Raw genomic sequence first — 113,122 nt, 5'->3', positions numbered from 1 at the left:
TCCCTGATGGCGCTTGCATCGTTATCAGTGATGATACCCTGCGCGGCCAACATCGCGGCATGGGCCCGGCTACCCCGGATATCCTGTGCGGCAAGACGCTGGTCAAACCCGATCGAGGCATTGATCGCCTCCATGATCGCGTCGGGACCTGCGGCGAAACGCCCGCCCCACATTGCGTTGGAGGATTTCGGTTCGCTGGTCTGTTCGGTCATCTTTCGGCCCTGTCATCTGGAGGCAAAATGCTGCGGTCCCTCGTCCTTTATACGGCCCTCGCGCTTGGTGCAAATGCGGCGATGGCTGCGGAGCTCGATCAGTACAAAACCGGCGAGATGCAGAAACTGGTGACCTATGACGCGCCGATCAGCCTGCCGGATGTGGCGTTCGAGGATGAAGGGGGCCAAGCGCACCATCTCGCAGACTACCGGGGAAAGGTGGTCGTGCTGAATTTCTGGGCCACATGGTGCGTTCCCTGCCGCGAGGAAATGCCGGCACTGGAAAACCTGCAGAGATCGGTGGGTGGGGATGATCTGTCGGTGGTCACGGTTGCGAGCGGACGAAATTCGGCGCAGAAGATCGACCGGTTCTTTGCCGATATCGGGGTCGAAAGCCTGCCGAAATATACCGACCGCTCCCAACGGGCCGCACGGTCCTTAGGGGTGCTGGGCCTGCCGGTAACGATTATCATCAATCGCGAGGGGCAGGAAGTAGCACGGCTCATCGGCGGCGCCGACTGGTCCGGCACGGACGCGCAGGCATTTCTGCGCGCCGTTGTTTCAGAGTAGATCTAAGGGGTTGTATCAGGCGGTGCTGCGCATATAGGAGGACATCGCATTTTCGATGACCTCGGAAAGCTGCATGATCGCCTCGAGCCGTTCCTTGATATCGGCATGGAAGGAATCAAGCTGGTCGATCGTTGTCGAAAGACCACCGACATCCCGCATCCGGCCGCATTCCACGCGCCCGAGCACGCGGATCGTGTCGAGGCCCAGCATCTGGCGCCGAATATCGGCACTGGCGCGATTGAGTTCGGCCGCGTAACCGACGGCGCGTGACATGGCTGCCCGAGCATCATCGGTGCATTTCGCCTCGAGGCGGTTCAGAAGTGCCTGCTCCTCCATCCAGTCAATCTGCGGGACCGGAACGCTTTTATCGATATTCACGACCATCTCGGACATGACACGGTTACAACCGATCAGGAAGAGGACACGCGCGACCTCGCGGGACAGCCGCTCGCACATATTGTCGCTACCGCCGACGAAACTTGCCAGACGCTGCGAAATAACCTGAGAACTCGCTTTGTAATTCTCGGAAATCGCCGATACCGGCCCGCCCGAAGGCTCCATCCGCGAAGCGACGATTCGCATATTGTTCGGAACGGATTGCAGCGCCTCGAAGCTGCGCAGCAGCTTCACCTGCTGTTCGGTCGCCTTCTCAAGCGCATGGTTCATCTCGGCAAGTATACGGGTACGGCGGTCTGCGGTACGTTTCAGCCGGTCATCACGCTTTGCAAGCTCCTGCCCCAGAGCATAGGCGATAAAGCTCGTATAGCTCGAGAACCCCTGAGTGGCGGCCTCTTCGCGCAGCAGATCTGCCGAGTCTTCCGCTGTCAGCCCCTCACGTTGCTCCCGCTCCACGATTTGCGGATAGATCTCCTTGATCCGCTGGAACACATCACTCGACGGCTTGAGACGCACACTGAGATACCCCCCCTCAATTGGGAGAATTACAGCCAGAACCCAGTAATAATCACCATTTTTACAACGGTTCTTCACATAGGCCCCGATCGGGTTTCCCTTCTGGATCGAGTCCCACATGATGCAGAACACGCCCTTGGGCACATCCTTATGGCGAACAACCTTATGGGGGGCGTTGATCAGCTCGTCCCACGAGAAACCAGCGACGCGCTGGAAGACATCGTTCCCCGCCTGAATGACACCGCGCGTATCGGTGCGAGAATAAAACAGTTCATCAAAACCGAACGGGGCCTCACTCTCGTGAGTCGTCGAAAAACCGGTCTGCGCGTTCATAAACCAATGCCCTTTTGCGTGGATCTGCAGGCACCATATGCCGATTGCGGTTACGGTTTGGTTTACGCCGCTGAGCACACAGACATTCAGGATCCGTTTACCATAAAGGTAAGAGAAAATTCCTATTTACAAAATCTTAGCCCTAAAGTTGCAATCTCACACGGTCCACTGACGGAGCGCAAAAGATGAAAAGCGATTCTAATCTCGATCTCGATACCGACCATTCGTCCGAAAGCCCGCTTTCCTTCGCGATTGCCCAGCGTGACAAGAATACCATAGCTATGGTGGAGCGTGCAGTCGAACGGCACGACGTCGTGCTCGCGTTCCAGCCCGTCGTCCAGACCTCGCGGCCCGATCAGATAGCATTTTACGAAGGCCTGATCCGTGTTCTGGACGAGCGTGGCCGTGTCATTCCGGCCAAAGATTTCATCGAAACGGTCGAGAATACCTCGCTCGGGCGCAAGCTGGACTGCCTCGCGCTTGAGGCAGGCCTGATCGCCTTGCGTGAGAATGACGGGCTTCGCCTGTCCATCAATATGTCGGCGCGTTCGATCGGCTATCCGAACTGGATGAAGACGCTGAACAAAGGGCTGGCCGCCGATGAAACGGTTGCCGAGCGGTTGATTCTGGAAATAACCGAAAGCTCGGCGATGCAGATGCCGGAACTGGTCACCGTCTTCATGCAGGATCTACAGGCGCGTGGCGTTGCCTTTGCACTGGATGATTTCGGCGCGGGCTACACGTCTTTCCGTTACCTGCGCGAGTTCTATTTCGATATTCTCAAGATTGATGGCCAGTTCATCAAAGGCATCGCCGAAAGCCCCGATAATCAGGTTCTGACCGAGGCGCTGATGTCGGTTGCGCGGCATTTCGAGATGTTCACCGTCGCCGAAGCTGTCGAGAACTGCGACGATGCCGCATTTTTGACCTCATTGGGTGTCGATTGCATGCAAGGTTACTATTTCGGAGCGCCAACAATTATGCCACCTTGGAAGACGCCCCCGGCGGGCAGAATGCGTGCGTGAACGGTTTAACTCGTATTTGTCCTGAAATTGCATTGTTGCAGATATTTTCTCTGACGCGGTCCTTGTGTGGCAAGGTTTACCGAGCAGATCGTTCTTGCCATCATCTGAAAAACAATATTTCAAAAAATCATTGAAATCTTTACGATTGACACTTGACCTCCTCCTGCGAGACGGCATCCTGCGATGCAAGCGCGATAGAAATCGCTTCTCAGGAGGAAAGAATAATGACCAATGTCGTCATCGTTTCGGCTGCACGCACCGCAGTTGGCAGCTTCAACGGATCGCTCGCAGACGTTCCAGCCCAAGACCTTGGCAAATCTGTCCTCGAGGCCGTCGTCGAGCGTGCAGGCATCGACAAGGCGGATGTCAGCGAGACGATTTTGGGACAGGTCCTCACGGCCGGCCAGGGCCAGAACCCTGCGCGTCAGGCGCATATTAACGCCGGTCTGCCGATCGAGTCGGCGGCATGGAGCATCAATCAGGTCTGCGGCTCCGGCCTTCGCTCGGTCGCGCTGGCGGCACAACATATCATGCTGGGCGATGCCTCCATTGTCATCGCGGGCGGACAGGAAAACATGTCAATGTCGCCCCACGTCGCCCATCTACGCTCGGGCACCAAGATGGGCGACATGAAAATGATCGACTCCATGATCAAGGATGGCCTGTGGGACGCATTCAACGGCTACCATATGGGCCAGACAGCGGAGAACGTCGCCGCCCAATGGAAGATCAGCCGCGAGATGCAGGACGAATTTGCCCTCGCCTCACAGCAGAAAGCTGAAGCTGCGCAGAAGGCCGGCAAGTTCAAGGACGAGATCATCCCCTTCACGATCTCGACCCGTAAAGGCGAGATCATCGTCGATGCCGACGAATATATCCGCCACGGTGCCACCATCGAGAGCATGCAGAAGCTACGCCCCGCGTTCATGCGCGACGGCGGTACGGTCACGGCCGGGAATGCTTCGGGAATCAACGACGGCGCCGCTGCGGTTCTACTGATGACCGAGGAAGAGGCCGAGAAACGTGGACTTACCCCGATGGCGCGAATTGCCTCCTATGCAACGGCTGGCCTGGATCCCTCGATCATGGGCTGTGGTCCGATTCCGTCGTCGCGCAAGGCGCTCGAAAAGGCAGGGTGGTCGGCCGCAGATCTGGACCTGATTGAAGCCAATGAGGCGTTTGCCGCCCAAGCTTGTGCCGTGAACAAGGATATGGGCTGGGACACCTCCAAGGTGAACGTCAATGGCGGCGCAATCGCAATCGGTCACCCGATCGGTGCAAGCGGGGCCCGTATCCTGAACACCCTGCTGTTCGAGATGAAGCGCAGCAAAGCCAAAAAAGGCCTCGCCACGCTGTGCATCGGCGGCGGCATGGGCGTGGCAATGTGCCTTGAAGGGCTATGAGCCCTCAACCGCACTACGAATTATAACGGACAGACTATAAGGGCCAGAACCGGCCCAGGAGGAAAAGAATGCCCAGAGTTGCACTCGTGACCGGCGGATCCCGCGGTATCGGCGCGGCGATCGCCAAGGCTCTGAAAGCCGCAGGCTATACCGTTGCCGCCAATTATGCCGGTAACGACGAGGCCGCTGCCAAATTTACCGAAGAGACCGGCATCCCGACCTATAAATGGTCAGTTGCCGATTACGATGCCTGCGCCGCAGGGATCGCCAAGGTCGAGGCCGATTTGGGTCCCGTGGATATCCTCGTCAACAATGCGGGCATCACGCGTGACGCACCGTTCCATAAAATGACCAAAGATCAATGGGATCAGGTCATCGGGACCAACCTGTCGGGCGCGTTCAACATGACCCATCCGCTCTGGCCGGGCATGCGCGAGCGCAAATTCGGGCGCGTGATCAACATCTCGTCGATCAATGGCCAGAAAGGCCAGTTCGGGCAAGCCAATTACTCGGCGGCGAAGGCGGGCGATATCGGCTTCACCAAAGCACTTGCACAGGAAGGCGCGCGCAACAACATCACCGTCAACGTCATCTGCCCGGGCTATATCGCGACCGAGATGGTTATGGCCGTGCCGGAAAAGGTGCGCGAGGCCATCATCGGCACCATCCCTGTGGGCCGTCTGGGCGAGCCGGAAGATATCGCGCGAGCCGTGGTCTTCCTCGCCTCCGACGAGGCAAGCTTCATCACCGGCTCGACGCTCTCCGCGAATGGCGGTCAGTATCTGTCCTGAAGCCTTGGATACCGCACATGAAAAAGGCCCGTCACGCGCGGGCCTTTTCCTTTTGGGGTCCCTCGGAAGCTCCGGCCCGTTCTCGACCGGAAGGCACAGAGGGGCTGCTCGGCAAACGCTGCTGCCGATCACTGTCGTTGACATCCCGACCCGTGTCTACGGGCCATCATGGATAGGGTCTGGGGTTGAGGTCCACGGTGCTGGCCAGCTGATCCTGCGGATCCCGTGTGTCCTCGCTAACGTGCTGCGCTGCAGCCCAAGGATCGGGCTACAACAGTGAGGTCACGCCTGTTCGAGACGCACGATCTCCTGCTTGATATGCAGTTTCTGCTTCTTCATCTGGGCAATTTGCAGCCCGGGGAAGCCAGGATTTCGAGTCGCGCGCTCAACCTCGGCGGACAGAGCCTGGTGCTTCTTGCGGAGTTCGGTGATATGCGAACTGAGCGACATGGGCAGTCTCCTCTCTGTTTGAGCCCTTACAGTTCAGCACGTTTTTTCGTTTCTGTCACGAGTTTGTCGTGCTTGTGGGCTTACCTCCAGATTGAGTGGCGAATTATTGCGAAAATGTTAAAGTCATATCGGCAATTTTTGCCCCATACGCAGTATGGACTGCGCAACTTCGCTCAAGTCCTCGGCATCCCCCGTGTGATGTGCGCGTGCATGCAGAACCAGAGGCGCCAGCAGCTTCAGTGGCGTTTTCGCACCTTTTCGTGAGATCACGATCACCCGCCCCGCATCACGCCCCTGACGCGCCGCAATCGGCAGAATCCGAATCGCCCCAGACCGCCCATGCAGGGCACACAGGATGTCATCGAGCCGGTCGGCATTCTGGATCAGCACCAGATGGCCCGAGGGTTTCAGGCGTTTCAGCCCTTGGCGGATCCATTCGGAAAGCGGAGTCGCCTCGCGTTGGGCCGTCTCGCGACCTGCATCTCGCGCCGCGGTCCCGTTCTGCGGTGCAAAATAGGGCGGGTTGGCGATGACATGATCGAAGCTCATCTGCCGCAGCGCAGCGGGCATCTGCTCCAGATCGCCCTCATGCACGGTAAACTCCAGATCATTGGCCTGCGCATTGCGGCGCGCCAGATCGGCATAGACGGGCTGCAATTCCAGCCCGTGCAGATCGAGCCCCGCCACACGCCGCCCCAGACACAGGCTTGCCACCCCTGCCCCGCAGCCCAGCTCCAACACGCTCTCGCCCGCCTGCGCGCCACAGGCCGCCGCCAGCAGCACCGGGTCCATTGCCGCGCGATAGCCGAAACGCGGCTGGTAGATTCGCAGCGCCCCACCGATGAAATCATCGCAGCTCAGATCTTCGGGGGCAAACATCAGTCCGAGCCGATCTCGTTATCGTCCAGCACCACCCTTGCCCGCGCCAGATCCCCATCCGTGACCATAAGACGACGCGGCAAAATACCTATGCTGCCTTCGAGCACGCTCATATGGACGTCCATTTCAAAGCTGTTTATACCCTCGCCGGTAAGAAGGGCTTTGGCCAAGGCCAATTTCACGGGATTTGTCGTGCGCAGAAGCTCTTTCATCCATCCTCATTACCGTCCGGCCCCGTGCCTGTCGAGATGGGGAGAGCGGGAAGGACAAGGAAGATGAGCCTCGACGACAAGGCAGTAAAACCGCATGACCGGCTTGCGCAGGCTCTCGCCGGCGATATGGAGGCGGTGAATGCCCTGATCCGCACCAAGATGGCCTCGAAACACGCACCGCGCATTCCGGAAGTGACCGCGCATCTGGTCGAGGCGGGCGGCAAGCGCCTGCGCCCGATGCTGACACTGGCTGCCGCGCGGATCTGCGGCTATGACGGCCCCTATCACGTCCATCTGGCCGCCACCGTCGAGTTCATCCACACCGCGACACTTCTGCATGACGATGTGGTCGATGAAAGCGCGCAGCGTCGTGGCCGCCCGACCGCGAACCTTCTCTGGGATAACAAATCCAGCGTCTTGGTCGGCGATTATCTCTTTGCCCGTGCGTTCCAGCTGATGACCGAGCCCGACAATATGCGTGTGCTGGGCATCCTGTCGAATGCCTCGGCCGTGATTGCCGAGGGCGAGGTGCTGCAGCTGACGGCGGCGCAGGATCTGGCGACCACCGAGGACATCTACCTGCAGGTCATCCGTGGCAAGACCGCGGCGCTGTTCTCGGCAGCGACCCAGGTGGGCGGTGTTCTGGCCGAAGCCGATCCGGCCTCGGAAAAGGCGCTGTTCGATTATGGCGATGCGCTGGGTATTGCCTTCCAGATGGTCGATGACCTGCTCGATTATGGCGGGGTGACCGATGTTATCGGCAAGAATACCGGCGATGATTTCCGCGAGCGCAAGCTGACCCTGCCGGTCATCAAGGCCGTGGCGGCCGCCGATCAGACCGAGCGCGCCTTCTGGAGCCGTGTCATCGAGAAAGGTGACCAGCAGGACGGTGATCTGGAGCAGGCGATGGCGCTGATGGCCAAACATGGCACATTGGCGGCCACCCGCGATGCCGCGATCGTCTGGGCCGACCGCGCCCGCGCCGCACTCGGCGCTCTGCCCGACCATCCGCTGCGCGCCATGCTGGATGATCTGGCCGATTACGTCGTGGCCCGCGTGCGCTAAGGCGCCGCCTTCAGGACAACATCTGCGCCGGCTGGACCCACCAGCCGGCCTTTTCATTTGCCAGCGTCTCTGCTGCGGTCTCGGCCTGCGTCCGCGTAGCAAAGAGCCCCCAGCAAGTGCTGCCGGAGCCCGAAAGGTTCTGCATCAGGCAGCCCGGTTGCAATGACAGCGCCTCGAGGATCAGGGCGATCTGGGGCATATGCTCCGGCCCCTGCGCGTCCGTCAGGACATCTGCGAAATCGTTGCCATGCGCGGCCAGCCAGAGCGCGAAATCCTCATACCCCATCCCCGGCGGCACATGAAGGACAGGCGCGGGGGCGACGCCCGTCTCGCGCGCCAGAGCCCTGAACATCGCCCCTGTCGGCGTCTCGATCTGCGGGTTGACCAGCACCAGCCAGCTATCGGGCAGAACCGGTGCGGGCACCAGCAACTCGCCGATGCCGCGCATGATCTGGGGCTGCGGCGCCTGCATGCACACGGGCACATCCGCCCCAAGGGCCAGCGCCTCCCCGGCGCTTAGCGGCGGCACATCCCACAGCTCGGCCAAGAGCTTCAGCGCCAGCGCCGCATCGGATGACCCTCCCCCGATCCCGCCACCATGCGGCAGGGTCTTGGTCAGCGTGATCCGCGCACCCTTCCGGCAGCCCGTTCTTTCCTGCAACAGATGCGCGGCCTTCAGCACCAGATTGCGCCCGTCGACCGGCACACCTCTGGCAAAGGGGCCATCGACCTCAAGCACCAGCGCCTCATGCGGCGCCACCTCCAGCCGGTCGCCAAACCCTGCAAAAACAACGAGGCTCTCGAGCGTATGATAGCCATCCGCCCGACGCCCCGTCACCGCAAGCGACAGATTGACCTTGGCAGGCGCGATACCGGACAGGGTCATTGGACCGCCGGTTGTGCCTTCAGGGGCGCTGCGCCCTCTTCTTTGAGCACCGCATCAAGCCCCATATCCAGCTTGCGCTGCACACGGTCCATATCCACATCCTCGCCCGGACCGAAGGCAATGGCGCGCTTCCACTGGAACCGTGCCTCGCGCTTGCGGCCCACGGCCCAGTAGACATCGCCCAAGTGGTCATTGACCAGCGGATCGACGGATTCCAGCGTGGCGGCCTTCTCCATCTCGGTCACCGCCTCGTCGTAACGGCCCAGACGGAAGAGCGCCCAGCCGAGACTGTCGATGATATAACCGGAATCGGGCGAGTTTTTCACCGCCTCGCGGATCATCTTCAGCGCCTCTTCGAGGTTCTCGCCTTTTTCCACATAGGAATACCCGAGATAGTTCAGCACCGAAGGCTGGCCCGGATTGAGCTCGAGCGCCTTGCGGAACTCGCCTTCGGCACGGTCCCATTTGTCCGACCGCTCATCCGAGATACCGGCGGCATAATAGACAAACCAGTCGCGCGGCTCGGGCGTCTGGATGCGCGAGAGCGCCTTTTGATAGGCCTCGGCAGCCTCGCCGAACCGCTCCTCGCGGCGCAGCATATCGCCCAGCGAGACCCAGACCCCGCGCAGTTCGGGATCGGCTTCGGCCACGGCCTGCACGGTCTTGATCGCCTCGTCGGCTTGGCCGGCGCGCATCATGGTCTCGGCCTTGCCAAGCTCGGCGGCGTAATGCAGCTGGCTCGCGGCATCGATCTGGTCATAGGTGGCAATCGCCAGATCATATTGTTCCTGCTGGTCCAGCACCGAGGCCGCCAGCAGCGTGGCATCGGCATTGCGCGGGTTCAGCCATTGCGCGATCCGCGCATGCAGAAGCGGCACCGCATCCTCGACATCGCCGCCCGAAAGCGCCGCACCGATGGAATAGTAAAGCTCGCCCACACCTTCCTGCGCATTGGTGGCCACATCGAAGGGCAGCGTCTCGCCATCCTCCAGACGTTTACTCAGCGCGGCAAGCTGCGGATCGAGCGCATCCCCGAAGACCGATTTCAGAAGCGCTACCGCATCCGCGTTACGGTCGAGATTGGACAGCACCTCGACATGGGCCATCACGCCGCGGCGGGTCGCGTGGATCGCATCGGATGCCTCGCCCGAGAGGATCTTGTCGGCGCTCTCGAAATCGCCCACCTGCGCCATGGCCAGCGCCTTATGATACTCGGCAAAGCCCTGCAGGCCCGGCAATTTGGCAACCTGATCGAAAGCATCGAACGCATCCGTCATCTTGCCTTGGCCCACATAGACCCATGCGCGGTAAAGCTGGGTGAAGAGCGGCCCGATATTCTGGGTGCTATCGACCAGTTTCAACGCCTCGTCGAAACGATCATTGCGCACGGCATCCGCCAGACGCACCAGAAAGACCGGCTGGCTATCGGCCGCATCGGCATCCGTTGCCGCAACCTGATTGGCGATCTCGACGGCCTTGTCGAAATCCCCCAGCACCAGTTGCGCCGTCATCGAGGATTCCGCCACACCGCGATCGATGATCCCCTTCTGCAACAGCTGGGCATAATAGCTCGTTGCAGTCTGGTAATCATTATCCGCAGTAGCAGCCCGCGCGGCGAGATAGGCACCTGCGGCATCGGGTGCATCGGCGGCAAAAGCCATCGGCGCCTGCAGCGCGGCGATTGAAAAGGCCAACGCGCGAACCGGCGTCATTCGAAACGGCATGGATATGTCCTCTCTCGTGTTCCCCAAATCCTAGCCGCGTAGGACACCATACGCAATGAGCCGTGCCACGCCGCCAAGCTATCGCTGCGGCAGAACACGCTTTCTTGACCGGCGCGAGGGGGCAGCGGGGAGATAAGGCGTCATACGAGCAGGCGTTTTCCGTCATGGCCGCGGATTGTTGCGGTCAGGATGGTGCCCTCGGGTTGATCGGTGTCGAAATGCACCTCGGTGAAAGTCTCGGTACGTCCGGCCTGCGGCCCCTCGGTCAGGATCACCAGCTCGCGCCCGACCTGCGCCTGAAGATGCGCCCCGAGTGCATGGTCCCCCGCCTCGCGCAGACGCCGCGCACGATCCTTGATCGCCGTGCCATTCACTGCGGGCATCCGCGCCGCAGGCGTGCCCTTGCGCGCCGAATAGGGGAAGACATGCAGGAAGGTGAGCCCGCATTCCTCGACCAGTTTCAACGAGTTCTGGAACATCTCCTCGGTCTCGGTGGGGAAACCGGCGATAATATCTGCACCAAAAACGATACCGGGGCGCAGCCTGCGCGCCTCTTCGCAAAATGCAATGGCATCGTCACGCAGATGGCGGCGCTTCATGCGTTTGAGCACCATGTCATCGCCCGCCTGCAGCGACAGATGCAGATGCGGCATCAGGCGCGGCTCGGTGGCAATCGCCAGCATCAGGTTCTCGTCGGCCTCGATGGAATCGATCGAGGAAATCCGCAGACGCGGCAGATCCGGCACAAGTTTGAGGATGCGCATCACCAGATCGCCCAGGCGCGGCTCTCCCGGCAGATCTGCCCCCCATGAGGTCAGATCGACACCGGTCAGCACCACCTCGTTGAATCCGCGGTCACGCAGACGCTTGATCTGCTCGACCACGACCCCCGCAGGCACGGAGCGCGAATTGCCGCGGCCATAGGGGATGATACAGAAGGTGCAGCGGTGATCGCAGCCGTTCTGGACCTGCACATAGGCGCGGTGGCGGCCGAAGCCGTCAATCAGATGACCCGCTGTCTCCTTGACCGACATGATATCATCGACCTGCACCTTCTCGGTCTCGCCGATCAGGTTGGGCACACGCATCTGCGCCCATGTCTCGGGCAGCATCTTCTCGTGATTGCCGATGACCTTGGTCACCTCTGCCATACCGGCAAATGTCTCGGGCTCGGTCTGCGCGGCACAGCCGGTCACAATGATCGGCGCGTCGGGATTCTCGCGCGCCAGACGGCGGATTTCCTGCTTGGCCTTGCGCACGGCCTCGGCCGTGACCGCACAGGTATTCACCACAACAGCGCCCTCGACGCCTGCCGCGGCCGCGAGTTCCTTCATCGCCTCGCTCTCATAGGCGTTCAGGCGGCAACCAAGCGTGGCAAAGACAGGCGGTTTCATAGGGCACCCAGGAAATCAGAGGTCAGTTCGGCGCGGAACACGAAAGCGGTGGGGCCGGTCATCCAGACGCCATCCTCGCGCCAGTCGATCTCGAGGCGGCCGCCATCGACATCAACGATCACCCGACGCCCCGTAAGACCACGCAGATGCGCCGCCACGGCAGTCGCACAGGTGCCCGAGCCGCAGGCAAGCGTCACCCCTGCCCCGCGCTCCCAGACCCGCATCCGCAGATGGTCGGGGCCGGTGACGGAGGCAAACTCGACATTGGTGCGCTCCGGGAAGCCCGGGTGATGCTCCATCTCGGCGCCCCAGCTTTCCAGCGCGACCTTTTCGGCATCCTCGACAAAGAAAACGCAATGCGGATTGCCCATACCCACAGCCACCGGATCGCCCTCTATCCCCGTCGCTTGCGGATCGCCGTCAAAGGGAATCATCGCAGCGTCCAGAATCGGCGCCCCCATATTGACCGAGACCAGTCCATTGGCTGCACGCTTCGCCTCCAGCTGACCACGATCGGTAGTGAAACGCACATGGTCCTTGCCCAGTTCTTTCATCATCCAGTCGGAAACACAGCGCGAGGCATTGCCACAGGCGCCCGAGAGAGAGCCATCCGAATTATAGAATTTCAGATGGAAATCGGCCTCTTGCGAGGGGCCGATCAGGGCGAGCTGGTCAAAGCCCACCCCGCGATGCCGGTCTGCAAGGGCCTCGGCCAAGGCAGGGGTCACCGGATCGGCACCATTACGGGCATCGATCACGACGAAATCGTTTCCAAGACCATGCATTTTCATGAAGGCCAGTGAGGACTGGGGTAAAGACGCGTTTTCCATGGGCGCGATATACGCTGCCCGAGAAGTTTTTTCCAGAGATCTCATTTTTTTTGAATTTCGCTGTTGACGCCCCCCGTCTAGGACCGTAGAAGGCGCCCACACCAGCAGGGAAGCACACAGCGAACCGGTTGGAAACGAAAGAAAGTGGGCCGTTAGCTCAGTTGGTAGAGCAACTGACTTTTAATCAGTGGGTCGCAGGTTCGAATCCTGCACGGCTCACCACTTTCACTCTAGAAGCAAAAAGCCTCGCCCAAAGCGAGGCTTTTGTTTTTCTACCTTTTCGCTATCCGTGACAGACAGCCTTGGCGCATCCGCCCCGATCGCAAGCGGCGTCGGACCGCGCGAAAAACCGGCACTGAGCGCAGCCGCCCGCCGGCGAACAATCGCAACAGGATTTTTACGCCGATCAAACGCAAACCAGCAGATACCGGACCGCTACGATCTTTCTTGCTGTCTAAATTGAATGAAGAATTTGGAGGCGAGTAGGAGAATCGAACTCCTGTACACGGATTTGCAAGCCGTCTCTCTTTCACGCGAAATCAACGCCTTAGGTCTTCCCGAGTATCAGGACAAAGCCCGAACCGCGTGGGAACATGATACCCCTGAGATTTCCACGGGAATCGCAGCATGAGTGCGCTGCGTCCCTTCCGCGAAATCCAGCTTCAGTGGCTGTCGCAGCTCGTTCAAGATCAGGAGCTGAGCCCCCGCACGATCCAGGTCGCCGCCTATATTGTGCTGGAACATTACAACCATCGGCTGGCCAAGGCATGGCCCTCATTCGATCGGATTTCCAAGGCTTTGGGGATCACGAAAAAGACCGTCCAGCGCGCGATCTCCGAACTCAAGGGCAAGTGGTTCGAGATCACGCACGGGAACGGTCTGAGGCATTCGACAGAGTATGTGCCGTCCAAGCAATCACACGCTGCTGCTCAGAAGCTACGCGAGGAGCAGGAGGAGAGAAAGCGGGACAATATTGTCTCCCTTCGCCCCGCCAAAGGGGGACAATCCTGTCCTGAAAGGGAGACAAACCCGTCCGCCGAAGAGGGACAGGATTGTCCTCCAACTAAAGCCAAGAAACAAAACAAGGAAATAGGGGCTGGCAGGGCCGGATCGCGGGTGTCGGAGCTGCGCCTGCGCTTCGTCCCTACCAGCATCTGCTTCGCGAGGGAGTGGAGCGACAGGCTCGAAGAAGCAGGCTTGCCACCATTAGGGCGCCTGCTTCCCGAGGAACGACATGACGGCAAGCGCGGCTTCTGGTTGCCAGACCTCCACCCCGCGCCGCGTGGTAGTGACCAGTTGGCGGCCCAGATCGAAGCTGTGAAACGGCTTACGCGCCATGTTTCCGCTCATCCGCCCCAAAGCGCCCGAGGTGGTCTGTGATGCGGATTTCAAAAATGCTGAGAAATCGGGATTTGCCGTTTTCCCCCGTTCGCCTGCAAATCGCATGCTATCGGGCCTGTCTTCCGTTCGGCAGTCTTGCCCCGGACTTCACGGCCCGGATGACGCTGAGGATCACGATCAGTGGGGCCTCTGTCGCAGCCGTTGCGTCCCTGAGTTGGCTGGTTCTTCGTCCGACCTGCGCAGAGCCGGTCGAAGCCTGTCTCGCGCATTCATCCCTGCCGAATGTTTGGATCGGCATCGGCTGCACCGGGGCGCTGCTCTGCATCCTGTTCGGCACTCTGGTCGCGCCCTGTGCGCAATCGCTCAAGCTCAGCCCCGCGTTGCTGCGGCACGGGCGTAGGCACCGCAATACGGCCCGCATCTTGGCTGACCTCTACGCCCGTGCGGGCGCCGATGCGCAAGCCATACATTGGCGGGCACGCTCACGCGCCTCCAATCACACCTCCCACTGACACCAGCCTCACGGAGACTGTCATGAAAACACTATTTGCAATCGTGCTGTCGGCAGCAGGTGTCGCAGCATCCAGCGGGGCCTTTGCCCAGGGCGTGCCGGTCATCGATGCATCGGCGCTGGCAAATCAAAAGCAGCAGTTCGCCCAGGAAATCGCTCAGCTGGTGAAAGAGTATGAGCAGGCGGTGCAGCTCTACAGCTCGATCAACGGCGCGACCAACATGGGCGATGTCGTGGATCTTCTGAATGACCCGGATGTACGCGAAATACTCGGACAGGACGCACAGAAGGTTGCGGCTGCTTTCGATTTCGATCTTGATGATCTCTCGGGCTCCATGGCCGGGACAGCGCAGCAGTTCGAGCAGTTTACGTCCCTCGAAGACGGCGACATCACCGCCGACGATTTTTACGCGCAAGAGCTTGCCCGCATCCGCAGCTCGACCAGCCGAAAGGGGGCGATTGGCGAACGGACGATCGACCTCTCCGATGATCGTCTTGAGGGCCTCGAACGGCTTCGCCAGCAGATCGGCAGCGTCAGCACGCAAAAGGAAGTTGACGCCCTGAATGCCCGGATCGGCATCGAGCAGGCCATGCTGCAAAACGACGTCGTCCGCGTGCAGGGCATGGCCATGCTGCAAGATGCGCAGGACGAGGCCGAGGAACGCCGCACGACCGAGATCACGCTGCAGGAAAGCCAACAGAACCGCGACATCGTCGACCAATATTTCGGGGACTGAGTGATGAGAATGATATTCCTGACGACCCTGCTGATCACCCTAAGCGCATGCAAGGAAGAGGCGCAGACAGTCGACTTTTTTAAATCCTCCCCGGAAGCGCGGGCAGAAACCTTGTCCGACTGCGAGATCGGACAGGCAAGCAAGGCTAACTGCCGGAATGCTCGTACCGCCCAAGACATCGTCGAAAGCCAAGATGACCGCAGCGTCGTCGAACAGTATTTTGGGGAGTGACAGATGGCGGAGAAACTCTGGCAGTCCCTCTACAGCGACTTCCTGACCACCACCACGGAGGCGGCAAGCAGCATCTCTAGCTCGATGTCCGGGACGCTCACCGTGCCCCTGACCGCCGCGATGACGACCTACCTGATCGTCTACGGCTGGGCGATCATCCGAGGCAGCATCCAAGAGCCGCTCATGGACTTCCTCTTCCGGGCTATGAAGCTTTTCGTGATCTGGACACTGGTCGTGCAGGCAGGCTCCTACACGGCGTGGGTCGGCAGTACCATCACCGAGGGGCTGCCCGAATTCGTTGACCAGCTGACCGGCGGCGGATCAGGAAATGCCCTGCCATCGGATTCCATTTTCGCGAAAACCAACAGCGTCGCCCAGGATGTGCTGGAGTTCTATGCGCAGAAGGGCGGAATGAGCAGCCGGGTAGCAGGGCCCATCTACTACTTCTTCACGATGGCAGCAGGCGTCCTGCTGAGCGCCATCGCTTTCGGCTTCTCGCTTTTGGTCACCTTGGGCTTCACCCTGCTGGCGGCGATCGGGCCTCTTTTCATCTCTTTCGCCTTGTTCAACTTCTCCCGAGGCTGGTTCTTCAGCTGGCTGGGGCAGTTGGTCAATTTCGCGATTTACAAGGTCCTGCTCTACGTGATGGCGATCGTCATTCTGGCGATGTTGGAGAATGCGCTTACGGCCAATTCCAAGCTCGGGGTGGTCATCGGGCTGTTCTACTTCCTGGGCATCGTCGCAACGAGCTTCTTCCTGTTCTTCCTGCTGCCCTCGATGGCATCGGCGCTGAGTGCAGGCGCAGGCGCGTCGACAGGCATGGTCCAGCGCGCGGTCGAGCGGCGGCTAGGCATCCCCACTTCGAGCTCCAGCAGCTACGAAGGCAGCGCAACGAGAAGTGGCTGATGAAGAGCGAAGCTGGAATGCAGAGATGCCGATCCCGGCACAGCTTTCGGAGGTCCCGGATGTGCTTGCCCGTCTTCGCCCTAACCCATAGCCGCCATCTTCGTGGCGGGGATGTGGTCCGGGACCACATTCTGCATCTGAAACCCGATCCTACCTGCTAACCGACGAGGCCCGCAAATGTGGTCCCGGACCACACTCTGGGCTCGGACTTTCACTAATGCAGGATAGGCGACGCGCCAGCGAGTAATTTACTTTTGATCTCAATGCCTACAAAAAAGAAATCCGCAATCACATATCTGACCGCCGAGCAGCACGCGCTTCTGGCGGCCATAGCACAAAATCAGGGGCAGACAGTTTCCGGGCTTCTCGGGAATATCATAAGATTGGTTCTCGATGAGGAGGACCAGCCCGAAACGCATCGGCCCTTGCCAACGCGGGCGCGCCGGGAAGGAAAGGTTACGGTGCGCCTTGCGGAAGATGTCAGGGAAAGACTCGCGGCCGAAGCACAGGCGCAAGGTGTACCGCCATCTACCTGGGCTGCGGCTCTTCTCTCGGCCCGCATGCGGAAAGCTCCTCAGATGGTGGGAGGTGAGCGGCGCGGCGTGCGTGCAGCCTACCGGCAGCTTCGTGGCCTCGCTGTCAACGCGAACCAGATCGCCCATGCCCTCAATCGCGGCGTCCTGACGGGGGTGGGGAATGAGTTGACCAAGGCCGAAGTCGAGATGCTGCGCGCCGACATTTCCGATCTGCGGAAGGCTTTGAGCACTTATGCCGAGGGTCGCTTCAAGGTCCAGACAGGGCTGGGGGACGACGATCAGCCATGACGGGCTTCAATACCGGGTCGGACTTCGAGCGTTGATGGATTAGCCCCGAAGGTATTCGAACCCGCGGCCAGTTTGGCGAAGTGGACTTGCACCGGTTCCGTTCCGGTGCGCTGCTCTGCATCGTGCTCGGAACTCTGATCGAGCCCTGTGCGCAATCGCTCAGAAACCTTGTCCGACTGCGAGATCGGGCAGGCAAGCGAGGCCAAGCGCAGGCGCATCGACATGCATGGTCCAGCGCGCCGTCGAGCGACGGCTAGGCATCCCTTCAAAGAACTCCAGCAGCTACGAAGGCAGCGCAACGAGAAGTGGCTGATGAAGACAGAAAACGTGATGAACTCAGCAATGCGAATGTGGTCCGGAAATGTGGTCCCGGACCACATTTTCCCGTGGGGTTGGCGCTAATGTAGGATAGGCTAAGCGCCGGCAGGTAGGCCACCTTTTTATGTCATTGATCAACGGCGGATGATCCAAAGCGAAGGACGAGCGATGCACCTCAAGACAGGCTCCACCCTCAATGTCTCGATTGACACAGGCACCGCCGAGGCAGCTAGAGGCGTTCTCAACGAGGCAGGCATCCCTTTTGCGGCAGCAGTAGAGCTTTTCCTGAAAGTGGTGATCCGCGAAGGCGGTTTGCCCAGCTGGCTGGAGCCCGATCCCGAAGACTATGAACGTTGGTTTCGGGCGCGCCTTGAGGCTGCCGTGAAAGGCAAACGGGCCTCTTATGCGCATGAAGACGTTATGAAAGCGGGTCTCCAGATCATCGAGGCGAAGCGGAGCAAGTAGCTACGCTCCATACTGGGAGCGGCGACGCCTTCAATTTTTGGGGACTATCCTCTGTGACGCGGGGTCGTATCTATACTGGTGTAAGGTGCCGTCCTCGATCAGCTTGGCCGCTTGGCCGACATGGTCGGGCAGGACATAGAACCATTCCTTCGGGAACACCTTTTTCCCAAATCGATCGGTGACGAAGAGCTCGGCCGGACGCGCCGCTGCGAAGAAGCGATGGAGCAAGTTTTCGACCTTACTGCGCGATAGGTTTTGCAGACTGTAGGTCGCGACAATCTCCACTGGAGCAAGAAGGAACGTCGGATCGTTTTTGGCGTCAGCAACGCGGCGGGCGACGTCCTGACTAGTGACACCGATCTTGTGCAAGATCATGCGCTGCCCTTTGATTTCGGGGTTTTCGGATCGGGAGCGGGCAACATAGACCGTTCCCGAGAGTTCGAGCTGATCGCTCTCCCATTCAGGATCAAGCGGCCCGAAGCCAACCTTTTGGACCATACGGGCCGTCTTGTCGTCATTCAGGGATTTACGGAATGATGACATGAGCGGGTCGCTCTCCGTGCCGTTTGAAAAGATGACGCGGAGCCGATGGTCACGCGCACCGCCACGGACAGTCATTTCCGACTTCTCGGCAATCATGGCCAGCAAGCCGTTCCTGATGAAGAAGTCCCCTTCGATAGGCTCGATGACCGACCATTTCCGCACCGGGCTTGCTTTGCGTTCACCAGCCTCCAGGCCGCGCTGGACGGTTTCGAAACGCTCCCGGAACTGCTCGAAATCCTGACAGGGCACGAAGTCAGCGCGATGATCCGGAACATGCCTTTCTGCGGAGGGCGTGGTGTGCTTGAGGCTGACCAGTGACACATCAACATCAAGATCGTCATCTGCGAAGATGTCATCCAAGCTATCGGGAATATCAGCGTCGGCGGGGTCATCGTGCCATGAGCGCGGCGTGGGAACTGCGTCTTCGCTAAGCAGTCCCAACCGATCGACGGCCCGCATCTGATCGGTGGGAGCCAGCTTCACGGTGTCCCAGATCGCGCCAAGGCGCATCTCGTCGTGATCCACGGCATCTGGATCAGGGAGGCGCGAATGACGCTCATGGAAGGCTGTGACTTCGAGCAAGGCGGCGACGCCACGATCCTGCGCTGGACCACTGCGCCCCGCGCGAGGTTTGACATCCAACAGGCCGAATTCGTCGTCTTCCGCGAAAATGTCTTCCAGGCTTGGGCGCGACATCACAGAGCCCCCTCACGAAGACGTTTGGCCTTTTCAGCCTTCAGCCAGGCAAGCGCCTCTGCCATGCGCTTTTCAAGCGGATTGGCGGAATGGACATTCGGCTCACGTCCTTCGGTGGCGCGGAAGGCCTTGATGCGCGGCCAAAGCGTCCTGGCCTCATCGCCGGTCATGTTCACGCGCAGGGCAACCATCGCAGACTGCACATGCGACAGCAGCTCGGAGTTCAGCGATTTCGACGCGACCTCGAAGCGTTCCTGGAAGGTGTTCACGCTGTCGATCAGCTCGATGTCGATGTCCCGGACGTTGATAAACTTCCGAACCATCTCCAGCAGAGTATTCGGCGCGCTGGCGGGGTCGCCGTCATCGTCATCACCGCTCGGCTTCGGGGGCGTGCCGCTCAGGGGCGACTGACCCTCGGCAAAACCACGTTCCGCTTCCTTCCGCGCCAGCGTCAGCACGTTCATATGCGCCGCGAGATGCTGACGAACAGACTCCGCTTCCTCAGCATCCAGCGTCTCATACCGCTTCTCGATGATATCGGTCAGCACCATCTGCGTGGCAACCTCGGGGGCAGTGTCTGGCGATAGCACGCGCCGGTCCATCTCCTGATAGGCTGTCGCCATCAGGTCGTTCATGTCCTTCTCGCAGATCTCGCGCGAGCGATCCGTGGGCGGCTCGACCAGCCCCTTGATGCCGATGGTGATATTGCCCTCGTCATCGGAGCCCATCGGCGCGCGCACGTCGCCATCTTCGCGGCGGTAAAACTTGAAGTTCGGAGCCAGAACTTGCTCCATCAGCAGGGACCCGGAGATCGCCTTGAGCATGTCGTTCACAGCATCGGTCACGACGCCAGTTTCCACACCGGGTTCGGCAACAAGGTTCGTGAACAGCGCGCGGGGCTTGCCCGGTGCATCACGGGTGGCGCGCCCGATGATCTGCACGATCTCGGTCAGCGACGAGCGATAGCCGATGGTCAGCGCATGTTCACACCAGACCCAGTCGAAGCCTTCCTTGGCCATCCCGAGCGCGATGATAATGTCGACCTTGGCCCGGTCTGCCACGTCATCGCGCTTGCCGTCCCGCCCCTTGATCTCGCGCGACAGCGCTGCCTTGACGATATCGCGCCCCGGCCCGTCATCCACTAGGTCCGCGACCTTCAGCACCGCGCCATCAGGCTTGCGCACCAGATCGAACCCTGTCTCGGGATCACGCCCTTCATGGGTGCCCAGCAGGTCGATGATCTTGCCCACCTCATTGAACTTGTCATCAAACGCCTCGGACGAACCACGATGCGGGATGTGGATGATCGTCTTCTGGTCGGGGTTCAGTACCCCCGGCAGCCCGTTGACGTAATTGCCCTTGTAGAACTCGTAATTGATCCCGAGCGCCTTGAGCCAGGCATAGCCCTCCAGCTGCTCGTAATAGCTGTAGGTGATCTTGGTGAAGCGATCTTCGTCCTCGGGGCGCAGCACCGGGTCGGCATCGCCCCGGAAATAGCTGCCGGTCATCGCCATGACATGGCACTCGGCGCGATTGATCAGGCTGCGCAGGATCACCCCCAGCCGGTTGTTGTCCGAGGCCGAGACATGGTGGAACTCGTCGATGGCGATGAAGCAGCTGTCAAAGGCCTCGATCCCCTTGGTCTTGATCACCTCGTCAAAGCCGAAGCGGAAGGTGGCATGGGTGCAGACCAGCACCGATGCGTCGCTGTCCATAAAGGTCTGGAAGGCCTTTACCTTCTGCTTGTCGGCATCCTCGCCGGTCAGGCAGAGGTTCCAGCGGTCATCGACCTCCCAATCCGCCTCGAACCCATAGCTGGTCAGATCGGTCGAGCGAAACGACCCGCCGATCGAGGTTTCGGGCACGCAGACGATCACCTTTTCCAGCCCCTGATGGCGCAGCTTGTCGAGCGCCACGAACATCAGCGCGCGGCTCTTGCCTGCCGCGGGCGGTGCCTTCAGCAGCAGGAACTGCGCGGCGCGGGCGGCATAGGTGCGGGCCTGCATCGGGCGCTGACCAAGAGCATTCGTGGTCGCCTTGGAGGTGCCGTAGGTGACATTAACCATCTGAACCATGTGTCAGGCCCTCTTTTTCTTTGGCGCGGACTCCAGCGACTTCACCTTGGCGGCATAGAGCTTGAAGAGCTTCTCCAGCCGTTCGGTGTCATTGCGGAAGGGGCGGCCGATATACATGCCTTCCAGCAGCTCGTCGTTTTCCCGATGCACGGCGCGCAGGTCGTCGGGCATCTTGTCGGGGTCGTAGAGCTCGGCAATCGTGGCGGGGTAATGGGAATAGCGACAACGCAGGATTTTGCGGGCCGAGGCCGAGAGCGCCTCCAGCTGGTCTTCAGTGAATTTCGGCACAGGGAAGGTGTTCCAGCCCAGGGTGTTGGAGTACCGGTAGCGGCTCTCCAACCTGCCACAAACGGTACCGATCCAGACAATATGGAGTCGCGATGCAATGAGCGCGATGCACCATTCAGGCGCGTCGTAGAGCACTTGATTGAGGTCTGATGAAATCACATCGGCCCCAACCCGTTCGACGGCAAGGTATGGGCGACGTTCGGATGTAACGCGGGGAACAAGTATCGAGTGGCTTTCAGCCTCGCCGCTGATGAACCAAAATCGGTGGGGCGTCGCGGCAGCTGGGCGCGTTACAGCGTTCTTGCTCGCAGCACGGAACTTTGCCACCGCTTCCAGTCTTTCAGCGATTGGCGGGATGCTCCATGCAAGTTCAACGTCCTCATCCTTGATCCAAAGACACCATCTCGTCTCCCCGCGCACAACCTCCTTAGAGCCGAGAAATTTGCGAACAAATTTCGTTCCCTCAGGGTAATCCTCTGAAAGATCTTGGGCTTCAGATTCAGTCAGGATCAAGTGCCCACCCTCTGTAGCGGCGCTACCGCGGTACATCTTCGGCAAGTCAAAAATCGCTGTGTTGGAGGCTGAAACAGCTACATTCGGACCTTCAACCAAGTAGCCGTTTATCGATGTGACTTCTTCACGAAGGTCGCCGTCATAAAGAATTTTTTTTCGGCTATTAGCGGCAGAGATACCCACGACAACACACAACACCGCCGCATTTTTTGTGGCGTTGTTGGTCCATTTGAATGGCTGGTGTGCAAACTGAATCTGACACTGCTCAGACAGGGTATTTCCCCAGAACATCGGCACCGATTGACCTTGGCAAATGGAGTTCGTGGCGACAAAGGCCGCAGAAACATTTCTCGTGCCGATGTATCGAGCAGCCACGAAGAACCAGCATATGACGTAGTCCAGATCTTTGAACGTCTTGAAGTTACCCGCGAGAAGCTCTCGCATATCGTTCTTTTGATCTGCCGTCTGATAGGTCGAACCGGCGAACGGCGGATTGCCCGCGATGAACACTTCCTCACCATCTCCAGGTGGCGGGCAGACCTCCTCCCAGTCGATACGTAGCGAATTCCCGGTGCGAATATGCGCCGCATCCTTCAGGGGCAGCGCGGCAGGGCGGCGGCCAAAAACCTCGGCAAAGCTGGCATTCGCCTGATATTCGGCGATGAATAGCGCCAGCTTGGCGGTTTCGGCGGCGAAATCCGCGATCTCGATGCCGTAGAAATGGCTGATCGGGATGGCCGAGAACATGGTCAGCGACCCGGGGCCGTTCAGCTCTTCCAGCCGCCGCAGGATGCGCGTCTCGCGCGCCCGCAGCTCACGGTAGGACACGACAAGGAAGTTGCCCGATCCGCAGGCCGGGTCGAACACGCGGATGCGCGACATCCGGTCCAGCACCTGTTGCAGCCCGCGGCTACGGTCCCACGTCTTTTGGATCTCGGCATCGAGATCATCAAGGAACAGCGGCCCGATCACCTTCATGATGTTCGGCACCGAGGTGTAGTGCATCCCCAGCTCCGAGCGCTGCTTCGGGTCCGCGACCGACTGGATCATCGAACCGAAGATGTCGGGGTTGATCTCGCGCCAGTTCAGGTCGCAGGCCTCGCGCAGATAGCGGAAGGCCACGGCATCAAAGCGCGGCGCGTCGATGGTGCCCGCAAAGAGCCCGCCGTTGACGTATTCCAGCTCGCCCGTCCAGGCGGGCAGGCCCTCACGCTTGGTCTTGGGCAGGTTCATCGCCTGGAAGGCCGCGATGATGGTTTCGCGCGCCTCCTCGCCCTTGTCGCCCGCGTGGGTGAACAGCAGGCGCGAGAACTGATTGTCGGGGAAGATGCCGACGTCCTCGGCGAACATGCAGAAGATCAGCCGCATCATCAGCTGGTTCATCTCATGCCGACGCTCGTCGCTGCCCCAATCGGGGTTGGCCCTGGTCAGCGCGTCATAGAGGCGGGCCAGCTTGCCGGTCGCCTTGACGTCGACGGGGTTTTCTTCGACCGCGCGGTAGCGTTCCTTGCCCGCTGCGGGCAGGAAGAAACCGAAGTTATCGCCAAGCTCCGCGAAGCGACAGTGGAGCGTATCGCCCGAAGCCGGATGCTCTGCCGAGATCATCTCGCCATCCGTCGCGATCAGGATCGCGGGCTTCGAGGTCTTGGTCTTCTTCGAGCTGCGCAGCTGGTCCAGCATGGCATCGGTCGAGCCCGCGAGCACGGGGGCAAAGTGGAACTTCTTGCCGAACAGCACACCGCCGGGCAGGTCGGACTTATTGGTCGACCCGCTCCGCAGCTTGGAGATCGCCGCCTTAGCGCCATCGGTGGCGGCGGCAAAGGCAAAGGGGAATTCGGTGGCATCAAACGGTTCGGCAGCAATTTCCGCCAATGCGTCATAAATTTCAGTAGGATTCATCAAGGGCCTCGGCGTAGTTACCCTATTGGTAGTGCAGGAAACTGCACGAAACTACCGAAAACAAACGTAAACCGACGTAATTGTCTGTCGGAGCGCTTGGGTTTTGATGGTATCTAGTTACCGTGATTGCCCCTGAGGGGGCGGGGGCAACGCCGAAGCACTACGGCTGGTCGGATCGAAAATGTGGTCCGGGGCCACACTGGGCACTGAGGCGGGTGCAAACATGATCGGTTAGACGCCAGCAGGTAACGAAGCTGCATAGATATGAAAGGGACTATTCGTGGACCTCCGGGTGACGAACAACCCCCTGAGAACAAGCAACCCCCCGGTATTGAGCTCGGCCTTTCTGCCGGTCGCCTGGGGGGTGTTGTTGAGAGACTTAGATGTCTGCTTCAGGTGAATGTCAATGCAAGTGTAGCTAAACCTGTATCGGGGAGTAGCGCACGGGAGGCGTTTCTATATGGCTTATCCTCCGAAGCATGTCGGAAAATTATTAGAACATCAGAGCTACAGAATTCTTCCGAGGCCGCGCCCCACTAGAGCGGCGATTTCGCTTGGGCGGTATGAGGCTGCAAGGAGGCTATTCTCCTCTTCGCTCAGGCCGTTTTTTAAACCATCCCATTCCATCCGGCTGGCAACTTCGGAAACCCGTTCGAGACTATCCAGTAAGCGGGAGTCATTTCTTGTCTCTGGGCTCAAAGGAAACCATTCTGCACTTCCAGGACGGAGAACGCGAATAATGTCCACCGCAGCGCCGCCGAACCCACCCGCCAAGAAGACAGGCTGTTTACTTTCGAGAGAGAGCAAGACCTCTTCTACGATGCCAGGCATAGCGCCTTCAAAACCATCGCGTTTTCCACCAATCACAATGCGGGCGTCGGTGTTTTTTGCCATGTAGTTGCGTAAGCCGCTGAGTGCTCCGGCCCTTTCTTCGGAAGAGAACTCGCTTACTGGCTCCTCATTAAGAGGGCCCTCCAAGCGATCCCCATTGCTGTCCAAGAAGTGAATCTCACCAAAGAGACCAAGGAAGTCTTTCTGTTCGGCGATCTGTTCCTTGCTCATAGATCGATGAATGCTCCAAGCCAAGCAAACCTTCAAAGGCCTGTCACGGCGACCATAGCGATGAAGTTCTTCGATGAGAAAAGTCGTGATACCTTCGGGCTGCAAGTGGCCACCGTAATAGAGGTCGCCGCCCGCGATGACTACGGAACGCACGAGTTCCCCCAAGGTCATGCGGAAGTGGGTCTCAGTGAGGCCTAGCCGATCTAGGTCCGGACTGTTCGAGACAGAAATTCCTAAGCGCTTGCCTTTCAAGGCATCAGCAGGCAGCAGTTCAGCCCTTTGCTTTTCGTCAGCCACTTCAGCCTCCTCTGGTCGCAAGCTGGCGTGGGGTCATTATGTCGATATCACGGCCCAGCTGTGTGCTCTTTGCATATTCTTGTAGTACCTCCCGCTCAGCTTCTCCGAGGGGCGGATCAGGATGCAGTATGCGCAAGGAACCCTCCGCCTCGCTTGGGTTTCCGGACGCGAGCTGAGAGCCGATCCAATGGAGTAAAGTTAGCGGCTCGGGCGCATGAGGTGCCCACCAGGCTATATCCAGCTCCGGGCGCTCGCCGGATAGTTCTTTTTGGTGTAGCCAGAGCGCCCTCTTAAGGCACTCGTCTACGAGCAGGTTGAGGGCACGATAGACATCCTTCTTCTGCCAGCGGCCATCGACTTTTCGAACCGCCACTCGCGGGACATGATCCATCAAGAAGGAGCCGCGTTCCTCACCAAAGCCAATCGCGTCCATCATTATCACCGGCATGCCATTGGTTTTCGCCAAGGCAATTTCGCGCTGACACCAAGAGCGGCTAGCGTAGAGATCGGTACGAATGGCCAGCATCGCGCTCTGACTAGCATTCCCTCTGAGCTCGGCATCCCAGTCAGAGCCTGGTTGAAGGTCACTGGCGTCGAAATACTCGCGTAGCCGCGTATTCCCAATGACGTCACGCACCAAATCGACCAAGGCGTCAACATCTTCACCTTCCGAGCTGCTATGACGCTTGGTGTGGCTAATGAAGGTCGTCAATCGATCCATCTCATCCGGCGAGATCAGTTGAGCTATCCCTTGCGTTAGATCGCGGCACAGCATGCTCACTTCGCTTTCGCCAAGCTGCTCAGGCTTCCCGGCAGCGACGAACTGATGGCGCCCCAAAATATCGCCTAACTTCGTACCATTCGTGGCGCCGTCTGACAACAAAAAGGGGTAGATTCCGATTTCATCTGGTGATCGCGCCTGATCTTCTTGAAGCGCGGCGATGTATCGGGACCAACTCGACGTTCCGTCCTCGACGCTAGCGGCGAGTTCTGTGCCAAGTAGAGGAACGATCACAGTGAACCTGGCCGGTCGGATGCCGTTCGGAGCAGGATGAGCGCTGTTGTAGATCGGCCTTGGTGCGGTTCCGGCCCCACCCCAAGGCGTACTGCGAAAGGAGACCTGAATCCCTCCCCCAATGACACCTGAGAATGTCGGGCCATGCATGAAGTGTTTGAATATCGCATCAGCCGTCTGGAGACCCGACGTATCCTGCGGATGCCAAACGATGAAAATTTCGAGGATTGGCGGTAGCATCGATTTCCTTGACTATCGGACTTGATCTGAGTGCGCGCCGGACACATGATGTCGCGGAAGTGACTGCGCTGACGCCAGCATGTAGTGTGAAGCAGAGGATAGCATCAATGAGCAAGGGCAGCAAAAACGTTTTTATTAGCCACATCCACGAAGACGATGCAGGATTAGCCGATCTGAAAAATCTTCTAAAAAGTAAGGGGATGGAGGTCAGGGACGGTTCCATAAATTCAGAAAAACCCAACAACGCAAAATCTCCAGACTATATTAAGTCTCAGATCCTTGCGCCCAGAATTGACTGGGCCAGCACACTTATCGTTTATATTACTCCGGAAACAAAAAACAGTGAGTGGGTGGACTGGGAAATCGAGCGAGCTCGTGAAAAAGGCAAGACCATCGTCGGAGTTTGGGAGCAAGGATCGAACGGTTGTGAAGTTCCGGAAGCGCTTGATGAGTACGGCGACGCGATCGTTGGCTGGAATGCAGATAGGATTATCGAAGCGATTAACGGTGAATATGAGCGCTTTGAGGACCCGAAAGGTCAGCCTCTCCCACCCCGCGCTATTCGCCGCCATCCGTGCGCATGAGGGTATAGAATGAAGACCCTCCACAGTTACGTTGTGCGCTTCGATAGTGGGTTTGCACCCAATCCATTTTATGGGTTTTGCACTTTGGCAACCTGTAAGCCTAGCATTAGGCGTCATGCCGCTATTGGAGACTGGGTCGTTGGCACCGGCAGTAATCGCAAAGGGGTGCGACGTGGCGGGCATCTCGTTCACGCGATGCGGGTGCAGGAAGTACTAAAATTTTCCGAATACTGGAATGATCCACGCTTTGCGGGCAAAAAGCCAAATTTGCACAGCAGTTACCGGAAGGCATGCGGCGATAATATATACAATCCTGACCCAGGCAACGGCAGTTGGAGTCAACTCAATTCTTACCACAGCACCGCAGAGGGAAAACCCTTACAGAAGCATATTAATCGCGACACCTCAGTGAACCGTGTTTTGATTTCCTCCGAATTCATCTATTTCGGGGCCGAGGGGCCGCTTATTCCTGTAGAATTTCGCGATGCTGGTCTCGTCCACTCTGGTATCGGGCGGAAGAAAGTTTCCGATCAAAATACGATAGAAGGTTTTGAGAATTGGTTAGCCGGCCTTGGTGTTCAGGGCTATCAAGGGCGGCCATATGATATGATAGAAGAGGCGCGACGGAGAAAATGAGTAACTCAGCAAGCACGCCCCAGATTTCAATTTCTGATTATGAGAAAGCCGTTACGCCTACCGATCGATTTGCAGACGATGAGATTACGCCGATATTGCTCGGTCTCTTTGGTGAAGTCGGCAGTGTTATGAGCACGTCCAAGAAGCTTCATCGGGAAAAGGGTGCCTTTGAATCTGGGTATCGACGCGACGTTGAGGAAGAGCTGGGTGATACGCTATGGTATGCTGCTGCACTTTGCCGAAGGCTCAAACTCAGCTTGTCCGAGCTTTTTGTAGAGGCGACCTCGGGCGATCAGTTTGTCGCAAATATCACTGCAAATTCCGATCCAAGCGCACCCATAGCACGTGTGATGACGGCAAAAGGCCTTGGGCCACTAGATAACGTATTATTAAAGCTGGGAGAAGATTCCGCCCGTCTTCTTGGTGTCAAAGTTGATGAAAAAACTGCCAAGCCGATAATGATTGAATTTGTGCGCGCCTACATTCAGGCCGTGCAGTCTTCAGGAGTGTCCTTCTCTGAAGTTTTAAAATCAAATATTCGCAAATCAACGGGGCGCTTCTTGAAGCCATCTCCAGATTGCCTTCCCGACTTCGATGCTAGCTTTCCGGCAGAAGAGCAACTTCCGCGTCAGTTTGAGATAGAGATCACGCAAAGATCGAATGGAAGAAGCTACTTGAGATGGAATGGGGTTTTTATCGGGGACCCGCTTACGGATAATATTGCAGACCCCGATGGTTATCGCTTTCATGATGTTTTCCACTTCGCAAACGCTGCCATCCTGCACTGGTCCCCGACGTTCAGGGCACTGATCAAACATAAGCGAAAGAGTGATCCTAGGGTCGATGAAGCGCAGGACAGTGGCCGTGCGATCGTTGTCGATGAAGGGGTGTCTGCCTACATATTTTCGGAGGCTAAGGCATTGAACTTCTTTGAGAGTCAAACTTCGGTTTCTTTCGATTTGCTAAAGGCTGTGAGCAATTTCGTTCGCGGCTACGAGGTGGAGCGATGTCCGCTTAATCTATGGGAAACTGCTATCCTACAAGGGTATGAGGTCTTCCGTCAGATGCGTAAGAATAACGGTGGTATCGTGGTCGGGAATCGAGATAAGAGGACGATCGAATACAGGCCGCTGAAAGGGGCGTAGCAGTGAGCGCGGGCGATATACTCAAGGCCTTAGAACGCCTAGAGTTTGACAACACTTTCAACCCATATTTCGAGCGATGCCCGGTCTATGATGCACAAGAAGCCCCCGAAATAAGACGGTTTTATCTGCACGCAATGTTGGAGCGCGCAGCCGCAGCTGATCTTGATGCTATCTGGGTCGGACGCGATCTCGGTTATCGTGGCGGCAGAAGAACCGGACTGGCTCTCACAGATGATGTCCATTTTTCAAGCCATTTGAGTCGCTGGGGTTTGAAGCCTGAGCGGCCTACATATGGCGAGCCGGTGTCAGAGCGGACCGCTTCTGTGATTTGGAATATTTTGCTCCAGGTTCAGGCGCCGATTTTTTTGTGGAATGTCTTTCCGCTCCATCCTTTTGAAGGCAGCAAGCCATTCACTAATCGCGCCCATAATGCGCAGGAGCGAAGAGCTGGGACGGACATCCTTGTTCAGATTGTGGATTATTTGAAGCCAAAGCGCATTGTTGCCATTGGTAACGACGCCTTTAATGTAGTTTCCTCAGCGGTGTCGTGCAGGGACGTCTCAAAGGTTCGTCACCCCAGTTATGGCGGGCAGAAAGAGTTTCTTTCAACAATGAGAAGACTTTATTCAGATGTCATGGAAGACCTTGAGCCCGATCTTTTCTCCATGTCCCATGTAGCAGTGGATCATTGATGCTGTTATCTTAAACTTTGGTTTACTTTTGTCACATCCGCGCAGAGCTACGAAATTGAACATACTGCTGCGGGTTCGCCAATTCAGCCCCTAAGTGGTCCCGACTGATGCGATCAAGAGTTTTTTAGGCTGAAAGTAAAGTCACATTTCCGGCTGAGCGAAATGGATAATTTGGAATGCGTCGTGGTGCCAGGTTGTAGGTTTCTTGGATGCAGTCTTTTTCTTTCCGTCGACGACAGTCGGACGTCCTGCCCAATTCAGTTTCTGATCTTTATTCGCTGGTTTCTAGACTAATTCCGGATCGTCAATCCGAGTAACGCGCGGGCAGCTTCGACTTTTGCTCTCTGAGCCATTATGGCCGCTATCAAGAAAGCTATACAGGCCGCTAAATTCGAGATTTTAGCTTCAGCGCTCCCTTGCAGACTAACAAAGAAGCCGCCGAAGCCCAGTCCAGTCAAGAACAAGCCTGCTGCCAGAAACTTAAGGTTTCGCACGAGCTTTAATAACCGTGCAGTTGCAAGATCAGGTAGATGCGTCAAGGGCGGCCTCCTCTTCCTCACGTTCGACATCGGCGCTCAACCTAGCAGTTCCCTGATATCCGTTTCCGGCAGGCACTCGCCTTGGCCCAGGCTGAGTTTGACCAAGAGCCGTAGCTTCTTGGCCTTTTCGGCATTGTCGCGCTCAGTTGGTGACTGATCCATCGCATCCAGGCAAGCCTTCGCGACCTGCTCGATGATCTGCATGCTGCGGTCGTCGGTCGGCTCCTTTTCCCCAAGCAGAAGCCAATGGGGCGACACGTTCATGATCTCATGAATGCGCAGCACGACAGCGGTTGGCAGCTCGCGCTGTCCGTTCTCATAGGCTCGGTAGGAGCGGAACGATGTGTCGATCGTTTCAGCAAAATCCTGCTGATTCAGGCCCGTTCGTGCCCTCAACTCCCTGAGACGCCCCCCGATCTCCGAAAAGGTACTGGACATGAGTGACCTTAATTGGCCATAAGTGGCCATATATGGACATATCGTCCGTGGATTGCTTGTTTCGACACCAAGAGGTCTACCGATGTACCAGAAGAAAGGAAAGCCATGTCCGAGATGATGTTAGAGCCGAAGGACGTGGCCGAGCGACTGTCATTGTCCGTGCGGCATGTCCGATCCCTGCTTGGTGATCGCCGCCTACGGCACGTCCGCGTGGGGCGCCGCTTCCTCGTTCCTGAGAGCGCCCTCAACGAGTTTCTGGATGCGCATACGGTCCAGGCCCTTCGCAACGATCAGACCGACGAGGAGGCCTCTGATGAGCAACCTTCGCCCATTGGTCGTCTCTGAGAGAGGCGCAGCACATCTACTAAGCGTCCGGATCGACGAATTCCGCAGCCTCGTCGCCCATGGCAGCGTCCCGCGTGGGCGAGAGCTAGCGCCGGGCCTGACACGCTGGAGCGTTGAGGAGCTTTCGGCCTTTGTCTCAGGCAAAGCCGTGCAAGGGCTGGAGGACGTCGAATGGTGAAGAAGAAATTCCTTTGGCGGCACCCCAGCGGCCGTTGGTATGTGCGTGTTCAGGGCCGTTACCATCGGATTTCCGCGAAGCAGGGGACGCCCGAGTTCGATCTCGAATATTGGGAGATCCTGACCGGTAAGAGGATGCAGGCCAAGACCAGCTGGTCGACCTTGATGAAGGATTATCGGGTCTCGGATCGCTGGACATCGCTGAAGCCACGTACCCGTCAAGATTACGAAAAGGTCTTAACCTACCTCGAAGAGAAGATCGGCGAGCGGGACGTGAAGCTGTTGTCGCGGCAGGATGTCATCAAAGCGCAGCGCGCCAACGCGCACCGTGTCCGCTTTGCCAATTATATCCCGCAGATGCTGGTTATCCTGTGCGAGCACGCGATTGATCTTGGCTGGCTTTTGCAGAACCCGGCAAAGGGTGTCCGCCATTTGCCGACGCCTGACGACAAGAAGCAGGTCCACCTGCCGTGGACCGATCAGGCCGTGGCAACTTTCCGCGAGAAGGCGACGGTCACCGAGCGGCTTATCTTCGAGATTGGCGTCGGCACAGTGCAGCGGCCCGGGGACTGGGTGGATTTTACTTGGGCGGATTTTGACGGCGAGACGCTGGCGGTTCGCCAAAACAAGACCGGCTACGCGCTTCAATTGCCCTGCACAGCGGAGCTGAAGGCCGCGCTGCTCGATGCTCAGGCACGATTTGAAGATGGTGCGGAGGGACCGATCTTGCGCACGCAGACCGGCGGTAAGATGAGCTACCGCTACATGGCGCAGATCATGCTCAAGGCGCGGCGGCGCATGCATCTGGAGCAGTTTGACCTGCACGCTCTGCGCTATCGCGGAATCAAGGAGTTGGCCTGGGCGGGCTGCTCGGACGACGAGATCAAATCTTTCAGCGGCCACGCGACCGACGCGATGGTCCGGAAATATGCCGGTGAGGCGCGTCAAATCATGCGGGCGCGGCAGGCGGCAGAGAAGCGAAATGACACGGGGAACGAACGGGGATCAGAGAAAGAACCTGATACCCACAGTGATACCCCTAAGAAGAGGAACCAGCTATGTCATTGAAAATATTGGAGGCGAGTAGGAGAATCGAACTCCTGTACACGGATTTGCAATCCGCTGCGTCACCACTCCGCCAACTCGCCAGCCAGTGGTGAGGCGCGGTCTAACCGATTGTGCAAGGTCGCGCAAGAGGGTGTGACACCCAAGCAGCATTGATTTTCACATCTTCACCCTGAGACAATGCCTAACTTGCCCCGAAAAGCTTTCTATGTAAGTAATGGCACAACAATCCAGACTGAAGAGTTTAGCAAAATGCAGGACTTCGAAACGCGCCGCGTGGTCATGGTGGACACCCAAGTCCGGCCCAATGATGTAACGAAATTTCCGATCATCGAGGCCATGCTGAATGTCCCGCGGGAAAGCTATGTGCCCGATTCCCTGCGCGAGGTCGCCTATCTGGGCGAAAATCTCGAACTCGCGCCCGGCCGCGTTCTGCTCGAGCCGCGCATTTTTTCCAAGCTGCTGGATGCCCTGAACATCACCGCAACCGACCTCGTGCTCGATCTGGGTTGCGGATACGGATATTCCTCCGCCGTGATCGCGCATCTGGCCGAAGCTGTCGTTGCGGTAGAGGAAGATCCGCTGGCCAAACAGGCCGAAGCAACCCTGGGTGCTGCCGAAGTCGACAATATCGCAGTGGTGCAAAACGCGCTCGAACAGGGCGCGCCGCAACACGGCCCCTTCGATGCGATCATTATCGAGGGCGCCGTCGAGGAGGTCCCCCCGGCCATTATCGACTCCCTCAAGGAAGGCGGCCGGATCGGTGCGGTCTTCATGGAAAACAATCTCGGGATCGCGCGTATCGGCACCAAGACCGATGGTGTGGTGAACTGGCGGGATGTGTTCAACGCAGCAGCGCCGGTTCTCGAGGGCTTCCGCAAAGTAAAAAGTTTCAGCCTGTAACGCGCCCCATCGGGCATATCGCAGGATGTCTATCCAAAGCCCTCGCCGTCAGGCCGGGCAGATAACATAGCAGAGGCATGACGGGCAAAATGTTCAAATCACTTGTATTGGCCGCAGGAACTGTAGGGTTCATGGCAATCGGATCGGCGATGGCAAGCGCAGAGACGCTCGCCGATGCCATGATCTCCGCATATAAGAACTCCAACCTTCTGGAGCAGAACCGCGCCACGCTGCGGGCCGCAGACGAGAATGTTGCACAGGCGGTTGCCGCGCTGCGTCCTGTCGTGCAATGGACTGCGGATTATGGCTGGAGCAAGTCGGAAGGCGTGTCGTCCTCGACGGGCCGCGAAGTGACCACCGAAGGCTCCTCCGCCTCGACCGCACTGAGCGCCTCGATCACGCTATTCGATTTCGGGCGCAACCGCCTGACCGTCAGCTCGCAGAAAGAAGCCGTCCTGGCCACCCGTGAGACCCTGCGCTCGATCGAGCAACAGGTGCTTCTGGCCACCGTTCAGGCCTATTCTGATGTGAAGAGCGCGCAGGAACAGGTCTCGATTAACCAGAACTCGGTCCGTGTGCTGCAAGAAGAACTCAACGCCACCAATGACCGTTTCGATGTGGGCGAAGTCACCCGCACGGACGTGTCGCTGGCCGAAGCCCAGCTTGCCTCGGCTAAGGCCTCGCTGGTAAGCGCGCAGGGCTCGCTCGTGACCGCGCGCGAGGATTACAAGGCCGCAACTGGCCATTATCCGGGTCAGCTGGCACCGCTGCCCAAGGCTCCCAATCTACCGAAATCGCGCGACGAGGCCGCAAGCACCGCACAGCGCAACCATCCCAGCATCAAATCGCTGCAGCATTCGGTGACGATCTCGGAAATCGCGATCCAATCGGCCAAAGCGAACAAGCTGCCGGAAGTCACCGGTTCGCTGTCGCTCTCCAATGACGAGGGCGGCTATGTCGGCCAATCCGCCAGCATCGGGCTGAGCCAGACACTCTATTCGGGTGGTGCACTGGATTCGGCCTATCGTCAGGCCGTGGCAAACCGGGATTCAGCCCGTGCGGAACTGCGTCAGGAAGCCGTGGATGTGGCGCAGGCCGTGCTGTCGTCCTATTCCTCCATCGACGTCTATCGCGCCCAGATCCGCTCCTATGACGAGCAGATCCGCGCCGCCAATGTCGCCTATGACGGCGTGAAGGAAGAGGCCACCCTCGGTGCCCGCACCACGCTGGATGTTCTCGATGCAGAACAGGATCTTCTGGATGCCCGCGCCTCGCGTATCACCGCCGAGGCCGATTTGCAGGTAGCGTATTATCAACTATTATCTAATATGGGTTTGCTAACGGTGGAAAACCTGAAGCTGGGGATCCCGACCTACGATCCGGCCGCATATTATAACGTTGTGCATAATGCGCCGCTGACCAGCATCCGGGGCGAGAAGCTCGATCGCGTTCTGAAGGCGATCGGCCAGAAATAAGCGCCTCCACCGTTCCGCGGGCCCGCCACCGGGCCCGCCTTGTGTGAATGTTCGGATCCGGGTGGCACTGTCTCTCTCCGGGTCGCCTGCCGGATTGGAGAGCCTATGGCCGAGCCCGAGAAAATGATCGAAATCGAGGACGTCCTGTCCTCCATTCGCCGTCTTGTCGCGCAAGATCCACTTCGTTCCAACACGCGCATATCTCCGGAAAGCCCCGATCCCGAGCCGGAAGAGGCTCTTGTGCTGACGGCATCGGATCGGGTAGAGGACGCGCCTGCCCCCTCCTTTGCGGAAGAGGATGAGGCGGCAGAGGCCTATGACCCAGCCACAACCTTCGCGATGGCGGGAGACGACGCCCCCTTTACGGATGAAGCCCCGCAGACCGAAAGCGCCATGACGGACGCGGATGCCGAGACTGACTTCGGGGCCTCCGCCGATACCGAGGAAAGCCTCGATCAGGAATGGGAAGCGGTCAACCAGACCGCTCCCGCCCATGACTGGCCCGAGAGCGAGGAGACCGATATTTCCGACACTGAAGCCGATTTGTCCGAAACAGCCGCCTTCGACGCTGCAGAGATGGATCACACCAGCCCCGATGCACCGGAGATGACCGATGATGTGCTGCAGCTGGAACCGCATATGCAGACCCGGCCAGCCAGCCCTTTCCCATCTCCGGCTCAAACACCGCTCCTTCCCTCGGTCGGGGAGGATTTCGAGCCGGAGGAAGGCGATCCAGCCCCTCTGGCGGGCGCGCTGAACGCATTCGGTCATGGCGGCACCGCAACCGGCACGACAACCTCTCCCGTAACGACGGCATTCGGCGCCACGGAGCCGGAAGACGAGACCGGCACGGCCTTCCCTGCTTTTGAGGGCGGAGATGATGATGGTCCAGCGGAGGCGGAGCCTGCCGGGATCAATGCTGTGGAGGAGCCGGACAGCGAAGACCCCGATCTCGCCTCGCAGGACTGGGCCGCCGAGCCGGACGGAGCCTCGCCGGAAGCAGACTGGCATCCCGAAGAGGACCTTCCCCCCGAGCTGGAAACCGCAGCCGAGGCGCTAGCCGGATCCGTTGTCGCAGCGGCTGAGGTCGATGTCCTGCGCGAAGCCACCCGCAGGCTGCATCTTACCCGCCCCGCAACCGAGCTGACGGCCGAGAGCGCCCGGCAAGGCGTTGCACGGCAGAGCCCCTCCGATGGCGCACCGGTCTTTGACGAGGACGCCCTGCGCCAGATGGTCGGGCGTATGATCCGCGCCGAGTTGCAGGGCGCTCTGGGCGAGCAGATCACCCGCAAGGTGCGCCGTCTGGTGCGGCAGGAAATCAACCGCGCCCTGATTTCGCGCGAATTCGAATAGGTCCTCGGCCGAAACTACGTCAACATCCCTGCCCCGAGATTTTCTTGCGGCATACGGGGCAGGAGAGTATAGGCAGGGTATGACTCGGATTTTTGACATCATGGAACGTGTTCGCCTGCGCGAACGCTTCTACGGCGAAAGCCGCTCGGTCCTCGCACGACTTTGATGCGCCGCCTGTTCGGGCGGCCTTGTGTCATGCCTGAACCCCCCTGAGTAATTCCACAGCTATCCCTATGAAAGTGAGAGCCATGTCTGCTCCGAAGACCCTTTATGACAAAATCTGGGACGCCCATGTTGTGTCCGAAGACGAAGACGGCACCTGCCTGCTGTATATCGACCGCCATCTCGTCCATGAAGTGACAAGCCCGCAAGCCTTCGAGGGCCTGCGCATGGCGGGTCGCAAGGTGCGCGCGCCAGAGAAGACCATTGCTGTTCCGGATCATAACGTCCCTACCACGTTGGACCGCGCCTCCGGCGTGATCGAGAACGAGGAATCCCGCATTCAGGTCGAGGCACTCGACAAGAACGCCAAGGATTTCGGCGTGAACTACTACCCGGTATCGGATGTCCGTCAGGGCATCGTGCATATCGTCGGTCCCGAGAACGGCTGGACGCTGCCGGGCATGACCGTCGTCTGCGGCGATAGCCACACTGCGACCCATGGGGCGTTCGGCGCGCTTGCGCACGGGATCGGCACCTCGGAAGTCGAACACGTTCTGGCCACGCAGACACTGATCCAGAAAAAATCCAAGAACATGAAGGTCGAGATCACCGGCAAGCTGAAGCCGGGCGTGACCGCCAAGGACATCACGCTGGCCGTGATCGGCGCCACCGGCACCGGCGGCGGCACCGGCCATGTCATCGAGTATTGCGGCGAGGCGATTCAGAGCCTGTCGATGGAAGGCCGGATGACCGTGTGTAACATGGCCATCGAAGGCGGTGCCCGCGCGGGTCTGATTGCGCCCGACGAGACGACTTTCGAGTATGTCAAAGGCCGTCCGCACGCGCCCAAGGGTGCGCAGTTCGAAGCCGCTCTGAACTGGTGGAAGACTCTCTTCACCGATGAGGGCGCGCATTTCGACAAGGTCGTCACGCTGAAAGGCGAAGAGATCGAGCCGGTTGTGACCTGGGGCACCTCGCCCGAAGACGTTCTGCCGATTTCTGGCGAGGTTCCGGCACCGGACTCGTTCAAGGGCGGCAAGGTCGAGGCGGCCAAACGCTCGCTCGACTATATGGGCCTCGAACCGGGCACCAAGCTTGAGGATATCGCGATCGACGTGGTGTTTATCGGGTCCTGCACAAATGGCCGTATCGAGGATCTGCGCGCTGCCGCAGAAGTGCTCAAAGGCCGTAAGGTCGCCGAAGGCGTGCGCGCGATGGTCGTCCCCGGCTCGGGACTGGTCCGTGCGCAGGCCGAGGAAGAGGGTCTGGACAAGATCTTCCTGGATGCAGGCATGGAATGGCGTATGGCAGGCTGCTCGATGTGCCTCGCCATGAACCCCGACCAGCTGGCCGAGGGCGAGCGCTGCGCCTCCACCTCGAACCGTAACTTCGAGGGTCGTCAGGGCTACAAGGGCCGCACCCATCTGATGAGCCCGGCAATGGCCGCCTGTGCCGCTGTGACCGGCAAACTGACCGATGTGCGCAAGTTCATGGAACTGGCGGACGCATAAGGAGCGACGACAATGGAAAAATTCGAAAAAGTTACCGGTATCGCCGCCCCCATGCCGCTGGTCAATATCGACACCGATATGATCATCCCCAAGGGCTTCCTGAAGACGATCAAACGGACCGGCCTCGGCGTGCATGCCTTCGCCGAGATGCGCTACAACCGCGATGGCAGCGAGAACCCCGATTTCATTCTCAACAAACCCGCCTATCGCGAGAGCCAGATCCTGATCGCGGGCGACAATTTCGGTTGCGGTTCCTCGCGCGAGCACGCGCCGTGGGCGCTGGCGGATTTCGGCATCAAGGTGGTCATCTCGACCTCCTTCGCCGATATCTTCTTCAACAACTCGTTCAAGAACGGGATGCTGCCGATTGTGCTGCCGCAGGACGCCGTTGATACGCTGATGAAAGACGCGGAAAAAGGCGCCAATGCGCGCATGACGGTGGATCTCGAAGCGCAGGAGATCACCACCTCCGAAGGCACCGTGGTCAAGTTCGACGTCGATCCTTTCAAGAAGCACTGCCTGCTGGAAGGCCTCGATGATATCGGCCTGACACTGAACAAGGCCTCCGCCATCGACAGCTTCGAGGCACAGGCCGCGCAATCGCGCCCGTGGGTCTGAACGGGCAGGTCTCAGGCAGGGGGCTTCCCCCCGCCGATCCCAAATGAAAGGGGCCGCCTCTCGGGGCGGCCCTTTTCATTGCTTCACATGAAACAGCGCTCAGGCGCCAAGTGCTTCATCCACGGCTTTCTTGAAATCATCCCAAGCCATGTTGGAATATTTCTTGCCATTGATGAAGAAGGTCGGCGTGCCATCCACCTTGTCTTCTTCGGCATGTTTCTGGAAGGTCGCAACCATGTTGCGGGCGCGGGTCTGGTCATTGAGGCAATTCTCGATCGCGTCCTTGTCCAGACCGGCCTTAAGCCCCAGCGCGCGCAGGTTGGCGGCAATCGTGGCCTGCTGGCCGTCGCCGATCCAGTCTTTCTGCTCGTCGAAGATCATATCCGCCACGGCGTAATATTTCATCTCGCCGCCGCATTGCGCCAGCAGCCCTGCCCAGAGGCCGAACTTGTCGAAATAGACCTCGCGCATGATGAAACGCACCTTGCCGGTGTCGATATATTCCTTCTTCAGCTTCGCCCACGAGGTCTCGTGCCAATGCGCGCAATGCGGGCAGGTGAAGGAGGCATATTCGATGATCGTCACCGGTGCATCTGCCTGACCGATCGGGATATCGGGCAGGATTTCCGCCTTGGGCGTGTCAGCAGCATCTTCGGCGGCGGCAGGCGTTGCAAAGCCGGTCATGGCGCTCTGGCCGCGGCTGCTGATCCAGCCCCCCAATGCAGCCACAACGGCGGCACCGGAAATCCCGAGCAGGAAGGAACGTCTGTTCATAAGTTAGCCTTTCTTCTGGTCAGACCGCTTGGCCGACTTCATCAACACATTCTGCGCCAGCATCTCCAGCGCGGATTTGAGCCCCGGATCCTTGCAATCGGCCGCTGTCGCTTGGGCCTGAGCACGGATTTCGGGAGTGGGTTCGGGCCGCGCCTTGGGGGCTGCGGTAAACTGCGCCTGCCCATCGGCAAAGCCTGTGGGCGCGGTCTGGGTCAGTGTGATCCGCGAGATCGCATTATAGCCATAGCAGGCATTCACCTTCTCGCGGATCCGCGGGATCTCCATCTGCATCATCGGACCCGCGGCGCCGAGCGTCAGCAGGGTCAGGGTGGCCCCCATCCCATCCCGCGCATAGCCGATTTTCACGGGGCGGCACTGGGCGGCGATTTCCTCGCCCACGATCTCGGACCAATGGGTCAGAAGCCGCGTCACGGCAAAGCCCCGCGTCTCGCCCACCGAGCGGATGCGGTCTTTCAGCAGGCCGGAGGCGGATTCGAACCCCCGCATCCGGCGCGAGGACATAGGGTTATAGCCGGAGCCTTTGCCCCGTTTCGCTTTCCCCGTATCGCTGGTCGTCGTTTTCTTTGCGGCCATCTGTCAATCTCGCGTTCAACTGTTATTTTAGGCACTCCGAGGCCCGATACCAACCACTTGCCGATAAGAGAGCATAAATATTGCGTGACGTAGCCGATATCAGCCCCGCCCTACTGGCATGGTATGACCGAAATGCCCGCGTTCTGCCATGGCGCACAGGGCCTGCGGACCATGCAAAGGGGCTGCGGACCGCGCCCTATCGCGTCTGGCTGTCGGAGGTGATGCTGCAACAGACCACCGTGGCCGCCGTGCGCGACTATTTCCGCGCCTTCACCACCCGCTGGCCGACCGTCACCGATCTGGCGCAGGCGGAGGATGGTGATGTCATGGCGGCTTGGGCGGGGCTCGGCTATTATGCCCGTGCGCGCAACCTGTTGAAATGCGCCCGTGTTGTGGCGTTCGAGTTGGGCGGAGAGTTCCCGCAGACCGCACGCGAGTTGCAGGCATTGCCCGGTATTGGCCCCTATACAGCGGCGGCCATTGCCTCCATCGCCTTTGACGAGCCCGCCACCGTGGTGGATGGCAACGTGGAACGTGTGATCTCGCGCGTCTTCGCGCTGACCGATCCGCTGCCCGGCACACGCCCTGAAATCGCACGGCTGGCGGGGTTGGTTACGCCCACGCACCGTGCGGGCGATCATGCGCAAGCGATGATGGATCTGGGCGCTACGATCTGCACCCCGCGCAATCCGGTCTGTGCGTTGTGTCCGCTCGATACGGCCTGCGAGGGCCATGCGCAGGGTATCGCCGCGACCCTTCCGGTCAAGGCGCCCAAAAAGGTGAAGCCCACACGCTTGGGCCATGCCTATGTGCTCACTGGCCCCTCCGGCGAGGTGCTGGTCGAGCGCCGCCCCGATCGCGGGCTTCTGGGCGGCACGCTGGGCTTTCCGACCAGCGACTGGGCCGAGACGCTCCCCGCTTTCGCGCCCCCCGTCACGGCTGACTGGACGCAAGCCCCCACCGACGTGCGCCATACATTCACCCATTTCCATCTGGTTCTGACCGTTCATCGCGCAACCGGCCATATGGAAGGGATGCTGGGCGATAACGCGTTCTCGCCCGAGGATCTGCCCACGCTGATGCGAAAGGTCTGGGAGGCGGCGCAGACTGCTCCTGCCAAGTAGCCGCCGCGCAAGCCCGATTGCACCCCCGCGCCCATCATGTCTATGCTGGCGGCGAATAACGGAGGCCCGATATGTCCACACGCGAAGAGCTGGCCCAGCCGGAACGCGCCCTGCCTTTCTGGCTGTCTCTGGGGACGATTCCGCTGGTACTGATCGAGATGATGTTCGGCGGCTGGACGCTGATCCTACTGCCGCTCTATGCGTGGTGGGTGGTGACGCTTCTCGACAAGATCCTTGGCAAGAATACCGACCAGCCGGATGTGGACACGCCCGAGGAGGATCTGTTCTGGTATCGCGCGATCACCATGGCATGGCTGCCGCTCCAGCTCTGCGTGATCTATGGCACGATCTATTTCGCGACCCATGACAGCGGGATGAACCTTATTGAAATCGTGGGGCTTTTCTTCGGGGTAGGCGTAATCTCGGGCACGATCGGCATGGTCTATGCGCATGAGCTGATGCACCAGAAAGACCCCGTGGAACGCTGGCTGGCCGACCTGCTGCTGGCCTCGGTGCTCTATTCGCATTTCCGCAGCGAGCATCTGCTGGTCCATCATTCATGGGTGGGCACCCCGCGCGATGCGGTGACGGCGCGCTATAACGAGGGCTTCCACCGCTATTTCCTGCGCGTGTTGAAAGACTGTCCGACCTCGGCGCTCGAGGCCGAATGCCGCCGGCTCGACCGCGCGGGCCGCCCGCATTGGGATCTGTCGAACCCGTTCTGGCGCTATGCGGGGCTGCAGCTGGCGGCACTTCTGCTGGCCTTCATGGTGGGCGGGATCTTTGGCGTGATCCTCTTTGCACTTCAGGCGATTTTTGCGATCTGGCAGCTGGAGCTGACCAATTATATCGAGCATTACGGGCTGACACGGCGCTATCTAGGTGAGGGCAAATACGAGCATGTCCAACCGCATCACAGCTGGAACGCCTCGCATACTGCCTCGAACTGGCTGCTGATCAACCTGCAGCGCCATTCCGACCATCATTACAAGCCCAGCCGCCGTTTCCCGCTTTTGCAGACCTATGCCAAATCGGAAGCGCCGCAGCTTCCCTTGGGCTATCCGGCAATGACCACGCTGGCGATGTTCCCCCCCCTCTGGCGGCGACGGATGAACCCGCGGGTGCGGGCATGGCGGTCGCAGTTCTACCCCGATATCGAGGATTGGTCGCCCTATAACATGGGGCTTTTCCCTAATCCACGCGGCTCGGTGTGACCACGCGCATCGTCAGATTGATCCGGCCGGGCTGTTTGAGAAGCAGGCTGGTGCCCGCTGCGATCCGGTCCACGCCGTGATAACGCAGGCGGGCCGCGCCCTCCATCACCACCACATCGCCCGAGCGTAGCCAGAGGCTTTCGGTCTTGCCGCCGCGCTCCAGATTGCCGATGCGGAAGAGCGCCTCGTCCCCCAGCGAGACCGACACGACCGGCTGGCTCAGATCGCCCTCGTCGCGGTCCTGATGCATGCCCATTTTCGCCTCCGGCCCGTAATAGTTGATCAGGCAGGTCTCGGGCGGGCGGGCTTGCGGCACCAACGCGCCCCAAAGCGCCGTAAGGACAGGCGGGATCGGCGGCCACGCGCTCCCTTGCGGGTGGTGCGGCGCATAGCGGTAGCCTTTCGCATCCGACATCCAGCCGAAATTCCCCGCCGAACTCATGCGCACCGACATCTGCGCGCCCGAGGGCGTAACCGGCGAGAAAAGCGGGGCCTTGCGCAGGATTTCGCGCAGATCCGTCACCAATCCGGCCTGCTCTTCGGGCGTGAGCCAGCCCTCATAGACCCTAAAACCACGCAACTCCCGCGCTTCGGGCCGCACCAGAGACGGGTCAGGCGGGAGATTTGCAGGCGGGTTCGAAAAATCTGTTCGATTCTTGTCATCTTCGGGCATCTCGAAACCTTGCAGCAGCATTTTGCCCTCCTTATATAGCTTCCGAAGCCGATTGCAGAGCCCGCGCCAAAGGTCGTGCAATGTTATCGGAAGCTAAAACTGCAAACCCTGGGATGGGAGGCAGGGGCCTTGACGGACCTGTTTCCCGACATCGCCAAAAGAAGAGGTATTGATATGGGTAAAGTCATCGGGATTGACCTCGGGACCACCAACTCCTGCGTCGCCATCATGGACGGCGCACAGCCGAAAGTCGTTGAAAACTCCGAAGGCGCACGCACCACGCCGTCGATCGTGGCCTATACCGACGAAGAACGTCTGGTCGGCCAGCCGGCAAAGCGCCAAGCGGTTACCAACCCCACCAACACGATCTTTGCCGTGAAACGCCTGATCGGCCGTCGGACCACCGATGCCGAAGTGCAAAAGGACAAGGATCTCGTGCCCTATTCCATCGTTGACGGTGGCAATGGCGACGCATGGGTCGAAGTGAAGGGTGAGAAATACTCCCCCGCTCAGGTTTCTGCCGTGACCCTGCAGAAGATGAAAGAGACCGCTGAATCCTATCTGGGCGAGGAAGTGACGCAGGCCGTCATCACCGTTCCGGCCTATTTCAACGATGCTCAGCGTCAGGCCACCAAAGATGCCGGCAAGATCGCGGGCCTCGAGGTTCTGCGTATCATCAACGAGCCGACCGCCGCCGCACTGGCCTATGGTCTGGACAAGAAAGACAGCAAGACCATCGCTGTTTATGACCTTGGTGGCGGCACCTTCGATATCACCATTCTGGAAATCGACGACGGTCTGTTCGAAGTGAAATCCACCAACGGGGACACGTTCCTTGGCGGTGAAGACTTCGATATGCGCATTGTCAACTTCCTCGCCGACGAGTTCAAGAAAGAGCACGGCGTTGATCTGACCAAAGACAAGATGGCGCTGCAGCGTCTGAAAGAAGCGGCTGAAAAAGCGAAGATCGAACTGTCGTCGAGCCAGTCGACCGAGGTCAACCAGCCCTTCATCTCGATGGACGCAAAAACCGGCACGCCGCTGCACATGGTCATGAAGCTGACCCGTTCGAAGCTGGAAACCCTCGTGGGCGACCTGATCAAGAACTCGCTCAAGCCCTGTCAGGCAGCGCTGAAGGATGCAGGCATCTCCAAGGACGAGATCGACGAGGTCGTTCTGGTCGGCGGTATGACCCGTATGCCCAAAGTCGTTGAGGAAGTGACCAAATTCTTCGGGAAAGAGCCCCATAAAGGCGTGAACCCCGATGAGGTTGTGGCTCTTGGCGCGGCGATCCAGGCCGGTGTTCTGCAAGGCGATGTGAAAGACGTTGTTCTTCTGGACGTGACCCCGCTGTCGCTTGGTATCGAAACGCTGGGGGGCGTGTTCACCCGTCTGATCGACCGCAACACGACGATCCCGACCAAGAAATCCCAGATCTTCTCGACCGCGGAAGACAATCAGAACGCTGTGACGATCCGCGTGTTCCAGGGTGAACGCGAGATGGCTGCCGATAACAAGATGCTCGGCCAGTTCAATCTCGAGGATATCCCGCCGGCACCGCGCGGTATGCCGCAGATCGAAGTGACCTTCGATATCGACGCCAACGGTATCGTCTCTGTTTCGGCCAAAGACAAAGGCACGAATAAAGAGCAAAAGATCACCATCCAGGCATCGGGCGGCCTGTCCGACGAGGATATCGATCGCATGGTGCGTGACGCGGAAGAAAACGCTGAGTCGGATAAAAAGCGCAAGGAACTGGTCGAGGCGACCAACCAAGGCGAGAGCCTGCTGCACTCGACCCGCAAATCGCTCGAGGATCACGGCGACAAGGTCGATGGTTCGACCGTCGAGGTGATCGAGCTGGCGGCCAACGCGCTGGAAGAAGCTCTCAAGTCGGATGATGGTGCCAAGATCAAGGGCGCGATCGCCAACCTGCAGGACGCTGCGATGAAACTCGGTGAGGCCATCTACAAGGCCGAGCAGGAGAAGGCTTCGGCGGAAGAGGACGCGGAAGAAGCAGACGACAATCGCTCGCCGAGCGATGACGACATCGTCGACGCTGATTTCGAGGATCTCGGCGAAGATCGTAAGCGCAACTGATCGGCTTGGAACAATGTGGACGGGCCCGCTGCTAGGGCGGGCCCGTTTTCATGTTCTCCGAAGGGAGCTATAGAATGGCAAAAAAGGATTTCTACGAGGTTCTGGGCATCCAGAAAGGTGCCTCGGCCGAAGAGATCAAGAAGGCCTATCGCACGAAAGCGAAAGAGCTTCACCCCGACCGGAATTCGGATAATCCGAACGCCGAAGCCATGTTCAAGGAAGTGAACGAGGCGCATGACGTTCTGAAAGACCCCGAGAAGAAAGCGGCCTATGACCGTTATGGCCATGCGGCCTTCGATGGTGGCATGGGTGGCGGTCGTCCCGGTGCGGGCTACGGCCAGCAGGGCGATTTCGCCTCCGCTTTCTCGGATGTGTTCGAGGATCTCTTTGGCGATTTCATGGGTGGCGGCGGTGGTCGTGCCGGTGGTGGCGGGCGTTCGCGCGCAACCCGCGGCTCGGATCTGCGCTATAACCTGCGTGTGACGCTGGAAGAGGCGTTCAAGGGCGCCCAGAAACAGATCAATGTTCCGGGTTCCGAGAGCTGCGACAGCTGCCATGGCACGGGTGCCGAGGGCGGCGCCGAGCCGCAAACTTGCCCCACCTGCGGTGGCATGGGTAAGGTCCGGGCACAAAACGGTTTCTTCACCGTGGAACGCACCTGCCCCACCTGTGGCGGCCAAGGTCAGGTGGTGAAAAACCCCTGCCGCAAATGCCATGGCGCGGGCCGGATCGAGAAAGACCGCACGCTTTCGGTCAATATCCCTGCGGGGGTCGAGACCGGCACGCGGATCCGTCTGGCCGGTGAGGGCGAGGCAGGTCTACGCGGCGGGCCGTCCGGAGATCTTTATATCTTCATCGAGGTCAAGGAACACGAGCTGTTCCAGCGCGACGGATCGACACTCTTCTGTCAGATCCCCGTTTCCATGGCCAGCGCGGCTTTGGGCGGCGAAGTCGAGGTGCCGACAATCGACGGCGGTCGCTCGCGGGTGAAAATTCCCGCAGGCAGCCAATCGGGTCGGCAGATGCGGCTGCGCGCCAAGGGGATGCCCGCACTGCGCGGTGGCGCGGTCGGTGATATGCTGATCGAACTGGCGGTTGAAACGCCGGTCAACCTGACCACGCGCCAGAAGGAAATTCTGCGTGAGTTCGAGAAGATCGAGGCAGAGAACAACCCGCAAGGGGCGTCCTTCTTCCGGAAGGTGAAAAGCTTCTGGGACGGGATGACCGGATAAGAAAAGCCGCCCCTCGGGGCGGCTTTTTCAATAGCTGCGGGAATAGCTTCCTGACAAGCCGGAAGAGAGCGCGAAGGCAGAGACGGTCTGGTAATGCTCTTTGGTGTAGACCATCGAGGTCTGGTTCTTGCTCTCGACCTTCTCGACACCCACCGCCTCATGCGACCAAGCGGTTTCGGTTGTCACCGATACATTCAGCTCGCCACTGGCGATCTGGTCCTTCATGTCGGCCACACGCGCGGCTTTCTGACCCGCCCGCGCCATTTCCTTGCCCTTCTCGAGGAAGGCCATAGCGGCTTCGGTATCCTGCCCCGTCATGGCGAACAGGCGTAGAAGCGCGCGCTGGCGCCCCCATTCGGCCTTGCTCTGGCTGGCATCGATCATCTGCTCCGCGCGGTCGCCCAAAGCCTGATCGATCAGGCTCTGTGTCTCGGCCTCGGTTTCGGCTTCCAGCATCGCGGTGCGGAAATCTTGCTGGCTTCCGAGAATGGTATCAGCCTGCTGCAGCGTCCCGACATAGGCGGACAGTGCTTCGGCTCCACCCTTGTCCCAGACTTTCTGTGCCTCCTTGGTCAGCACGGCCTCGCTATCGCCCTCCAGCATCGCCTGCGCCGAGGAGATCTCGGATTGCAGCTGGCTGCGGATATTCGTCATCAGGTCCAGTTCCATCTCGGAGGCCGAAACAGGGCGAGCGAGCTTAGACTCCGCCACCGTGATCTCGGGCGTCCGCACCGACGATTCGGAGAGCGTGACGACAGCCACGTCCTGCACGCGGCCAGACTGCGTCTGGTAGCCGCGAATATGGGTTCCAACACCCGAATAGAGACCGATCATCACACCGCTCCTTACACCCCGCTGCCATGATCGCGGTTTGTGGTGAAGAATGTGTAAGGAATGGCAAGCAGAGTTCGAAGATGGTGAACGGGTTAAGGATTTGTTCACCATACGCACGGCATTCTGGAGCTATGAAACAGTCGCCCCGCCACTTCAACGAAGCCCCGATGCCGCTATTCGGCCATCCCGATGAGGCCATCCCACCGCACCCCGCAGGGCGAGCGCCGGAGGGGCGCCAATCGGTGCGCCTGCCCTCCTATATCAAGGATCACCGCAAGCGGTTGCGCACACGTTTCATGGAAGGGGGGGCGCAGGCCCTGCCCGATTACGAGATGCTGGAGCTGGTGCTGTTCCGCGCGATCCCGCGGCAGGATGTGAAACCTCTGGCGCATCGGCTTATGCAGGCTTTCGGCGATTTCGGACGGGTGCTGGCAGCCCCGCCCTCGCGGCTTGCAGAGATCGAGGGCGTTGGCGAGGCGGTCATTATCGAACTGAAGGTGGTCGAGGCCGCAGCCCATCGGCTGGCCCGCGCCAAGGTGATGCACCAGCCGGTGCTCTCCTCATGGGATGCGCTGCTGGATTACTGCCACACCGCGATGGCCCATCGCGAGACCGAACAGTTCCGCGTGCTCTATCTGGACCGCAAGAATACGCTGGTCGCCGATGAGGAGCAGTCGCGCGGAACGGTCGATCATGTCCCGGTCTACCCGCGCGAGGTCGTGAAACGGGCGCTGGAGCTGAATGCCTCGGCGCTCATTCTGGTGCATAACCACCCTTCGGGCGACCCGACGCCCTCGGAGGCCGATATCTCGATGACCGACCAGATCAATCGTGCGGCAGGTGTTCTGGGGATCGTGCTGCACGACCATCTGATCATCGGCAAAAGCCGCGAGCTGAGCTTCCGCGCGGAAGGCTTTCTGTAAGCGGGACTCCGGTTACAGGCCTATCTTACTGGCCGGCCTTGCTCAGATCCGGAAGATCCATGACCACCGAACCGCCCTGCTGGTCGCATTCGGGCATCATGAGATTGACGGCTGTGACCGGATGTAGCTTGCTCCGGTCCGCCCATGCGATACCGCCTTCGAGTGTCTGGCCGCAGCTCTCGCCGGTGACCGGCGCATCCACACTCAGGCGGGTCTCGCCAAGCGCAAGACGGGTCGAATAGACCTCCGCCTGCTGGCCATCCCCGACCGCGGAAAACCGCGTGACATACCCATCCGGAGTGCCCTCCGTATCGCCCTTCCTGGCAGAAAGATGCATGGCAACGGGACGCGCCCATGACAGGACCACACGGTTCCAGTCCTCCGCCTCGGGCTGCTCGACCCCCGCCGAGGCCACGCCCCCCGCGCTGGCCACCGTCAGACGGGTCTGAGCCAGCATCGCAGGCACAAGCCCGCGCCACTGGCCCTGCGCGTCCAGTTTTACGTCGAATTGCAGGCCGGGCTGGGTCAGGCTGGCCACGACACCCCCATTGCAGGCGTCGGTATACTCCACCGAAATCATACCGTTTTCCGAGGGCTCGAGCTTGAGAACAGGCGCCGCGCAGCTGGTTGCCTGCGCAAGCTGCAGACGCGCTTGGGCGGGTTGGTCAAGACCGCCCTCCCCCGAGAAACTGGCCGAGTAGATCCGATCCTCCGGCATCTCCGGCAGAGGGAGATCGGAGACCGGCGTCCGCGTGGGTGCCATCGTCAGAACGGGCCGCGTGCCCAGAGCGCTGGCCAGATGCCCGTCACTGACGGGACGCGCGATATGGGGCACGGCTGCATCGGCGGTGGAAACGCCCAGCTGGGCAAAGATCTGGTCGGCATGCTGCATGAACTGGCTGCAAGCCACGGCTGTTATACCGGTGCCCAGAATCAACGAAATCTCGCGCATCTTCTGTTTCATCTCGCTCTGCCTGCTCGCTCTTTGGCCATCCGCTCTTTGGCGCTTAATGCTTACTTAACAAGATATAACCAAAACGCGTTCTCTGAAAGGCACGGATATGGCGGGAGCATGGCGCAAATGAAAAGAGGGCGGCAAAATTGCCACCCTCTCTCCGCTTGTATCCAGTGAATTCAGAGCTTGCCGTGGCAATGCTTGAATTTCAAACCCGACCCGCAGGGGCACGGATCGTTGCGGCCCGGCTCGCCCCAGGTCGAGGGATCGTTCTCGTCGAAGCCTTCTTTCGCGATGCCACCGATCTCGACCCGCGGAAGCTCTTCGGACACCGTTTGCGGCTCGGGCTCTTCGGGCTCGTCATTGCGGGCGTTATACATCTGGGCCTGAAGCGCCTCGCGCTCCTCTTCCGTCAGCGGACGGATCTGGCTCAGACGCTGGGTCACATCGAGGCGCAGACCTTCGAGAAGGGCCTCGAACAGCTGGAAGCTCTCGGTCTTGTATTCCGACAGCGGATCGCGCTGCGCATAGCCACGGAAACCGATCACCGAACGCAGATGCTCGAGTTTCACCAGATGCTCGCGCCATTTGGCATCAACGGTCTGCAGCAGGACCTGCTTCTCGATGGTGCGCATGACGTCGGGGCCGAAGGCGGCTTCCTTTTCGGCCATATAGGCGTCCGAGGCTTCCTCGATCCGCTCCAGCATAACTTCCTGATCCACGCCCTCTTCCTGCGCCCAGTCTGCCAGCGGCAGGGTCAGGTTGAGATGCTCGAGGATCGCGGCCGAGAAGCCCTCGATATCCCACTGATCAGCATAGGATTTCGGCGGCAGATATTGGTCGACCAGGTCATCGAGGACCTGATGGCGCATATCGGCCGCGATCTCTCCCACCTCGTCGCTATCCATGATCTCGCGGCGCTGATTGAAGATCGCCTTCCGCTGATCGTTCATCACATCGTCGAACTTCAGCAGCTGTTTGCGGATGTCGAAGTTGCGGCCCTCGACCTTCGCCTGCGCACGCTCGAGCGATTTGTTCACCCACGGGTGGATGATCGCCTCGCCCTCTTTCATGCCGAGCTTGGACAGAACGTTCTCCAGCTTGTCCGAACCGAAGATGCGCATCAGGTCATCTTCCAGCGACAGGAAGAACAGAGAGCGGCCCGGATCACCCTGACGGCCCGAACGGCCACGCAACTGGTTGTCGATCCGGCGCGACTCGTGGCGTTCAGTGGCCAGAACGAAGAGACCACCGGCCTCGAGCACTTTCTGTTTCTCCTCCGCGGTCGCGGCCTCGATACGGGCGCGGACCTCTTCGGGATCGGCTTCGGGATCCTGGCTCAGCGCCTCCTGCACGCGCATTTCGACGTTGCCGCCGAGCTGGATATCGGTCCCGCGACCGGCCATGTTGGTGGCGATGGTCACTGCACCCAGACGGCCAGCGTCACCCACGATCTGGGCTTCCTGCTCGTGCTGGCGAGCGTTGAGAACGTTGTGCTGGATGCCGGCCTGCGTCAGCAGCTGCGAGAGCATCTCGGATTTCTCGATGGAGGTGGTGCCCACGAGGATCGGCTGGCCCTTGGCATTGGCCTCGCGGATCGCCTCGATCACCGCCTGATATTTCTCGATAGCAGTGCGGTAGACACGGTCATGCTCGTCAATCCGCTGCACGGGACGGTTGGTCGGAACCTCGACCACGCCCAGCTTGTAGATCTCGGCAAATTCCTCGGCCTCGGTTGAGGCCGTACCGGTCATGCCACCCAGTTTCTCGTAAAGACGGAAGTAGTTCTGGAACGTCACCGAAGCCAGCGTCACGTTCTCGGGCTGGACCGTCACGCCCTCTTTCGCCTCGATCGCCTGATGCAGACCGTCCGACAGGCGGCGGCCCTTCATGGCGCGGCCGGTATGTTCGTCGATCAACACGATCTCGCCATTGGCCACTACGTAATTATCGTCTTTGTTGAACAGCTTATGCGCGCGCATCGCCTGCGTGGCATGGTGAACGATAGTGGTAGACTCGGGGTCGTAGAGCGACTGGCCCTCGGGGAGGATACCGTCTTCCTGCAGACGACGCTCGAGGAATTCGTTCCCCTCCTCGGTGAAGGTCGCGTTGCGGGCCTTCTCGTCAATCGAGTAATGCTCTTCGGTCAGCTCGGGGATATAGGCGTTGAGCTTGATATAGAGGTCCGAACGGTCTTCGGAAGGACCCGAAATGATCAGCGGCGTGCGGGCCTCGTCGATCAGGATCGAGTCGACCTCGTCCACGATGGCGAAGAAATGACCGCGCTGCGCCATTTCCTCGACCGAGTTCTTCATGTTGTCACGAAGATAGTCGAAGCCCAGCTCGTTATTGGTCGCATAGGTGATATCGGCCTGATAGGCGGCCTTTTTCTCGGCATCGGGCTGGAAAGGCACGACGACGCCGGTGGTCAGACCCAGCGCGCCATAGACCTTCGACATCCACTCCGCGTCACGACGCGCGAGATAATCGTTCACCGTCACCACATGCACGCCCTTACCGGCCAGCGCATTGAGATAGACGGGGAAAGTCGCCATGAGCGTCTTGCCCTCACCGGTCTTCATTTCGGCGATCTGGCCCTGATGCAGGAAGATCCCCGCCATCAGCTGGACATCGAAAGCACGCAGGCCGAGTGCACGGCGCGCACCCTCGCGGCAGTTGGCAAAAGCTTCGGGCAGCAGGTCGTCAAGGCTCTCGCCCTGCTCCTGCACCCGCTTCTGGAATTCGCGCGTCTTCCCGATGAGACCCTCATCGGTCAGAGCCGCGAACTCTTCCTCGAGCGCGTTGATTTTCGCCACAAGCGGACGAACGGATTTTACCTTGCGGTCATTCGGCGTGCCGAAAACCTTTTTCGCGAGTGTTCCGAGCCCGAGCATGACTTCTCCGCAATTGGACTGACCAAATCGTGTGTGGAGCTACCCTTGCCGCGCTTTCTGGCGCCCCCTAAGAAGCATGTGAGAAAGGGCTCGGATAGCCTTTTTGACCCTTGGCGATGTAAGGGTCGACTGTCAGAGTGTCAACGCCGCGGACAAACGCGGCAATGAAGGAGTGGCCAAGATGCCGAAACTGACGAAACTTTTGGGAACCGCTGCAGTGGTCGCGATGATGGCTGCCGGTGCGTATGCGCAAGACAGCACGCCCTCAGCGCCGGCGGCCGATACAGCAGCATCCACGCCTGCCAAGAAAGATTACCGCAAGGATGTGAACGCCGATACGGTGGTCGCCACCGTGAATGGCAAGGACATTACCGTGGGCCAGATGCAGATCGTCCGCGACAGCCTGCCCGCGCAATATCTGCAGATGGATGATGCGACGCTGTTCAAGGGGATCCTTGATCAACTGGTGCAGCAGACCGCGCTTTCCGAGCTGGGCGAAGGCCGCAAGACCAAGCGTGATGATGTGGCACTGGAAGTGCAGCGCCGCGCCTATCTGGCGGGTTCCATGCTGGAATATAGTGCAAATCGTGCCGTTTCCGACGATGCCGTGCAAAAGGCCTATGATGCCAAATACAAGGCCGCCGATCCGGTGACGGAATATCACGCGGCCCATATCATCGTGCCGACCAAGGAAAAGGCCGAAGAGCTGAAGAAGCAGCTCGATGACGGTGCCGACTTCGCCGAACTCGCCAAAGCCAATAGCCAAGATGGTGCGGCGGCCAATGGCGGCGATCTGGGATGGTTCTCTCTCGACCAGATGGTCGAACCCTTCGGCGCGGCCGTGGCCGATATGAAGGATGGACAGATCTCCGAACCCGTCCAGACGCAATATGGCTGGCACATCATCAAACGTGAGGGATCGCGTATCGCCGATGCGCCGAAACTTGCAGATGTCCGCGACGAACTTGAAGGCGATCTGCGCCAGAAAGCTGTCGAGAGCCGCGTGAAAGACACGGTTGATGCCGCAGATGTGAAGCGGATGGACGACGATATTGATCCTGCTATCCTGAAGAACGATAAGTTGTTCGGTCAATAAGGCCGAAACCTGGAAGGGGATGGCATATGCCTGGTAAGAAAAAGACGATCAAGCGCTACGCAAAGCGCGTGGACAAGCTTGAAAGCAAGGTCACGAAGCTCAAGAAGAAGCTGAAGGCCAGCGCGGTCGAGGCCGAAATCGCTCCGGCGAAGGTCTCGCTGATTTCGCCCTTTGCACCGGCATCCTTCCCCGACCTGCCCGAAATCGAGGGCGTCCGCTTCGCATCTGCCGCAGCGGGCGTCAAATATGCAGGCCGCACCGATGTGATGCTGGCCGAGATTTGCCCAGGTTCCGCGATTGCGGGTGTGTTCACCAAATCCTCGACCCGTGCGGCCTGTGTGCTGGACAATCAGGCCAAGCTTGCGGGCACTCCGGCTTCCGATCAGGGCGCGGCCATTCTGGTGAACTCGGGCAATGCCAACGCCTTTACCGGCGCCAATGGTCAGGCCTCGGTCGATGCGATCTCGGGCAAAGTGGCCGAGACGCTGGATCTTCCCGCCTCGCGCGTGTTCACCTCCTCGACGGGTGTAATCGGCGAGCCGCTGCCGCATGACCGGATCACCAATGTTCTGGGCGAGCTGAAGGCCAAACTCAGCCCCGCCTCGATCTCCGACGCGGCCCGCGCCATCATGACCACCGACACCTTCCCCAAAGGCGCATGCGCGACCATCGTAGGCGAAGGCGGCGAGATCAAGATCGCCGGTATCGCCAAGGGCTCGGGGATGATCGCGCCGAATATGGCGACGATGCTGGTCTATATCTTCACCGATGCGACCATCGCCCCCGCGCTGCTGCAAAAACTGCTGTCGTGGCAGGTGGATGATACGTTCAACGCGATCACTGTCGATAGCGACACCTCGACCTCGGATGCGCTGATCCTTGCCGCGACCGGCAAATCGCCTGCAGCCGAACTGATCGAGGGCACCGACGCCTCGATCGCCTTCGAGAAAGCTCTGCGCGCCGTGATGACCGATCTGGCCAAACAGGTTGTGATGGATGGCGAGGGCGCCACCAAATTCGTCGAAGTGCAGGTAACCGGCGCACAGACCCCCGCCGATGCCCATACCATCGCCATGTCCATCGCCAACTCGCCGCTGGTGAAAACCGCGATTGCGGGCGAGGATGCCAACTGGGGCCGGATCGTGGCGGCTGTCGGTAAATCCGGCGCCTATGCCGAGCGCGACCTGCTGACCATCCGCTTCGGCGATATCGTGGTGGCCGAAAAGGGCTGGCGCAATCCCGAATATTCCGAAGAGGAAACATCGGCCTATATGAAACAGTCCGAGCTGGTGATCGGCGTGGATCTGGGTCTAGGCGAGGCGTCGAAGACCGTATGGACCTGTGATCTGACCCACCGCTATATCGACATCAACGCGGATTACCGTTCGTGACGAAGAAGATCATCCTCGTCTCGGCCGTCGCCCTGATCGATGCCGACGGGCGCGTGCTTCTGGCACAGCGCCCCGAAGGCAAGTCGATGGCGGGTCTGTGGGAGTTTCCGGGGGGCAAGGTCGAGCCGGGCGAGACGCCCGAGGCCTGCCTGATCCGCGAGCTGAAGGAAGAGCTTGGCATCGATACGTGGGCGAGCTGCCTTGCACCACTGACATTCGCCAGCCACAGCTATGACGACTTCCATCTGCTGATGCCGCTCTTTGCCTGCCGCAAATGGGAGGGCATCCCCTCCCCGCGCGAGGGACAGACGCTGGAATGGGCGCAGGCCAAGGATCTGACCACCTATCCGATGCCGCCCGCCGACATTCCGCTGATCCCGATGCTGCGGGACTGGCTGTAGGAAAAACTTCTTGATTCGTGTTTTGGGCGCCCTAACTGGGCGCCCTTCACATTCAATGGCGGCAATATAGGCAGTTTCGCCGCGCGATTGTCGACAAAGTTTCAAAACTGCCCACGATTAAGAAATAATTCACCCATCCGCGCCTTTTTTCTTTGCAATTTTATGACAATCCTGTTTTATAAAGATATCGGATTAATCAGGATCCGTAGCACCTTGTAAGGGAGGTCCCTATGCTTCGCACTATCACCGTTGGCAGCTCGGTTTCGATCCAGGGCATCTACCACAGCAAACTTGCAGACGGCAAAATCACCGTCCGCGTTGGTGAGGAACTCTATACCGGACGTCCGGTTACCCGCTGATCGCCAGAGGCGTCCCACGGCGCGCAGGGGAGGGCGTGCCGGTCCGGTCGATGCCTTGAAAGGTCAGAAGGTAAGAAAAAGAGGCCCCACGGGGCCTCTTTTTTTATGCGTAAGGGACGGGAGGCTCACTCCCCTTCGGTGAATTGCAGACGCGCGAGCTCGGCATAGAGCCCGCCTTCGGCCACGAGGCTCTCATGGGTGCCCTGTGCCACGATCCGGCCCTGATCGAAGACCACAATCCGGTCGGCCTTCTTCACCGTCGCCAGGCGGTGCGCGATAATAATGGTGGTGCGGTCCTGCGAGAGCTTCTCGACCGCGGACTGCACCGCACGCTCGGAGGAAGCATCAAGCGCCGAGGTCGCCTCGTCGAGCAGCAGGATCGGCGCATCACGCAACATGGCACGCGCAATGGCCACCCGCTGTTTCTGTCCGCCCGACAGCATCACACCGCGTTCGCCCACATAGGTATCGAGCCCCTCGGGCAAAGCCTGCAGGAAATCGAGCGCGTGGGCCGCCTCGGCGGCGGCCTCCACCTCAGCATCGGAGGCATCAGGGCGACCGAAGCGGATATTCTCGCGGGCAGAGGCGGCAAAGATCACCGGATCCTGAGGGACCAGCGCAATCGCCTGACGGAAATCGGGCCGGGCCATCTGGCGCAGATCGATCCCGTCGATGCTGACGCGCCCCGTCTCCGGGTCCCAGAATCGCTGGATCAGCTGGATAATCGTGGTCTTGCCTGCGCCCGAAGGCCCGACAAGCGCCACGGTTTCACCGGCGGCGATATCGAGTGTCACATGATCCAATGCCGAAGTGTCGGGACGCGAGGGGTAATGGAAGCTGACATCGGTGAAGCTGATCGCCCCCTTCGCCGGACGCGGCAGAGCCATCGGCTGGGCCGGATCCTCGATCGTGTCCTTGGTCTGCAGCAGTTCGATCAGACGCTCGGTCGCCCCTGCCGCACGCTGCAGCTCGCTCCAGATCTCCGACAGAGCGCCGACAGAGCCCGCGACCATCACCGCATAGATAACGAACTGCACCAGCTCGCCCACCGACATCAGGCCATTGCGCACATCCCGCGCGCCGATCCACAGCACACCCACTACGCCAGAAAAGATCAGGAAGATGACAATCATCGTCATCAGCGAGCGCGTGCGGATCCGGCGATTGGCGGCGCTGTAGCTCTTTTCCGTTACATCGCGGAAGCGCAGGCGGGTGCGGACCTCATGGGTAAAGGCCTGGATGGTCTGCGCCGACAGGAGCGCCTCGGAGGCCGAACCGGAGGAACTGGCGATCCAGTCCTGATTCTCGCGCGAGAGGCCGCGCAGACGGCGCCCCAGAACCACGATCGGCACGATCACCGCCGGCACGATCAGCAGCACCAGCCCCGTGAGCTTGGCCGAGGTCACCAGTAGCATCACCATCCCGCCTGCAAAGATCATGAAATTGCGCAGTGCCACCGAGACGGAGGATCCGATCACCGACAGGATCAGCGTGGTATCGGTCGTGATACGCGAGATGATCTCGCCAGTGAGGATTCGCTCGTAGAAGGCGGGCGACATGGAAATCACACGATCGAACACCGCCATGCGGATATCGGCCACGACCCGTTCACCGAAGCGCGTTACAAGATAATAGCGCGCGCCCGTCCCTATCGCGAGAAGCGCCGTGATTACCAGCGCCGCACCGAAATACTGGTCAAGAAGCGCCGCACCGCTATTGAACCCGTCCACCACGCGGCGGACCGCAATCGGCAGGATCAGCGAAACGGAAGCGGTCAGCACCAGCGCGAGGAGCGCACACAGCGCAAGGCCGCGATAGGGTCGCAGGAATGGCCAGAGGCCTTTCAGCGCACCGATCTTCTTGGTGGTCGGGCGATCTTCGGTACTCGTCTTGGATCTTCGCACTATAAGGCCTCCTGCGGTTTACCCGCGGTTTAGGCAGGGAACCCCTTGCAGACAAGGCTCGAATAACAATTTGGGGGGAAGGTTGCGGGACTGTGAAGCCGAAGGGGGACGTTCGGGCGGCCCAAAAGTCAAAAGCCGCAGATCTTGCGATCCGCGGCTTTTTGAAATTGGTGCCCAGAAGAGGACTCGAACCTCCACGCCTTGCGGCACACGGACCTGAACCGTGCGCGTCTACCAATTCCGCCATCTGGGCGTTCCGACCTTGCTGCGAGGCAGCTCAGCTGGTGTGAGGGCCTTCTACGGGGAGCGCCCGAAACCGTCAATAGGAAATTTTCATTTTTGTCGTAGAAAATTTGCATTGCCGCTGGCCTCTTGTCCGGAGGGGTGTAAATCGGTAATCAGGAAGGGAAAATCTGCAAGGGGGAGGCCCAGCCGATGTCGAAACTTGTCACGATCTATGGTGGTTCCGGTTTTGTGGGGCGTTATATCGCCCGCCGGCTTGCGAAGGATGGCTGGCGCATCCGGATCGCCGTTCGCCGTCCGAACGAGGCGCTTTTCACCAAACCCTATGGCGCGGTCGGTCAGGTCGAGCCCGTGTTCTGCAATATCCGTGATGACGCCTCTGTGCGCATGGCCATGATGGGGGCGGATGCGGTTGTGAACTGCGTAGGTATCCTGAATGTCGCCGGCAAGAATGGTTTCGACGCCGTGCAGGCCGATGGCGCGGAGCGAATCGCCCGCATCGCCGCCGAGCTGGGCGTGAAGACCATGGTCCATCTATCGGCCATCGGTGCCGATGCCAATTCGGCCAGCGCCTATGCGCGCTCCAAGGCCAAGGGTGAGGCGGGAATACTGCAGCACTTCCCCGATGCGATGATCCTGCGCCCCTCGGTCCTGTTTGGCACCGAAGACGGGTTCTTCAACAAATTTGCCGCGATGAGCCGCTTCACTCCGGTCCTGCCGATCACCGGTGGGGGCTCGAAATTCCAGCCGGTCTGGGTGGATGATGTGGCCGCCGCCGCTGTCATGGGCGTCGAGGGCAAGGCCAAGGGCACGTTCGAGCTGGGCGGCCCCGATCAGGCAAGCCTCACCGAGCTGATGAAAACCATGCTGGGCGTCATCAACCGTAAGCGCGCGATCTTCAATATGCCCTTCGGTCTAGCCTCGCTGATGGCCAGCGTCTTCGATGGGTTGCAGGGCGCGACCGGCGGGCTCTTCAACAACACGCTCCTGACCCGAGATCAGGTGAAAAACCTCAAGAAAGACAACATCGTTTCGGCAGATGCGCGGGGCTTTGCTCAACTCGGCATCACACCTATGGCAATGGGAGCGATCATGCCGGGTTACCTCTGGCGCTTCCGCCCGCATGGGCAGTATGAAGATATCCAAGCTTCTGCCAAAAATCTAAAACGGTCCTGATCTGATGAATGATACCCTCTCCGCCGCGATACTTGGATTTGTAGAGGGTCTCACAGAGTTCCTTCCCGTCTCGTCCACCGGCCATGTGCTGATCGTGGGCGAGATGCTCGGCTTCCACTCCACCGGCCATGCCTTTGAAGTGGTGATCCAGCTGGGCGCAATCCTCGCGATTCTGGGCGTCTATGCCAAGAAGCTCTACGAGGTGTTCTCCTCCGCCCCGCATGATCCGCAGGCAAGACGGTTTATCTTCTCGGTGCTGCTGGCCTTCCTGCCCGCTGTATTTATCGGGATCGCGGCACATGATTTCATCAAGCGCGTGCTCTTCGATTCGCCGCTTATCATCGCCACCACACTCGTTCTGGGCGGGATTATCCTGATCGTTATCGACAAGATGGATCTGCATCCCAAACATGATGACGCCATGAAGATCCCGCTGGGTAAGGCCCTTGCGATTGGTTTCATCCAGTGTCTGGCAATGATCCCGGGCACATCGCGGTCGGGTTCGACCATCGTCGGCGCCATGTTGATGGGGGTCTCGAAACGCGCGGCGGCCGAATTCAGCTTTTTCCTGTCCATGCCCACTATGGCAGGTGCCTTCGCCTATGACCTTTACAAGAACTACGATGTGCTGAACGCTGACGACATGATGCTGATCGTGATCGGCTTCGTTATGGCCTTTATCTCGGCAGTGATCGTCGTGCGCCACCTGCTCGACTTCATTTCCCGTCACGGCTACGCGGTTTTCGGCTATTGGCGCATCCTTGTCGGCCTTGCGATCTTTGGCTATTTCGGGCTTCTCCGCTAGATAGGTATTAATAGCTGACCTATTTTGGAGCAATTTTTCTCACGAAACTGCGTAAATCCGAAAAAAAGCTATATTTAGGTCAGCACCTCTTACTTTTAATGCCTTTCCCGAGCGTGTAGCAAAGTCCCAAAGAAACGCTAGGGAGGCGCTAGCCATGGCCAAGCAACGCATGCTGAAGTTCGTCTCGACGGCAAAGGAAATGCCGGCGAAGCGCGATGCAAAGCAACGCGCCCAGGACTTCAACGAAATCTACGCGGAATATGCCGAACAGAAAGCTGCCGAGCAGGCAGGGCGCTGTTCGCAATGTGGTGTGCCTTATTGCCATACACATTGCCCGCTGCATAACAACATTCCCGACTGGCTGCGCCTGACGGCGGAGGGCCGTCTGGAGGAAGCCTACCAGATTTCTCAGGCGACCAATACCTTCCCCGAAATCTGCGGCCGCATTTGCCCGCAGGACCGTCTGTGCGAAGGAAATTGCGTCATCGAGCAATCTGGCCACGGCACCGTGACCATCGGCTCGGTCGAGAAATACATCACCGACACCGCCTTCGAGAACGGTTGGGTCCCCTCGATCAAACCGAAGAAAGAGCGCGAAGAGAGCATTGGCATCATCGGCGCGGGCCCCGGTGGCCTGGCGGCGGCGGATGTGCTGCGCCGTGCGGGCTGCAAGGTCACTGTCTATGACCGTCACGACCGCGCAGGCGGGCTGCTGACCTACGGTATCCCCGGCTTCAAGCTGGAGAAGGATATCGTCATGCGCCGCGTGACCCAGCTCGAGGAAGCGGGCGTCGAGTTCGTGCTGAACTGCAACGTCGGCACCGACATCACCTTTGACGCGATCCGCGGCAAGCATGATGCGGTCCTGATCGCAACCGGCGTCTACAAGACCCGCGATCTGCGTGATCCGGGTTCGGATGCCTCCGGTATCGTGCGCGCCATCGACTATCTGACCTGCTCGAACAAGCTCTCCTTCGGCGACGAGGTTGCCGAGTTCGAGGATGGCACGCTGAACGCGGCGGGCAAGAATGTCGTGGTCATCGGTGGTGGCGACACCGCGATGGACTGCGTGCGCACCGCCATCCGTCAGGGCGCGACCTCGGTCAAATGTCTCTACCGCCGTGACCGTGCCAATATGCCCGGCTCGCAGCGCGAAGTGCAGAACGCCGAGGAAGAAGGCGCGGAATTCGTTTGGCTGGCAGCGCCGAAAGGCTTCAGCGGCAATCCGGTCTCCTCGATCACCATCCAGAAGATGAAGCTGGGCCAGCCCGATGCTTCGGGCCGTCAGTCGCCCGAGCCGATCGAGGGCGGGATCTACGAGGAGAAAGCCGATCTGGTCATCAAGGCCCTCGGTTTCGAGCCGGAAGACCTGCAGGACCAATGGGACACCAAAGAGCTTGAAGTGACCCGTTGGGGGACCGTCAAGGCCGAGTTCGGCACCCATGCGACCAATATCCCCGGCGTTTACGCAGTAGGCGATATCGTGCGCGGGGCCTCGCTGGTGGTCTGGGCGATCCGTGACGGCCGCGAGGCCGGTGCCGAGATCATCCGCTACCTCGATGGCGTGACGGCCGTCGCCGCCGAGTAACCCTATCCACGCAGGCCGGTTCCTTAAAGCAAACCAGAGGGACCGGCGCGAAGAGACGGAAAGGACCGGACCCATGAAATGGGTGGCAGTTTTTGCACTTCTGATGAGCGGCGCCAGCGCTCAGGCCCAATCGGCGGACGATACGTTCGCCGTGCCTGAGAACTGCACGCTGGATCTGACGGTTCAGATGCATAGCTGTCAGGTCGCCAATCTCTATCACTGCGCGGGGGACGCCGAGGGCGATCGCTGGATCTCCTATGCCGATGGCGAGGGCGAATATTTCCTGTCGCTGATCGATCACGAGACCCGCTGGCTCCGCTCGATCAGCCTCGAAAGCGGGGAAATCGCCGAGCTGGATGAAGCTGCATCGAAAGACAACGCTTCTTTCAGCGCGCTTCTGGAAACGGGCGAGGATGATTACGACTTCGTCACGCGGAACAATTTCGGCGAGACCCGCCGCCAGATCGGCCGCGACTGGCTGACCGGCGAGACGGTGACGATCGACGGCAAGAGTATGGAACGCGCCGATTTCACGCTGGAGACGCAGGACGGCGAGGGCAATGTGATCGCCCGCCGCTCCGGCATCCAGTATATCGACCGCGATCTGCGCGTCTTCTTCTCGGGGCGCGAGAGCTTCCAGAACCCGCAAGGCGACAACATAGAGACCAATGATGCGCCGGTCACCTTTTCCCGCAAGGGCGATGAGGGCTTCGGCGCGGCTAAGCCGCTCTTTGACTGCGACATGATGATGACGGCGCTGCGCCCCGAAGATTTGTACTGACCGGCGCAGCCCCAAACGAACCCCTTGGCGCAAGCCATCCCTGAATTCGCCGCGCTTTACCGCCGGTGCACTACGTTCTCCCAAGGAGGCAGACATGACCAAATATGATGAAGCCTGGGTCGCCCACGAGGAAGCCAAGCGTAAATGGATGTCGGAAAACTCGCTCTACAAGGCGGATGACGAGAAATCGTCCTGCGGTGTGGGGCTTGTTGTCTCGATCGACGGGAAAGCCTCGCGTCGCGTCGTGGAAAACGGCATCGACGCGCTAAAAGCCATCTGGCACCGCGGTGCCGTGGATGCGGACGGCAAGACCGGTGACGGCGCGGGTATCCATGTGCAGATCCCTGCCCCCTTCTTCCACGACCAGATCCGCCGCACCGGCCACGAGCCGGATATGGACAAGCGTATCGCCGTTGGTCAGGTCTTCCTGCCGCGCACCGACTTTGGCGCACAGGAACATTGCCGGACCATCGTCGAATCCGAAGTTCTGCGCATGGGCCATTATATCTATGGCTGGCGCCACGTTCCGGTGGACACTTCCTGCCTGGGCGACAAGGCCAACGCCACCCGCCCCGAGATCGAGCAGATCCTGATCCGCAACGAGAAGGATATCGACGAGGAGCAGTTCGAGCGCGAGCTGTACATCATCCGCCGCCGGATCGAGAAAGCGGCCATCGCGGCCCAGCTGAAGGGCCTCTATATCTGCTCGCTCTCGACGCGTTCGATCATCTACAAGGGCATGATGCTGGCCGAGCAGGTTGCGGAATTCTATCCCGACCTCAAGGATGACCGCTTTGAGTCGTCCTTTGCGATTTACCACCAGCGCTATTCCACCAACACCTTCCCCGAATGGTGGCTGGCACAGCCCTTCCGTATGCTGGCGCATAACGGCGAGATCAACACGATCAAGGGCAACATCAACTGGATGAAATCGCACGAGATCCGCATGGCCTCGGCGACCTTTGGCGATATGGCCGAAGACATCAAGCCGGTGATCCCCGCCGCGTCGTCCGACTCGGGTGCGCTGGATTCGGTGTTCGAGCTGATGGTTCGTTCGGGCCGTATCGCGCCCATGGTGAAAACCATGCTGGTGCCCGAAGCCTGGTCGAAAGCGACCGACGAGATGCCCAAGGCATGGCAGGACATGTATGGCTATTGCAACGCCGTGATGGAGCCGTGGGACGGCCCTGCCGCGCTGGCGATGACCGATGGCCGCTGGGTCTGCGGTGGTCTGGACCGGAACGGACTGCGCCCGCTGCGCTATGTGGTGACCGGCGATGGCATGCTGATTGCCGGTTCGGAAGTCGGCATGGTGCCGACCGACGAGGCCACTGTTGTGGAAAAAGGCGCACTTGGTCCGGGGCAGATGATTGCCGTCGATATGACCGAGGGCAAGCTTTACCACGATACCGACCTGAAAGACAAACTGGCCGCCTCGCGCCCCTTCGGTGACTGGATCCAGAAGGTCACCGACCTGTCCGAGCTGATGCGCGACCTGCCCGAGGCTGCAAAATATACCGGCGCCGAGCTGCGTAAGCGCCAGATGGCGGCAGGCTACACGGTCGAAGATATCGAGCAGGTCCTGAGCCCGATGGCCGAGGATGGCAAAGAAGCCATCGCCTCGATGGGCGATGACACGCCGCCTGCCGTTCTGTCCAAGAAATACCGCCCCCTGAGCCATTTCTTCCGCCAGAACTTCAGCCAGGTGACCAACCCGCCGATCGACTCGCTGCGCGAGAACCGCGTGATGTCGCTCAAGACGCGATTCGGTAACCTCAAGAACGTGCTGGACGAAGATAGCGCCCAGACCGAGATCCTCATTCTTGATACGCCCTTCATCGCGAATGAAGAGTTCAACAAGATGGCGGAGATCTTCGGCGAGCATATCTCGATCATCGACTGCACCTTCCCTGCCGGTGCGGATCAGGAAGCGCTGCGTGACGGTCTGGCCCGTATCCGCAACGAGGCGGAAGATGCCGTGCGCTCGGGTGCCGGCCACATCGTTCTGACCGACGAGAACCAGTCCGAAGACAAGATCGCGATGCCGATGATCCTCGCGACTTCGGCCGTGCATAGCTGGCTGACCCGCAAGGGCCTGCGCACGTTCTGCTCGATCAATGTCCGTTCGGCAGAATGCATGGACCCGCATTACTTCGCGGTTCTGGTGGGCTCGGGGGCAACCACGGTCAACGCCTATCTGGCCGAGGATACGCTGGCCGACCGTATTGACCGTGGCCTGATCGAAGGCACCCTGCTCGACGCCGTGCGCAAGTTCCGCGATGCGGTGGATGCGGGCCTGCTGAAGATCATGGCGAAGATGGGGATTTCGGTGATTTCCTCCTATCGCGGTGGTCTGAACTTCGAGGCCGTGGGTCTGTCGCGCGCCATGGTGGCCGAGTATTTCCCCGGCATGCATTCGCGTATTTCGGGCATCGGTCTGCACGGCATCCAGCACAAGCTGGAAGAGGTCCACAAGTTGGGCTGGCTGGGTGGTCAGGACGTTCTGCCGATCGGCGGCTTCTACAAATCGCGCCGTTCGGGCGAGACCCACGCATGGGGTGCGCAGGGTATGCATATGCTGCAAGCCGCCTGTGACCGCGCCAGCTATGACCTGTGGAAGCAGTATAGCACCATGATGCGGGCCAACCCGCCGATCCATATCCGCGACCTTCTGGACGTGAAGCCGCTGGGCAAGCCCGTCCCGATCGAGGAAGTGGAATCGATCACCTCGATTCGTAAGCGGTTCGTGACGCCGGGCATGTCGCTGGGGGCGCTCTCGCCCGAGGCGCACAAACTCCTGAACGTCGCGATGAACCGTATCGGTGCGAAATCCGATAGCGGTGAGGGCGGCGAGGATCCGGCCCACTTCGTGCCGGAGCCGAATGGCGACAATCCGTCCGCCAAGATCAAGCAGGTGGCCTCGGGCCGTTTCGGTGTGACCGCCGAATATCTCAACCACTGCGAAGAGCTGGAGATCAAGGTCGCCCAAGGTGCGAAACCGGGTGAAGGTGGCCAGCTTCCGGGCATGAAGGTCACCGACCTGATCGCGCGTCTGCGTCACTCGACCAAGGGTGTCACGCTGATATCGCCGCCGCCGCACCACGATATCTACTCGATCGAGGATCTGGCGCAGCTGATCTACGATCTCAAGCAGATCAACCCGCGCTGCAAGGTGACGGTGAAGCTGGTGGCGTCTTCGGGCGTTGGCACGATTGCCGCTGGCGTGGCCAAGGCCAAGGCCGATGTTATCCTCGTGTCCGGTCATAATGGCGGCACCGGCGCGTCTCCGGCGACCTCGATCAAATTCGCGGGTCTGCCGTGGGAGATGGGTCTGACCGAAGCGCATCAGGTTCTGGCGATGAACAACCTGCGTGGCCGCGTCACGCTGCGGACCGATGGCGGTCTGCGCACGGGGCGTGACATCGTCATGGCCGCCATGATGGGCGCCGAGGAATACGGTATCGGCACCGCCGCCCTGATCGCGATGGGCTGTATCATGGTGCGTCAGTGCCAGTCGAACACCTGCCCTGTCGGCGTCTGCACCCAAGACCCCGAGATGCGCAAGAAGTTCACCGGCACGGCGGATAAGGTCGTCAACCTGATCACCTTCTACGCACAGGAAGTCCGCGAGATCCTCGCCTCCATCGGCGCACGGTCGCTCGATGAGGTGATCGGTCGTGCCGACCTTCTGACGCAGGTCTCGCGTGGGTCGGCGCATCTGGATGATCTCGATCTCAACCCGCTTCTGCTGACCGTGGATGGCTGGGAAAAGATCGTCTATGACCGCTCGAAGCCGCGCAACTATGTGCCCGATACGCTGGATGCCGAAATCATCCGCGACGGTGCGCGCTTCTTCGACGAAGGCGAGAAGATGCAGCTCTCCTATGCGGTGCGCAACACGCACCGCACCATCGGGACGCGCGCCTCGAGCCACATCGTGCAGAACTTCGGGATGCGCAACGCGCTCCAGCCCGACCATCTGACGGTGAAGCTCACGGGGTCTGCCGGCCAGTCGCTGGGCGCCTTCGCGGCTCCGGGCCTCAAGATCGAGGTGTCGGGCGACGCGAACGACTATGTCGGCAAGGGTCTGTCGGGCGGTATCATCGTGGTGCGTCCGCCGATGATCTCGCCGCTGAAAGCCTCCGAGAACACCATCATCGGCAATACCGTGCTTTACGGTGCGACCGATGGCTACCTGTTCGCGGCAGGCCGTGCGGGCGAGCGTTTCGCCGTGCGCAACTCCGGCGCGCGGGTGGTGATCGAGGGCTGTGGCACCAATGGTTGTGAATACATGACCGGCGGTGTGGCAGTGATCCTTGGCTCGATCGGTGCGAACTTCGGCGCGGGGATGACGGGCGGTATGGCCTATCTCTACGATCCGGAAGGCGTGGCCGAGAACCTGATCAACCCGGAATCGCTCGTGACCTGCGGTATCGGCCACAGCCACTGGGAATCCCAGCTGAAGGGCCTCATCGAGCGTCATTACGAGGAAACCCGCTCGGTCAAGGCGGCGGATATCCTGCAGAACTGGGAGACCGAGCGTCTCAACTTCCTGCAGGTCTGCCCGAAAGAGATGCTGCAGACCCTGCCCTATCCGCTCTCGGATGAACCCGAAGCGGTTCCGGCAGAGTAACAGACTGGAACGGGGCCCGAGCGGCCCCGTTTTTCCATGCAAATTTCATGTGGGTAACTGCGGCCTTGGGGCTGCATCTGCCCACGTTTCGTGGCAGAAGGCTTGACCTGTCCGCAGGCTCAGGGACTTATGGCGACATGGCGAAACCGAAAAGCTCCACCTCCAAGACCGCCAGAGCGGCAAAGAAGAAACCGGCCTCCAAGAAGGCATCGGTGCCCCTCTCGCGTGCGACCACCGTAGCGTGGCTGCGCGCCCATGTCCTGCGTGGCGTGCTGTTTCTTCTGGCGGTGGTGTTGGCGGTGGTGGTGCTTTACAAGTTCATCAACCCGCCGACGACCATCACCATGTTCAGCGAAGCGCGCCGGCTGGGTGGCATCGACCATGAATGGGCCGCGATGGACGATATCGCACCGGTCATGGCCCGCTCGGCCGTGGCGGCCGAAGATGCGAATTTCTGCCGTCACTGGGGGTTCGACATGCGCGCGATCCGCAAGGTGATCGATGAGGGCTCCTCGCGCGGCGCCTCCACAATCAGTCAGCAAACCGCCAAGAACGTCTTCCTCTGGCAAGGGCGTTCGTGGCTGCGAAAGGCGATGGAGGCGGCCCTGACCCCTGCTATCGAGTTCATCTGGAACAAGCGCCGCATCCTCGAGGTCTATCTGAACGTGGCCGAGTTCGATGAAGGCGTCTTCGGGATCGATGCCGCGGCTTTCCGCTATTTCCGCACCACGCCCGACAAGCTGACAGCCCGTCAGGCGGCGTTGCTGGCGGCTGTGCTGCCAAACCCCAAGGAGCGCGATGCAGCCCATCCTTCGGCCTTCCTGTCGCGTCGTGCGAATGCGATCATGGACGGGGCCGCCACGATCGAGCGTGACGGCCGCGCGGAATGTTTCGAGCGTTAGACGCGCACCATCTGCACCTGCACCACATCGCATTGCTGGGTGCGGAAGGCTGCGGCGCAGGCCTCGAGGTAATAATGCCAGCCGCGCAGGAATTCCTGCCCGTAACCCAACTCAGTGGCCTTGGCCGCACGCTCCCGCAGCCGCTCGGACCACATCCGGCAGGTCTGGGCGTAATCCTCACCGAAAGCAAAGACCTCCTGCACCCTCATGCCTGCCTTGGCCGCCTGTTCGCGGATCTTGCCATCCGACAAAAGCATGCCGCCCGGAAACGCGTATTGGCGGATATAGTCGGAGCTGGCCTGATATTTCGGGAAATAGGCATCCGACACGGTGATCGCCTGAATCATCGCGCGGCCCCCTTCGTTCAGCCGGTCGCGGATCGTGCCGAAATAGGTCGGCCAGTATTTTTCGCCCACAGCCTCGATCATCTCGATGGAAACGATATTATCGAAACGTCCCTCGGTCTTGCGGTAATCCTGCAGCTTGATATCGGCGCGGCCATCCAGACGCGCATCGGCATAGCCCTTCTGCGACGGCGAGATGGTGATGCCGGTCACATGGCGCCCGCTTTCGGCAGCACGCTCGGCAAAATGGCCCCAGCCACAGCCGATCTCCAGCACCCGCTCGCCATTACCCAAACCACCGAGGATTCGGTCCAGCTTGCGGTTTTGCGCACGGGCCAGATCATTATCCTCGGGCGTGAATAACGCCGAGGAATAACTCATGCCCTCGTCGAGCCAGAGCTGGTAGAACTCGTTGCCCACATCGTAATGCGCCCGGATATTGCGCGCGGCCCCCTTCACCGAATTGGCCCGCACGATCCGGTCGATCAGGCGGAATTTCAGGTTCTGCCACGGGCTGGCAAAGGCGTAATTCTCGAGCGCCGAGAAATTCAGGAGCGCCACGGTGAGCAGGTTCTCGATGGAAGCCGTATCCCACAGCCCCGCCACATAGGTCTCGCCCAGACCGATATCACCGCGCGAGGCGATGGCCGCCACCACCGACCAGTCATGCAGCACCAGATCGGCCTCGGGCCCACCCTGACCGAAGCGATGGATGTCGCCCTCGGGCGTACGCAGAGTGAGGCTGCCTTGGGTAATGGCCTGACATGTATCCAGAAACTCGCGACGCAGGCGGTTACTCAGGAAAGGCATCATCGGGTCAGTTCTTCCTTTGGTGGGGCGGGTCTATCGCGATAGCGCGCGCCTTTGAGTTTCAACCGGAGCGCCTCCCACAGGATCAGCGCCATAATCCGCACAGGTGCCCAAGGGCGACGCAGCACGGCGCCGACGATCCGGCGATTGGTCAGCTCGACCCTCGGCGCGCGATAGGTCGCAATGAGCCCCTCCTCGCCGTTACGGAAATCGATCCGGATCACCACATGGGTGGCCGTAATTGCATATTGGAAATGATAGCCCCCGCCGATGTCCTGAAAAGGGGAAACATGAAAGATCTTGCGCGCCTCCAACACATCGGCGGGCCGGATGGGCGAAAAACCGGCATTTGCACACAGATAGCTATGCCGGTCGCCGAAGGTGTTGTTGACCTCGGCAATCACGGCGATCAGGTCATCCCCACGGAAGGCCATCCAGAAACAGACGGGGTTGAAGACACGGCCCAGAATGCGCGGCTGGGCCAGTAGGCGCAGCCGGTAGGGGCCGCTCAGCCCCTCCTGCGCAAAGGCGTGTCGTGCCCACGCCGCTCCTTGGCCTGCGCCACGCTCCCCGCCATGATCGCGGTCATGGAAGGCAAAGAGGTTGAAGCGGTTATACGAGAAAAAACGCGGCCCAGCAGGGGCCTCGGGATCGAGAAACAGATACTCGACCGGATAGCGGAAACGGTGACCGATGGCGCCGCGACGCACATGCATCGTTTCACCTGGCAAATAGTCGGTCATGCAACTGCCCCGATTTCCGGTCGCCCCATCCCTGCGGGTAGGAGTGGAGACTGCTGCGCCAGCGGCAGAAGCCCGCGGGCCACCCTCATGGCAGAGGCGATCCCGTCCTCATGGAAGCCATGACGCAGCCATGCGCCTGCAAACCATGTATTGCGCAGACCCTGACGCGCGGCAATGCCCGCTTGCGCCGCCACCGCCTCGCGGTCGAACACCGGATGATAGAATGTCTTGCTATCGTAAATCTTGCGCTCGTCGATCGCGAATTGCGGATTGAGGCTGACAAAAAGCGGATCGCTCTCGGGGATCTGCTGCAACCGGTTCATCCAGTAGCTGACGCCGAGCTTTGCTTCCTCATGACGGTGATCGGCCTGATAGACCCAGGATGACCAACAGGCGCGCCGCTTGGGCATCGCCGCCTCGTCACAATGCAGGACCATATCATTGGGCCGGTATCGGATCGCCGAAAGGAGCCGGTGTTCGACAGGATCCATATCAGCCAGAAGCCGCATCGCCTGATCCGAATGGCAAGCCATGACCACCTGATCGAAATCTTCGGGAAGCATGCCCGCACTGCTGACCGTCACGCCCTCGCTATGCCGTTTGACGGACGTGACTGGCGTCTTGGGTCGCAGATCCACGCCCCGCAAATGCAGAGCCCGCAACAGGCGCTCTACATATTGTGTAGAACCACCCTTCACAGTCCACCACTGGTGCTGTCCCGTAGCCGAAAGCAGCGCGTGGTTTTCAAAGAACCGGACCAGAGAGCGGGCAGGAAAGGCACCGATCTCCTGCGAGGGGGTGGACCAGATCGCTCCGGAGATCGGCAGGAGATAATAGTCGCGGAACCATTGCCCGAGCCCCATCTGCCCGATGAGTTCGTCCACCGTCAGATCATCGCGGGCCGCGACTTCGGGCGCGCGTGCATTGAAGGCCAGAATATCGCGTACCATGCGCAGAAAGCCGGGACGCAGGAGGTTGCGCCGCTGGGCGGTAAGTCCGCGCAGATCCTTCAAGGCATATTCGATGCGCCCTTCGTCGATCGAGGCTCCGAAGCTCATATCCGACCGGATCACCGGCACATCAAGCGTATCGAAGAGCCGCGTCAGATGCGGGTAATTGGCATAATTGAACACGATAAAACCGGTATCAACGGGTTGCTGCCCCGATCGGCCCGCCATCACCGTGCGCGCATGGCCACCAAGCCGCGTCTCGGCCTCGAAGAGTGTTACGTCATAGCTCCCGCTCAGCGCCCAAGCGGCCGAAAGCCCCGAAATCCCGCCTCCGATAACGGCGACTCGCGGCCTCAGGAGAGGATTCGCAGATACATCTAGGGACATTGTTTCTCCGGTGATTTACGCCTCATGCTACAAGATACGTCATGCAATGGGCACAAGTTTCACGCAGATGGCATTTAATTACGGAAAACTTTGGAACGTAAGAACGCCCCGCTCCCAGTGCCTTGCAAAGTTTATCTATCCTAACTCAACCTAAGCTTGCCTCATAAGTATTTCATAAACCCATAACGCGCATCCTGACGCTACGGAATTTATTCAGGGAGTGAAGGATGGAAAGCACTGTTATTAGTCCGGGGATGACGGGGCATGCTGCTTCCGCATCGCCCAATCTGGGTGGCCTGATCGGCCTTTTCCAAGCAGAACTCGGCAATACGGCCCAAGCGGCCTTCAGCCTCGGCGCGTTCGTGTCGGTTCCGACAACTGTCAGTATCGACTATCCCGAGACGATTCAGGTCGAACAGCCGATCATCATCGATGATGTCGAAGAAGCGCCCATTACAACGGCTGAAATACTCATGATGATGGAAGCCGGAGACGACTTCTACACGGCAGATATCAGTGTCCTGCTCGACGATAACCATGCTTTTACAGCAGATCCCAGCACAACCGGCGCCACCGCACTCGCAGACGCTGCGGATTTTGACTGGATGCCGAGCGCCGGTGCTGGAGCAACTGCCGCCGAAGATTACGACTACAATCTGGTCGCAGAGGGTGCGCTTGACAGCATGCCAGAACTGGATCCGCTCGATCAGTATGATGACGCGGCCCTCAGCTTCGAAAGCGCTGACAGCTTCATCTTCTTCGAGCAGGAGGCCTAAGGGGCTGGTTTACAGCCCCTTACGCACCCGATCGAAGGCGGAAAGTTCACCGATAAGATCAGCCATCTGGGTAATCGGGATCATATTCGGTCCGTCGGAGGGGGCGTTGTCGGGATCCTGATGGGTCTCGATAAACAGTGCCGAAACGCCAACCGCACAGGCCGCGCGCGCCAGAACCGGCGCAAATTCCCGCTGGCCACCCGAAGTGGTGCCCTGCCCGCCCGGCTGCTGCACGGAATGGGTCGCATCGAAGACGACCGGATAGCCCGTGCGCGACATGATCGGCAGACCGCGGAAATCGGTCACCAGCGTGTTATATCCGAAGGACGTGCCGCGATCGCAAAGCATGATCCGCTCGTTGCCGGTCGACGCGATCTTCTTGGCGACGTTTTCCATATCCCAAGGCGCCAGAAATTGGCCCTTCTTCACGTTGATGGCCCGACCGGTCTCGCCTGCTGCGAGTAGAAGATCCGTCTGACGGCAGAGGAATGCGGGGATCTGCAACACGTCAACGGCCTCGCCCACGGGTGCACATTGGTGTGCGTCATGCACATCCGTAATCACCGGACAGCCAAATTCCTCACGGATCTTCGACAGTATCCCGAGACCCTCATCGATGCCGATCCCGCGCTGGGTGCTGATCGACGACCGGTTCGCCTTGTCGTAGCTGCCTTTGAAGATGAATTTCGTGCCGGTCGCAGCGCAGGCCTCGGCAATCTTTTCGGCCATCATACGGCTATGGTCGAGGCTCTCGAGCTGGCAAGGCCCCGCGATGAGGGCAAAGGGATTAGTCCCGCCGATTTCGATATCACCGATGGTGACGATTTTATCTACGCTCATCATTCGTCCCTTCCGACCAATGGCCTACATCACGCCGCCGCGCAGGAAATCATGCACATGCAGCAGACCTACCGGCTTTTCATTCTCGACGACCAGAAGCACCGAGATCTTTTTCTGATTTAGAATTGCCAGCCCCTCGGCTGCAAGAGTATCCGGCGCAATTGTGACCGGTGTCTTGTTTGCGACCTTCGCGGCATCGGCCTGCATCAGCCCGTCCATATTGCGCCGCAAATCCCCATCGGAGATCACACCGAAGAGCTTGCCGTCCTTCATGACGATGGCAACGCCGAAGCCCTTCGCACTCATTTCCAGAAGCACATCGGACATCGGCGCTGTGTAATCTACAAAGGGAAGCGCGGCATCGGCATGCATCATCTCGGAGACGCGACGCATCTGCGCCCCCAGTTTGCCACCCGGGTGGAAGACGCCAAAATCGGTATCTTTGAACCCGCGCAGCTCCATCAGCGCCACCGCCAGCGCGTCGCCCAGCGCCAGTGTCAGCGTGGTCGAGGTGGTCGGCGCCATGCCCATCGGACAGGCCTCGGGCAGTTTGGGCAGCGTCAGCCTGTAATCGGCCGCTTTCATCAGCGTGCTCTCGGGGTTCGACGAGATCGCGATCAGCGGGATCGAGAACCGCTGGGTATGGTAGATCATATCGCGCAGCTCGGAAGTCTCGCCCGAGTTGGAGATCAGCAGGCAGATATCGGCCTCGGTCACCATGCCCAGATCACCATGGCTGGCCTCTGCCGCATGTACGAAGAACGAGGGGGTGCCGGTGGAGGCCAGCGTTGCCGCAATCTTGCGCCCGACATGGCCCGACTTACCGATCCCGCAGACGATGACACGCCCATTGATCTTCATGATCCTCTCGAGCGCCGGCACAAAATCGGCAGGCATCTCGGAAGCAAGATCGCGCAGGGCGTCAGCTTCGATGGTCAGAACCTCTCGCGCGACCCGCAGGCTCTCGGATGCGTTGATGGATTGGGCCATAAGGGCACTCCGCAGTCAAATTCGCGCAGGTGGTAACACGTTGCGCCTGCGATAGCCACAGAGCACAAGCGCAATGCCCAGCGCAACATCTAGCGTACGCGGGGATAAAGAACGGGTCACATTTTGCCACCTAAGCTTCGGATAACGCATTCCGGCATGTGAGGAACCCGATGTCCGATATTTCCGCAAACCTGTCCCTGCCCTTCATCCAGGCGTCCCAAGCCCAGAAACATGTCACCCATAACGAGGCGATCGATATTCTGGATGCGCTCGTCCAACTCTCTGTGACGAGCCGTAGCATAATGACCCCGCCCGCCACCCCCGAGACAGGCGCACGTTATATCCTCCCCGTTGGCGCGACCGGCGCATGGGCAGGCAATGAGGGGGCGGTGGCGCAATGGGGTGGTGAGGCCTGGCGCTTTTATCCGCCCCGCACGGGATGGCAAACCTATATCGCGGATGAGGCGCAATCGCTGATCTGGACGGGCACGCAATGGGCTGGGCTGTTTTCCGGCACGCTGGAGGTCGAGCGCCTTGGTATAAGCACGGCAGCCGATGACACAAACCGGCTGGCGGTGGCGTCGGAGGCCACGCTGCTGACGCATGCCGGCACCAGCCACCAGCTGAAGATCAACAAGGCGATGGCGGAGAACACCGGCAGCCTGCTGTTCCAGACCGGCTGGTCGGGACGGGCCGAGATGGGCTGCGCGGGCAGCGATGATTTCGCCATCAAGGTCAGCGCGGATGGTTCAAGCTGGGCCACAGCGCTGTCACTCGGGGCCGCAAGCGGGCAGGCCCGCCTGCCACAGGGGGCCGTCATCGATACAGCCCTGAGCGGTTCGGCCATTCTTGGCACGGTCTCCCAGACGGCAGGCGCACTGTTCGAGCGCGGCGAGACCACGGATGGCAGCTATTACAAACTGGCGAGCGGATTGATGCTCTGCCTCTCCCCCGAGATCACGATCGGCGCGGTCTCTATCGCTGCAGGCAGCCTCTTCCAGTCCGCCGCCCTGCCTTGGACCTATCCGGCAGCCTTCAGCACGGCCCCTGTCATCACTGGCAGTATCGCCACCTCCGGCACATGGATGGGGCATGGTCCCGCCGCGGTGACAGGCTGCAGCGTTACGGCCATGTCATACCAGTCCCTTACCGATGGAGGCATAATCAGGCTAACGGCCATAGGCCGATGGTTTTAAGCACCTAATCCTTTGGCACTGCCGCTCCGGTCCTTTCGGGGCGGCTTTTTCTTGTGATGGACAAGGCCCCTGCGTCGCGCGAGCCCAAAATTTCAGCAGCCCCCCTGATGGAAGAACGGGTGAAGCGCGCTCTCTGCTGGACCTCTCCGGCCAGACTGCCCTAGGATCAGGAAAACAACGGTTTTTCCAGTCATTTCCCGGAGCAACACCCGCGTATGTCCAAGACCAACGGTTCCCTGAGCGCCCGCATTGCCGACCTTCTCGAAGATGTCTATCCCGATTTCGATCCCGATATTATGGCAAGTCAGGTCATTGACGCGTTCTGGCCCGAAGGCACGCACCGGCGCAAACGGCCTCGTGTTCCGGGCAACAACCTGTGGTCCCAATCGGATGCGGTGCTCATCACCTATGGCGACTCGATCACCGATGGTGCCCATAAACCGCTGGATCTCCTCAATGACTTCCTTCTGAGCTATATGAAGGGCGTGGTGAATGGCGTCCATATCCTGCCCTTCTTCCCCTATACCTCCGATGACGGCTTCGCGGTCACCGATTATCGCAAGGTGAATTCGGCTTTGGGAGACTGGCCTGATATCAGCCGGATCGGGTCCGAGTTCCACCTGATGTCCGATCTGGTGCTCAACCATGTGTCCAGTCAGGGAGTGTGGTTCAATGCCTACCGGCAAGGGCAGGCCCCGTTCGACAAGTTCTTCTACGAGGCGCGGCCTTCGGATGACCTGAGCCAGGTGACCCGCCCGCGCACCACGCCGCTGCTGCAGGCCGTGGATACGCCCAATGGCAAACGTCATGTCTGGTGCACCTTCAGCCATGATCAGGTCGATCTCGATTTCCGCAACCCCGAGGTCCTGCTCGAGATCCTGCGCATCATCCGCCTTCATGTGGATGCGGGCGTGCAGATCCTGCGGCTCGATGCGGTGGCCTTCCTGTGGAAGGAGGTTGGGACCAACTGTATCCACCTGCCCCAGACCCATGCGATCATCCAACTGATGCGCCTGCTATGCGACTATGCCGCCGAGAACGTCATCCTTCTGACCGAGACCAACGTCCCCAAGGCCGAGAACCTTAGCTATTTCGGGGATCGGGATGAGGCGCATGCGGTCTATAACTTCCCGCTGCCACCGCTAATCCTGCATGCCATGATGTCGGGCACCGCCCGTTATCTGCTCGAATGGCAGCGCACCATGCCTCCCGCACCTCTGGGCTGTGCCTATCTCAACTTCACCGCCAGCCATGACGGGATCGGCATGCGCCCCGCCGAAGGGGTTCTGCCCGAGGCCGAGAAGGAGAAGGTCATCGACACGATCCGCGAAATCGGCGGCCTGGTGTCGATGCGCTCGCTACCCGACGGGTCGGAAAGCCCCTACGAGCTGAACTGCGGTTTCTTCGAGGCGATGGGCCGCACTTTCAAGGGCGAGGACGAGTTCCATATCAAGCGTTTCCTGTGCTCGCAGACCATCGTGATGTCGCTTGAGGGTATTCCCGCCTTCTACATCCACTCGATGCTGGCCACCCCCAATGACCATGAAGCCGTGGAACGGCGCGGCATGAACCGCGCGATCAACCGTCACAAATGGTTCTATCCCGAACTCCGCGCCAAGCTGGCCGATTACGAGAGCAACCAGAGCCGCGTTCTTAGCGCCCTGTCCGAGCGTCTGCGCCTGCGCGCCCGCCAGCCCGCGCTCCACCCCAATGCCACGCAGTTTACCCTGCATCTCGATCCCCGTTTGTTCGGCATCTGGCGCCAGTCGCTGGATCGGGCACAGTCTATCTTCGCGATCCATAATGTCAGCGATGAAGAGGTGACGGTCAGAACCGGCGATCTCAATCTGATCGACGGACAGCGCTGGTTCGATATCCTGTCAGGCGAGTTGATCGATGGCGGACCGGAGACCACGCTCACCATGGCGCCCTATCAGTGTCGCTGGATCACCAACCGCGCATAAGCTGAAAGCCGGGCGCCAGAGCCCGGCATCCATTTCGGATCAGGCAGGGGCAAACTCGGCCTCGTCCTCCGCCACGGCCTTATGGAAATCGGCGATGAAGGTCGGATCGGCAGCATTCACGCGGTTCCATGTGGGGATGAAGGGGCGCTCCTCGGGATTTTCCAGAAACACCTGCCCCGCCTTCACGATATTCTCGGCAAACAGCTCGATATGCTGCTCCTCGCCATGGCGGTCCACGCGCAGCCCGTTCATCTTGGCATCATTGTAATAGGCCTCCAGCAGATCCAGCGCGCGGCGGTAATAGGTGGCCTTCAGCGTGCGGAACATCTCCGGCGTAAAGACCGTGCCATCGGCGGCCAGCTTGCGATAGAGCGCCTTGCAGATATCCGAGGACATGCGATTCAGACCGGCACTCGCATCCTCGGGACTCGTCTCCTGATGCTTGTGGTCATAGGCGTCGGCGATCTCCACCTGACAGATCGCACCCCGTCCCAGATTGCGCCATGCTTCGGACAGCACACCAATCTCCAACCCCCAGTCCGACGGGATACGCAGATCGGGCAGCATCTGCGTGCGCATGGCAAACTCGCCCGACAGGATATAGCGGAAGGCCCGCAGGTAATCGAGGTAATCACGATCTCCCACCACCCGTTTCAGCGCGATCAGGATCGGGCTGACCAGAAGCCGCGTGACCCGCCCGTTCAGCTTGTCATTGCCGATCCGCGCATAATAGCCCTTGGACAGTTGATAGGGGAAAGACGGGTTGGCCACCGGATAGACAAGCCTATCAAGAAGCTCGCGGTTATAGGTGACGATATCGCAATCATGGATCGCCATCACCGCGCTATCGGCACAACCGATCAGATAGCCGATACAGCCCCAGACATTCTTGCCCTTGCCCGGCTCCTGTGGCGCCAAGCCCAGCACCTCCAGCCGCTCGAACAGCGCCTTCATCCGCGGGCTGTCATTCCAGATCACGGTAGTCTTCTGCGGCAGATCCGCAAAGAAGCTGCGCGCATGGCGGTATTGCGCCTCGTCTGCACGGTCGAGCCCAATGATGATCCGGTTGAGATAGGAAACCTTGGACAGTTCCTGAACGATATTGGCCAGTGCCGGCCCCTCCAGTTCGGAATAGAGGCTCGGCAGGATCAGCGAGATCTTCCGGCTCTGCGCATAGGTGCTGATCTCGTAGACCAGCTCCTCGTTCGAGCGGCTCCGCAGATTATGGAAATGGGTGATGTTCCCGTTTTGTTGGAAATCGGCCATGTCAGCCCTCCTCTTTCTCGTAATCGGCAAGAATCGCCAGTATCGCCTCGTTCCATCCGGCAGGGCCTTCGGCCTGTGTTCGCCTTATGGTCCCGTCTTTTTCTCCGGCAAGCGCGGGCAGACCGGTGCCATGGGTATTGTGGATCACCACCCCGATATCGGCCGTCTCGATCATCTCGCGGTCATTGGGCGCATCCCCCAGAGCAATCGTCAGATCTGGCCGGTAGCGGTCGATGACCGCCTGCATCTGCCCCGCTTTGGTGCCCCCAAAAGATAGCGTCAGATAGCGCCCGCCCCGCCGTGCCGAAATCCCGCTACGGGACAAAGCGGCAACAAACGCCTCTTCCTGCGCCTCGCTGCCCGTCCAGATCCCCGGTTCGGAAAAGGCCCGGACCCTGGCTTTCGCGGCCTGTGCGAGCGGCAATCCGGTCGAGGCCGCAACTCCAGCCACATCCATATCGCCAAACCCCGTGAAACAACGGCGCAATTCCCCGGGCAGCCCGTCCAGCGCATGGCGCAGATCGCGATAGGCATCGCTCTGTGTGGTGATCTGGTCCCGCGTCATCAGCGCGGCACCGTTTTCCGCGATGATTGGCATATCGCCGAGCCCGAGCGCATCATGCAGGTCGGCAATCTCGGGCGCGGTCTTGGAGCTGGCAAGCACAATGATCGCACCGCGTTCCTTCAGGGCTCTGATCGCGGGAAGCGCGGGCGCAAAACTATAGGTTTCATGGTCCAGAAGCGTTCCGTCGAGATCCGTGAAAACCAATATCGTCATGCGCTACCCTTATGTTTCATGGAAGTGTATCGCGCGCAGGTGACAGTTCAATGCCGGATCGGAGATTAACGGCACCAGCCTCATGAAAGCGTTGAATAAACGGGCATTTTGACGAATAGAGAAGATCGCCTATGCTACGGGCGCTCCTCAGATGCGAAGACCTGTCCATGATGCCCCTCCTTCTGCCCACCCTCGGTCTCTATCTGCTTGCCGCCTTTGCCGAGATCGGCGGATGTTTCGCGGTCTGGGCATGGCTGCGTCTGGGCAAAAGCCCGCTCTGGCTGGTGGCAGGTGCGCTCTGTCTCGCGCTTTTCGCCTATCTGCTGACACGCTCGCAGGCGGAGTTCGCAGGCCGCGCCTATGCCGCCTATGGCGGCATCTATATTGGCGCGTCGATCCTGTGGCTGTGGCTTATCGAGCGCCAGATCCCGACCCGCTGGGACCTGATCGGCGGCACGCTATGCGTGATCGGGATGGCGGTCATCCTGCTGGGACCGGCGCTCCAGAAATAACGCACAAAAGAAAAACCCGCCTGACCTGAGCCAGACGGGTTTTCTGAATAGCGTGGTGCCGCTGAAGGGACTCGAACCCCCGACCCCATCATTACGAATGACGTGCTCTACCAGCTGAGCTACAGCGGCACACTGTGGCGCGGCAATTAGCATGCCGCGTCGGGGATGTGTAGCCCCTAATTTATCCCAAAGCAGATTTCTTTTGAACTTCTTCGGTTTCAGTGACTTCGGGGGCTATGTCGCCCTCCGTTTCGGGTTTGGTCACGATGACGGTCTCCTCGGTAGCCCCCGTCACGATCTCCGCTTCCTCGACCTCGACACCGGCCTCTTCCGCCTTCCGTGCGGCTTCCGATTCCGGCATCACCGCAGGTGCGCCCACGATCAGCGGCAGCATCTCCGCGCCATGCGGCAGGGGCTGGTCCGATTTCGGCGGCTCGCGCCAGCTGAGCGTATCGAAACCACCGCAATTGTCACAGACCGGCGTCCAGTCACTCTGGATGTTCTGGCAGGCATCACAGCACCATTGCGGGCCACGCGGCGCAGTCAGCGCCCGAGCCAGCCAGCCGCGCACCACCGCATCATCCGAGCCCTCGCCCCGCTCGACCGCCGCCATGATGGCCAGCACGCGCGAGGTGGGATGGGTATCGGCCAGATGCCCCAGCGCACGGCGCGCCTCGGGGAAGTTCTCGGCGGCAATGTTCAGCTCGGCGCGCAGAAGACGGGTTTCTTCGTGATCGGGACGCAGGACCAGAAGCTTCTGGAAGCGCTTGAGGCGGGCCTGCGGCGTCTCCTCGGGCGCGATGGCGGCATAGGCGGCCGCCAGATCGGGATGCGGCTGGGCTTCCCATGCCTTGCGGATCACCCGCTCTGCATTTTTGGGTTTGCCCTTCCCGATATAGGAGCGCGCGGCCATCGCGGCTGCAGGAATCAGATCGGGCGAGGATTTGTTGGCGGCAATCGCGGCTTCCTGTGCCTCGATGCTCGCCCCCTCATCCAGAATGCCCTTGGCTTCCTGCAGCGCCAGAACAGCGTCGCGGCGTTTGGCGACATCCTTCGGGAGCAGACCGCTATGACGTTTGTAGCTGATGACCTTGCGGGCGTCGCCCCATGCGCCTTTTTCCGTGGACAGCTTCAGAAGCGTATCCTGCGTGTCCTGATGCGAGGGCTTCAGTGCATATGCTTTCTGCGCCAGTGCCAGCGCGGTGTCTGTATCGCCCTCGGCCAGCTTCTGGCGCATCAGCCCACGCACACCGATGAAACGGGTGCGCTGGTCGGACAGCAGGAGCTTATAGGCCTCGGTCGCTTTCTTGGTGTCACCCTTGGTCTCGGCGGCCTGTGCCACCAGAAGATTGGTCAGCTCGGGGCGGCCAAGCAATTTCTGCGCCTTCTTGGCCTGATTATACGCCAGACGGCCTTCTCCCGAGGCGACCGAGATCATACCATCCGCCAACGCCTTGTAACCGCGGCGCTCGCGCGAGCGGTCGAAATAGCGGGTCAGCGCGGTCTCGTCGCCCACGAGGAACCGCAGGAGCGCCACCACAAAGCCCACAACCTTCAGGAAGACGAAGACCGCGACGATCAGCACGAGAACGGCAATGATCGCCTGCACCGGACCAAGATTATACTCGACCCCCGCCAGCACGACCTGCACCCCATCAGCAGAACTTGCCAGCGTCATCGCGCCATAGGTGACAGCAGTGACCGCGATCAGAAAGACAGCGATTTTGATGAATGACCAAAGCATGGCCGTCCCTCCTTATTGGACCTGCGAGGCAAGCGACGAGACTGCCTCCTCAGCGGCGACACGGGTCTGTGCCTGATCGACCCAGCCCGACAGCGCGTCTTGCGACACCTGCGGCAGGGCGGAAATCTCGGTGATGGCGGTTTTGAAATCGGCCTTGTCGACGGCGGCCTGCGCGCGCGACAGGATGGCATCGGGGGTGTTCCCCTCTTTGGGCGCAACCGACCGTGCGCCTGTCTGTGTCAGCAGGAACGTCTCGAGCTTGGCACCCAGACTGTCACCGGCATCGGCACGCCGCGCCGCATCAAGCGCTTGGCGCGCCGGTGCGGGAAAGGCCTCCTGCAGCGCCTTGACGCTTTCGGGTTCCGTGCCCAGCGCCGCGGGGACATCAAGCTGGGCGTCCCGCGCCATAGCCACCGGATCGGCAATTGGAGTGCCGTTGGTGAGCGCCGCCTGTAGTTCGGCGATCGCGGCACGGGCACGGGCCTGACGCTCGGCCTCCTTGGCGGCGTCGGCATCGGGGCCGGTCAGACCATCGAGCTTGGATTGCAGCGCGTCGAGCTGGCTTTGCAGACCCGAGGTATCGCCCGCCTGACCAAGCGAGGCGATATTGTCCTGCAAGGCCGAGACGCTTTGCGTGATCGCGCTCAGCTGTGAGGATAGATCCGCCACTTGGTTTTCCATCGCCGAATTATCGGGAGCCGCAGGGGCCGGGAAGAACCTGGCCTGAATATTCTCGGGCAGCTGCGGAAGAACCCAGAGCGCCGCCGCCGCGCCGATCACGGCCGCAATCACTCCACCCGCCAGAACAGGGCCGAAACCGCCACGCTTCTCGATCACAGGGCCAGCGCTAGGAGCCGGTGCTGCAACCGAGGCCACGGGTTCGGGCTTCTTCTCCTCGGCGATAGGCGTTTCAGGCTCTGCGTCGGAAGACCAGTCCTTTTGATCCAAGTCTTTCTGCTCGGCATCCACCACATCATCGGTGCCGAAAGCCGTCTCCGAGGCGAGACTCTCCTTATGGCCCTCAAGCGGGTCGGTCTCGTCAGATGCGTCTACGGTATCCGCCCCGGTGCCGGTCACAGCTGGTGCCTCTTCGGGCGTCTCCGGCGCGGATATGTCTGCCTCGGGCGCATCAGTCACGGGAGTGTCAACCGGCGCGGTATCGTCCTTGTCGGCAGGAAGGGCCTGATCAACCGCCTCATCCGCCTTGGGCGCACCCGTTGCGGGTGTCTCCGTGTTCGGTGCCGTTCCGGATGCGGGCGTTATGCTTTCATCCTTAGCTGCATCAGTCTTCGCCGATTTCTTCTTCCCGGGTGCAGCCACGGCAACTCCTCCTACGCAATTCCTAAAGTGGGCCGAGGCCACTCTAGCCCCCGCATCCACAGATCTTCAAGACGCAACACTGCGGGATGCCAAAGCCTTGACCAGCGCGACCATAGCGGCCGCATGTGTTTCCCGTGAAACCCCGATATAGGCGCCTGACACCGCAGTGAGCTGCCGTGATACAGTAGTGCTGATTGCGCCAAGGTATAGGGGGGCGTGCGGTTTCGGCAAATATTTCGTGAAGATCGCCGCGCTACGCGGTGAAAAAAGTGGCACCAAAACAGGGGCTTCTCCTGAAAGAACCGCCATCGCCTCGGGGGTCGGAGCCTGTTCCAGCTGCCTGTAGATCTGCAGCGCCTTTGCTGCACGCCCGCGCGCGCGCAGACCTGCGACCAGATCATAGGCCAGTTGGTCCCCACAGATATGGGTAAAGGGACCCTGCCCGCCCTCGGCCAGTATCCGCGCCTCCAGCGCGCGGGCCGTGCCTTCGGCGCAGGTCACCGTAAAGCCCGCCGCCTGTGCCACTGCTGCCGTCCGCGCGCCCACACACCACGCATGTCCCCGGGCCCCGAAGGCCGCAACGAACGGCGCCACCGCCTGTTGCGAGGTAAAGACCAGATCGCCATCGGGCGCATCTTCGGGGACAACCGGCTCGATCCGCAGGAGCGCAGAGCAGATAGCGCGCATCTCCACCCCCGCCTGCCGCAGCTCGCCCAGAAAGCGGAGATTCGCCTCTGCGGGACGGGTCAGCAGCAATACGGGCGGTGCAGGCATCGGCATCCTCTATGCAGAGTGCGGATAGGGCGGCTATGGATTGTCTCACGCCGCCCGCAGTGATACCTGAGCCATAACCCATTCGCAATCGAGGCACCATGGCCCGTACACTTACCTTCCTTGGGATCGAATCCAGCTGTGACGATACGGCTGCCGCCATCGTGCGCCAGAGTGGGACGGGCACCAACGAAACCAGAACCGAGATTCTGGCGAGCGTCGTGTCGGGCCAGACCGACCTGCATGCAGCCTTCGGCGGCGTGGTCCCCGAGATCGCGGCCCGTGCCCATGCCGAAAAGCTTGATCTCTGTGTCGAGCAGGCGCTGGAACAGTCCGGCGTGGAGCTGAGCGATCTGGACGGGATCGCAGTGACCGCAGGACCGGGGCTGATTGGCGGCGTGATGTCGGGGGTGATGTGTGCCAAGGGGATCGCCGCAGGCACCGGCCTGCCGCTTGTGGGGGTCAACCATCTGGCCGGTCACGCGCTGACCCCGCGCCTGACCGATGATATGGCCTATCCCTATCTGATGTTGCTGGTCTCGGGGGGGCATTGCCAATTCCTGATCGCGCATGGCCCCGAGGAATTCACCCGCTTAGGTGGCACGATCGACGATGCACCGGGTGAGGCGTTCGACAAGACCGCCAAGCTGCTGGCCCTGCCGCAACCCGGCGGCCCGAATGTGGAGGTCGAGGCAGAGGGCGGGGATCCGAAAGCCTTCGCCTTCCCGCGGCCGCTGCTGGACCGGCCCAATTGCGATATGTCCTTCTCGGGGCTGAAGACGGCCCTTCTGCGCACCCGTGACGAGGTCGTGGCCCGGCATGGCGGCTTGCCCCGCGCGATCCGCCGCGATATCTGCGCCAGTTTTCAGGCCGCGGTCACGGATGTGCTGGTCAAGAAATCCCGCCGTGCTCTGGCCGAATATATGGCGCTCGCCCCCGAGACCCCCGGGTTTGCGGTGGCCGGTGGCGTGGCCGCGAACCGCGCCATCCGCGCGGGGCTCGAATCTGTGGCTGCCGAATCCGGCGCCCGTTTCGTGGCGCCGCCTCTGCGGCTATGCACCGATAATGCCGCAATGATCGCTTGGGCGGGGATAGAACGTTTCCGCCTCGGACATACCGACCAGATGGATCTGGTCGCGCGTCCGCGCTGGCCTCTGGACCGCAAGGCCGCACCGCTTCTGGGCTCCGGCAAAAAAGGGGCCAAAGCATGATTTCCGTTCTGGGATCGGGCGCATTCGGCACCGCGCTGGCCATCAGCCTGTCGCAAAATGGGCCCGTCACGCTCTGGTCACGCGACGCGGAGCAGGCGCAACTGCTGCAGACAACGCGCGAGAATTCCAAACGGCTGAAGGGCCTGACCCTGCCCGAGGCGATTACCGTGACCGCGAATCTCGAGACCGCCTGTGCGGCTCAGACCATTCTGCTGGCGCTGCCGATGCAGCAGACGGGCGCGTTTCTGGCCCTTCATGCCCAGCACCTGAAAGGCAAGACACTGGTCAGCTGCTCGAAGGGGATCGACCTGAGCACCGGCCTCGGCCCGACCGCGCTGATCCGCTCCAGCGTGCCGGAGGCGCGCGCGGCGATCCTGACCGGCCCCAGCTTTGCCGCCGATATCGGGCGCGGCCTACCCACGGCCCTGACACTGGCCTGCGAGGACGGGGCCGAGGCGCTACAGGAACAACTCTCGACGCCCACCCTGCGGCTCTACCGCAGCTCCGACACCACGGGGGCCGAGCTTGGCGGCGCCTTGAAAAACGTCATCGCGATTGGCGCAGGCGTCGTCATGGGCGCAGGTATGGGCGATTCCACCCGCGCTGCGCTGATGACCCGCGGTTTTGCCGAGATGACCCGCTTGGCCGTGACCCGTGGCGCGCGCGCCGAGACGCTTTCGGGGCTTGCAGGCTTCGGTGACCTGGTGCTCACCTGCACCTCCAGCCAGTCGCGCAATTTCCGCCATGGCTTCGCGCTGGGTGCGGGCGAGACCATCGACCCCAATGTGACGGTCGAAGGTGTGGCCACCGCCCATGCCGTCGCGCGGATGGCCGAAAGGGGCGGCATCGAAATGCCCATTGCGGTGATGATCGCCGCGCTCTGCGATAACCGGATGACCGTGGCCCAGGCCACTCTGGCGCTTCTGTCGCGCCCTTTGAAGGAGGAATGAATGTTCTACGCCGTGATCTGCCGCGACAAAGCGGGCCATCTGCAAACCCGTCTCGATAACCGCGAGGCCCATCTGGTCTATATGAAAGAGACGGGCATCGTAGCCCAGGCCGGCCCCTTCATCGAGAATGGCGATATGTGCGGGTCTCTGGTGATCCTCGATACCGACAGTATGGATGCCGCACAGGCCTGGGTCGATAACGAGCCCTATGGCAAGGCAGGGCTGTTCGACAGCGTGTCGATCACCGAATGGAAGAAGGTCATCTGATGCGCTACTGGCTGTTCAAATCCGAGCCCAACAAGTTCTCATGGGACCAGCTCGTTGAAAAAGGCGAGGCGGGCGAGGAATGGGACGGGATCCGTAACTATCTGGCGCGTAATAATATGCGCGAGATGAAGATCGGCGATCGCGGGCTGTTCTACCATTCCAATATCGGTAAGGAAGTCGTGGGTATCTGCGAGGTCAGCGCCGAAAGCGCGCCCGATAGCACCACCGATGATCCACGCTGGGACTGCGTGCATTTGCGTGCCGTGCGTCCGGTGAAAAAGCCGGTGACACTGGCCGATGTGAAGGCCGAGCCGCGCCTGTCGAACATGTCTCTGGTGACCTCGATGCGGCTCTCGGTGCAGCCGGTGACCGAGGAGGAATGGCGTATCGTCTGCGCGATGGCAGAGACCGATCCCGACTGACCGCAAACCCAAGGTCTGACATAAAAATGAGGGTTCCGGCACCCCTACCAGAACCCTCACCACCCCACGTGCACCCCTACGCACCACACGTGAAACTCTATCTGGTCCTGGCCTTCCTGGCCGGTCTCTATGTGTATATGTCAGAACGTCACCTGACGCAAAAGAATAGCCCTTAAAAATAGAGTATTTAGAGGGAGTTAAAGCGTATAAACTCTGAGCAGGCACATGGTCTTGACCATTTCGCCCGAGGATTGCCGCCGCCGCCCGAGGCGCTATCATAGCCCCCATGAAAACAGTCATCATCGTTGCACACGGGTCGCCTTCGGACCCCGATACCAAACAGGCAGCCCTTGAGGCGCTGGCCGAAAAGATCCGTCCGCTCTGCCCGGAGATCCGCGTTCTGGCGGCGACGCTGGCCAAGGACGATGCCCTCGCAAAGGCAGTCAATGACTGCGAGGCCCCTGTAATCTATCCATTTTTTATGGCCGAAGGGTGGTTTACCAAACGCGAGATCCCGCGCAGGCTGAAGGAGCTGGGCTGCAAGGCACAGCATATGGACCCGTTCGGCATCGATCCCGCCTTGGAAAAGCTGATTCTCGATGAGTGCCTCGCTGCGGCGGCACAGGCGGGGCTCGATAGCAGGGCAACCGACCTCATCCTTTGTGCCCACGGGTCCAAGATCGCGCGCAAATCGAAAGACAGCGCCTATGCAATGGCCGAGAAGCTGCGCCGCTCGGGCGCATTCTGGCGCGTGCGGGTCGGGCTGATCGAGGAGCCGCCCTTCCTTGAGGACGTCGCCAGGACCTCCAATCAGGGCGTCTGCCTGCCATTTTTCGCGCTGCGGGCAGGTCATGTCGATGGCGATATCCCCGAGGCGCTCGACAATGCGGGATTCTCCGGCCCGCGCCTGCCGCCCATTGGTGAGCATCCCGAAATTCCCGCGCTGATCGCGCGCGCCCTCAAGCAGTATTGCGAAAATTAACTTTTTCGCAGGGTTTTCTCCGAGAATGACGCTTTGTCATATATGTGTTACACAATGTTCGCATAAGCGTCACGACAGACCTCTAGCACAAGCGATGAGCCCGTAGCGGCCATTCAGACCTTCTGGGAGAGAACCATGAACACTGTTAAGCTGACGGCATCTGCACTTGCCATCACCGTTGCCTCCACCGCAGGCGCCTTCGCCCGCGACAACATCCAGGTTGCCGGCTCCTCGACCGTGCTGCCCTATGCCTCGATCGTGGCAGAGGCCTTCGGCGAGAACTTCGACTACCCGACGCCGGTCGTGGAATCGGGCGGCTCGTCCTCGGGTCTGAAGCGCTTCTGCGAAGGCGTGGGCGAGAACACCATCGACATCGCGAACGCCTCGCGCGCCATCAAGGACTCGGAAATCGAGACCTGCCACGCAAACGGCGTGAACGACATTATCCAGGTCCGCATCGGCTATGACGGGATCGTCTTTGCCAGCCAGAAAACCGGCCCCGAATTCACCGCCTTCCAACCGGCAGACCTCTATAACGCCCTCGGCGCCAAGGTCGTGAAAGACGGCGCGCTGGTCGACAACACCTATGCCAAGTGGTCGGATTTCAACGCCGATCTGCCGGATGTCGAGATCGCCGCCTATATTCCGGGCACCAAGCACGGCACCCGCGAGGTCTTCGAAGAGAAAGTCCTCGTTCAGGGCTGCAAGGACACCGGCGCGCTTGATGCGATGGTGTCGGGCGGCATGACCGAGAAAGACGCCGAGAAAGCCTGTATGAATGTCCGCACCGATGGCAAATCGGTCGATATCGACGGCGATTACACCGAGACCCTCGCCCGTATCGCCTCGAACCCCGATGGCGTCGGCGTCTTCGGTCTGGCCTTCTACGAGAACAACACCGACAAGCTGAAAGTGGCAACGATGGGCGGCGTCGAGCCGTCGACCGAAACCATCGCCTCGGGTGACTATCCGGTCTCGCGTCCGCTCTACTTCTACATCAAGAAGGCGCATATCGGTGTGATCCCCGGCCTGAAAGAATATGCAGAGTTCTTCGTCTCCGACGAGATCGCAGGTTCGGACGGCCCGCTGGCGCAATACGGTCTGGTTTCCGATCCGGAACTGGCAGCGACCCAAGAGCTGGTTGCTGACGAACAGACCATGGGCTCGGGCATGTAATCTGCCCTACCCGGCCAATACGGGGGGCGGCAGATCCAATGCCGCCCCCTTCTTTGTTTCGACGCCTCCATAATGGCACCCATTACAAAACGGAGCTGACATGCCTGCAATCTGGCTTCTGGTTATCGTGCTCGTGCTCGCAGCCTTGGGCTTCGTTCTCGGCCGGTCCCGCGCCCTGTCTTCCGCAGGGGGCGACAGCCGCATCCTCCATTCGCTGACCAGTTATTATGGCAGCAATGTCGCGATGATGACCCTCGTGCCGTCCCTTCTGGTTCTGGCCGTCTGGCTGATCGTGCAGCCTTTCATCATCGATATGCAGGTCACCGGCGCCATTCCGCAGGCCACGGTCGAAGAGCATGGCAATCTCAGCCTGATGATGTCGGATGTGACGCGCCTCGCCCAAGGGCTCGATGACGCGGTCGCAAAAGGCACCCTGACCGCCTCCGAGGCCAGCGGCCTGCAGGCGGGCGACGGGCTGCGTGCCCAGATGGCGGACTATGGCGTCGCGCTCGGCTCCGAGGTGGATACCCCCACGCTCGACGCGGCACAGCATTACCGCAGCCTGAACGCCACCGGAAACACCTTCCGTATGGCGGTGGTTCTGGGCGTGGCCATCGTCTTCTTCCTGCTGACGTTGAAATCCACCCATAAGGATCTTCGTGCCCGCAATATCGTCGAGCGCGGCATCAAGGCGCTGCTGATCCTCGCCGCTTCCATCGCTATCCTGACCACCATCGGGATCGTGCTATCGCTGATCTTCAACACGGTGCATTTCTTCCGCCTCTATCCGGCGACGGATTTCTTCTTTGGCACCAACTGGACGCCGTCCTTTGGTGGCGGCTCGCAGCTGGGCATTCTGCCGCTTCTGTGGGGCACGCTCTATATCAGCTTCATCGCGCTGGCCGTGGCCGTGCCGATCGGGCTCTTTGCCGCGATCTACCTCTCGGAATATGCAACCAAACCCGTCCGCGCCATCGCCAAACCCGCGCTGGAAATCCTCGCCGGTATCCCGACCATCGTCTACGGTCTGTTTGCGCTGCTGACCGTGGGCCCTGCCCTGCAGACGGTGTTCGGCCGCGACGGGCTCGACTGGATGGGGGCGGCAAGCTCGGTCATGACCGCGGGCCTCGTGATGGGCATCATGCTGATCCCCTTCGTGTCCTCGCTCTCCGATGACATCATCAATGCCGTGCCGCAATCGCTGCGCGACGGCTCCTACGGCCTCGGTGCCACCAAATCCGAGACCATCAAACAGGTGGTCTTCCCCGCCGCCCTTCCGGGCATCATCGGGGCGATCCTGCTGGCCGCTTCCCGCGCCATCGGCGAGACGATGATCGTGGTTCTGGGCGCCGGTGCCGCCGCCCGCCTCAGCCTCAACCCCTTCGAGGCGATGACCACCGTCACCGCCAAGATCGTCAGCCAGCTGACCGGTGACGCCGATTTCGCCTCACCCGAGGCGCTGGTGGCCTTCTCTCTGGGCATGACGCTCTTCGTCATGACCCTCGCGCTGAACATTGTCGCACTCTACATCGTGCGCAAGTATCGGGAGCAATACGAATGACCGACGCCGCAGCAAACACCCCCGGCACCCGTTCGATCCACCAACCCGATGCCCGCACCCGCAAACGCAATGCGCAGGAAAAACGCTTCCGCGCCATGGGGATCGCGGCGATCGGGCTGGGCATGGTCTTTCTGGTGATCCTGCTGAGCACAATCCTCAGCAATGGCGTCTCGGCCTTCCAGCAGAGCTTCATCAATGTGCCGGTCTATCTGGACCCCGCCAAGCTCGACAAGAAGGGCAATCGCGACCCCGCCGATATCGCCAAGGTCTCGACCTTCGGCTACGGCCCGCTGATCGAGAACGCGCTTCTGGAAACCGTCCAGAAAGCAGGGATCGAGACCGAGCTGACCAAAGCCAAGGATATGAAGAACCTGATCTCGGCTTCTGCCGCCAATGTGGTGCGTCAGGACGTGATCAGTGACCCCGCGCTGATCGGCCAGACCGTGACGTTCAAGATCCTCGCCTCCTCGCGCGTAGACGGCTATCTCAAGGGCCGCGTCCACCGTGACGAGATCGCACTCGACAAGAATATCACCGTGGCGCAGCTGGACCTGACCGACGGGCTTGTCGAGGCCGGCATCGTGAAGAAGCAGTTCAACTGGGACTTCATCACCGGTTCGGATGCCTCCGAGAGCCGTGCGGAACAGGCGGGCCTTGGCACCTCGATGATCGGGTCGCTCTTCATGATGCTGGTGGTGCTGTTCCTGTCGCTACCGATCGGTGTGGCGGCCTCGATCTATCTCGAGGAATTCGCGCCGCAGAACAAATGGACCGACCTGATCGAGGTGAATATCTCGAACCTCGCCGCTGTGCCGTCGATCGTTTTCGGTATCCTCGGCCTCGCGGTCTTCATCCAGTTCATGCATCTGCCGCAATCGGCGCCGCTGGTCGGTGGTCTGGTGCTGACGCTGATGACCCTGCCCACGATCATCATCTCGACCCGTGCCTCGCTCAAAGCCGTGCCGCCCTCGATCCGCGATGCAGCGCTGGGGATCGGCGCTTCCAAGATGCAATCGGTCTTCCACCATGTGCTGCCGCTGGCCATGCCCGGTATCCTGACCGGCACGATCATCGGCTTAGCACAGGCCTTGGGCGAGACCGCGCCGCTCCTGCTGATCGGGATGATCGGCTATATCGCCTCCAACCCGCCCGATGGCATTATCGCGGGCTTCCTCTCGCCCAACTCCGCGATGCCCGCACAGATCTATGAATGGGCAAAACGCGCCGACCCCGCCTATTATGAACGGGCTTGGGGGGGCATCATCATCCTCCTGGTGTTCCTGCTGACGATGAACATCATTGCAATCATCCTGCGCCGCAGATTCGAGCGCCGCTGGTAAGGGACCCAAAATCATGAACGACATGAGATTGACGGAGAGAAAAGTGGACACCAAGGAAATGAAGATCCAGGCCCGCAAGGTGCAGGTCTATTACGGTGACACCCATGCCATCAAGGACGTCGATGTCGATATCCTCGACAAGACCGTCACCGCCTTTATCGGCCCCTCGGGCTGCGGGAAATCGACCTTCCTGCGCACGCTCAACCGGATGAATGACACGATCGACATCTGCAAGGTAAAGGGCGAGATCCTGCTCGATGGCGAGGATATCTACGATCGCCGCGTGGACCCCGTGCAGCTGCGCGCCAAGGTAGGAATGGTGTTCCAGAAGCCCAACCCCTTCCCCAAGTCGATCTATGACAACGTGGCCTACGGCCCGCGCATCCATGGCCTTGCCAAGAACAAGGCCGATCTGGACGAGATCGTGGAACGCGCCCTGCGCGGTGCGGCGATCTGGAACGAGGTGAAAGACCGCCTTCAGGCACCGGGCACCGGCCTCTCGGGTGGCCAGCAGCAACGCCTGTGCATCGCCCGCGCCGTGGCGACCTCGCCGGAAGTGCTCCTGATGGACGAGCCCTGCTCGGCGCTCGACCCCATTGCCACCGGTCAGGTCGAAGAGCTGATCGATGAACTCCGCACGCAGTTCTCGGTGGTGATCGTGACCCACTCGATGCAGCAGGCCGCGCGCGTGTCGCAGCGCACCGCCTTCTTCCACCTCGGCAATCTGGTGGAATATGGCGAGACGGGTGACATCTTCACCAATCCCAAGGACCCACGCACCGAGGCCTATATCACCGGCCGGATCGGCTGAGGAAGGACATAGCATGAGCCAACAACATATCTCCTCCGCCTTCGACCGCGATCTGGAAGCCGTGCAGGCGCTTGTCGTCAAGATGGGCGGCATGGTCGAACAGCAGATCCTCGATGCCGCCGAAGCCCTTGAAAGCCGTGACGAGGAACTGGCCCAGCGTGTGCGCAAGCAGGATAAGGCCATCGACGCGCTCGAGGAGCAGATCAACGAGGAAGCCGCCCGCATCATCGCGCTGCGTGCCCCCGTCTCGCGCGATCTGCGGCTGACACTCTCGGTCATCAAGATCGCCGCCAGTCTCGAACGCGCGGGCGATTACGCAAAGAACATCGCCAAGCGCACCCAGATCCTGATGGATGCCCCCGCCGTCGAAGGCTCGCCCAAGGCGATCCGCCGGATGGCGCAAGCGGTCGAGGGGATGCTTAAGGACGTGCTCGATGCCTATATCCAGCGCGATCCGCAGCTCGCCCGCGATGTGCGCGACCGTGATGTGGAAGTCGACCAGATGTATAACGCGCTCTTCCGCGAGTTTCTGACCTATATGATGGAAGACCCGCGCAACATCACCCCCTGCATGCACCTGCATTTCATCGCCAAGAATATCGAGCGTATGGGCGACCATGCCACCTCGATCGCCGAGCAGGTGATCTATCTCGTCACCGGCGAGACCCCCGACGAAGAGCGCCCGAAACAGTCGAGCGTGATCTCGATGGACAGCACGGAGAAGTAAGATGTCCCCGGCACAACAGCCCTGTGTCCTGGTGGTCGAGGATGAATCGGCCCAGCGTGAAGTTCTCCAGTATAACCTCGAAGCCGAAGGCTTTCGCGTTGTGATGGCGGTCAATGGCGAGGAAGCGCTGTTGATGGTCAAGGAAGAGAAACCCGACCTGATGGTGCTGGACTGGATGCTGCCCAATGTGTCAGGGATCGAGATCTGCCGCCGCGTGAAAGCCTCGGGCGACACCCGCCATATCCCGATCATCATGCTCTCGGCGCGCTCCGAAGAGACGGATCGCGTGCGCGGGCTCGAGACGGGCGCGGATGATTATGTCGTCAAACCCTATTCGGTGGTCGAACTGATGGCGCGGCTGCGCACCCAGCTGCGCCGCACCCGCCCTGCCACCATGGGCGAGCGGCTGAACTACGAGGATATCGTCCTCGACAGCGCCGAGCACCGCGTTTTCCGCGATGGGCAGGCGCTCAAACTCGGCCCGACCGAGTTCCGTCTACTGTCGACACTGATGGAAAAGCCTGGCCGGGTCTGGACCCGTGACCAGCTTCTGGACCGTGTCTGGGGGCGGGACATCTACGTCGACACCCGCACCATCGACGTGCATGTGGGCCGGTTGCGCAAGGCGCTGATGGCGCATGGCGGTGATGATCCGGTGCGCACGGTGCGCGGCACCGGTTACAGCTTGGGCTGATTTTCCAGAAAATCCTCGACTTCCTGACGGGCGGGAATGGCATCGGCTGTTCCGGCCCGCGTCACTTTCACGGCAGCCGCCGCGGCGGCCAGACGCATCGCCCGCTCGCGCGAGGCGCCTTCGGCCAGACCGGCCGCCAGATAGCCCGCAAATGTATCGCCCGCCCCTGTTGTATCGACCGGTTTCACAGGAAAGGCCGGCATCACAATCAGCCCGCCGGTGTCCAGATTGTGCCAGGTCGCACCCTGCGCGCCTTTGGTCACCACGATCTGTTTCACGGGCAGTTCGGGCAGTGCCACACCGAAGCTTTCGCATAGGGCCTTAGCCTCGCCCTCATTGACGATCAGAAGCGAGACATAGGGGAGCACGGCGCGCACCGCCGCCTCGTCGAAGGGAGCCGCCGAATAGATCACGAACACCCCGCGCTCGGCGGCCAGTTGCGCGGCCTCGACCTGCAGGCAGGTTTCGTTCTGCAAGATCAGCAGGTCGCCGTCTTCCGCCTGATCGAGCGCATCGTCGAGCACCGTATCGGGGATCGCCCGATTGGCACCGGGATGGATGACGATCGTATTCTCGGCTGCCTGATCGACATAGATGATCGCATGGCCCGAGGCCTCGCGCACGATGACTACCTGCGTGCAATCGACGCCCGCATCCTCCATCCGCTCGACCATCCAGCGCCCTTCGGACCCGATCGCCCCCAGATGCCGGATCTCGGCCCCCGCGCGGGCGCAGGCAACGGACTGGTTGGCCCCTTTTCCGCCAAGCCCACGGTCATAGCCTATCGAGGCCAGCGTTTCGCCCGCCTGCGGCAGATGGGGCAGCCGGTAGAAGTAATCCGCATTGATCGAGCCGAGATTGAAAATTTTCATGAAGACCTCGAATGGCGCCAGTTGTGCGCAGGCTAGCCTTGGACAGGCGGATATAACAAGGTCTGGCGCAAGTTTCCCTACGCCAGACCTTTCCGTGATGTGTCGCGATTACTTCGCGTTACAGGCCGCCAGCGCTGCCATATTGACGATATCGGACACGGTCGCGGTGGTCGAGCAGACCTGGATCGGATGCTCGACACCGGTCAGGATCGGGCCGATCACAGTCGCGCCGCCCATTTCCTGCAAGAGCTTGATCGAGATCGAGGCCGAGTGACGCGCGGGCATCACCAGAATATTGGCCGGACCCGACAGACGGCAGAAGTCGTATTTCTTCATGACCGACGCATTGAGCGCCACATCAACGGCCATCTCGCCATCATATTCGAAATCGACGCCACGCTTATCGAGCACCTTCGGCGCGACATGCATCTTCTGCGCGCGCTCCGACACCGGATAGCCGAAGGTCGAGAAGGAGCAGAAGGCCACGCGCGGGTCGAGACCCAGCGAACGTGCCACCTCGGCCCCTGCGGTGGCGATATCGGCGAGATCGTTCTCGTCGGGCCATTCATGCACCAGCGTATCGCCCAAGAGCACGATCTTGCCCTTGTTCAGCACGGCGGTAATGCCGACGGCCCCGCTTTCGGCAGTGGCATCGACGACCTTGTTGATCCGCTCCAGCACATGGGCCGATTTGCGGGTGACACCCGTCACCAGTGCATCACCATGGCCATGCACCAGCATGAGGGCGGCAAAGACATGGCGGTCGCGGGCGGCCATCTTATAGGCATCCTCGCGGTCCACACCCTTGCGCTGCAGGCGCTTGTAGAGGAAATCGCGATAGGTCTCGAGATGCTTGGTATTGGCCGCGTTGACCACGGTCAGCTCGCGGAACGCATCGCCAAGGCCGGCACTTTCGAGCTTCTCGCGCACGTCGTTCTCGCGGCCCACCACGATAGAGGTGCCGGTGCCCGAACGCTGGTATTGCACCGCCGCGCGCAGCACGCGCAGGTCATCGCCCTCGGCAAAGATCATGCGGGCCTGCGCCTTGCGGGCACGGGCATGGATCGACTGCAGGATCGTCGCGGTCGGGTCCATGCGCGCCTTGAGGCTGTGGACATAGGCATCCATATCGATGATCGGGCGCCGCGCCACGCCCGTATCCATACCGGCCTTGGCCACCGCCGGCGGGATCACATGGATCAGGCGCGGATCGAAAGGTGTCGGGATGATATAATCGCGCCCGAAAGACAGCTTGCGGCCATAGGCCATCGCCACCTCATCCGGCACATCCTCACGGGCGAGTTTCGCCAGCGCCTCGGCACAGGCAATCTTCATCTCGTCATTGATCGCGCGGGCATGGATATCGAGCGCGCCACGGAACAGATAGGGGAAACCAAGCACGTTATTGACCTGGTTCGGATAATCCGACCGGCCCGTTGCCACGATCGCATCCTCGCGGACCTCATGGGCCTCTTCGGGGGTGATTTCGGGATCGGGGTTGGCCATGGCGAAGATGACCGGATTATCGGCCATCGACTTTACCATCTCCTGCGTGACCGCGCCCTTGGCCGACACGCCAAGGAACACATCCGCGCCATTCATCGCATCATCGAGCGACCGCGCCGTGGTCTCGACCGCATGGGCCGATTTCCACTGGTTCATCCCCTCGGTGCGGCCCTGATAGATCACACCCTTGGTGTCGCACATGATGCAGTTCTCGTTGCGTGCGCCCATCGCCTTGATCAGCTCGAGACAGGCGATACCGGCGGCGCCGGCACCATTGAGCACGATCTTGCAATCCTCGATCTTCTTGCCCGAGATCTCGAGTGCGTTCAGAAGACCTGCCGCACAGATCACCGCCGTGCCGTGCTGATCATCATGGAACACCGGAATATCCATCTGTTCCTTCAGCGCCTGCTCGATGATAAAGCATTCGGGCGCCTTGATATCTTCGAGGTTGATGCCGCCGAAGGTCGGCTCCATCAGCTTGACGGCCTTGATGATCTCGTCGGCATCCATCGTATCGAGCTCGATATCGACAGCATTCACGTCGGCGAATTTCTTGAACAGAACCGCCTTGCCTTCCATCACGGGCTTGGAGGCCAGCGCACCAAGATTGCCCAGCCCCAGAATGGCCGAGCCGTTCGAGATCACGGCAACCATATTGCCTTTGACGGTGTAGTCATAAGCGGTTTCGGGGTTCTCGGCGATCGCCTCGACCGGAACAGCCACACCCGGGCTATAGGCCAGCGACAGATCGCGCTGGGTGGTCATGGGCGTTGTGGGCGTAATCTCGTATTTTCCCGGAATGGGCTCGAGATGGTAATTCAACGCTTCTTCGCGGGTAATCTTGTTCTTTCCGGACATGTGGGCCGATATCCTTCTTTTTGGTCTCAGACTTCTTAACGGCTTGTCGCGGCTGCCTCAATAGACACGGGCGCGGTAGTTCGCCGCTCCCCTCGGGACCACCCGACACCCCGTTCAACAACCCGCCCAACAGATTGCGGGCGGCGGGCTGTTTTTGTAGGGTCCGCTTGAGCAAACAGGGGGCATCCATGGCAAAGCCGACCGTCACACCGATGATGGAACAATATCTGGGTATCAAGGACGCCAATCCGGGTGCGCTTTTGTTCTACCGCATGGGCGATTTCTACGAGATGTTCTTTCAGGATGCGGTCGAGGCGGCAGCGGCGCTCGATATCGCGCTGACCAAGCGCGGCAGCCATGAGGGCGAGGATATCCCGATGTGCGGCGTGCCGGTCCATGCCGCCGAGGGCTACCTGCTGACGCTGATCCGCAAGGGCTTCCGCGTGGCAATTGCCGAACAGCTCGAAGATCCCGCCGAGGCCAAGAAGCGCGGCTATAAGGCCGTGGTCAAACGCGATGTCGTGCGGCTGGTGACACCGGGCACGCTGACCGAGGAGAGCCTGCTGGAGGCGCGGCGGCATAACTTCCTTGCGGCCTATTCCGCCCTGCGCGACGAGGGCGCGCTGGCCTGGGTCGATATCTCGACCGGCGAGTTCCGCGTGATGCCCTGCGCCCCCGCGCGTCTGGGACCGGAACTGGCCCGCCTGACACCGCGTGAGGTGCTGGTCTCGGATACCAACGAGGACGCATTCCGCGAGGTGATCGAGGATGTGAAAGCGGCGGTGACCCCTTTGGCACGGGCCGTCTTCGACAGTGCCTCGGGCGAGCAGAAACTGCGAGATCTCTATCAGGTGGGCTCGCTGGAAGCCTTCGGCAGCTTCAGCCGCGCCGAGCTTTCGGCAATGGGCGCGATTGTCGATTATCTCGACCTGACCCAGCGCGGCAAACTGCCCCTCTTGCGCCGCCCCCTGCGCGAGGAAGCGGGCACGATCGTGCAGATCGACGCCTCCACACGCCGCAATCTGGAACTGACGCAGGCGCTTTCGGGCGGGCGTGAGGGGTCGCTGCTGAATGTGATCGACCGGACCGTGACGGCGGGCGGTGCACGTCTGCTGGAACGTCGGGTCTCCGCGCCCTCGCGCGATCTGGCCCAGATCCATGCGCGTCATGATACGGTGGCGTTTCTCGTGGAACAGAGCCGTTTTACCGAGGATCTGCGCGCCGATCTGAAGCGCTGCCCCGATATGGACCGCGCCCTGTCGCGGCTGGCGCTGGATCGTGGCGGTCCGCGTGACATGGCCGCGATCCGCAATGCGCTGGGTCAGGCAGGCGGACTGCATGATGTGATCACGGGGTCCGAGGCACCGCGCCTGTTACAGGACGCCGCACAGGCGCTGCAAGGCCATGACGAATTGGTAGCCCTGCTGGATGCGGCCCTGATTGCCGAACCGCCGCTTCTTGCCCGTGATGGCGGATTTATCGCGCAGGGCTACGACGAGGAGCTGGACGAGACCCGCCGCCTGCGCGACGAGGGGCGTGGCGTGATTGCGGGGATGCAGGCCGGATTTATTGAGGAAACCGGTATTTCGAGCCTGAAAATCAAGCATAACAATGTGCTGGGCTATTTCATCGAATGCACCTCGACCCATGCCGAGAAGATGCTCTCGGCGCCTTTGTCCGAGAAATTCATCCATCGCCAGACCACGGCCAATCAGGTGCGCTTCACCACCGTCGATCTCTCGGAGTTGGAAACGCGCATCCATAATGCCGGTGCGCGGGCGCTCGAGATCGAAAAACGGCTCTATGACAGGCTGAAGGCGGGCATCATGGATAAGGCAGGCCCGATTGGCGAGGCGTCGCGGGCGCTGGCCGAAATCGATCTGGCCTGTGCCTTCGCCGATCTGGCGCGGGCGGGCGACTGGGTGCGCCCCGAGATCGACAACTCCCGCGCGTTTGAAATCACGGCAGGGCGGCATCCGGTCGTGGAACATGCGCTCAAACGCTCGGGCACGCCGTTCATCGCCAATGATTGCGGGCTGACCAAGGAGAGCACGCCAGCGATCTGGCTGCTGACAGGCCCCAATATGGCGGGTAAATCGACCTTCCTGCGGCAGAATGCGATCATCGCGCTCCTGGCGCAAGCGGGGAGCTTCGTGCCGGCCACCCGCGCCCATATCGGGCTGGTGAGCCAGCTGTTCTCGCGCGTGGGCGCGGCAGATGATCTGGCCCGAGGCCGGTCGACCTTCATGGTCGAAATGGTCGAAACCGCCGCAATCCTCAATCAGGCCGATGACCGCGCACTGGTTATCCTCGACGAGATCGGGCGCGGGACCGCTACCTATGACGGGCTGTCGATTGCATGGGCGGTGATGGAGCATCTACATGCCACCAACCGCTGCCGTGCACTCTTTGCCACCCATTACCACGAGATGACCGCGCTTTCGGCCAAGCTCGACGGGGTGGAGAATGCCACCGTCAGCGTGAAGGAACATGCGGGCGATGTGATCTTCCTGCATGAGGTAAAAAAGGGCGCGGCCGACCGCTCCTACGGGGTGCAGGTCGCGCGTCTGGCGGGGCTGCCCGATAGCGTGGTGGCGCGGGCGAAGTCCGTGCTGGATATGCTGGAGAAAGGCGACCGTGACAGCGGCGCCAAGAAACAGATGCTGATCGATGATCTGCCGCTCTTTGCCTCTGCGCCGCCGCCCCAGCCCGTGGCGCCGCTGGGCCCGAGCCCGCTGGAGGAACGTCTGGGCGCGATCAACCCCGATGACCTGTCCCCGCGTGAGGCACTTCAAGCGCTTTATGACCTGCGCGAGATGCTGAAATGACAAAGGGGGCCAAGCGGCCCCCTTTTCAATGCTTCCCGTGAAACATCACTTCGGCGTCGAGCTCACGCCCACCTTGGCCGGACGCAGCAGACGGTCATGGATCATGAAGCCCACATCCATCACTTGGATGATGTCGCCCGCAACCGTGTTCGGCACAGGGGCTTCGAACATCGCCTCGTGATGGGTCGGATCGAACTTGTCGCCCACCTGCGGCGCGATCTGGCTGATGCCGTGCTTCTCGAACACGTTCACCAGTTCGCGCTGCGTCAGCTCGACGCCCTCGATCAGGGCTTCGGCCTTCTCGCGCAGCTCTTCCGAAATGGCGTTCAGCGCGCGCTGCATATTGTCATAGACCGGCAGCATGTCGCGGGCCAGACGCGAGCCACCGTAATTCTCGGCGTCGCGGCGCTCTTTATCGGCGCGCTTGCGCGAATTCTCGGCATCGGCCAGCGCGCGCATCCAGCGGTCGCGCATTTCGTCGCGTTCGGCACGCAGGGCTTCCAGCTCGTCTGCGCCCTCGTCCATGATGTCTTCGAACGTCTCGTCGAGATGAACCTGATCTTCGCTCATTTCGTCTTTCTTGTCGCTCATGCGTTTCATCCTTTGCCCCGGCCCGACAGCATCCGTCCGACCAGTTGCGCTGTATAGTCCACGATCGGCACGATCCGCCCGTAATTGAGCCGTGTTGGCCCGATGACGCCGATCGCACCGATTATCTTACGATCAGCGTTCATATAGGGACTTACGACCAGAGAGGAACCCGAAAGTGAAAAAAGCTTGTTCTCGGAACCAATAAAAATGCGCACACCGTCGCCATCCTGCGCCAGATCGAGGAATTCGGCGATGTCGCGCTTGCGTTCGAGATCATCGAAAAGCGTGCGGATGCGGTCGAGATCGGAGATCTGCTCGAGCAGATTCGATTGCCCGCGCACGATCAGCCGCTCGTAGGAAGTGCCCTTGTCTTCCCACTCGGCCAGCCCCTGCTCCACCAGATCGGCGGCCAGCGTATCCAGTTCGGCGCGACGATGCCTGATCTCCTCGGCCATAACACTGCGCAGCTCAGTCAACGTGCGGCCCTCGGCCAGCGAATTGATGAAATTCGCGGCCTCCCGCAGCGAGGACGGCGTCTGTCCGGGGGGCGGCGTGAACACACGGTTCTCCACCTGACCATCGGCCAGCACCAGCACCACCAGAGCACGGTCGGGCGCGAGCCCCACGAATTCGATATGCTTGATCGGCGCTTCCTGCTTGGGCGAGAGCACAAGGCTCGCGCCATGGGTCATGCCAGAGAGGGCCGAGCCCACACGGTCCATCAGCGTGCCCAGATCGGGATCATTCCCGCCCACCGTGGCATCAAGGGCTGCGCGGTCATCGGCCCCCAGCTGCCCCACCTCCATAAAGCCGTCCACGAACATCCTGAGCCCCATCTGCGTGGGCACGCGCCCTGCCGAGACATGCGGGCTGTCGAGCAGCCCCAGATATTCGAGATCGTTCATCACATTACGGATGGTGGCCGCTGAGAGCTTCTCGCTCATCATGCGGGTCAGGCTGCGCGAGCCCACCGGATCACCGGTCTCCAGATAGCCCTCGACCACGCGGCGAAAGACCTCGCGCGAGCGATCATTCAGCTCTGTCAGGCTCTGTTTTGGCTCAATCATGGTCTCGAAACTCCTGTTTCACAGTAAACGGGTTGCGAGAGGGATCGTCAATCGGTCCTGAGCTCTTGCATCGGCTGCGTCACACGCGCAAATGGGGCGATACAGTTTGCGAATAGGAGCGGATATGCGGCCCTCAGGACGGAACCTCAATGAAATGCGCAAGATCTCGATCGAGACGGGCGTCACCAAACATGCCGAAGGCTCCTGCCTGATCAAAGTGGGCGACACGCATGTGCTGTGCACAGCCACGATTGAAGACCGCGCGCCCTCCTTCCTGAAAAACACGGGCCTCGGCTGGGTCACCGCCGAATACGGTATGCTGCCCCGCGCCACTCATTCACGCACCCGTCGCGAGGCAGCCACGGGCAAACAAGGCGGCCGCACCGTCGAGATCCAGCGTCTGATCGGTCGTGCCCTGCGGGCGGGCCTGGACCGCAGCGCTTTGGGCGAACGTCAGATCGTCGTGGATTGCGATGTCATTCAGGCCGATGGTGGCACCCGCTGTGCCGCAATCACCGGTGGCTGGGTCGCGCTGCGTCTGGCGGTGAACAAGCTGATGGCCAAAGGGATCATCACCTCCGATCCGCTGATCGACAATGTGGCGGCTGTGTCCTGCGGGATCTATGCCGGCCAGAATGTCTGCGACCTCGATTATGCCGAGGATAGCGAAGCCGGCGTCGACGGCAATTTCATCATGACCGGCAAAGGTAAGCTCATCGAGATACAAATGTCGGCAGAAGGCTCTACCTATACGCGCGAACAGATGAACCAGCTGATGGATCTTGCCGAAAACGGGATCGCAGAGCTGGTAAACGCACAGAAGGAGGCTGTTAAGTGAGAAAGTTCACCGAGAAGAAGCTGCTGGTTGCGACCCATAATGCAGGCAAACTGGAAGAGATTTCCGAGCTGCTGAAGCCTTATGGCATCGAATGTGTGGGGGCCAAGGAGCTGGATCTGGCGGTTCCCGCGGAGACCGAGACCACCTTCGTGGGCAACGCCCGCATCAAGGCGCATGCCGCCGCTAAGGCCACCGGCCTGCCCGCCCTGTCCGATGATAGCGGCATCGAGGTGGATTGTCTTGGCGGGGCTCCGGGTGTCTACACCGCCGATTGGGCCGAAACCCCCAATGGCCGCGATTTCAAGATGGCTATGGAGAAGACGTGGAACGAATGCGAGAAGGTCGGCGCCGACCGTCCGCGCACCGCTCGCTTCTGCTCGACGCTGGTTCTGGCATGGCCGGACGGGCATGAGGAGGTTTTCGAGGGCGAATGCCAAGGTTTCCTCGTCTGGCCGATGCGCGGCGAGGAAGGTCACGGATACGATCCGATGTTCCAGCCCAAAGGGTCGAACAAGACCTTCGCCGAGATGACCCATGAGCGTAAGAACCAATTGTCGCATCGCGCGGATGCGTTCAGGAAACTGACCGCAGCGTTCGAGCCTGCCTGACCCCATCGTGCCACGGCCTCCCGTGGCACCAGCCTCCGGAGCTCCGATGACCCATCACGATGAAGACTGGCGCGCCGGAGGCTTCGGGCTCTATATCCATTGGCCGTTCTGCGCCGCCAAATGCCCCTATTGCGATTTCAACTCGCATGTCAGCGCAAAGATTGACCAACACGTCTGGGCAGAGGCCTATCTTTCAGAAATCGACCGTGTTTCGCGTGAAACCGAAGGCCGTGTGCTCAACACAGTGTTTTTTGGCGGTGGCACACCCTCGCTAATGGACCCTGACATAGTCGATGCCATCCTGACAAAAGTGCGCTCCAGCTGGCGGCTGTCCAATGACTTGGAGATCACCCTTGAGGCGAACCCGACCAGTATCGAGGCTGGACGCTTTCGTGCCTATTCCGAGGCCGGTGTGAACCGTGTGTCAATGGGGATGCAGGCCTTCAATGATGCCGATCTACGCAAGCTGGGCCGAATGCATTCGGCCGCGGAAGGACGCAAAGCCTTTGATATCGCGCGCTCCGTCTTTGACCGTGTGAGCTTCGACCTTATCTACGCGCGACAGGACCAGACGCTCGATCATTGGCGACAGGAGCTGAATGAAGCCCTCTCGATGGCGATTGATCACCTGTCTCTTTATCAACTTACCGTTGAAGACGGGACCGTGTTCGGCGCACGGGCAGAGCGCGGCTTGCTGAAAGGCATACCCGACGATGACAGTGCGGCCGATATGTATCTGCTTACACAAGATCTGGCAGAAGCTGCAGGGTTTCCGGCATATGAAGTGTCTAACCATGCCAAATCAGGCTCTGAAAGTCGCCATAACCTCATCTATTGGCGCTATGGCGATTATCTCGGCATTGGTCCAGGGGCGCATGGCCGCCTGACCCGCAACGGTATCCGTCATGCCACGGACACCCTGAAACAACCCGGTGCGTGGCTGAGCCAGGTGAAGAAAACGGGTTCCGGCGAGGCGTTTCGCGAAGCATTGCGTCGCGACGAGGAGGTAACGGAGTTCCTTCTATTCGGTATGCGTCTTGCCGAAGGGCTCGACCGGCAACGCTACATTGCTCTGAGCCGCGCTGATTTCAACGAAGAACGTCTCGCTCATCTTACCAGCATTGGTATGATAGAGGCAGATGACAACAAAATACGCGCGACCCGTGAGGGACGCGCGGTATTGAACGCCGTGATCAGAGAGCTGTTGCCCGATTAGATCTTGGTTAGCGCCTGACAGATCGCATCAAGCTGTTCGAGGTCTTTATAGGTCAGAACAACTGTTCCACCTTCCTCACCTTTATGGTTGATCTCGACTTTCATGCCAATAGTGGCCGAGAGATCTGCTTCCAGCGCCCGTGTATCTGCATCCTTCTCGGGGGCGATACGGGCCTTAGGCTTTTTCTCCCCCACAGGTGCTTTTGCTTTGCGCTCGACTTCCCGCACCGAAAGACCTTTTGCGACGGCCTCTTTGGCCAATGCCACCGGGTCATCTGCGGTAATCATCGCACGCGCATGACCTGCCGTCAGACGTCCATCGCGGAGATAATCCTGAACTTCATTCGGCAAGTTGAGCAGGCGAAGAAGGTTTGCGATATGACTACGGCTCTTCGAGAGCGCTTCTGCGACCTTTTCCTGAGTATGTCCGAACCGGTCCATCAACTGCCGATAGCTGAGAGCTTCTTCCAGCGGGTTAAGATCGGCGCGCTGGATATTCTCGATAATCGCGACTTCCAGAACTTCGGTATCGTTAAACTCGCGAATGATAACCGGAACTTCATGTAGCTGCGCGAGTTGCGACGCGCGCCAGCGGCGCTCCCCCGCAACAATCTCGTACATATCGGCCGTTTTGGGATGTGCCCGCACGATCAGAGGCTGAATGACCCCTTTCTCACGGATGGAATCCGCGAGTTCCTGAAGAGCCTGCTCGTCAAAATGACGGCGCGGCTGCTCGGGATTAGGCTCGATTTTCTCGATCGGAATGAAGCTTTCGGGACGACGCGGCACCGTATTATCCTGATTGGGTTCTAGATTTACATCAGCCATCAAGGCGCTTAATCCGCGCCCAAGTCCACGGCGTTCAGGCTTCTTGCTCATACGGCCCCCTGCGGCTTAACGCTTTCATGGCGTTCCAATAATTCTTTGGCAAGTGCGCGATAGGCCTTCGCCCCTCGCGAGCTACTATCGTAATGCAGTACGGATTGGGCATAGGATGGCGCTTCGGAGATCCGCACATTCCGCGGAATCATTGTCTTGAACACGATTTCTCCAAGCGTTGCGCGGGCGTCCGCCTCTACAAGCTGGGAGAGATTATTGCGAACGTCATACATCGTCAGCACAACCCCCTCAATACGAAGTGAAGGATTGGCGCCTTGCCGCACTTCTCGCACCGAAAGCATGAGCTGCGAGAGGCCTTCAAGAGCAAAGAACTCCGCTTGTAGCGGAACCAAAACGGAATCCGCCGCAACCATCGCATTAACGGTCAGAAGACTAAGAGATGGCGGGCAATCAATAAGAATATAGTCAAACTCGAAGTCGTTTATATGCTCCGAGCGTAGCGCTTTCTGAAGGAGGAAGCTCCGCTGATCCACATCATGGAGTTCCATGTCTGCGGAGGAAAGATCTGTGGTCGCGGGGCTCAACCATAGTCCATCCCACTCCGTTTTCCGGATTATATCGGCGGGTTCTGCATCCGCTGTGAGTAGGTCGTAGGTGCTGAAGTCCCGATCTTCTAGCTCGACACCAAGACCTGTCGATGCATTGCCCTGAGGATCGAGGTCAACCACCAAGACCCGGCACCCTTGTTCAATCAAAGCGCAAGCTAAATTAATCGCTGTGGTTGTTTTACCAACCCCACCCTTCTGGTTGGTAACGGCAATAATGCGTGGTGCCTTCATAAAGGACTGCTCAGACACGCTGTGCTCCTGCGATTTTCAGTATTGTTGCATCCGGATCTGTGACGCTTTTAAGTGCTTCATACTCGAAGGTCCATGTCTTTTGAGCTTCTGCCACTTCACTTTTCCAGTTTGCGCCCTTCGGAAACAGAAAAGTAGCCGTCTTATTTCCGTGATGACACCCGAACTCGAGAAGCATATCAAGCGACGCAAGCGCGCGAGCAGAGACAATATCTGCGGCCAAGGAGGGAATTTCGAGGATACGTTGACTATGAACCTTTATATTCAACCCCAATTCGCGCACGCATGTCAGAAGAAATGCACATTTTCTCTGATCACTCTCGATCAAGTGGATCTCGGCATCTGGTTTATTTTGAGCTGCGATAATGCCAACGACAATACCAGGCAATCCGCCACCGGACCCCATATCAACCCACCGCGTCCAGCTCACATCGTTTTGATATACCTGAATGGAGTCTTGGAGATGCCGATGCTTAAAATCCGAGACCGTAGATTTTGCAACCAGATTGATTACAGGATTCCACTTTGAGACGAGCGCTTCGTAGAGATCGAAGCGCTCAATTGTTTCACGTGAAACATCGGCAGGGAATTGGTGTATAGACATAGACGTCAAGCCGTTTTGATTTTACGCGATTGCCGAAGCTTCGCAAGAATGAGAGCAAGGGCTGCGGGCGTTACCCCGTCGACACGCCCCGCCTGCCCTAACGTGCTTGGCTGCGCTTTACTGAGCTTTAAACGAAGCTCGTTAGAAAGCCCCGAAAGCGAACCATATTCGAAATCGGAAGGAATCTTCCAAGCTTCATCTCTCTGCATCGCTGCAATATCGCGATCCTGTCGAACCAGATAATTGGCATATAGCGCATCTTTTGAAAGCTGATCCGCAATCGGGGATTCAATCTCGGACAATTCTGGGAAGACCGCTTTGAGATCTTCGAATGTTATGTCAGGGAATGACAGGAACGAGAATGCAGAACGACGCTGCCCATCTTGATTTACTTTAAAGCCCGCTTCAATGGCCTCTTTCGGGGTAAGCGACAATGCGTCAAGCTTTCCACGCCCATGCACTAGCGCTTCCTGCTTAATAGAGAATTGCGTAATACGCTTATCAGATACGCAGCCAATCCGCATTGCCAAGGGCGTAAGGCGTTGATCCGCGTTATCGGCGCGAAGGGAAAGTCGGAACTCGGCCCGCGAGGTAAACATCCGATAGGGTTCGGTTACTCCGCGAGTAATGAGATCATCGACCATCACTCCGATATAACTCTGTGTGCGTGAAAACTCGACAGCCTCCTTCTCTAGCGCCGAAGCTGCCGCATTAAGTCCGGCAACCAGACCCTGTGCAGCTGCCTCCTCATAGCCAGTGGTGCCATTAATCTGACCAGCGAGATATAGCCCTGGCTGATTACGAACCTGAAGATACGCATCGAGGCTACGCGGATCGACGTAATCATATTCTATAGCGTAGCCCGGCTGTAGAATCTCGACCTGCTCCAAGCCACGAATAGACCGAACATAATCGGTCTGAACATCTTCAGGTAGCGAGGTGGAAATACCATTTGGGTAGACGGTATCGTCATCAAGCCCCTCGGGCTCGAGGAAAATCTGATGAGATGTCTTATCGGCAAACCTGACAATTTTGTCTTCGATCGACGGGCAGTAACGGGGCCCTACCCCCTCGATATGACCGCCATACATAGCCGAACGGGAAAGATTATCACGGATGATTTGATGGGTCGCTTCATTAGTATGCGTAATCCCGCAGGAAATCTGTTTCGCGAATGGCTTCGTATTCATAAAGCTGAAGACCACAGGATCGTCGTCCCCGGGCTGGCTCTCGAGGATAGACCAATCAATAGTTTTCCCATTAAGCCTTGGCGGTGTGCCCGTCTTAAGACGTCCAAGCGGTAAGGCGAGCGAGTCCAGTCGATCCGCGAGCGGAACCGAAGGGCGATCCCCCATCCGTCCGCCCGGATAGCTTTTATCACCGATATGGATTACGCCGCGCAAGAAGGTCCCTGTTGTCAAAATTACCGACCGGCAGCGGACCTCGGATCCGTCTGCGAGCGTTACCCCGCTGACGCGCCCGTCAAGGGTAAGCAAGTCGACGGCTTCCCCTTCAATGATCGAAAGGTTTTCCTGCAGTTCGGTAAGTTCGAGCATAGCCTCGCGATAGAGCTTTCGATCCGCCTGAGCACGCGGCCCCTGTACCGCAGGTCCTTTACGGCGGTTCAAGAGCCTGAATTGAATCCCGGCACGGTCGGCGACAACCCCCATGACACCGTCCATGGCGTCGATCTCCCGAACGAGGTGTCCTTTGCCGAGCCCACCAATAGCAGGATTGCAAGACATAACCCCGATGGCATCGCGCCGAAGCGTTACCAAAGCAGTCTTTGCTCCCATGCGGGCGGATGCATGGGCCGCTTCCGTACCGGCGTGACCACCGCCAACGACAATAACGTCAAAATGTTTCACGTGAAACACTCCTATTTCCCGATGCAAAAACTCAAGAATATCTCATCCAAGAGATTCTCGACATCTACCCTGCCCAACAGGGATTCCAACGACCGCGCGGCCTCACGAAGATAGATAGCGGAAAGCTCGGGGCGATCTAGACCGCTCATTACCTCATTTCGGGCCGAATCCAAAGCCCGGTTTGCGTTTATCAGCGCATCACGATGTCGTTCCCGCGTCATAACCCCGGCGCCTTGTGCCTGCCGTAATAATTTGGCGGTGATCTTCGCAACCAGCTCGTCAATGCCCGCGCCTGTTTTTCCCGAGACACGAAGCCCCTGCCCCTCGAAAATATCGGCCTTGCCATAGACGATCAGATCATCATCCTCAGGCGTCAGGAGCGGAAGGTCTTGGCCATCAAGAAGGAATACCCGCAGATCTGCCTCATTGGCGCGTGAAATCGCCCGATCTACCCCGATAGCCTCGACAACATCGTCGGTTTCGCGAAGACCTGCCGTGTCCAGCAATGTGACCGCCAATCCTGCGAGGTCCATGCGCACTTCGATCACATCACGTGTCGTACCCGCAATTTCCGACGTAATAGCGGCTTCACGCCCTGCTAAAGCATTGAGAAGCGTAGATTTTCCGGCATTAGGGCGGCCAACGATAGCGATTTCGAACCCGTCACGGATGCGCTCCGCCGCGCCAAAGCGCTTGATCTCGTCTCCAAGACTGATCTGAACGGCATCAATCTCGGCCATGACCTCCGGTGTTACATCAACGGGAACCTCTTCATCGGCGAAATCGATCGTGACTTCCAGCAGCGCCGCGGCACGCACCAGCCGCTCCCGCCAGCCTTCAACGACCTTGCCAACCGAACCAGAGAGAACCTTAAGTGCCTGTTTTCTCTGGGATTCTGTTTCGGCCTCAATGAGATCAGCCAGTCCCTCGACCTGAGAAAGATCCAGCCTTTCATTCTCCATTGCGCGGCGGGTAAATTCGCCTGCCTCAGCCATACGTAAATCCGGATCCTCACCCAAGGCCCGCAGAACAGCACTCACCGTCGCGATCGCACCATGGATATGAAATTCGACGACTTCTTCACCAGTAAAGCTATGCCCTTTAGCGAAAGGCAGCACCACCGCCTCGTCCAGCACCTCGCCGTCAAGACGCAGAACCCTCAAGGCCGTCTGTCGCGCAGCCGGTAGCGACCCGCAAAGACGCGAGGCAGCCTGCCAGGCTTTCGGCCCGGAAATACGAATAACGGCCACCCCCGCTTTTCCGCGGGCAGTGGCCAGTGCAAAGATCGTATCCATCATATCCCTCTCGGGAACAGCTTAGCCGTTCATAGAGTCGAAGAATTCCGAATTGGTTTTGGTCTGTTTGAGCTTCGAATTCAGGAACTCGATCGCATCGGTTGTGCCCATCGGATTGAGGATACGGCGCAACAGATAGGTCTTCTGCAGATCCTTCTGCTCGACGAGCAGATCCTCTTTCCGGGTGCCCGATTTGAGAATATCCATGGCCGGGAAGACGCGTTTATCCGCAACCTTGCGGTCAAGAACGATCTCGGAGTTCCCCGTCCCTTTGAATTCCTCGAAGATGACCTCGTCCATGCGCGAACCGGTATCGATCAGCGCGGTGGCAATGATGGTCAGCGACCCGCCCTCTTCAATATTTCGTGCCGCGCCGAAGAAACGCTTCGGACGTTGCAGCGCGTTGGCATCGACACCACCTGTCAAAACCTTGCCCGAGCTCGGCACAACGGTGTTGAACGCACGGCCCAGACGCGTGATCGAATCGAGCAGGATCACCACGTCACGCTTGTGTTCAACGAGGCGCTTGGCCTTTTCCATCACCATCTCGGAGACTGCGACGTGGCGCGTTGCCGGTTCGTCGAAGGTGGAGGACACAACCTCACCCTTCACGGAACGCTGCATATCGGTCACCTCTTCCGGACGTTCGTCGATCAGAAGAACGATCAGATAGCATTCGGGATGGTTTCTCGCGATCGAGGTCGCGATATTCTGCAGCAGGACGGTCTTACCGGTACGCGGCGGCGCCACGATAAGCGAACGCTGCCCCTTCCCGATCGGCGCCACCAGATCGATGATCCGTGCCGAGCGGTCCTTGATCGTCGGATCTTCGATCTCCATTTTCAGGCGCTCATCGGGATAGAGCGGCGTCAAGTTGTCGAAGGCAACCTTGTGGCGCGCCTTTTCGGGCGCTTCATAATTGATCTGCTCGACTTTGGTCAGCACGAAATACCGCTCGTTCTCGCCCGGAGAGCGGATAATGCCCTCAACGGTATCACCCGTGCGCAGCGCGTGCTGGCGGATCATGTCGGGCGAGACATAGATATCGTCCGGACCCGGCAGATAGTTTGCCTCGGTCGAGCGCAGGAAGCCGAAACCGTCCTGCAGAACTTCCAGAACCCCGTCCCCACCAATGGTGATATCATCTTCCGCATGCGCCTTCAGCAGCGCGAACATCATCTCGCCCTTACGCATCGTCGAAGCGTTCTCGATCTCCCACTCCTCGGCCATGGCCAGAAGCGCCTTCGGGCTTTTCGCCTTCAGATCGAACAGGTTCAAACGCTCATCTTCGGGATGCGGACGTTCTTCGGTCATGAATTCCCCTCGTTTCCGGACCAGCCGGAAAGAAATCTCGATGTAAACAGGAGTGACTCCCGCTCAGGACGAGCGGGGTTTTGTCATCCGCTAGATCAAATTGCGCCTCGAGTCAACGATTGCCTAGAATTTCACGATCACAGCCAACACGATCAGGACCATGAAGAGCGTCGGCAGCTCGTTCATCAATCGATAGGTCCGGCCGCTATGCCGGTTCTGCCCTTTCACGAAATCTATGCGGCGTCCTGACAGCCAGTGATGGAACCCCGTCATCCCGATCACGGATGCGGCTTTCACCCAAGACCATGCCATCGTCCAATCGACCACTCCGGGGATCATTACCAAGCAGAGCCCGAAAAACCACGATGCGATCATCGCCGGGGTCATGATCGCCTTCAGAAGAAGCCGTTCCTGATGCTGGAACAGCTGGTCCATATCAGACCCTCGGGTGACGCCCTGCTTTCTTAGCCCTTCGACGTGATAAACATAGAGCCGCGGCAGATAGAACAGACCGGCCATCCACGCCAGAACCGAGATCACGTGGAACGCTTTGATCCATGGATAATGGATTGCGAGAAAATCCTGCACGGCTGTCAGCATGGTCCGGTCTCCGGTGTTAGGCGCCGACCCCTCTCTAAATATAAAAGTAATATTAAGAAAGAATAGAAGTTGATTATAGGCCCTGTGGATACTGTGGATCCACGGATATTCCCTGATTTATCCACAGTGGATAAGCTATTTACCCACATTGCGAATAAACCAAGCCCCAATTGAGAAATTCTTTATATTTTCAAGACTTTGCAAAGTTTGCAAACCCCGATTCGGGCTGTGGATAATATGGTGGGAAAACTTTGCCCCAATGAGTCGCTCACAGCAAGGGGAAGACTCAATTCACAGGTGGAAGACTCACCCTGAGACTTGACAGAACCGGCCATAAATTGTGGAGAAAACCCGAGGTCGGGGTTATCCCCCGTTTTATACAGACGGTTACCGAGAGGCTTATCCACATGACTATCCCCATTCTCTTGGCATCCCAATCCGAAATCCGGGCTCAATTGCTGCGCAATGCGGGGCTGGAAATTGTGGCCAAACCCGCCCGTATCGATGAGGAGATGATCCGTGCCTCGATGGAGGCCGAAGGCGCACCGCCGCGCGATATCGCGGATTTTCTCGCCGAGATGAAAGCCAAGAAGCTCTCACGCAATCTGGCAGGGGTTATGGTTCTGGGCGCTGATCAGGTTCTTGATCTCGATGGCCGGACCTTTTCCAAGCCGGAGACGCCCGAAGAGGCGATGGCGCATCTGGCGGCGCTCTCGGGCAAAACGCATAAACTTCTCTCCGCCGCTGTCATCGTGCGCGACAACGAGCCCCTGTGGCGGCATATCGGTGTGGTGCGGCTGACGATGCACGAGCTGTCCGAGGCCTTCATCAAGGATTATGTCACTCGAAATTGGGACTCGATCCGCCATGCGGTGGGCTGCTACAAGCTCGAAGAGGAAGGCGTGCGCTTGTTTTCCAAGGTGGAAGGCGATTACTTCCATGTTCTGGGGCTGCCATTGATGGAGCTTCTGAACTGGCTGCGTGCGCGGGGGGAGCTGACGACATGAGCCATAAAAAGATCCCGCTTGCAGGGGTGATCGGACATCCGATCTCGCATTCGCTGTCACCGGCCTTGCATGGCTACTGGCTGCGCCAATACGGGCTGGCAGGACATTATGTGCCGATGGATGTGGCACCGGAGGATCTCGAACCCGTGCTGCGCGGTCTACACAAGGCGGGGTTTGTGGGCTGCAACATCACCATTCCGCATAAGGAGGCCGCGCTTGCGCTCGCCGATGAGGTCACCGAACGCGCGCGACTGATCGGGTCGGCCAATACGCTGGTTCTGGGCGCGGATGGCCGCATCCATGCCGATAACACCGACGGGTTCGGGTTCATCGCCAATCTGAAGCAATCCGCCCCTGAGTGGGAGCCTGGCGCGGGTCCGGCGGCTGTTCTCGGCGCGGGTGGGGCATCACGGGCGATCATTGTCTCGCTTCTGGAGGCGGGCGCACCGGAAATCCGTCTGTGTAACCGCACAAGGGCGCGTGCCGAAGCGCTTGCCGAAGCCTTCGGTCCCAAGGTGAAGGTCTATGATTGGGCTGATTCCGCGTCGATTTTCGACGGAGTGGCTACAGCGATCAACACCACATCTCTGGGTATGGCAGGCCAGCCACCTTTTGATATCTCTCTTGATCTGCTGCCAGGTACTGCTCTGGCCACCGATATCGTCTATGTGCCTCTGGTGACGGCCTTCCTGCAGAAGGCGCAGGCGCGGGGCTGCAAGATCGTTGATGGTCTGGGCATGTTGCTGCATCAGGGCCGTCCGGGATTCGAGCGCTGGTTCGGCCAGACACCCGAGGTGACAGATGCCCTGCGCGCGGAAGTGCTGGGCAAATGAGCCGTCCCTTCATCTTGGGGTTAACCGGCTCCATCGGGATGGGAAAATCGACGACGTCATCCTTTTTTATGAATAACGGTGTGCCTGTTTGGGATGCGGATGCCACCGTGCATCAGCTCTATGGCAAGCACGGCGCCGCAGTGGCGCCTATTGCCGCTCTTTATCCGCAAGCAGTAGTTGACGGGATGGTGGATCGCGGTGCTCTCAGGGAAGTGCTGAAGGCCGATCCCGCTGCCCTTGCCCGTATCGAGGCTATCGTCCATCCGCTCACGGCGGCCTCGCGCACGGGGTTTATCGCGGACCATGCAAATGCACCGATCCTGCTTCTTGATATTCCGCTCCTGTTCGAGACCGGCGCGGATCAGGTCTGTGACGCCGTTCTGGTGGTCACGGCCCCGCCCGAGATCCAGCGCGCGCGTGTTCTTTCACGTGGAACAATGTCACCCGAGCAATTCGAGATGATCCGTGCCAAACAGCTGCCGGATGCCGAAAAACGCGCCCGCGCCGATTATGTCATCGAGACGCTGGACCTTGAAACCACGGCCCGAGATGTGCGACGCCTCATAGACCAGATCAGGGAGAAGCCGCATGCGTGAGATCGTTCTCGATACCGAAACCACGGGGTTCGAGCCGAATGAAGGCCACCGGATCGTCGAGATCGGCGCGGTGGAGCTTTTCAACCATATGCCGACGGGCAAGACCTATCATCAATATATCAATCCCGAGCGCGATATGCCGACCGAGGCATTCCAGGTTCATGGGCTGGGTGAGGAATTCTTGTCCGACAAGCCCAAATTCATCGAGATTGCTCAGGATTTTCTGGATTTCATTGGACCGGATTCAAAGCTCGTGATCCATAATGCGAAGTTCGATATGCGTTTTCTCAATGCCGAACTGGGCTGGGTCAAAAAACCGTTGATCGCTGATGACCGCGCGGTCGACACGCTTGCCATGGCGCGGCGCAAGTTCCCGGGCTCGCCTGCGACGCTCGATGCGCTCTGCCGCCGGTTTTCGATCGACAACTCCTCGCGGACGCTGCACGGCGCGCTTCTCGATAGTGAAATTCTGGCCGAGGTCTATCTCGAACTGATCGGTGGCCG

Annotated in this window: 105 protein-coding genes and 5 tRNA genes (2 of these 110 cut by a window edge); 62 read left to right on the top strand and 48 right to left on the bottom strand. The window is 60.0% G+C overall.

Annotation, left to right across the window (positions count from 1 at the left end):
* Positions 1-212 carry the 5' portion of an argininosuccinate lyase gene (gene argH / locus WDB91_RS04730; RefSeq protein ID WP_339113999.1) on the bottom strand. Its footprint begins 1,195 nt before the window's first position, so the window shows 212 of its 1,407 coding nt (coding positions 1-212); the start codon lies at positions 210-212; its stop codon lies off the left edge, out of view.
* Between the two features lie 27 nt (positions 213-239).
* Between argH and WDB91_RS04725 the strand changes: the two genes are divergently transcribed.
* The gene (locus WDB91_RS04725) at positions 240-782 is read left to right on the top strand and encodes a TlpA disulfide reductase family protein (RefSeq protein ID WP_339113998.1); all 543 of its coding nucleotides are present in this window, start codon (positions 240-242) and stop codon (positions 780-782) included.
* Positions 783-797: 15 nt separating this feature from the next.
* On the opposite strand, the gene WDB91_RS04720 is transcribed toward WDB91_RS04725, so the two are convergent.
* Positions 798-2,027 (bottom strand): PAS domain-containing protein, encoded by a 1,230-nt coding sequence (locus WDB91_RS04720; RefSeq protein ID WP_339113997.1) that lies wholly within the window; start codon positions 2,025-2,027, stop codon positions 798-800.
* A 185-nt stretch (positions 2,028-2,212) separates the two neighbouring features.
* On the opposite strand from WDB91_RS04720, the gene WDB91_RS04715 reads away from it, so the two are divergent.
* The 3 genes from WDB91_RS04715 to phbB all read left to right on the top strand — a co-directional run bounded on the left by WDB91_RS04715 (position 2,213) and on the right by phbB (position 5,246).
* Positions 2,213-3,052 carry an EAL domain-containing protein gene (locus tag WDB91_RS04715; protein WP_339113996.1) on the top strand — a complete coding sequence of 280 codons (840 nt, stop codon included), beginning with the start codon at positions 2,213-2,215 and terminating at the stop codon, positions 3,050-3,052.
* A gap of 224 nt (positions 3,053-3,276) precedes the next feature.
* The gene (locus WDB91_RS04710) at positions 3,277-4,455 is read left to right on the top strand and encodes an acetyl-CoA C-acetyltransferase (protein ID WP_339113995.1); all 1,179 of its coding nucleotides are present in this window, start codon (positions 3,277-3,279) and stop codon (positions 4,453-4,455) included.
* A 68-nt stretch (positions 4,456-4,523) separates the two neighbouring features.
* A complete protein-coding gene (gene phbB, locus WDB91_RS04705; RefSeq protein WP_339113994.1) occupies positions 4,524-5,246 on the top strand; it encodes an acetoacetyl-CoA reductase in 723 nt (240 codons plus the stop codon).
* A 282-nt stretch (positions 5,247-5,528) separates the two neighbouring features.
* Here the strand turns inward: phbB and WDB91_RS04700 are convergent, their stop codons facing one another.
* The 3 genes from WDB91_RS04700 to WDB91_RS04690 form a co-directional block, all read right to left on the bottom strand.
* Entirely contained in the window at positions 5,529-5,696 is a 168-nt protein-coding gene (locus tag WDB91_RS04700; protein WP_339113993.1) for a YdcH family protein, read from the bottom strand.
* 123 nt (positions 5,697-5,819) lie between these two features.
* On the bottom strand, positions 5,820-6,575 hold the full coding sequence (locus WDB91_RS04695; protein ID WP_339113992.1) for a methyltransferase: 756 nt from the start codon (positions 6,573-6,575) through the stop codon (positions 5,820-5,822).
* A complete protein-coding gene (locus tag WDB91_RS04690) occupies positions 6,575-6,787 on the bottom strand; it encodes a DUF2007 domain-containing protein (protein ID WP_339113991.1) in 213 nt (70 codons plus the stop codon). Before WDB91_RS04690 ends, WDB91_RS04695 begins: the two co-directional genes overlap by 1 nt.
* A 63-nt stretch (positions 6,788-6,850) precedes the next feature.
* On the opposite strand from WDB91_RS04690, the gene WDB91_RS04685 reads away from it, so the two are divergent.
* On the top strand, positions 6,851-7,852 hold the full coding sequence (locus WDB91_RS04685; RefSeq protein ID WP_339113990.1) for a polyprenyl synthetase family protein: 1,002 nt from the start codon (positions 6,851-6,853) through the stop codon (positions 7,850-7,852).
* 10 nt (positions 7,853-7,862) lie between these two features.
* Here WDB91_RS04685 and WDB91_RS04680 read toward each other — a convergent pair whose 3' ends face one another.
* The 4 genes from WDB91_RS04680 to dapF all read right to left on the bottom strand — a co-directional run bounded on the left by WDB91_RS04680 (position 7,863) and on the right by dapF (position 12,686).
* On the bottom strand, positions 7,863-8,738 hold the full coding sequence (locus tag WDB91_RS04680) for a 4-(cytidine 5'-diphospho)-2-C-methyl-D-erythritol kinase (RefSeq protein WP_339113989.1): 876 nt from the start codon (positions 8,736-8,738) through the stop codon (positions 7,863-7,865).
* Positions 8,735-10,462, bottom strand: a complete 1,728-nt coding sequence (locus WDB91_RS04675) for a tetratricopeptide repeat protein (protein ID WP_339113988.1) — start codon at positions 10,460-10,462, stop codon at positions 8,735-8,737. Before WDB91_RS04675 ends, WDB91_RS04680 begins: the two co-directional genes overlap by 4 nt.
* A gap of 140 nt (positions 10,463-10,602) precedes the next feature.
* A complete protein-coding gene (gene mtaB / locus WDB91_RS04670) occupies positions 10,603-11,856 on the bottom strand; it encodes a tRNA (N(6)-L-threonylcarbamoyladenosine(37)-C(2))-methylthiotransferase MtaB (RefSeq protein WP_339113987.1) in 1,254 nt (417 codons plus the stop codon).
* A complete protein-coding gene (dapF, locus tag WDB91_RS04665; RefSeq protein ID WP_339113986.1) occupies positions 11,853-12,686 on the bottom strand; it encodes a diaminopimelate epimerase in 834 nt (277 codons plus the stop codon). Before dapF ends, mtaB begins: the two co-directional genes overlap by 4 nt.
* A 146-nt stretch (positions 12,687-12,832) precedes the next feature.
* Here dapF and WDB91_RS04660 point away from each other — a divergent pair.
* Positions 12,833-12,908 (top strand) — tRNA-Lys (locus WDB91_RS04660).
* Between the two features lie 251 nt (positions 12,909-13,159).
* Here WDB91_RS04660 and WDB91_RS04655 read toward each other — a convergent pair.
* Positions 13,160-13,233: transfer RNA gene (locus tag WDB91_RS04655), tRNA-Cys, on the bottom strand.
* Positions 13,234-13,313: 80 nt separating this feature from the next.
* On the opposite strand from WDB91_RS04655, the gene WDB91_RS04650 reads away from it, so the two are divergent.
* From WDB91_RS04650 to mobC, 6 genes are all read left to right on the top strand, one after another.
* Positions 13,314-14,066: a helix-turn-helix domain-containing protein gene (locus WDB91_RS04650; protein WP_339113985.1), complete on the top strand. Its 753-nt coding sequence runs from the start codon at positions 13,314-13,316 to the stop codon at positions 14,064-14,066.
* The gene (locus WDB91_RS04645) at positions 14,066-14,539 is read left to right on the top strand and encodes a hypothetical protein (protein ID WP_339113984.1); all 474 of its coding nucleotides are present in this window, start codon (positions 14,066-14,068) and stop codon (positions 14,537-14,539) included. Before WDB91_RS04650 ends, WDB91_RS04645 begins: the two co-directional genes overlap by 1 nt.
* A gap of 22 nt (positions 14,540-14,561) precedes the next feature.
* Positions 14,562-15,275 carry a P-type DNA transfer protein VirB5 gene (gene virB5 / locus WDB91_RS04640; protein WP_339113983.1) on the top strand — a complete coding sequence of 238 codons (714 nt, stop codon included), beginning with the start codon at positions 14,562-14,564 and terminating at the stop codon, positions 15,273-15,275.
* A 3-nt stretch (positions 15,276-15,278) separates the two neighbouring features.
* Entirely contained in the window at positions 15,279-15,506 is a 228-nt protein-coding gene (locus WDB91_RS04635) for an EexN family lipoprotein (protein ID WP_339113982.1), read from the top strand.
* A gap of 3 nt (positions 15,507-15,509) precedes the next feature.
* Positions 15,510-16,412, top strand: coding sequence for a type IV secretion system protein (locus WDB91_RS04630; RefSeq protein ID WP_160895068.1), 903 nt, complete (start codon positions 15,510-15,512; stop codon positions 16,410-16,412).
* 263 nt (positions 16,413-16,675) lie between these two features.
* Positions 16,676-17,236: a plasmid mobilization relaxosome protein MobC gene (gene mobC, locus WDB91_RS04625; protein ID WP_339113981.1), complete on the top strand. Its 561-nt coding sequence runs from the start codon at positions 16,676-16,678 to the stop codon at positions 17,234-17,236.
* Here mobC and WDB91_RS04620 read toward each other — a convergent pair.
* Positions 17,227-17,460 (bottom strand): hypothetical protein, encoded by a 234-nt coding sequence (locus WDB91_RS04620; protein ID WP_339113980.1) that lies wholly within the window; start codon positions 17,458-17,460, stop codon positions 17,227-17,229. The genes mobC and WDB91_RS04620 overlap by 10 nt on opposite strands.
* 262 nt (positions 17,461-17,722) lie before the next feature.
* On the opposite strand from WDB91_RS04620, the gene WDB91_RS04615 reads away from it, so the two are divergent.
* Positions 17,723-18,019, top strand: a complete 297-nt coding sequence (locus WDB91_RS04615) for a hypothetical protein (RefSeq protein ID WP_339113979.1) — start codon at positions 17,723-17,725, stop codon at positions 18,017-18,019.
* 30 nt (positions 18,020-18,049) lie between these two features.
* Here WDB91_RS04615 and WDB91_RS04610 read toward each other — a convergent pair whose 3' ends face one another.
* From WDB91_RS04610 to WDB91_RS04590, 5 genes are all read right to left on the bottom strand, one after another.
* Positions 18,050-19,258, bottom strand: a complete 1,209-nt coding sequence (locus WDB91_RS04610; protein ID WP_339113978.1) for a GIY-YIG nuclease family protein — start codon at positions 19,256-19,258, stop codon at positions 18,050-18,052.
* Positions 19,258-21,333, bottom strand: a complete 2,076-nt coding sequence (locus WDB91_RS04605; RefSeq protein ID WP_339113977.1) for a DEAD/DEAH box helicase — start codon at positions 21,331-21,333, stop codon at positions 19,258-19,260. Before WDB91_RS04605 ends, WDB91_RS04610 begins: the two co-directional genes overlap by 1 nt.
* 3 nt (positions 21,334-21,336) lie before the next feature.
* Complete coding sequence (locus WDB91_RS04600; protein WP_339113976.1) at positions 21,337-24,033, bottom strand: DNA methyltransferase; 2,697 nt, start codon at positions 24,031-24,033, stop codon at positions 21,337-21,339.
* A 507-nt stretch (positions 24,034-24,540) separates the two neighbouring features.
* Positions 24,541-25,392 carry a hypothetical protein gene (locus WDB91_RS04595; RefSeq protein ID WP_339113975.1) on the bottom strand — a complete coding sequence of 284 codons (852 nt, stop codon included), beginning with the start codon at positions 25,390-25,392 and terminating at the stop codon, positions 24,541-24,543.
* Position 25,393: 1 nt separating this feature from the next.
* On the bottom strand, positions 25,394-26,647 hold the full coding sequence (locus WDB91_RS04590) for a hypothetical protein (protein WP_339113974.1): 1,254 nt from the start codon (positions 26,645-26,647) through the stop codon (positions 25,394-25,396).
* Positions 26,648-26,754: 107 nt separating this feature from the next.
* Here WDB91_RS04590 and WDB91_RS04585 point away from each other — a divergent pair, with 107 nt between their 5' ends.
* The 4 genes from WDB91_RS04585 to WDB91_RS04570 are packed head-to-tail and all read left to right on the top strand — an operon-like array spanning position 26,755 to position 29,704.
* Entirely contained in the window at positions 26,755-27,231 is a 477-nt protein-coding gene (locus WDB91_RS04585) for a TIR domain-containing protein (RefSeq protein ID WP_339113973.1), read from the top strand.
* A gap of 9 nt (positions 27,232-27,240) precedes the next feature.
* A complete protein-coding gene (locus WDB91_RS04580) occupies positions 27,241-27,867 on the top strand; it encodes a hypothetical protein (RefSeq protein ID WP_339113972.1) in 627 nt (208 codons plus the stop codon).
* A complete protein-coding gene (locus tag WDB91_RS04575) occupies positions 27,864-29,012 on the top strand; it encodes a nucleoside triphosphate pyrophosphohydrolase family protein (RefSeq protein ID WP_339113971.1) in 1,149 nt (382 codons plus the stop codon). Before WDB91_RS04580 ends, WDB91_RS04575 begins: the two co-directional genes overlap by 4 nt.
* A 2-nt stretch (positions 29,013-29,014) precedes the next feature.
* Entirely contained in the window at positions 29,015-29,704 is a 690-nt protein-coding gene (locus tag WDB91_RS04570) for a uracil-DNA glycosylase (RefSeq protein ID WP_339113970.1), read from the top strand.
* Positions 29,705-30,279: 575 nt separating this feature from the next.
* On the opposite strand, the gene WDB91_RS04565 is transcribed toward WDB91_RS04570, so the two are convergent.
* Positions 30,280-30,681: a helix-turn-helix transcriptional regulator gene (locus tag WDB91_RS04565; protein WP_339113969.1), complete on the bottom strand. Its 402-nt coding sequence runs from the start codon at positions 30,679-30,681 to the stop codon at positions 30,280-30,282.
* 105 nt (positions 30,682-30,786) lie between these two features.
* On the opposite strand from WDB91_RS04565, the gene WDB91_RS04560 reads away from it, so the two are divergent.
* On the top strand, positions 30,787-31,026 hold the full coding sequence (locus WDB91_RS04560; RefSeq protein WP_339113968.1) for a helix-turn-helix domain-containing protein: 240 nt from the start codon (positions 30,787-30,789) through the stop codon (positions 31,024-31,026).
* Between the two features lie 171 nt (positions 31,027-31,197).
* Entirely contained in the window at positions 31,198-32,271 is a 1,074-nt protein-coding gene (locus tag WDB91_RS04555; RefSeq protein ID WP_339113967.1) for a tyrosine-type recombinase/integrase, read from the top strand.
* 6 nt (positions 32,272-32,277) lie between these two features.
* Here the strand turns inward: WDB91_RS04555 and WDB91_RS04550 are convergent.
* A tRNA-Cys gene (locus tag WDB91_RS04550) sits at positions 32,278-32,351 on the bottom strand.
* 169 nt (positions 32,352-32,520) lie between these two features.
* Here WDB91_RS04550 and WDB91_RS04545 point away from each other — a divergent pair.
* From WDB91_RS04545 to leuD, 5 genes are all read left to right on the top strand, one after another.
* Positions 32,521-33,171 carry a protein-L-isoaspartate O-methyltransferase gene (locus tag WDB91_RS04545; protein WP_339113966.1) on the top strand — a complete coding sequence of 217 codons (651 nt, stop codon included), beginning with the start codon at positions 32,521-32,523 and terminating at the stop codon, positions 33,169-33,171.
* Between the two features lie 131 nt (positions 33,172-33,302).
* Positions 33,303-34,646 (top strand): TolC family outer membrane protein, encoded by a 1,344-nt coding sequence (locus WDB91_RS04540; protein WP_339113965.1) that lies wholly within the window; start codon positions 33,303-33,305, stop codon positions 34,644-34,646.
* A 105-nt stretch (positions 34,647-34,751) separates the two neighbouring features.
* Positions 34,752-35,999, top strand: coding sequence for a hypothetical protein (locus WDB91_RS04535; RefSeq protein ID WP_339113964.1), 1,248 nt, complete (start codon positions 34,752-34,754; stop codon positions 35,997-35,999).
* Positions 36,000-36,247: 248 nt separating this feature from the next.
* The gene (gene leuC, locus WDB91_RS04530; RefSeq protein WP_339113963.1) at positions 36,248-37,672 is read left to right on the top strand and encodes a 3-isopropylmalate dehydratase large subunit; all 1,425 of its coding nucleotides are present in this window, start codon (positions 36,248-36,250) and stop codon (positions 37,670-37,672) included.
* Between the two features lie 12 nt (positions 37,673-37,684).
* Positions 37,685-38,290: a 3-isopropylmalate dehydratase small subunit gene (leuD, locus tag WDB91_RS04525; protein ID WP_339113962.1), complete on the top strand. Its 606-nt coding sequence runs from the start codon at positions 37,685-37,687 to the stop codon at positions 38,288-38,290.
* A gap of 99 nt (positions 38,291-38,389) precedes the next feature.
* Here leuD and WDB91_RS04520 read toward each other — a convergent pair whose 3' ends face one another.
* Both WDB91_RS04520 and WDB91_RS04515 read right to left on the bottom strand, forming a co-directional pair.
* Positions 38,390-39,064: a DsbA family protein gene (locus WDB91_RS04520; protein WP_339113961.1), complete on the bottom strand. Its 675-nt coding sequence runs from the start codon at positions 39,062-39,064 to the stop codon at positions 38,390-38,392.
* A 3-nt stretch (positions 39,065-39,067) separates the two neighbouring features.
* A complete protein-coding gene (locus WDB91_RS04515) occupies positions 39,068-39,586 on the bottom strand; it encodes a DUF721 domain-containing protein (RefSeq protein WP_339114449.1) in 519 nt (172 codons plus the stop codon).
* 152 nt (positions 39,587-39,738) lie between these two features.
* On the opposite strand from WDB91_RS04515, the gene mutY reads away from it, so the two are divergent.
* Together mutY and WDB91_RS04505 are read left to right on the top strand one after the other, a co-directional pair.
* Positions 39,739-40,782 carry an A/G-specific adenine glycosylase gene (gene mutY / locus WDB91_RS04510; RefSeq protein ID WP_339113960.1) on the top strand — a complete coding sequence of 348 codons (1,044 nt, stop codon included), beginning with the start codon at positions 39,739-39,741 and terminating at the stop codon, positions 40,780-40,782.
* Between the two features lie 71 nt (positions 40,783-40,853).
* The gene (locus WDB91_RS04505; RefSeq protein WP_339113959.1) at positions 40,854-41,996 is read left to right on the top strand and encodes an alkane 1-monooxygenase; all 1,143 of its coding nucleotides are present in this window, start codon (positions 40,854-40,856) and stop codon (positions 41,994-41,996) included.
* Here the strand turns inward: WDB91_RS04505 and WDB91_RS04500 are convergent.
* Positions 41,974-42,690: an alpha-ketoglutarate-dependent dioxygenase AlkB gene (locus WDB91_RS04500; protein WP_339113958.1), complete on the bottom strand. Its 717-nt coding sequence runs from the start codon at positions 42,688-42,690 to the stop codon at positions 41,974-41,976. The two genes, WDB91_RS04505 and WDB91_RS04500, sit on opposite strands and share 23 nt — an antisense overlap.
* A 153-nt stretch (positions 42,691-42,843) precedes the next feature.
* On the opposite strand from WDB91_RS04500, the gene dnaK reads away from it, so the two are divergent.
* Together dnaK and dnaJ are read left to right on the top strand one after the other, a co-directional pair.
* Positions 42,844-44,769 (top strand): molecular chaperone DnaK, encoded by a 1,926-nt coding sequence (gene dnaK, locus WDB91_RS04495; protein ID WP_339113957.1) that lies wholly within the window; start codon positions 42,844-42,846, stop codon positions 44,767-44,769.
* Between the two features lie 74 nt (positions 44,770-44,843).
* On the top strand, positions 44,844-46,001 hold the full coding sequence (gene dnaJ, locus WDB91_RS04490) for a molecular chaperone DnaJ (RefSeq protein WP_339113956.1): 1,158 nt from the start codon (positions 44,844-44,846) through the stop codon (positions 45,999-46,001).
* Between the two features lie 27 nt (positions 46,002-46,028).
* Here the strand turns inward: dnaJ and WDB91_RS04485 are convergent, their stop codons facing one another.
* Positions 46,029-46,835 carry a hypothetical protein gene (locus tag WDB91_RS04485; RefSeq protein ID WP_339113955.1) on the bottom strand — a complete coding sequence of 269 codons (807 nt, stop codon included), beginning with the start codon at positions 46,833-46,835 and terminating at the stop codon, positions 46,029-46,031.
* A gap of 131 nt (positions 46,836-46,966) precedes the next feature.
* On the opposite strand from WDB91_RS04485, the gene radC reads away from it, so the two are divergent.
* Positions 46,967-47,758, top strand: coding sequence for a DNA repair protein RadC (radC, locus tag WDB91_RS04480; RefSeq protein ID WP_339113954.1), 792 nt, complete (start codon positions 46,967-46,969; stop codon positions 47,756-47,758).
* A gap of 25 nt (positions 47,759-47,783) precedes the next feature.
* On the opposite strand, the gene WDB91_RS04475 is transcribed toward radC, so the two are convergent.
* Together WDB91_RS04475 and secA are read right to left on the bottom strand one after the other, a co-directional pair.
* The gene (locus tag WDB91_RS04475) at positions 47,784-48,722 is read right to left on the bottom strand and encodes a hypothetical protein (RefSeq protein ID WP_339113953.1); all 939 of its coding nucleotides are present in this window, start codon (positions 48,720-48,722) and stop codon (positions 47,784-47,786) included.
* 170 nt (positions 48,723-48,892) lie between these two features.
* Positions 48,893-51,607, bottom strand: coding sequence for a preprotein translocase subunit SecA (secA, locus tag WDB91_RS04470; protein WP_339113952.1), 2,715 nt, complete (start codon positions 51,605-51,607; stop codon positions 48,893-48,895).
* A 181-nt stretch (positions 51,608-51,788) separates the two neighbouring features.
* Between secA and WDB91_RS04465 the strand changes: the two genes are divergently transcribed.
* The 4 genes from WDB91_RS04465 (at position 51,789) to WDB91_RS04450 (ending at position 54,854) form a co-directional block, all read left to right on the top strand.
* Positions 51,789-52,703 carry a peptidylprolyl isomerase gene (locus tag WDB91_RS04465; protein ID WP_339113951.1) on the top strand — a complete coding sequence of 305 codons (915 nt, stop codon included), beginning with the start codon at positions 51,789-51,791 and terminating at the stop codon, positions 52,701-52,703.
* A gap of 26 nt (positions 52,704-52,729) precedes the next feature.
* Positions 52,730-54,094 (top strand): bifunctional glutamate N-acetyltransferase/amino-acid acetyltransferase ArgJ, encoded by a 1,365-nt coding sequence (gene argJ, locus WDB91_RS04460; protein ID WP_339113950.1) that lies wholly within the window; start codon positions 52,730-52,732, stop codon positions 54,092-54,094.
* Entirely contained in the window at positions 54,091-54,495 is a 405-nt protein-coding gene (gene mutT / locus WDB91_RS04455; RefSeq protein ID WP_339113949.1) for an 8-oxo-dGTP diphosphatase MutT, read from the top strand. The genes argJ and mutT overlap by 4 nt, the downstream gene beginning before the upstream one ends.
* A 230-nt stretch (positions 54,496-54,725) precedes the next feature.
* A complete protein-coding gene (locus tag WDB91_RS04450; protein WP_339113948.1) occupies positions 54,726-54,854 on the top strand; it encodes a hypothetical protein in 129 nt (42 codons plus the stop codon).
* A gap of 125 nt (positions 54,855-54,979) precedes the next feature.
* On the opposite strand, the gene WDB91_RS04445 is transcribed toward WDB91_RS04450, so the two are convergent.
* Positions 54,980-56,761: an ABC transporter transmembrane domain-containing protein gene (locus tag WDB91_RS04445; RefSeq protein WP_339114448.1), complete on the bottom strand. Its 1,782-nt coding sequence runs from the start codon at positions 56,759-56,761 to the stop codon at positions 54,980-54,982.
* 165 nt (positions 56,762-56,926) lie between these two features.
* Positions 56,927-57,011: transfer RNA gene (locus WDB91_RS04440), tRNA-Leu, on the bottom strand.
* A 182-nt stretch (positions 57,012-57,193) separates the two neighbouring features.
* Here WDB91_RS04440 and WDB91_RS04435 point away from each other — a divergent pair.
* The 6 genes from WDB91_RS04435 to mtgA all read left to right on the top strand — a co-directional run bounded on the left by WDB91_RS04435 (position 57,194) and on the right by mtgA (position 66,886).
* The gene (locus WDB91_RS04435; protein ID WP_339113947.1) at positions 57,194-58,177 is read left to right on the top strand and encodes a complex I NDUFA9 subunit family protein; all 984 of its coding nucleotides are present in this window, start codon (positions 57,194-57,196) and stop codon (positions 58,175-58,177) included.
* Positions 58,178-58,181: 4 nt separating this feature from the next.
* On the top strand, positions 58,182-58,982 hold the full coding sequence (locus WDB91_RS04430) for an undecaprenyl-diphosphate phosphatase (RefSeq protein ID WP_339113946.1): 801 nt from the start codon (positions 58,182-58,184) through the stop codon (positions 58,980-58,982).
* Positions 58,983-59,136: 154 nt separating this feature from the next.
* Positions 59,137-60,570 carry an NAD(P)-dependent oxidoreductase gene (locus tag WDB91_RS04425; RefSeq protein ID WP_339113945.1) on the top strand — a complete coding sequence of 478 codons (1,434 nt, stop codon included), beginning with the start codon at positions 59,137-59,139 and terminating at the stop codon, positions 60,568-60,570.
* 73 nt (positions 60,571-60,643) lie between these two features.
* Positions 60,644-61,351, top strand: a complete 708-nt coding sequence (locus WDB91_RS04420) for a hypothetical protein (RefSeq protein ID WP_339113944.1) — start codon at positions 60,644-60,646, stop codon at positions 61,349-61,351.
* Positions 61,352-61,445: 94 nt separating this feature from the next.
* The gene (gene gltB, locus WDB91_RS04415) at positions 61,446-65,984 is read left to right on the top strand and encodes a glutamate synthase large subunit (RefSeq protein ID WP_339113943.1); all 4,539 of its coding nucleotides are present in this window, start codon (positions 61,446-61,448) and stop codon (positions 65,982-65,984) included.
* 137 nt (positions 65,985-66,121) lie between these two features.
* Positions 66,122-66,886, top strand: a complete 765-nt coding sequence (mtgA, locus tag WDB91_RS04410) for a monofunctional biosynthetic peptidoglycan transglycosylase (RefSeq protein WP_339113942.1) — start codon at positions 66,122-66,124, stop codon at positions 66,884-66,886.
* On the opposite strand, the gene WDB91_RS04405 is transcribed toward mtgA, so the two are convergent.
* From WDB91_RS04405 to WDB91_RS04395, 3 genes are read right to left on the bottom strand one after another with little or no spacing between them, the layout of a single operon-like run.
* Positions 66,883-68,040: a cyclopropane-fatty-acyl-phospholipid synthase family protein gene (locus tag WDB91_RS04405; protein ID WP_339114447.1), complete on the bottom strand. Its 1,158-nt coding sequence runs from the start codon at positions 68,038-68,040 to the stop codon at positions 66,883-66,885. The genes mtgA and WDB91_RS04405 overlap by 4 nt on opposite strands.
* Positions 68,040-68,783, bottom strand: a complete 744-nt coding sequence (locus WDB91_RS04400) for a DUF1365 domain-containing protein (RefSeq protein ID WP_339113941.1) — start codon at positions 68,781-68,783, stop codon at positions 68,040-68,042. The genes WDB91_RS04405 and WDB91_RS04400 overlap by 1 nt, the downstream gene beginning before the upstream one ends.
* Entirely contained in the window at positions 68,780-70,120 is a 1,341-nt protein-coding gene (locus WDB91_RS04395; RefSeq protein ID WP_339113940.1) for an FAD-dependent oxidoreductase, read from the bottom strand. Before WDB91_RS04395 ends, WDB91_RS04400 begins: the two co-directional genes overlap by 4 nt.
* Positions 70,121-70,347: 227 nt before the next feature.
* On the opposite strand from WDB91_RS04395, the gene WDB91_RS04390 reads away from it, so the two are divergent.
* Entirely contained in the window at positions 70,348-70,896 is a 549-nt protein-coding gene (locus WDB91_RS04390) for a hypothetical protein (protein WP_339113939.1), read from the top strand.
* Positions 70,897-70,905: 9 nt separating this feature from the next.
* Here WDB91_RS04390 and kdsA read toward each other — a convergent pair whose 3' ends face one another.
* Together kdsA and WDB91_RS04380 are read right to left on the bottom strand one after the other, a co-directional pair.
* A complete protein-coding gene (gene kdsA / locus WDB91_RS04385; RefSeq protein ID WP_339114446.1) occupies positions 70,906-71,736 on the bottom strand; it encodes a 3-deoxy-8-phosphooctulonate synthase in 831 nt (276 codons plus the stop codon).
* Positions 71,737-71,760: 24 nt separating this feature from the next.
* The gene (locus tag WDB91_RS04380; protein WP_339113938.1) at positions 71,761-72,726 is read right to left on the bottom strand and encodes a KpsF/GutQ family sugar-phosphate isomerase; all 966 of its coding nucleotides are present in this window, start codon (positions 72,724-72,726) and stop codon (positions 71,761-71,763) included.
* 170 nt (positions 72,727-72,896) lie between these two features.
* Between WDB91_RS04380 and WDB91_RS04375 the strand changes: the two genes are divergently transcribed.
* Positions 72,897-73,922, top strand: coding sequence for a DUF2793 domain-containing protein (locus tag WDB91_RS04375; RefSeq protein WP_339113937.1), 1,026 nt, complete (start codon positions 72,897-72,899; stop codon positions 73,920-73,922).
* A gap of 215 nt (positions 73,923-74,137) precedes the next feature.
* On the top strand, positions 74,138-75,886 hold the full coding sequence (locus tag WDB91_RS04370) for a sugar phosphorylase (RefSeq protein WP_339113936.1): 1,749 nt from the start codon (positions 74,138-74,140) through the stop codon (positions 75,884-75,886).
* A gap of 39 nt (positions 75,887-75,925) precedes the next feature.
* Here the strand turns inward: WDB91_RS04370 and WDB91_RS04365 are convergent, their stop codons facing one another.
* Positions 75,926-77,152, bottom strand: a complete 1,227-nt coding sequence (locus WDB91_RS04365; RefSeq protein WP_339113935.1) for a glycosyl transferase — start codon at positions 77,150-77,152, stop codon at positions 75,926-75,928.
* Between the two features lies 1 nt (position 77,153).
* Positions 77,154-77,930 (bottom strand): HAD-IIB family hydrolase, encoded by a 777-nt coding sequence (locus tag WDB91_RS04360; protein WP_339113934.1) that lies wholly within the window; start codon positions 77,928-77,930, stop codon positions 77,154-77,156.
* 170 nt (positions 77,931-78,100) lie between these two features.
* Here WDB91_RS04360 and WDB91_RS04355 point away from each other — a divergent pair, with 170 nt between their 5' ends.
* Complete coding sequence (locus WDB91_RS04355; protein ID WP_339114445.1) at positions 78,101-78,442, top strand: YnfA family protein; 342 nt, start codon at positions 78,101-78,103, stop codon at positions 78,440-78,442.
* 53 nt (positions 78,443-78,495) lie between these two features.
* Here the strand turns inward: WDB91_RS04355 and WDB91_RS04350 are convergent.
* From WDB91_RS04350 to WDB91_RS04335, 4 genes are all read right to left on the bottom strand, one after another.
* Positions 78,496-78,571 (bottom strand) — tRNA-Thr (locus tag WDB91_RS04350).
* A gap of 52 nt (positions 78,572-78,623) precedes the next feature.
* Positions 78,624-80,186, bottom strand: a complete 1,563-nt coding sequence (locus WDB91_RS04345) for a heme biosynthesis HemY N-terminal domain-containing protein (RefSeq protein ID WP_339113933.1) — start codon at positions 80,184-80,186, stop codon at positions 78,624-78,626.
* A gap of 12 nt (positions 80,187-80,198) precedes the next feature.
* Positions 80,199-81,506 (bottom strand): hypothetical protein, encoded by a 1,308-nt coding sequence (locus WDB91_RS04340; RefSeq protein WP_339113932.1) that lies wholly within the window; start codon positions 81,504-81,506, stop codon positions 80,199-80,201.
* Positions 81,507-81,572: 66 nt separating this feature from the next.
* The gene (locus WDB91_RS04335) at positions 81,573-82,280 is read right to left on the bottom strand and encodes a uroporphyrinogen-III synthase (protein WP_339113931.1); all 708 of its coding nucleotides are present in this window, start codon (positions 82,278-82,280) and stop codon (positions 81,573-81,575) included.
* A gap of 98 nt (positions 82,281-82,378) precedes the next feature.
* Here WDB91_RS04335 and tsaD point away from each other — a divergent pair, with 98 nt between their 5' ends.
* The 11 genes from tsaD to phoB all read left to right on the top strand — a co-directional run bounded on the left by tsaD (position 82,379) and on the right by phoB (position 92,418).
* Positions 82,379-83,488 (top strand): tRNA (adenosine(37)-N6)-threonylcarbamoyltransferase complex transferase subunit TsaD, encoded by a 1,110-nt coding sequence (gene tsaD / locus WDB91_RS04330; protein ID WP_339113930.1) that lies wholly within the window; start codon positions 82,379-82,381, stop codon positions 83,486-83,488.
* Positions 83,485-84,438: an NAD(P)H-dependent glycerol-3-phosphate dehydrogenase gene (locus tag WDB91_RS04325; protein ID WP_339113929.1), complete on the top strand. Its 954-nt coding sequence runs from the start codon at positions 83,485-83,487 to the stop codon at positions 84,436-84,438. Before tsaD ends, WDB91_RS04325 begins: the two co-directional genes overlap by 4 nt.
* On the top strand, positions 84,439-84,705 hold the full coding sequence (locus tag WDB91_RS04320; RefSeq protein WP_339113928.1) for a YciI family protein: 267 nt from the start codon (positions 84,439-84,441) through the stop codon (positions 84,703-84,705).
* Entirely contained in the window at positions 84,705-85,127 is a 423-nt protein-coding gene (locus tag WDB91_RS04315; protein WP_339113927.1) for an EVE domain-containing protein, read from the top strand. The genes WDB91_RS04320 and WDB91_RS04315 overlap by 1 nt, the downstream gene beginning before the upstream one ends.
* Before the next feature lie 286 nt (positions 85,128-85,413).
* Positions 85,414-86,109: a CbiX/SirB N-terminal domain-containing protein gene (locus tag WDB91_RS04310; protein WP_339113926.1), complete on the top strand. Its 696-nt coding sequence runs from the start codon at positions 85,414-85,416 to the stop codon at positions 86,107-86,109.
* 135 nt (positions 86,110-86,244) lie between these two features.
* Positions 86,245-87,285: a substrate-binding domain-containing protein gene (locus WDB91_RS04305; protein WP_339113925.1), complete on the top strand. Its 1,041-nt coding sequence runs from the start codon at positions 86,245-86,247 to the stop codon at positions 87,283-87,285.
* 100 nt (positions 87,286-87,385) lie between these two features.
* Positions 87,386-88,846, top strand: a complete 1,461-nt coding sequence (pstC, locus tag WDB91_RS04300) for a phosphate ABC transporter permease subunit PstC (protein WP_339113924.1) — start codon at positions 87,386-87,388, stop codon at positions 88,844-88,846.
* Positions 88,843-90,186, top strand: a complete 1,344-nt coding sequence (gene pstA / locus WDB91_RS04295) for a phosphate ABC transporter permease PstA (protein WP_339113923.1) — start codon at positions 88,843-88,845, stop codon at positions 90,184-90,186. Before pstC ends, pstA begins: the two co-directional genes overlap by 4 nt.
* A gap of 13 nt (positions 90,187-90,199) precedes the next feature.
* Entirely contained in the window at positions 90,200-90,997 is a 798-nt protein-coding gene (gene pstB, locus WDB91_RS04290; RefSeq protein ID WP_339113922.1) for a phosphate ABC transporter ATP-binding protein PstB, read from the top strand.
* A gap of 13 nt (positions 90,998-91,010) precedes the next feature.
* The gene (phoU, locus tag WDB91_RS04285) at positions 91,011-91,724 is read left to right on the top strand and encodes a phosphate signaling complex protein PhoU (protein WP_339113921.1); all 714 of its coding nucleotides are present in this window, start codon (positions 91,011-91,013) and stop codon (positions 91,722-91,724) included.
* A gap of 1 nt (position 91,725) precedes the next feature.
* Positions 91,726-92,418, top strand: coding sequence for a phosphate regulon transcriptional regulator PhoB (gene phoB / locus WDB91_RS04280; protein ID WP_339113920.1), 693 nt, complete (start codon positions 91,726-91,728; stop codon positions 92,416-92,418).
* On the opposite strand, the gene WDB91_RS04275 is transcribed toward phoB, so the two are convergent.
* Both WDB91_RS04275 and WDB91_RS04270 read right to left on the bottom strand, forming a co-directional pair.
* Positions 92,403-93,290, bottom strand: coding sequence for a ribokinase (locus WDB91_RS04275; RefSeq protein WP_339113919.1), 888 nt, complete (start codon positions 93,288-93,290; stop codon positions 92,403-92,405). The genes phoB and WDB91_RS04275 overlap by 16 nt on opposite strands.
* A 108-nt stretch (positions 93,291-93,398) precedes the next feature.
* Complete coding sequence (locus WDB91_RS04270) at positions 93,399-95,657, bottom strand: NADP-dependent malic enzyme (RefSeq protein WP_339113918.1); 2,259 nt, start codon at positions 95,655-95,657, stop codon at positions 93,399-93,401.
* Between the two features lie 188 nt (positions 95,658-95,845).
* On the opposite strand from WDB91_RS04270, the gene mutS reads away from it, so the two are divergent.
* A complete protein-coding gene (mutS, locus tag WDB91_RS04265; RefSeq protein ID WP_339113917.1) occupies positions 95,846-98,485 on the top strand; it encodes a DNA mismatch repair protein MutS in 2,640 nt (879 codons plus the stop codon).
* A 45-nt stretch (positions 98,486-98,530) separates the two neighbouring features.
* Here the strand turns inward: mutS and grpE are convergent, their stop codons facing one another.
* A complete protein-coding gene (gene grpE / locus WDB91_RS04260) occupies positions 98,531-99,076 on the bottom strand; it encodes a nucleotide exchange factor GrpE (RefSeq protein WP_339113916.1) in 546 nt (181 codons plus the stop codon).
* Positions 99,077-99,081: 5 nt separating this feature from the next.
* Positions 99,082-100,143 (bottom strand): heat-inducible transcriptional repressor HrcA, encoded by a 1,062-nt coding sequence (gene hrcA, locus WDB91_RS04255; protein ID WP_339113915.1) that lies wholly within the window; start codon positions 100,141-100,143, stop codon positions 99,082-99,084.
* 124 nt (positions 100,144-100,267) lie between these two features.
* Here hrcA and rph point away from each other — a divergent pair, with 124 nt between their 5' ends.
* The 3 genes from rph to hemW are packed head-to-tail and all read left to right on the top strand — an operon-like array spanning position 100,268 to position 102,805.
* Positions 100,268-100,981, top strand: coding sequence for a ribonuclease PH (gene rph, locus WDB91_RS04250; protein ID WP_339113914.1), 714 nt, complete (start codon positions 100,268-100,270; stop codon positions 100,979-100,981).
* Positions 100,978-101,589: an RdgB/HAM1 family non-canonical purine NTP pyrophosphatase gene (gene rdgB, locus WDB91_RS04245; RefSeq protein ID WP_339113913.1), complete on the top strand. Its 612-nt coding sequence runs from the start codon at positions 100,978-100,980 to the stop codon at positions 101,587-101,589. Before rph ends, rdgB begins: the two co-directional genes overlap by 4 nt.
* 46 nt (positions 101,590-101,635) lie before the next feature.
* The gene (gene hemW, locus WDB91_RS04240; protein ID WP_339113912.1) at positions 101,636-102,805 is read left to right on the top strand and encodes a radical SAM family heme chaperone HemW; all 1,170 of its coding nucleotides are present in this window, start codon (positions 101,636-101,638) and stop codon (positions 102,803-102,805) included.
* Here the strand turns inward: hemW and WDB91_RS04235 are convergent.
* From WDB91_RS04235 to WDB91_RS04205, 7 genes are all read right to left on the bottom strand, one after another.
* On the bottom strand, positions 102,802-103,683 hold the full coding sequence (locus WDB91_RS04235) for a ParB/RepB/Spo0J family partition protein (protein WP_339113911.1): 882 nt from the start codon (positions 103,681-103,683) through the stop codon (positions 102,802-102,804). The two genes, hemW and WDB91_RS04235, sit on opposite strands and share 4 nt — an antisense overlap.
* Positions 103,680-104,483 carry an AAA family ATPase gene (locus WDB91_RS04230; RefSeq protein ID WP_339114444.1) on the bottom strand — a complete coding sequence of 268 codons (804 nt, stop codon included), beginning with the start codon at positions 104,481-104,483 and terminating at the stop codon, positions 103,680-103,682. The genes WDB91_RS04235 and WDB91_RS04230 overlap by 4 nt, the downstream gene beginning before the upstream one ends.
* A gap of 10 nt (positions 104,484-104,493) precedes the next feature.
* Positions 104,494-105,105, bottom strand: coding sequence for a 16S rRNA (guanine(527)-N(7))-methyltransferase RsmG (rsmG, locus tag WDB91_RS04225; RefSeq protein ID WP_339113910.1), 612 nt, complete (start codon positions 105,103-105,105; stop codon positions 104,494-104,496).
* 5 nt (positions 105,106-105,110) lie between these two features.
* On the bottom strand, positions 105,111-106,973 hold the full coding sequence (gene mnmG, locus WDB91_RS04220) for a tRNA uridine-5-carboxymethylaminomethyl(34) synthesis enzyme MnmG (RefSeq protein WP_339113909.1): 1,863 nt from the start codon (positions 106,971-106,973) through the stop codon (positions 105,111-105,113).
* A gap of 11 nt (positions 106,974-106,984) precedes the next feature.
* Positions 106,985-108,268, bottom strand: coding sequence for a tRNA uridine-5-carboxymethylaminomethyl(34) synthesis GTPase MnmE (mnmE, locus tag WDB91_RS04215; RefSeq protein WP_339114443.1), 1,284 nt, complete (start codon positions 108,266-108,268; stop codon positions 106,985-106,987).
* 21 nt (positions 108,269-108,289) lie between these two features.
* Complete coding sequence (rho, locus tag WDB91_RS04210) at positions 108,290-109,582, bottom strand: transcription termination factor Rho (protein ID WP_339113908.1); 1,293 nt, start codon at positions 109,580-109,582, stop codon at positions 108,290-108,292.
* Between the two features lie 123 nt (positions 109,583-109,705).
* Positions 109,706-110,182 (bottom strand): CopD family protein, encoded by a 477-nt coding sequence (locus tag WDB91_RS04205; RefSeq protein ID WP_339113907.1) that lies wholly within the window; start codon positions 110,180-110,182, stop codon positions 109,706-109,708.
* A 407-nt stretch (positions 110,183-110,589) separates the two neighbouring features.
* Between WDB91_RS04205 and WDB91_RS04200 the strand changes: the two genes are divergently transcribed.
* The 4 genes in view from WDB91_RS04200 to dnaQ are tightly spaced (each overlapping or abutting the next) and all read left to right on the top strand, a layout consistent with a single transcriptional unit that may run on beyond the window.
* Positions 110,590-111,189 carry a Maf family protein gene (locus WDB91_RS04200; protein ID WP_339113906.1) on the top strand — a complete coding sequence of 200 codons (600 nt, stop codon included), beginning with the start codon at positions 110,590-110,592 and terminating at the stop codon, positions 111,187-111,189.
* Positions 111,186-112,022 (top strand): shikimate dehydrogenase, encoded by an 837-nt coding sequence (locus WDB91_RS04195; RefSeq protein WP_339113905.1) that lies wholly within the window; start codon positions 111,186-111,188, stop codon positions 112,020-112,022. The genes WDB91_RS04200 and WDB91_RS04195 overlap by 4 nt, the downstream gene beginning before the upstream one ends.
* The gene (gene coaE, locus WDB91_RS04190) at positions 112,019-112,618 is read left to right on the top strand and encodes a dephospho-CoA kinase (protein WP_339113904.1); all 600 of its coding nucleotides are present in this window, start codon (positions 112,019-112,021) and stop codon (positions 112,616-112,618) included. Before WDB91_RS04195 ends, coaE begins: the two co-directional genes overlap by 4 nt.
* Positions 112,611-113,122, top strand: partial view of a DNA polymerase III subunit epsilon gene (gene dnaQ / locus WDB91_RS04185; RefSeq protein WP_339113903.1) — the 5' portion only. The gene runs 175 nt beyond the window's last position; only the first 512 of its 687 coding nucleotides appear in the window; it begins with the start codon at positions 112,611-112,613; the stop codon falls past the right edge of the window. Before coaE ends, dnaQ begins: the two co-directional genes overlap by 8 nt.

It is taken from the genome of Thioclava sp. GXIMD2076 (assembly GCF_037949795.1).
Lineage (GTDB): Bacteria > Pseudomonadota > Alphaproteobacteria > Rhodobacterales > Rhodobacteraceae > Thioclava > Thioclava kandeliae.
Note: the sequence above shows the minus strand (reverse complement) of the source record. Positions and strands in the feature narration are given on the sequence as shown.

Excerpts from the sequence above, each read along its gene's own strand:
- WDB91_RS04315 (WP_339113927.1), top strand. The coding sequence starts at position 84,705 with ATGCGCTACTGGCTGTTCAAATCCGAGCCCAACAAGTTCTCATGGGAC.
- WDB91_RS04715 (WP_339113996.1), top strand. The coding sequence starts at position 2,213 with ATGAAAAGCGATTCTAATCTCGATCTCGATACCGACCATTCGTCCGAA.
- argJ (WP_339113950.1), top strand. The coding sequence starts at position 52,730 with ATGCCTGGTAAGAAAAAGACGATCAAGCGCTACGCAAAGCGCGTGGAC.
- leuD (WP_339113962.1), top strand. The coding sequence starts at position 37,685 with ATGGAAAAATTCGAAAAAGTTACCGGTATCGCCGCCCCCATGCCGCTG.
- WDB91_RS04630 (WP_160895068.1), top strand. The coding sequence starts at position 15,510 with ATGGCGGAGAAACTCTGGCAGTCCCTCTACAGCGACTTCCTGACCACC.
- WDB91_RS04375 (WP_339113937.1), top strand. The coding sequence starts at position 72,897 with ATGTCCGATATTTCCGCAAACCTGTCCCTGCCCTTCATCCAGGCGTCC.
- WDB91_RS04430 (WP_339113946.1), top strand. The coding sequence starts at position 58,182 with ATGAATGATACCCTCTCCGCCGCGATACTTGGATTTGTAGAGGGTCTC.
- WDB91_RS04200 (WP_339113906.1), top strand. The coding sequence starts at position 110,590 with ATGACTATCCCCATTCTCTTGGCATCCCAATCCGAAATCCGGGCTCAA.
- WDB91_RS04695 (WP_339113992.1), bottom strand. The coding sequence starts at position 6,575 with ATGTTTGCCCCCGAAGATCTGAGCTGCGATGATTTCATCGGTGGGGCG.
- WDB91_RS04635 (WP_339113982.1), top strand. The coding sequence starts at position 15,279 with ATGAGAATGATATTCCTGACGACCCTGCTGATCACCCTAAGCGCATGC.
- WDB91_RS04600 (WP_339113976.1), bottom strand. The coding sequence starts at position 24,033 with ATGAATCCTACTGAAATTTATGACGCATTGGCGGAAATTGCTGCCGAA.
- WDB91_RS04610 (WP_339113978.1), bottom strand. The coding sequence starts at position 19,258 with ATGTCGCGCCCAAGCCTGGAAGACATTTTCGCGGAAGACGACGAATTC.
- rho (WP_339113908.1), bottom strand. The coding sequence starts at position 109,582 with ATGACCGAAGAACGTCCGCATCCCGAAGATGAGCGTTTGAACCTGTTC.
- WDB91_RS04365 (WP_339113935.1), bottom strand. The coding sequence starts at position 77,152 with ATGGCCGATTTCCAACAAAACGGGAACATCACCCATTTCCATAATCTG.
- WDB91_RS04505 (WP_339113959.1), top strand. The coding sequence starts at position 40,854 with ATGTCCACACGCGAAGAGCTGGCCCAGCCGGAACGCGCCCTGCCTTTC.
- WDB91_RS04310 (WP_339113926.1), top strand. The coding sequence starts at position 85,414 with ATGAAAACAGTCATCATCGTTGCACACGGGTCGCCTTCGGACCCCGAT.
- WDB91_RS04585 (WP_339113973.1), top strand. The coding sequence starts at position 26,755 with ATGAGCAAGGGCAGCAAAAACGTTTTTATTAGCCACATCCACGAAGAC.
- WDB91_RS04725 (WP_339113998.1), top strand. The coding sequence starts at position 240 with ATGCTGCGGTCCCTCGTCCTTTATACGGCCCTCGCGCTTGGTGCAAAT.
- WDB91_RS04685 (WP_339113990.1), top strand. The coding sequence starts at position 6,851 with ATGAGCCTCGACGACAAGGCAGTAAAACCGCATGACCGGCTTGCGCAG.
- WDB91_RS04535 (WP_339113964.1), top strand. The coding sequence starts at position 34,752 with ATGGCCGAGCCCGAGAAAATGATCGAAATCGAGGACGTCCTGTCCTCC.
- WDB91_RS04675 (WP_339113988.1), bottom strand. The coding sequence starts at position 10,462 with ATGCCGTTTCGAATGACGCCGGTTCGCGCGTTGGCCTTTTCAATCGCC.
- WDB91_RS04355 (WP_339114445.1), top strand. The coding sequence starts at position 78,101 with ATGCCCCTCCTTCTGCCCACCCTCGGTCTCTATCTGCTTGCCGCCTTT.
- WDB91_RS04345 (WP_339113933.1), bottom strand. The coding sequence starts at position 80,186 with ATGCTTTGGTCATTCATCAAAATCGCTGTCTTTCTGATCGCGGTCACT.
- WDB91_RS04230 (WP_339114444.1), bottom strand. The coding sequence starts at position 104,483 with ATGAAGGCACCACGCATTATTGCCGTTACCAACCAGAAGGGTGGGGTT.
- WDB91_RS04205 (WP_339113907.1), bottom strand. The coding sequence starts at position 110,182 with ATGCTGACAGCCGTGCAGGATTTTCTCGCAATCCATTATCCATGGATC.
- WDB91_RS04515 (WP_339114449.1), bottom strand. The coding sequence starts at position 39,586 with ATGTCCTCGCGCCGGATGCGGGGGTTCGAATCCGCCTCCGGCCTGCTG.
- WDB91_RS04425 (WP_339113945.1), top strand. The coding sequence starts at position 59,137 with ATGGCCAAGCAACGCATGCTGAAGTTCGTCTCGACGGCAAAGGAAATG.
- WDB91_RS04590 (WP_339113974.1), bottom strand. The coding sequence starts at position 26,647 with ATGCTACCGCCAATCCTCGAAATTTTCATCGTTTGGCATCCGCAGGAT.
- WDB91_RS04320 (WP_339113928.1), top strand. The coding sequence starts at position 84,439 with ATGTTCTACGCCGTGATCTGCCGCGACAAAGCGGGCCATCTGCAAACC.
- leuC (WP_339113963.1), top strand. The coding sequence starts at position 36,248 with ATGTCTGCTCCGAAGACCCTTTATGACAAAATCTGGGACGCCCATGTT.
- tsaD (WP_339113930.1), top strand. The coding sequence starts at position 82,379 with ATGGCCCGTACACTTACCTTCCTTGGGATCGAATCCAGCTGTGACGAT.
- WDB91_RS04335 (WP_339113931.1), bottom strand. The coding sequence starts at position 82,280 with ATGCCTGCACCGCCCGTATTGCTGCTGACCCGTCCCGCAGAGGCGAAT.
- WDB91_RS04615 (WP_339113979.1), top strand. The coding sequence starts at position 17,723 with ATGCACCTCAAGACAGGCTCCACCCTCAATGTCTCGATTGACACAGGC.
- kdsA (WP_339114446.1), bottom strand. The coding sequence starts at position 71,736 with ATGAGCGTAGATAAAATCGTCACCATCGGTGATATCGAAATCGGCGGG.
- WDB91_RS04390 (WP_339113939.1), top strand. The coding sequence starts at position 70,348 with ATGGAAAGCACTGTTATTAGTCCGGGGATGACGGGGCATGCTGCTTCC.
- WDB91_RS04580 (WP_339113972.1), top strand. The coding sequence starts at position 27,241 with ATGAAGACCCTCCACAGTTACGTTGTGCGCTTCGATAGTGGGTTTGCA.
- coaE (WP_339113904.1), top strand. The coding sequence starts at position 112,019 with ATGAGCCGTCCCTTCATCTTGGGGTTAACCGGCTCCATCGGGATGGGA.
- mobC (WP_339113981.1), top strand. The coding sequence starts at position 16,676 with ATGCCTACAAAAAAGAAATCCGCAATCACATATCTGACCGCCGAGCAG.
- mnmE (WP_339114443.1), bottom strand. The coding sequence starts at position 108,268 with ATGGATACGATCTTTGCACTGGCCACTGCCCGCGGAAAAGCGGGGGTG.
- WDB91_RS04565 (WP_339113969.1), bottom strand. The coding sequence starts at position 30,681 with ATGTCCAGTACCTTTTCGGAGATCGGGGGGCGTCTCAGGGAGTTGAGG.
- WDB91_RS04650 (WP_339113985.1), top strand. The coding sequence starts at position 13,314 with ATGAGTGCGCTGCGTCCCTTCCGCGAAATCCAGCTTCAGTGGCTGTCG.
- WDB91_RS04450 (WP_339113948.1), top strand. The coding sequence starts at position 54,726 with ATGCTTCGCACTATCACCGTTGGCAGCTCGGTTTCGATCCAGGGCATC.
- rph (WP_339113914.1), top strand. The coding sequence starts at position 100,268 with ATGCGGCCCTCAGGACGGAACCTCAATGAAATGCGCAAGATCTCGATC.
- WDB91_RS04360 (WP_339113934.1), bottom strand. The coding sequence starts at position 77,930 with ATGACGATATTGGTTTTCACGGATCTCGACGGAACGCTTCTGGACCAT.
- grpE (WP_339113916.1), bottom strand. The coding sequence starts at position 99,076 with ATGAGCGACAAGAAAGACGAAATGAGCGAAGATCAGGTTCATCTCGAC.
- WDB91_RS04555 (WP_339113967.1), top strand. The coding sequence starts at position 31,198 with ATGGTGAAGAAGAAATTCCTTTGGCGGCACCCCAGCGGCCGTTGGTAT.
- WDB91_RS04700 (WP_339113993.1), bottom strand. The coding sequence starts at position 5,696 with ATGTCGCTCAGTTCGCATATCACCGAACTCCGCAAGAAGCACCAGGCT.
- dnaJ (WP_339113956.1), top strand. The coding sequence starts at position 44,844 with ATGGCAAAAAAGGATTTCTACGAGGTTCTGGGCATCCAGAAAGGTGCC.
- phbB (WP_339113994.1), top strand. The coding sequence starts at position 4,524 with ATGCCCAGAGTTGCACTCGTGACCGGCGGATCCCGCGGTATCGGCGCG.
- WDB91_RS04485 (WP_339113955.1), bottom strand. The coding sequence starts at position 46,835 with ATGATCGGTCTCTATTCGGGTGTTGGAACCCATATTCGCGGCTACCAG.
- WDB91_RS04420 (WP_339113944.1), top strand. The coding sequence starts at position 60,644 with ATGAAATGGGTGGCAGTTTTTGCACTTCTGATGAGCGGCGCCAGCGCT.
- WDB91_RS04195 (WP_339113905.1), top strand. The coding sequence starts at position 111,186 with ATGAGCCATAAAAAGATCCCGCTTGCAGGGGTGATCGGACATCCGATC.
- WDB91_RS04475 (WP_339113953.1), bottom strand. The coding sequence starts at position 48,722 with ATGAAACAGAAGATGCGCGAGATTTCGTTGATTCTGGGCACCGGTATA.
- WDB91_RS04690 (WP_339113991.1), bottom strand. The coding sequence starts at position 6,787 with ATGAAAGAGCTTCTGCGCACGACAAATCCCGTGAAATTGGCCTTGGCC.
- WDB91_RS04275 (WP_339113919.1), bottom strand. The coding sequence starts at position 93,290 with ATGAAAATTTTCAATCTCGGCTCGATCAATGCGGATTACTTCTACCGG.
- mutS (WP_339113917.1), top strand. The coding sequence starts at position 95,846 with ATGGCAAAGCCGACCGTCACACCGATGATGGAACAATATCTGGGTATC.
- WDB91_RS04435 (WP_339113947.1), top strand. The coding sequence starts at position 57,194 with ATGTCGAAACTTGTCACGATCTATGGTGGTTCCGGTTTTGTGGGGCGT.
- WDB91_RS04710 (WP_339113995.1), top strand. The coding sequence starts at position 3,277 with ATGACCAATGTCGTCATCGTTTCGGCTGCACGCACCGCAGTTGGCAGC.
- radC (WP_339113954.1), top strand. The coding sequence starts at position 46,967 with ATGAAACAGTCGCCCCGCCACTTCAACGAAGCCCCGATGCCGCTATTC.
- WDB91_RS04325 (WP_339113929.1), top strand. The coding sequence starts at position 83,485 with ATGATTTCCGTTCTGGGATCGGGCGCATTCGGCACCGCGCTGGCCATC.
- WDB91_RS04405 (WP_339114447.1), bottom strand. The coding sequence starts at position 68,040 with ATGCCTTTCCTGAGTAACCGCCTGCGTCGCGAGTTTCTGGATACATGT.
- WDB91_RS04575 (WP_339113971.1), top strand. The coding sequence starts at position 27,864 with ATGAGTAACTCAGCAAGCACGCCCCAGATTTCAATTTCTGATTATGAG.
- phoB (WP_339113920.1), top strand. The coding sequence starts at position 91,726 with ATGTCCCCGGCACAACAGCCCTGTGTCCTGGTGGTCGAGGATGAATCG.
- WDB91_RS04520 (WP_339113961.1), bottom strand. The coding sequence starts at position 39,064 with ATGAACAGACGTTCCTTCCTGCTCGGGATTTCCGGTGCCGCCGTTGTG.
- WDB91_RS04605 (WP_339113977.1), bottom strand. The coding sequence starts at position 21,333 with ATGGTTCAGATGGTTAATGTCACCTACGGCACCTCCAAGGCGACCACG.
- WDB91_RS04380 (WP_339113938.1), bottom strand. The coding sequence starts at position 72,726 with ATGGCCCAATCCATCAACGCATCCGAGAGCCTGCGGGTCGCGCGAGAG.
- WDB91_RS04465 (WP_339113951.1), top strand. The coding sequence starts at position 51,789 with ATGCCGAAACTGACGAAACTTTTGGGAACCGCTGCAGTGGTCGCGATG.
- WDB91_RS04560 (WP_339113968.1), top strand. The coding sequence starts at position 30,787 with ATGTCCGAGATGATGTTAGAGCCGAAGGACGTGGCCGAGCGACTGTCA.
- pstC (WP_339113924.1), top strand. The coding sequence starts at position 87,386 with ATGCCTGCAATCTGGCTTCTGGTTATCGTGCTCGTGCTCGCAGCCTTG.
- WDB91_RS04395 (WP_339113940.1), bottom strand. The coding sequence starts at position 70,120 with ATGTCCCTAGATGTATCTGCGAATCCTCTCCTGAGGCCGCGAGTCGCC.
- WDB91_RS04270 (WP_339113918.1), bottom strand. The coding sequence starts at position 95,657 with ATGTCCGGAAAGAACAAGATTACCCGCGAAGAAGCGTTGAATTACCAT.
- pstB (WP_339113922.1), top strand. The coding sequence starts at position 90,200 with ATGAACGACATGAGATTGACGGAGAGAAAAGTGGACACCAAGGAAATG.
- gltB (WP_339113943.1), top strand. The coding sequence starts at position 61,446 with ATGACCAAATATGATGAAGCCTGGGTCGCCCACGAGGAAGCCAAGCGT.
- WDB91_RS04400 (WP_339113941.1), bottom strand. The coding sequence starts at position 68,783 with ATGACCGACTATTTGCCAGGTGAAACGATGCATGTGCGTCGCGGCGCC.
- mtaB (WP_339113987.1), bottom strand. The coding sequence starts at position 11,856 with ATGAAACCGCCTGTCTTTGCCACGCTTGGTTGCCGCCTGAACGCCTAT.
- hrcA (WP_339113915.1), bottom strand. The coding sequence starts at position 100,143 with ATGATTGAGCCAAAACAGAGCCTGACAGAGCTGAATGATCGCTCGCGC.
- WDB91_RS04645 (WP_339113984.1), top strand. The coding sequence starts at position 14,066 with ATGCGGATTTCAAAAATGCTGAGAAATCGGGATTTGCCGTTTTCCCCC.
- WDB91_RS04305 (WP_339113925.1), top strand. The coding sequence starts at position 86,245 with ATGAACACTGTTAAGCTGACGGCATCTGCACTTGCCATCACCGTTGCC.
- hemW (WP_339113912.1), top strand. The coding sequence starts at position 101,636 with ATGACCCATCACGATGAAGACTGGCGCGCCGGAGGCTTCGGGCTCTAT.
- dapF (WP_339113986.1), bottom strand. The coding sequence starts at position 12,686 with ATGGAAAACGCGTCTTTACCCCAGTCCTCACTGGCCTTCATGAAAATG.
- WDB91_RS04545 (WP_339113966.1), top strand. The coding sequence starts at position 32,521 with ATGCAGGACTTCGAAACGCGCCGCGTGGTCATGGTGGACACCCAAGTC.
- mtgA (WP_339113942.1), top strand. The coding sequence starts at position 66,122 with ATGGCGAAACCGAAAAGCTCCACCTCCAAGACCGCCAGAGCGGCAAAG.
- rsmG (WP_339113910.1), bottom strand. The coding sequence starts at position 105,105 with ATGTCTATACACCAATTCCCTGCCGATGTTTCACGTGAAACAATTGAG.
- WDB91_RS04540 (WP_339113965.1), top strand. The coding sequence starts at position 33,303 with ATGGCAATCGGATCGGCGATGGCAAGCGCAGAGACGCTCGCCGATGCC.
- virB5 (WP_339113983.1), top strand. The coding sequence starts at position 14,562 with ATGAAAACACTATTTGCAATCGTGCTGTCGGCAGCAGGTGTCGCAGCA.
- secA (WP_339113952.1), bottom strand. The coding sequence starts at position 51,607 with ATGCTCGGGCTCGGAACACTCGCGAAAAAGGTTTTCGGCACGCCGAAT.
- WDB91_RS04235 (WP_339113911.1), bottom strand. The coding sequence starts at position 103,683 with ATGAGCAAGAAGCCTGAACGCCGTGGACTTGGGCGCGGATTAAGCGCC.
- pstA (WP_339113923.1), top strand. The coding sequence starts at position 88,843 with ATGACCGACGCCGCAGCAAACACCCCCGGCACCCGTTCGATCCACCAA.
- WDB91_RS04500 (WP_339113958.1), bottom strand. The coding sequence starts at position 42,690 with ATGCTGCTGCAAGGTTTCGAGATGCCCGAAGATGACAAGAATCGAACA.
- WDB91_RS04620 (WP_339113980.1), bottom strand. The coding sequence starts at position 17,460 with ATGTCGATGCGCCTGCGCTTGGCCTCGCTTGCCTGCCCGATCTCGCAG.
- phoU (WP_339113921.1), top strand. The coding sequence starts at position 91,011 with ATGAGCCAACAACATATCTCCTCCGCCTTCGACCGCGATCTGGAAGCC.
- dnaK (WP_339113957.1), top strand. The coding sequence starts at position 42,844 with ATGGGTAAAGTCATCGGGATTGACCTCGGGACCACCAACTCCTGCGTC.
- WDB91_RS04720 (WP_339113997.1), bottom strand. The coding sequence starts at position 2,027 with ATGAACGCGCAGACCGGTTTTTCGACGACTCACGAGAGTGAGGCCCCG.
- WDB91_RS04370 (WP_339113936.1), top strand. The coding sequence starts at position 74,138 with ATGTCCAAGACCAACGGTTCCCTGAGCGCCCGCATTGCCGACCTTCTC.
- WDB91_RS04680 (WP_339113989.1), bottom strand. The coding sequence starts at position 8,738 with ATGACCCTGTCCGGTATCGCGCCTGCCAAGGTCAATCTGTCGCTTGCG.